This window comes from Roseobacter sp. HKCCA2468 (genome assembly GCF_037805105.1).
Lineage (GTDB): Bacteria > Pseudomonadota > Alphaproteobacteria > Rhodobacterales > Rhodobacteraceae > M30B80.
Map to the genome: position 1 here is coordinate 168804 of NZ_JBBLYN010000001.1, position 111873 is coordinate 280676.

Annotated in this window: 116 protein-coding genes, 3 tRNA genes and 1 riboswitch (2 of these 120 running past the window's edge); of the genes, 63 read left to right on the forward strand and 56 right to left on the reverse strand. The window is 57.2% G+C overall.

The window, feature by feature from the left end:
* The 6 genes from AAC620_RS00850 to AAC620_RS00875 form a co-directional block, all read left to right on the forward strand.
* Positions 1-858, forward strand: the 3' portion of a protein-coding gene (locus tag AAC620_RS00850) for a glycosyltransferase family 25 protein (RefSeq protein WP_340242337.1). Its footprint begins 3 nt before the window's first position; the window shows 858 of its 861 coding nt (coding positions 4-861); its start codon lies beyond the left edge, outside the window; its stop codon occupies positions 856-858.
* Between the two features lie 4 nt (positions 859-862).
* Complete coding sequence (locus tag AAC620_RS00855) at positions 863-1906, forward strand: glycosyltransferase (RefSeq protein WP_340242339.1); 1044 nt, start codon at positions 863-865, stop codon at positions 1904-1906.
* Positions 1903-2955 (forward strand): glycosyltransferase, encoded by a 1053-nt coding sequence (locus tag AAC620_RS00860; RefSeq protein WP_340242341.1) that lies wholly within the window; start codon positions 1903-1905, stop codon positions 2953-2955. Before AAC620_RS00855 ends, AAC620_RS00860 begins: the two co-directional genes overlap by 4 nt.
* On the forward strand, positions 2952-3734 hold the full coding sequence (locus tag AAC620_RS00865) for a glycosyltransferase family 25 protein (protein ID WP_340242343.1): 783 nt from the start codon (positions 2952-2954) through the stop codon (positions 3732-3734). Before AAC620_RS00860 ends, AAC620_RS00865 begins: the two co-directional genes overlap by 4 nt.
* On the forward strand, positions 3731-4189 hold the full coding sequence (locus tag AAC620_RS00870) for a methyltransferase family protein (protein ID WP_317655127.1): 459 nt from the start codon (positions 3731-3733) through the stop codon (positions 4187-4189). Before AAC620_RS00865 ends, AAC620_RS00870 begins: the two co-directional genes overlap by 4 nt.
* A 139-nt stretch (positions 4190-4328) precedes the next feature.
* A complete protein-coding gene (locus AAC620_RS00875; RefSeq protein ID WP_340242346.1) occupies positions 4329-5105 on the forward strand; it encodes a DUF1223 domain-containing protein in 777 nt (258 codons plus the stop codon).
* An 8-nt stretch (positions 5106-5113) separates the two neighbouring features.
* Here AAC620_RS00875 and AAC620_RS00880 read toward each other — a convergent pair whose 3' ends face one another.
* Both AAC620_RS00880 and AAC620_RS00885 read right to left on the reverse strand, forming a co-directional pair.
* The gene (locus tag AAC620_RS00880; protein ID WP_340242348.1) at positions 5114-6055 is read right to left on the reverse strand and encodes a lysophospholipid acyltransferase family protein; all 942 of its coding nucleotides are present in this window, start codon (positions 6053-6055) and stop codon (positions 5114-5116) included.
* A gap of 18 nt (positions 6056-6073) precedes the next feature.
* Positions 6074-6511, reverse strand: coding sequence for a TIGR01244 family sulfur transferase (locus tag AAC620_RS00885; protein ID WP_340242350.1), 438 nt, complete (start codon positions 6509-6511; stop codon positions 6074-6076).
* Between the two features lie 156 nt (positions 6512-6667).
* Between AAC620_RS00885 and AAC620_RS00890 the strand changes: the two genes are divergently transcribed.
* Positions 6668-7015, forward strand: a complete 348-nt coding sequence (locus AAC620_RS00890; protein WP_340242352.1) for a TraR/DksA family transcriptional regulator — start codon at positions 6668-6670, stop codon at positions 7013-7015.
* A 10-nt stretch (positions 7016-7025) separates the two neighbouring features.
* On the opposite strand, the gene AAC620_RS00895 is transcribed toward AAC620_RS00890, so the two are convergent.
* Positions 7026-7241, reverse strand: coding sequence for a hypothetical protein (locus tag AAC620_RS00895; RefSeq protein ID WP_317655122.1), 216 nt, complete (start codon positions 7239-7241; stop codon positions 7026-7028).
* 160 nt (positions 7242-7401) lie between these two features.
* On the opposite strand from AAC620_RS00895, the gene AAC620_RS00900 reads away from it, so the two are divergent.
* Positions 7402-7689: a DUF2312 domain-containing protein gene (locus AAC620_RS00900; RefSeq protein ID WP_317655121.1), complete on the forward strand. Its 288-nt coding sequence runs from the start codon at positions 7402-7404 to the stop codon at positions 7687-7689.
* Here the strand turns inward: AAC620_RS00900 and AAC620_RS00905 are convergent.
* A complete protein-coding gene (locus tag AAC620_RS00905) occupies positions 7686-8561 on the reverse strand; it encodes a hypothetical protein (protein ID WP_340242357.1) in 876 nt (291 codons plus the stop codon). The two genes, AAC620_RS00900 and AAC620_RS00905, sit on opposite strands and share 4 nt — an antisense overlap.
* Positions 8562-8726: 165 nt before the next feature.
* On the opposite strand from AAC620_RS00905, the gene AAC620_RS00910 reads away from it, so the two are divergent.
* Positions 8727-8802, forward strand: a tRNA-Thr gene (locus tag AAC620_RS00910).
* 151 nt (positions 8803-8953) lie between these two features.
* On the opposite strand, the gene iolB is transcribed toward AAC620_RS00910, so the two are convergent.
* The 13 genes from iolB to AAC620_RS00975 all read right to left on the reverse strand — a co-directional run bounded on the left by iolB (position 8954) and on the right by AAC620_RS00975 (position 20770).
* The gene (iolB, locus tag AAC620_RS00915; protein ID WP_340242359.1) at positions 8954-9754 is read right to left on the reverse strand and encodes a 5-deoxy-glucuronate isomerase; all 801 of its coding nucleotides are present in this window, start codon (positions 9752-9754) and stop codon (positions 8954-8956) included.
* A gap of 26 nt (positions 9755-9780) precedes the next feature.
* The gene (purU, locus tag AAC620_RS00920; protein ID WP_340242361.1) at positions 9781-10665 is read right to left on the reverse strand and encodes a formyltetrahydrofolate deformylase; all 885 of its coding nucleotides are present in this window, start codon (positions 10663-10665) and stop codon (positions 9781-9783) included.
* 15 nt (positions 10666-10680) lie between these two features.
* Entirely contained in the window at positions 10681-11676 is a 996-nt protein-coding gene (gene iolG / locus AAC620_RS00925; protein ID WP_340242363.1) for an inositol 2-dehydrogenase, read from the reverse strand.
* 85 nt (positions 11677-11761) lie between these two features.
* On the reverse strand, positions 11762-12580 hold the full coding sequence (locus AAC620_RS00930; protein WP_340242365.1) for a 3-methyl-2-oxobutanoate hydroxymethyltransferase: 819 nt from the start codon (positions 12578-12580) through the stop codon (positions 11762-11764).
* A 15-nt stretch (positions 12581-12595) separates the two neighbouring features.
* Complete coding sequence (locus AAC620_RS00935; protein ID WP_340242367.1) at positions 12596-13381, reverse strand: TIM barrel protein; 786 nt, start codon at positions 13379-13381, stop codon at positions 12596-12598.
* Between the two features lie 3 nt (positions 13382-13384).
* A complete protein-coding gene (locus tag AAC620_RS00940) occupies positions 13385-13696 on the reverse strand; it encodes a MocE family 2Fe-2S type ferredoxin (protein WP_340242369.1) in 312 nt (103 codons plus the stop codon).
* Positions 13697-13746: 50 nt separating this feature from the next.
* Positions 13747-14706, reverse strand: a complete 960-nt coding sequence (locus AAC620_RS00945; RefSeq protein ID WP_340242371.1) for a sugar phosphate isomerase/epimerase family protein — start codon at positions 14704-14706, stop codon at positions 13747-13749.
* Positions 14703-15707: a Gfo/Idh/MocA family oxidoreductase gene (locus AAC620_RS00950; RefSeq protein ID WP_340242373.1), complete on the reverse strand. Its 1005-nt coding sequence runs from the start codon at positions 15705-15707 to the stop codon at positions 14703-14705. Before AAC620_RS00950 ends, AAC620_RS00945 begins: the two co-directional genes overlap by 4 nt.
* Positions 15708-15725: 18 nt before the next feature.
* Entirely contained in the window at positions 15726-16514 is a 789-nt protein-coding gene (locus AAC620_RS00955) for an ATP-binding cassette domain-containing protein (RefSeq protein WP_317655111.1), read from the reverse strand.
* Positions 16515-16539: 25 nt separating this feature from the next.
* The gene (locus AAC620_RS00960) at positions 16540-17562 is read right to left on the reverse strand and encodes an ABC transporter permease (RefSeq protein WP_340242376.1); all 1023 of its coding nucleotides are present in this window, start codon (positions 17560-17562) and stop codon (positions 16540-16542) included.
* A gap of 9 nt (positions 17563-17571) precedes the next feature.
* Positions 17572-18525, reverse strand: coding sequence for an ABC transporter permease (locus tag AAC620_RS00965; RefSeq protein WP_340242378.1), 954 nt, complete (start codon positions 18523-18525; stop codon positions 17572-17574).
* A gap of 149 nt (positions 18526-18674) precedes the next feature.
* Entirely contained in the window at positions 18675-19646 is a 972-nt protein-coding gene (locus AAC620_RS00970) for a substrate-binding domain-containing protein (protein WP_317655108.1), read from the reverse strand.
* A gap of 95 nt (positions 19647-19741) precedes the next feature.
* Positions 19742-20770 carry a sterol desaturase family protein gene (locus AAC620_RS00975; protein ID WP_340242381.1) on the reverse strand — a complete coding sequence of 343 codons (1029 nt, stop codon included), beginning with the start codon at positions 20768-20770 and terminating at the stop codon, positions 19742-19744.
* A gap of 170 nt (positions 20771-20940) precedes the next feature.
* Between AAC620_RS00975 and AAC620_RS00980 the strand changes: the two genes are divergently transcribed.
* Positions 20941-21975: a LacI family DNA-binding transcriptional regulator gene (locus AAC620_RS00980; protein WP_340242383.1), complete on the forward strand. Its 1035-nt coding sequence runs from the start codon at positions 20941-20943 to the stop codon at positions 21973-21975.
* A 6-nt stretch (positions 21976-21981) separates the two neighbouring features.
* On the opposite strand, the gene AAC620_RS00985 is transcribed toward AAC620_RS00980, so the two are convergent.
* The 4 genes from AAC620_RS00985 to AAC620_RS01000 all read right to left on the reverse strand — a co-directional run bounded on the left by AAC620_RS00985 (position 21982) and on the right by AAC620_RS01000 (position 25351).
* Positions 21982-22668, reverse strand: a complete 687-nt coding sequence (locus AAC620_RS00985) for a D-lyxose/D-mannose family sugar isomerase (RefSeq protein WP_340242385.1) — start codon at positions 22666-22668, stop codon at positions 21982-21984.
* Entirely contained in the window at positions 22665-23801 is a 1137-nt protein-coding gene (gene nagA, locus AAC620_RS00990; RefSeq protein WP_340242387.1) for an N-acetylglucosamine-6-phosphate deacetylase, read from the reverse strand. The genes AAC620_RS00985 and nagA overlap by 4 nt, the downstream gene beginning before the upstream one ends.
* Entirely contained in the window at positions 23798-24676 is an 879-nt protein-coding gene (locus tag AAC620_RS00995) for a BadF/BadG/BcrA/BcrD ATPase family protein (protein WP_340242389.1), read from the reverse strand. The genes nagA and AAC620_RS00995 overlap by 4 nt, the downstream gene beginning before the upstream one ends.
* Before the next feature lie 69 nt (positions 24677-24745).
* A complete protein-coding gene (locus AAC620_RS01000; protein WP_340242391.1) occupies positions 24746-25351 on the reverse strand; it encodes a LysE/ArgO family amino acid transporter in 606 nt (201 codons plus the stop codon).
* A gap of 182 nt (positions 25352-25533) precedes the next feature.
* On the opposite strand from AAC620_RS01000, the gene AAC620_RS01005 reads away from it, so the two are divergent.
* Positions 25534-26106: a hypothetical protein gene (locus AAC620_RS01005; protein ID WP_340242393.1), complete on the forward strand. Its 573-nt coding sequence runs from the start codon at positions 25534-25536 to the stop codon at positions 26104-26106.
* Between the two features lie 40 nt (positions 26107-26146).
* Here AAC620_RS01005 and AAC620_RS01010 read toward each other — a convergent pair whose 3' ends face one another.
* The 4 genes from AAC620_RS01010 to AAC620_RS01025 form a co-directional block, all read right to left on the reverse strand.
* Positions 26147-27067, reverse strand: a complete 921-nt coding sequence (locus tag AAC620_RS01010; RefSeq protein WP_340242395.1) for an MBL fold metallo-hydrolase — start codon at positions 27065-27067, stop codon at positions 26147-26149.
* A 64-nt stretch (positions 27068-27131) separates the two neighbouring features.
* A complete protein-coding gene (locus AAC620_RS01015) occupies positions 27132-28181 on the reverse strand; it encodes a YeeE/YedE family protein (protein WP_340242397.1) in 1050 nt (349 codons plus the stop codon).
* Between the two features lie 45 nt (positions 28182-28226).
* Positions 28227-28535 carry an ArsR/SmtB family transcription factor gene (locus AAC620_RS01020; protein ID WP_317655816.1) on the reverse strand — a complete coding sequence of 103 codons (309 nt, stop codon included), beginning with the start codon at positions 28533-28535 and terminating at the stop codon, positions 28227-28229.
* Positions 28536-28636: 101 nt separating this feature from the next.
* The gene (locus AAC620_RS01025) at positions 28637-28954 is read right to left on the reverse strand and encodes a SoxS protein (RefSeq protein WP_340242399.1); all 318 of its coding nucleotides are present in this window, start codon (positions 28952-28954) and stop codon (positions 28637-28639) included.
* A gap of 100 nt (positions 28955-29054) precedes the next feature.
* On the opposite strand from AAC620_RS01025, the gene AAC620_RS01030 reads away from it, so the two are divergent.
* The 14 genes from AAC620_RS01030 to AAC620_RS01095 all read left to right on the forward strand — a co-directional run bounded on the left by AAC620_RS01030 (position 29055) and on the right by AAC620_RS01095 (position 41758).
* Entirely contained in the window at positions 29055-29795 is a 741-nt protein-coding gene (locus AAC620_RS01030; protein ID WP_340242401.1) for a cytochrome c biogenesis CcdA family protein, read from the forward strand.
* Between the two features lie 24 nt (positions 29796-29819).
* Positions 29820-30389, forward strand: coding sequence for a SoxW family protein (locus AAC620_RS01035; RefSeq protein ID WP_340242403.1), 570 nt, complete (start codon positions 29820-29822; stop codon positions 30387-30389).
* Between the two features lie 155 nt (positions 30390-30544).
* Positions 30545-31021 (forward strand): sulfur oxidation c-type cytochrome SoxX, encoded by a 477-nt coding sequence (soxX, locus tag AAC620_RS01040; RefSeq protein ID WP_340242405.1) that lies wholly within the window; start codon positions 30545-30547, stop codon positions 31019-31021.
* Between the two features lie 30 nt (positions 31022-31051).
* Positions 31052-31474, forward strand: coding sequence for a thiosulfate oxidation carrier protein SoxY (soxY, locus tag AAC620_RS01045; RefSeq protein WP_317655094.1), 423 nt, complete (start codon positions 31052-31054; stop codon positions 31472-31474).
* A gap of 19 nt (positions 31475-31493) precedes the next feature.
* Positions 31494-31823 (forward strand): thiosulfate oxidation carrier complex protein SoxZ, encoded by a 330-nt coding sequence (gene soxZ / locus AAC620_RS01050; protein WP_317655093.1) that lies wholly within the window; start codon positions 31494-31496, stop codon positions 31821-31823.
* A 28-nt stretch (positions 31824-31851) separates the two neighbouring features.
* Positions 31852-32715, forward strand: coding sequence for a sulfur oxidation c-type cytochrome SoxA (soxA, locus tag AAC620_RS01055; RefSeq protein ID WP_340242409.1), 864 nt, complete (start codon positions 31852-31854; stop codon positions 32713-32715).
* Between the two features lie 84 nt (positions 32716-32799).
* Positions 32800-34494, forward strand: coding sequence for a thiosulfohydrolase SoxB (gene soxB, locus AAC620_RS01060; RefSeq protein ID WP_340242411.1), 1695 nt, complete (start codon positions 32800-32802; stop codon positions 34492-34494).
* Positions 34495-34527: 33 nt separating this feature from the next.
* A complete protein-coding gene (gene soxC, locus AAC620_RS01065; protein ID WP_340242413.1) occupies positions 34528-35796 on the forward strand; it encodes a sulfite dehydrogenase in 1269 nt (422 codons plus the stop codon).
* A 1-nt stretch (position 35797) separates the two neighbouring features.
* Positions 35798-36850: a c-type cytochrome gene (locus AAC620_RS01070; protein WP_340242415.1), complete on the forward strand. Its 1053-nt coding sequence runs from the start codon at positions 35798-35800 to the stop codon at positions 36848-36850.
* A gap of 3 nt (positions 36851-36853) precedes the next feature.
* Positions 36854-37546, forward strand: a complete 693-nt coding sequence (locus AAC620_RS01075; RefSeq protein ID WP_340242417.1) for a c-type cytochrome — start codon at positions 36854-36856, stop codon at positions 37544-37546.
* 46 nt (positions 37547-37592) lie between these two features.
* A complete protein-coding gene (locus AAC620_RS01080; RefSeq protein WP_340242419.1) occupies positions 37593-38864 on the forward strand; it encodes an NAD(P)/FAD-dependent oxidoreductase in 1272 nt (423 codons plus the stop codon).
* A 105-nt stretch (positions 38865-38969) separates the two neighbouring features.
* Complete coding sequence (locus AAC620_RS01085) at positions 38970-39389, forward strand: DUF302 domain-containing protein (protein WP_340242421.1); 420 nt, start codon at positions 38970-38972, stop codon at positions 39387-39389.
* Positions 39386-40618, forward strand: coding sequence for a 5-aminolevulinate synthase (gene hemA, locus AAC620_RS01090; protein WP_340242423.1), 1233 nt, complete (start codon positions 39386-39388; stop codon positions 40616-40618). The genes AAC620_RS01085 and hemA overlap by 4 nt, the downstream gene beginning before the upstream one ends.
* A 75-nt stretch (positions 40619-40693) precedes the next feature.
* Positions 40694-41758 carry a YeeE/YedE thiosulfate transporter family protein gene (locus AAC620_RS01095; protein WP_340242425.1) on the forward strand — a complete coding sequence of 355 codons (1065 nt, stop codon included), beginning with the start codon at positions 40694-40696 and terminating at the stop codon, positions 41756-41758.
* A 5-nt stretch (positions 41759-41763) separates the two neighbouring features.
* On the opposite strand, the gene AAC620_RS01100 is transcribed toward AAC620_RS01095, so the two are convergent.
* The 7 genes from AAC620_RS01100 to AAC620_RS01130 form a co-directional block, all read right to left on the reverse strand.
* The gene (locus AAC620_RS01100) at positions 41764-42813 is read right to left on the reverse strand and encodes a quaternary amine ABC transporter ATP-binding protein (RefSeq protein ID WP_340242427.1); all 1050 of its coding nucleotides are present in this window, start codon (positions 42811-42813) and stop codon (positions 41764-41766) included.
* Positions 42814-42838: 25 nt separating this feature from the next.
* Positions 42839-43846 (reverse strand): ABC transporter permease, encoded by a 1008-nt coding sequence (locus tag AAC620_RS01105; protein ID WP_317655084.1) that lies wholly within the window; start codon positions 43844-43846, stop codon positions 42839-42841.
* A 69-nt stretch (positions 43847-43915) separates the two neighbouring features.
* Entirely contained in the window at positions 43916-44881 is a 966-nt protein-coding gene (locus tag AAC620_RS01110; RefSeq protein WP_340242431.1) for a glycine betaine ABC transporter substrate-binding protein, read from the reverse strand.
* 284 nt (positions 44882-45165) lie between these two features.
* Positions 45166-45828 (reverse strand): DUF3726 domain-containing protein, encoded by a 663-nt coding sequence (locus AAC620_RS01115; RefSeq protein ID WP_340242433.1) that lies wholly within the window; start codon positions 45826-45828, stop codon positions 45166-45168.
* On the reverse strand, positions 45818-47518 hold the full coding sequence (locus tag AAC620_RS01120) for a hypothetical protein (RefSeq protein ID WP_340242435.1): 1701 nt from the start codon (positions 47516-47518) through the stop codon (positions 45818-45820). Before AAC620_RS01120 ends, AAC620_RS01115 begins: the two co-directional genes overlap by 11 nt.
* Entirely contained in the window at positions 47515-48555 is a 1041-nt protein-coding gene (locus AAC620_RS01125) for a membrane dipeptidase (RefSeq protein ID WP_340242437.1), read from the reverse strand. The genes AAC620_RS01120 and AAC620_RS01125 overlap by 4 nt, the downstream gene beginning before the upstream one ends.
* Positions 48552-50000 (reverse strand): aldehyde dehydrogenase family protein, encoded by a 1449-nt coding sequence (locus tag AAC620_RS01130; protein WP_340242439.1) that lies wholly within the window; start codon positions 49998-50000, stop codon positions 48552-48554. The genes AAC620_RS01125 and AAC620_RS01130 overlap by 4 nt, the downstream gene beginning before the upstream one ends.
* A 95-nt stretch (positions 50001-50095) precedes the next feature.
* Here AAC620_RS01130 and AAC620_RS01135 point away from each other — a divergent pair, with 95 nt between their 5' ends.
* The 5 genes from AAC620_RS01135 (at position 50096) to AAC620_RS01155 (ending at position 54475) form a co-directional block, all read left to right on the forward strand.
* Positions 50096-50983 carry a LysR substrate-binding domain-containing protein gene (locus AAC620_RS01135; protein WP_340242441.1) on the forward strand — a complete coding sequence of 296 codons (888 nt, stop codon included), beginning with the start codon at positions 50096-50098 and terminating at the stop codon, positions 50981-50983.
* Positions 50984-51015: 32 nt separating this feature from the next.
* Positions 51016-51996, forward strand: coding sequence for an Ldh family oxidoreductase (locus tag AAC620_RS01140; protein ID WP_340242443.1), 981 nt, complete (start codon positions 51016-51018; stop codon positions 51994-51996).
* Positions 51997-52022: 26 nt separating this feature from the next.
* A complete protein-coding gene (locus AAC620_RS01145) occupies positions 52023-52472 on the forward strand; it encodes a YtoQ family protein (protein ID WP_340242445.1) in 450 nt (149 codons plus the stop codon).
* Between the two features lie 111 nt (positions 52473-52583).
* On the forward strand, positions 52584-53411 hold the full coding sequence (locus tag AAC620_RS01150) for a sulfite exporter TauE/SafE family protein (RefSeq protein ID WP_340242447.1): 828 nt from the start codon (positions 52584-52586) through the stop codon (positions 53409-53411).
* Between the two features lie 293 nt (positions 53412-53704).
* Positions 53705-54475, forward strand: coding sequence for a maleate cis-trans isomerase family protein (locus AAC620_RS01155; RefSeq protein ID WP_340242449.1), 771 nt, complete (start codon positions 53705-53707; stop codon positions 54473-54475).
* Here the strand turns inward: AAC620_RS01155 and AAC620_RS01160 are convergent.
* Entirely contained in the window at positions 54452-55633 is a 1182-nt protein-coding gene (locus AAC620_RS01160; protein WP_340242451.1) for a hypothetical protein, read from the reverse strand. The genes AAC620_RS01155 and AAC620_RS01160 overlap by 24 nt on opposite strands.
* Before the next feature lie 93 nt (positions 55634-55726).
* Positions 55727-57889, reverse strand: a complete 2163-nt coding sequence (gene katG / locus AAC620_RS01165; protein WP_340242453.1) for a catalase/peroxidase HPI — start codon at positions 57887-57889, stop codon at positions 55727-55729.
* 173 nt (positions 57890-58062) lie between these two features.
* Between katG and AAC620_RS01170 the strand changes: the two genes are divergently transcribed.
* Positions 58063-58998, forward strand: a complete 936-nt coding sequence (locus AAC620_RS01170; RefSeq protein ID WP_340242455.1) for a hydrogen peroxide-inducible genes activator — start codon at positions 58063-58065, stop codon at positions 58996-58998.
* A 63-nt stretch (positions 58999-59061) separates the two neighbouring features.
* Here the strand turns inward: AAC620_RS01170 and AAC620_RS01175 are convergent, their stop codons facing one another.
* Complete coding sequence (locus AAC620_RS01175; RefSeq protein WP_317655813.1) at positions 59062-59268, reverse strand: cold-shock protein; 207 nt, start codon at positions 59266-59268, stop codon at positions 59062-59064.
* A gap of 175 nt (positions 59269-59443) precedes the next feature.
* On the opposite strand from AAC620_RS01175, the gene AAC620_RS01180 reads away from it, so the two are divergent.
* The 4 genes from AAC620_RS01180 to AAC620_RS01195 all read left to right on the forward strand — a co-directional run bounded on the left by AAC620_RS01180 (position 59444) and on the right by AAC620_RS01195 (position 62647).
* Positions 59444-59899, forward strand: a complete 456-nt coding sequence (locus AAC620_RS01180) for a DUF1499 domain-containing protein (protein ID WP_340242457.1) — start codon at positions 59444-59446, stop codon at positions 59897-59899.
* 45 nt (positions 59900-59944) lie between these two features.
* Complete coding sequence (gene prfA, locus AAC620_RS01185) at positions 59945-61000, forward strand: peptide chain release factor 1 (RefSeq protein ID WP_340242459.1); 1056 nt, start codon at positions 59945-59947, stop codon at positions 60998-61000.
* A complete protein-coding gene (gene prmC, locus AAC620_RS01190; protein ID WP_340242460.1) occupies positions 60997-61848 on the forward strand; it encodes a peptide chain release factor N(5)-glutamine methyltransferase in 852 nt (283 codons plus the stop codon). The genes prfA and prmC overlap by 4 nt, the downstream gene beginning before the upstream one ends.
* Positions 61849-62086: 238 nt before the next feature.
* A complete protein-coding gene (locus AAC620_RS01195; RefSeq protein WP_340242461.1) occupies positions 62087-62647 on the forward strand; it encodes a DUF4167 domain-containing protein in 561 nt (186 codons plus the stop codon).
* A 65-nt stretch (positions 62648-62712) separates the two neighbouring features.
* Here AAC620_RS01195 and rsmA read toward each other — a convergent pair whose 3' ends face one another.
* The 5 genes from rsmA to lptF all read right to left on the reverse strand — a co-directional run bounded on the left by rsmA (position 62713) and on the right by lptF (position 68190).
* Positions 62713-63549, reverse strand: a complete 837-nt coding sequence (gene rsmA, locus AAC620_RS01200; protein WP_340242462.1) for a 16S rRNA (adenine(1518)-N(6)/adenine(1519)-N(6))-dimethyltransferase RsmA — start codon at positions 63547-63549, stop codon at positions 62713-62715.
* Positions 63546-64532 carry a 4-hydroxythreonine-4-phosphate dehydrogenase PdxA gene (gene pdxA / locus AAC620_RS01205; protein ID WP_340243565.1) on the reverse strand — a complete coding sequence of 329 codons (987 nt, stop codon included), beginning with the start codon at positions 64530-64532 and terminating at the stop codon, positions 63546-63548. Before pdxA ends, rsmA begins: the two co-directional genes overlap by 4 nt.
* Positions 64533-64536: 4 nt before the next feature.
* Complete coding sequence (locus AAC620_RS01210; RefSeq protein WP_340242463.1) at positions 64537-65796, reverse strand: peptidylprolyl isomerase; 1260 nt, start codon at positions 65794-65796, stop codon at positions 64537-64539.
* Positions 65797-65935: 139 nt separating this feature from the next.
* The gene (gene lptG, locus AAC620_RS01215) at positions 65936-67030 is read right to left on the reverse strand and encodes an LPS export ABC transporter permease LptG (RefSeq protein ID WP_340242464.1); all 1095 of its coding nucleotides are present in this window, start codon (positions 67028-67030) and stop codon (positions 65936-65938) included.
* Entirely contained in the window at positions 67027-68190 is a 1164-nt protein-coding gene (lptF, locus tag AAC620_RS01220) for an LPS export ABC transporter permease LptF (RefSeq protein ID WP_340242465.1), read from the reverse strand. The genes lptG and lptF overlap by 4 nt, the downstream gene beginning before the upstream one ends.
* Positions 68191-68401: 211 nt before the next feature.
* Between lptF and AAC620_RS01225 the strand changes: the two genes are divergently transcribed.
* The 3 genes from AAC620_RS01225 to AAC620_RS01235 all read left to right on the forward strand — a co-directional run bounded on the left by AAC620_RS01225 (position 68402) and on the right by AAC620_RS01235 (position 71958).
* Positions 68402-69871, forward strand: a complete 1470-nt coding sequence (locus AAC620_RS01225; protein WP_340242466.1) for a leucyl aminopeptidase — start codon at positions 68402-68404, stop codon at positions 69869-69871.
* On the forward strand, positions 69871-70353 hold the full coding sequence (locus AAC620_RS01230; RefSeq protein ID WP_340242467.1) for a DNA polymerase III subunit chi: 483 nt from the start codon (positions 69871-69873) through the stop codon (positions 70351-70353). Before AAC620_RS01225 ends, AAC620_RS01230 begins: the two co-directional genes overlap by 1 nt.
* A 117-nt stretch (positions 70354-70470) precedes the next feature.
* The gene (locus AAC620_RS01235; RefSeq protein ID WP_340242468.1) at positions 70471-71958 is read left to right on the forward strand and encodes a methyl-accepting chemotaxis protein; all 1488 of its coding nucleotides are present in this window, start codon (positions 70471-70473) and stop codon (positions 71956-71958) included.
* Positions 71959-71997: 39 nt separating this feature from the next.
* Here the strand turns inward: AAC620_RS01235 and AAC620_RS01240 are convergent, their stop codons facing one another.
* Genes AAC620_RS01240 through AAC620_RS01250 form a run of 3 tightly spaced genes read right to left on the reverse strand, consistent with a single transcriptional unit; the run spans position 71998 to position 75119 of the window.
* Complete coding sequence (locus tag AAC620_RS01240; protein WP_340242469.1) at positions 71998-72588, reverse strand: retropepsin-like aspartic protease family protein; 591 nt, start codon at positions 72586-72588, stop codon at positions 71998-72000.
* Between the two features lie 8 nt (positions 72589-72596).
* A complete protein-coding gene (locus AAC620_RS01245; protein ID WP_340242470.1) occupies positions 72597-73214 on the reverse strand; it encodes a MarC family protein in 618 nt (205 codons plus the stop codon).
* Between the two features lie 54 nt (positions 73215-73268).
* Positions 73269-75119: an ABC-F family ATP-binding cassette domain-containing protein gene (locus tag AAC620_RS01250; RefSeq protein ID WP_340243566.1), complete on the reverse strand. Its 1851-nt coding sequence runs from the start codon at positions 75117-75119 to the stop codon at positions 73269-73271.
* A 103-nt stretch (positions 75120-75222) separates the two neighbouring features.
* On the opposite strand from AAC620_RS01250, the gene ndk reads away from it, so the two are divergent.
* Positions 75223-75645: a nucleoside-diphosphate kinase gene (gene ndk / locus AAC620_RS01255; RefSeq protein WP_317655052.1), complete on the forward strand. Its 423-nt coding sequence runs from the start codon at positions 75223-75225 to the stop codon at positions 75643-75645.
* A gap of 55 nt (positions 75646-75700) precedes the next feature.
* Here ndk and AAC620_RS01260 read toward each other — a convergent pair whose 3' ends face one another.
* Positions 75701-76045, reverse strand: coding sequence for a TfoX/Sxy family DNA transformation protein (locus tag AAC620_RS01260; RefSeq protein ID WP_340243567.1), 345 nt, complete (start codon positions 76043-76045; stop codon positions 75701-75703).
* On the opposite strand from AAC620_RS01260, the gene AAC620_RS01265 reads away from it, so the two are divergent.
* Positions 75994-76311 carry a Hint domain-containing protein gene (locus AAC620_RS01265; protein ID WP_340242471.1) on the forward strand — a complete coding sequence of 106 codons (318 nt, stop codon included), beginning with the start codon at positions 75994-75996 and terminating at the stop codon, positions 76309-76311. The two genes, AAC620_RS01260 and AAC620_RS01265, sit on opposite strands and share 52 nt — an antisense overlap.
* A 63-nt stretch (positions 76312-76374) precedes the next feature.
* Here the strand turns inward: AAC620_RS01265 and AAC620_RS01270 are convergent.
* Together AAC620_RS01270 and AAC620_RS01275 are read right to left on the reverse strand one after the other, a co-directional pair.
* Positions 76375-76449: transfer RNA gene (locus AAC620_RS01270), tRNA-Asn, on the reverse strand.
* 71 nt (positions 76450-76520) lie between these two features.
* Entirely contained in the window at positions 76521-77318 is a 798-nt protein-coding gene (locus AAC620_RS01275) for an MBL fold metallo-hydrolase (protein ID WP_340242472.1), read from the reverse strand.
* A 109-nt stretch (positions 77319-77427) separates the two neighbouring features.
* Here AAC620_RS01275 and AAC620_RS01280 point away from each other — a divergent pair, with 109 nt between their 5' ends.
* A complete protein-coding gene (locus tag AAC620_RS01280) occupies positions 77428-78762 on the forward strand; it encodes an ATP-binding protein (RefSeq protein WP_445322444.1) in 1335 nt (444 codons plus the stop codon).
* Between the two features lie 16 nt (positions 78763-78778).
* Here AAC620_RS01280 and AAC620_RS01285 read toward each other — a convergent pair.
* A tRNA-Ile gene (locus AAC620_RS01285) sits at positions 78779-78855 on the reverse strand.
* Positions 78856-78980: 125 nt separating this feature from the next.
* Here AAC620_RS01285 and purM point away from each other — a divergent pair.
* From purM to rnd, 3 genes are read left to right on the forward strand one after another with little or no spacing between them, the layout of a single operon-like run.
* On the forward strand, positions 78981-80042 hold the full coding sequence (gene purM / locus AAC620_RS01290) for a phosphoribosylformylglycinamidine cyclo-ligase (RefSeq protein ID WP_340242473.1): 1062 nt from the start codon (positions 78981-78983) through the stop codon (positions 80040-80042).
* Positions 80039-80641, forward strand: a complete 603-nt coding sequence (gene purN, locus AAC620_RS01295; protein WP_340242474.1) for a phosphoribosylglycinamide formyltransferase — start codon at positions 80039-80041, stop codon at positions 80639-80641. Before purM ends, purN begins: the two co-directional genes overlap by 4 nt.
* A 42-nt stretch (positions 80642-80683) precedes the next feature.
* Positions 80684-81877: a ribonuclease D gene (gene rnd / locus AAC620_RS01300; RefSeq protein WP_340242475.1), complete on the forward strand. Its 1194-nt coding sequence runs from the start codon at positions 80684-80686 to the stop codon at positions 81875-81877.
* Here rnd and AAC620_RS01305 read toward each other — a convergent pair.
* Positions 81874-82317, reverse strand: a complete 444-nt coding sequence (locus AAC620_RS01305; protein ID WP_317655045.1) for a hypothetical protein — start codon at positions 82315-82317, stop codon at positions 81874-81876. The genes rnd and AAC620_RS01305 overlap by 4 nt on opposite strands.
* A gap of 128 nt (positions 82318-82445) precedes the next feature.
* Between AAC620_RS01305 and AAC620_RS01310 the strand changes: the two genes are divergently transcribed.
* Positions 82446-82871, forward strand: a complete 426-nt coding sequence (locus tag AAC620_RS01310) for a SufE family protein (RefSeq protein ID WP_340242476.1) — start codon at positions 82446-82448, stop codon at positions 82869-82871.
* On the opposite strand, the gene AAC620_RS01315 is transcribed toward AAC620_RS01310, so the two are convergent.
* From AAC620_RS01315 to AAC620_RS01330, 4 genes are all read right to left on the reverse strand, one after another.
* On the reverse strand, positions 82868-83518 hold the full coding sequence (locus AAC620_RS01315) for a DUF1638 domain-containing protein (protein WP_340242477.1): 651 nt from the start codon (positions 83516-83518) through the stop codon (positions 82868-82870). The genes AAC620_RS01310 and AAC620_RS01315 overlap by 4 nt on opposite strands.
* A 6-nt stretch (positions 83519-83524) precedes the next feature.
* Positions 83525-84229, reverse strand: a complete 705-nt coding sequence (locus AAC620_RS01320) for a corrinoid protein (protein ID WP_317655041.1) — start codon at positions 84227-84229, stop codon at positions 83525-83527.
* Positions 84230-84364: 135 nt separating this feature from the next.
* Entirely contained in the window at positions 84365-85378 is a 1014-nt protein-coding gene (gene bmt / locus AAC620_RS01325; RefSeq protein WP_340242478.1) for a betaine--homocysteine S-methyltransferase, read from the reverse strand.
* A gap of 162 nt (positions 85379-85540) precedes the next feature.
* Complete coding sequence (locus AAC620_RS01330) at positions 85541-85855, reverse strand: DUF1476 domain-containing protein (protein WP_340242479.1); 315 nt, start codon at positions 85853-85855, stop codon at positions 85541-85543.
* A 231-nt stretch (positions 85856-86086) separates the two neighbouring features.
* Here AAC620_RS01330 and purC point away from each other — a divergent pair, with 231 nt between their 5' ends.
* The 6 genes from purC (at position 86087) to AAC620_RS01360 (ending at position 92061) form a co-directional block, all read left to right on the forward strand.
* A complete protein-coding gene (gene purC, locus AAC620_RS01335; protein ID WP_340242480.1) occupies positions 86087-86845 on the forward strand; it encodes a phosphoribosylaminoimidazolesuccinocarboxamide synthase in 759 nt (252 codons plus the stop codon).
* Between the two features lie 47 nt (positions 86846-86892).
* A complete protein-coding gene (gene purS, locus AAC620_RS01340; RefSeq protein ID WP_317655037.1) occupies positions 86893-87123 on the forward strand; it encodes a phosphoribosylformylglycinamidine synthase subunit PurS in 231 nt (76 codons plus the stop codon).
* A 12-nt stretch (positions 87124-87135) separates the two neighbouring features.
* Complete coding sequence (locus AAC620_RS01345; RefSeq protein ID WP_317655036.1) at positions 87136-88173, forward strand: zinc-binding dehydrogenase; 1038 nt, start codon at positions 87136-87138, stop codon at positions 88171-88173.
* A gap of 18 nt (positions 88174-88191) precedes the next feature.
* A complete protein-coding gene (gene purQ, locus AAC620_RS01350; protein WP_340242481.1) occupies positions 88192-88860 on the forward strand; it encodes a phosphoribosylformylglycinamidine synthase subunit PurQ in 669 nt (222 codons plus the stop codon).
* A gap of 83 nt (positions 88861-88943) precedes the next feature.
* The gene (locus AAC620_RS01355; protein ID WP_340242482.1) at positions 88944-90716 is read left to right on the forward strand and encodes an ATP-binding protein; all 1773 of its coding nucleotides are present in this window, start codon (positions 88944-88946) and stop codon (positions 90714-90716) included.
* 22 nt (positions 90717-90738) lie between these two features.
* Positions 90739-92061, forward strand: coding sequence for a sigma-54-dependent transcriptional regulator (locus tag AAC620_RS01360; RefSeq protein WP_340242483.1), 1323 nt, complete (start codon positions 90739-90741; stop codon positions 92059-92061).
* An 8-nt stretch (positions 92062-92069) separates the two neighbouring features.
* Here the strand turns inward: AAC620_RS01360 and AAC620_RS01365 are convergent, their stop codons facing one another.
* Positions 92070-92612 (reverse strand): hypothetical protein, encoded by a 543-nt coding sequence (locus AAC620_RS01365; RefSeq protein WP_340242484.1) that lies wholly within the window; start codon positions 92610-92612, stop codon positions 92070-92072.
* The gene (locus tag AAC620_RS01370) at positions 92612-93235 is read right to left on the reverse strand and encodes a hypothetical protein (RefSeq protein ID WP_340242485.1); all 624 of its coding nucleotides are present in this window, start codon (positions 93233-93235) and stop codon (positions 92612-92614) included. The genes AAC620_RS01365 and AAC620_RS01370 overlap by 1 nt, the downstream gene beginning before the upstream one ends.
* 873 nt (positions 93236-94108) lie before the next feature.
* On the opposite strand from AAC620_RS01370, the gene AAC620_RS01375 reads away from it, so the two are divergent.
* Complete coding sequence (locus AAC620_RS01375) at positions 94109-96754, forward strand: Rne/Rng family ribonuclease (RefSeq protein WP_340242486.1); 2646 nt, start codon at positions 94109-94111, stop codon at positions 96752-96754.
* Between the two features lie 72 nt (positions 96755-96826).
* Here AAC620_RS01375 and AAC620_RS01380 read toward each other — a convergent pair whose 3' ends face one another.
* Together AAC620_RS01380 and AAC620_RS01385 are read right to left on the reverse strand one after the other, a co-directional pair.
* Positions 96827-97588 (reverse strand): DsbA family protein, encoded by a 762-nt coding sequence (locus tag AAC620_RS01380; RefSeq protein ID WP_340242487.1) that lies wholly within the window; start codon positions 97586-97588, stop codon positions 96827-96829.
* An 11-nt stretch (positions 97589-97599) separates the two neighbouring features.
* On the reverse strand, positions 97600-98916 hold the full coding sequence (locus tag AAC620_RS01385) for a M48 family metalloprotease (protein ID WP_340242488.1): 1317 nt from the start codon (positions 98914-98916) through the stop codon (positions 97600-97602).
* A 63-nt stretch (positions 98917-98979) separates the two neighbouring features.
* On the opposite strand from AAC620_RS01385, the gene AAC620_RS01390 reads away from it, so the two are divergent.
* From AAC620_RS01390 to AAC620_RS01440, 11 genes are all read left to right on the forward strand, one after another.
* Complete coding sequence (locus AAC620_RS01390) at positions 98980-100131, forward strand: aminotransferase class I/II-fold pyridoxal phosphate-dependent enzyme (protein WP_340242489.1); 1152 nt, start codon at positions 98980-98982, stop codon at positions 100129-100131.
* Between the two features lie 63 nt (positions 100132-100194).
* Positions 100195-101403, forward strand: a complete 1209-nt coding sequence (locus AAC620_RS01395; protein ID WP_340242490.1) for an N-acetylmuramoyl-L-alanine amidase family protein — start codon at positions 100195-100197, stop codon at positions 101401-101403.
* A 119-nt stretch (positions 101404-101522) separates the two neighbouring features.
* Positions 101523-104072: a penicillin-binding protein 1A gene (locus tag AAC620_RS01400; RefSeq protein ID WP_340243570.1), complete on the forward strand. Its 2550-nt coding sequence runs from the start codon at positions 101523-101525 to the stop codon at positions 104070-104072.
* 86 nt (positions 104073-104158) lie between these two features.
* Positions 104159-105286, forward strand: a complete 1128-nt coding sequence (gene prfB, locus AAC620_RS01405; protein WP_340242491.1) for a peptide chain release factor 2 — start codon at positions 104159-104161, stop codon at positions 105284-105286.
* A 74-nt stretch (positions 105287-105360) separates the two neighbouring features.
* Positions 105361-105495, forward strand: a riboswitch (FMN riboswitch).
* A gap of 98 nt (positions 105496-105593) precedes the next feature.
* The gene (locus AAC620_RS01410) at positions 105594-106031 is read left to right on the forward strand and encodes a 6,7-dimethyl-8-ribityllumazine synthase (RefSeq protein ID WP_317655021.1); all 438 of its coding nucleotides are present in this window, start codon (positions 105594-105596) and stop codon (positions 106029-106031) included.
* Between the two features lie 5 nt (positions 106032-106036).
* On the forward strand, positions 106037-107200 hold the full coding sequence (locus tag AAC620_RS01415) for an iron-containing alcohol dehydrogenase (protein ID WP_340242492.1): 1164 nt from the start codon (positions 106037-106039) through the stop codon (positions 107198-107200).
* Between the two features lie 267 nt (positions 107201-107467).
* Entirely contained in the window at positions 107468-108415 is a 948-nt protein-coding gene (locus tag AAC620_RS01420) for a sugar-binding transcriptional regulator (RefSeq protein WP_317655019.1), read from the forward strand.
* Positions 108416-108446: 31 nt separating this feature from the next.
* Positions 108447-109892 carry an ABC transporter substrate-binding protein gene (locus tag AAC620_RS01425; RefSeq protein WP_340242493.1) on the forward strand — a complete coding sequence of 482 codons (1446 nt, stop codon included), beginning with the start codon at positions 108447-108449 and terminating at the stop codon, positions 109890-109892.
* Between the two features lie 123 nt (positions 109893-110015).
* Positions 110016-110939 (forward strand): carbohydrate ABC transporter permease, encoded by a 924-nt coding sequence (locus AAC620_RS01430; protein WP_317655017.1) that lies wholly within the window; start codon positions 110016-110018, stop codon positions 110937-110939.
* A gap of 18 nt (positions 110940-110957) precedes the next feature.
* Positions 110958-111815 (forward strand): carbohydrate ABC transporter permease, encoded by an 858-nt coding sequence (locus AAC620_RS01435; RefSeq protein WP_317655016.1) that lies wholly within the window; start codon positions 110958-110960, stop codon positions 111813-111815.
* A 4-nt stretch (positions 111816-111819) separates the two neighbouring features.
* Positions 111820-111873 carry the 5' end (the start) of an ABC transporter ATP-binding protein gene (locus tag AAC620_RS01440; protein ID WP_340242494.1) on the forward strand. The gene runs 1059 nt beyond the window's last position, so 54 of the gene's 1113 nt are visible here — the first part of the coding sequence; its start codon is at positions 111820-111822; its stop codon lies beyond the right edge, outside the window.

Sequence of the window (111873 nt, forward strand, 5' to 3'; positions counted from 1 at the left end):
AAAGCGGCTGTTGGGGCAAGCAATGATGCGCGGCGCTTGTGTTCAAACCCGTGGCTGGGCTATGCCATTCCCACGGATAAAGGAGCGGTGCGCGTGCAAGACTGGCCTGTTTACGTCATCAATATGGACAGCAATGAAACGCGGCTCGCCCGTGTTGGCGCAGAGTTGGACGGAGCGGGTGTCGCATGGACGCGCCTGCCTGCGGTGAATGGTCGGGCGCTGTCCGAAGGCGAGTTCGCCCGCGTCTATGATGTGCGCGCCAATCGCCGCTACGCGCGGCATGATTTGGTGGCGCCTGAAATTGGCTGTTATCTCAGCCACATCAAGGCCGCTGAATGGCTGTTGGAAAGCGGGGCTGAGGCCGCGGTGGTTCTCGAGGATGACCTGCGCATCACGGGTGACTTTGCCGCGACCCTATCCGCCTTGCAGGATGATTTGCAAAAGCGCCCCGCGGCATGGGATATGGTAAAGCTCTTTTCGTTCAAGCCCGTCCGCCTTGATCAGGCGCAGGCGATTGGGCAGGGTTTTACGCTGGGTCGCCCTGATCGCGTTCCCTCTACCACTTTGGGCTATGTTCTGACGCGGGCGGGGGCCGAAAAAATATTGGCCAAAGTGCCGCCTATTTTCCGCCCTGTCGATGAAGATCATAAGCATTTTTGGGAGTTTGATTTGCGCGTGGCGATGATTGCGCCGCAAACGATTGCCATCGGCGCGCAAGAGACCAGCGATGGCACAGTCGGCGATAGCCGCAAAAAAATGGCGCAGAATGACCCGATTTGGGTCAGGCTGTGGCGCTTTGGGCGATATCGCGTGAATTACCGTCTACAATTGGCGCGCGCACGGGCCAAGGGATTATAGGCGCGTGGTCAAACGGATCTTCCATATCATGATGGGGCGCGATGGTGGCACAGAACGCTTCTTCCTTCGCCTGACCCAAGGGTTTCATGAGGCGGGGATCGAACAAGAATTTGCCGTGCGGCCCGCGCAAATCTGGCTGCCCGAATTGGCCCCGCGCGGGCGCGTGCATCAGGCGACCTATTTGCGCCGCGATCCGATCTCGCTCCTGCGTCTTTGGGGCTTGCACCGCCAGATTGCGCGGTTTGCCCCTGATGTGGTGATGGCATGGCGCGCCCCCGTTGCGCGACTGATCCCCGATGGCCCATGGGTCAAGGTGCTGCGCCTTGGCGATTTTCCGTTCAATATCAAATATTTTCCGCGTCTTGACGCAGTAATTGCCAATACGCCCGACATTATCACCCATATTCGCGGCCAAGGCTGGCAGGGCGCTGCGCATGTGATTTCAAACTTTCCGCCCGCGCCCAAAACTACATCGGGGGCGGATGTGCCCCAAGCCCCCCGCGCCAAAGGCGGGCGGGTCGTGGCGATTGGCCGCTTTGTTGGGATCAAGGGGTTTGACACGCTGATCCGTGCAATGAGCCACGCACCTGACGCGGAATTGTGGCTGATCGGTGATGGCCCGCTAGAGGCGGATTTGCGCGCCTTGGTGGCCGATCTTGCTCTTGTGTCCCGCGTCCATTTCTTAGGGTGGCAAGGGGATATTCTGCCATTCCTGCAGGCCTGCGATATCTTGGCCATGCCGAGCCGTGACGAGGCTTTGGGCAATGTCATCCTCGAGGCATGGGCGGCAGGGCTGCCCGTGATCGCCACGCGCAGTCAGGGGCCGCTCTGGTATGGGGTGGATGGCGAGAATATGGATTTGGTTGATATTGATGATGCGCCTGCGATGGGGGCCGCGATTGCACGGCTGGGGGCAGATCCTGCGCGGCGCGCGCGATTGGCACAAGCGGGCGCTGCAACCCTTGCAGCACGCTTTTCCAAGGAGGCAGTGATCGCGCAATATGTAACCCTTTTTCAAAATCTGGCCGAAGAAAAGGCGCAGCGATGACCAGGCGCCGCGTGATCCATATGCATTTTGGCACCGATGGCGGGGCGGAGCGGTTCTTTGTCAATCTGTGTCAGGCTTTGGCTGAAGCGGGGGTTGAACAGCGTTTTGTGATCCGCCCCAATCGGGCTTGGGCTGAGGATCTTCGGCCGCTTGGCGCGATTTATGAAACCAATTTTCGGCTTCTCAGCCCCCAATCCCTTTGGCTGCGGTGGCGCTTGCGGCAGATGCGCGCGGCGTGGCGGCCAGATGCGACATTTGCATGGATGTCGCGCGCCTCGAAACTCTTGCCCCAATCGGGTGGGGGGGTGCGGATCACGCGCTTGGGGGATTATCCGCGCCATTTGAAAAACTTCGCACGCAATGATGTGATCGTTGCCAATACGCCCGGTATTGCGCAGGCCTGCCGCGATTTGGGTTGGCAACGTCCCCTTGGGGTGATTTCCAATTTCGTGCGCGAGGTGACACCGCGTGCGATCGCGCGCACCACCTATGACACGCCTGACGATGCCTTTTTGATTGTCGGGTCGGGGCGGTTTATCCACCGCAAGGGGTTTGACACCCTGATCCGTGCCTTCGCACAGGTGGAGGGTGCGTATTTATGGCTCGCGGGTGAGGGCGAAAAACGCCCCGCGCTTGAGGCGCTTGCCCGTGATCTTGGGGTGATAGATCGCGTTCGCTTTTTGGGTTGGGTCGAGGAGCCGATGCATCTTGTGGCCAGCGCAGATGCCTATGTCATGCCTTCGCGCCATGAACCGCTTGGGAATGTCATTCTCGAGGCATGGCGCAGTGCCACCCCTGTTGTGGCCACGCGCAGCGAGGGGCCATCATGGTTTTGTGAGGATGGTACGGATGCGCTGCTTGTTGATATTGACGATGTTGATGCAATGGCACAGGCGCTCTTGCGATTGCGGGCCGAGCCAGACTTGGCCGCGCAATTGGTGACAGCGGGCCAAGCGCAATTATCCGAGAAATTCACCAAATCCCGCGTTGTGGCGCAATATTTGGCGCTAATTGACGGGGATTTGTCTGCAATGGATTTTGGCCGATGAAGGTGTTGATCATCAATATGGCCACAGCCAAGGATCGTATGGCCTTTATGGCCGCGCAGATGGATCATTTCGGTCTGGACTGGGCGCGGATTGAGGCGATTACCCCCGACACGTTAACCCCGCCTGCCGATGATCCTGTATGGCATCGGTGGCAGCGCCCCTTGCGGGTGACAGAAATGGCGCTTTGCGCTTCGCATATGGCCGCGTGGCGCGCTGTGATCGCGGCGGATGTCCCGCATTTGATTTTAGAGGATGACGCGACCTTGGCCGCGGATTTGCCCGCCTTCCTCGCGGATGTTGCGGGGTTGACCGAGGTCGATCACATCTCGCTTGAGACGCGCGGTCGCAAAAAGGTTTTGGGCCGTGTCTTACATTCAGCGGCCCCGATGCTGCGCCTGTGGCAGGATCGAACGGGTTCTGCGGCTTATATCGCCTATCCTAAGGGGGCAAAGCTGATGCTTGATCACGCGCTGCGTGTGGGTGGGCCATCGGATGCAATTATCTCCTCCACATATGGGATGCGCAGCTATCAGGCTGTGCCTGCTTTGGCGGTGCAATTGGATATTTGCGCGCAATATGGGGTGCCGCAGGCGCTTGAAACCCGATCTTTGATTGATGCCGTTGAAAAGCCGCGCTTGCCCGTGTCGGGCATGGCGGCGCTTGGGTTTCGGACACGGCGGATTTGGGGGCAGATCGTCATGGGGTGGCGTCAGTTGCGGCATCGGGGCACAAGGCTGCATGTGGCGCCTGCGCGCGATTGGCCGAAGATCACGCTATGAGGGCGTTACGGGCCTATATTGATATTCCACCGATATGGCTGTTCCTTGCCGCAGCGGTGGCGTGGATCTTGGCGCGGGAATTGCCCCTGATCATGGCCTTTGGCCCCGTGTTTCGTGTGGGCGGGGGTCTTACCATCGCTGTGGGGGTCGCCGTGATCTTATGGGCGGCTTGGTTTTTCTATCGCGCCAAAACACCGATTGAACCGCGCCATACCCCAAAGGCTTTGATCACATCTGGCCCGTTCAAATATAGCCGCAACCCGATCTATTTAGGCATGGTGTTGATTTTAATCGGGTGGGTATTGGTTTTGGGCGCGCTATCGCCTGTCTTGATCCCCTATCTCTATTTTTGGATGGTGGATCAACGATTTGCTGCCCCTGAGGAGGAGGGGCTACGCCACGCGTTCGGCGTTGAGGGCCTGCGCTATATTCAAACCACGCCGCGTTGGATTTAACGCTTCTTTGGTTTCCTTCGATAACAATCGCGGCCATAGTTGTGGCATGGGTGGAATATTACCGTGGCTCGCAAAGGCTTGATTGGCGCAGTCGCGAAAAGCGGCCTATGTGAAAGGGGACAGTGCAAGAGGGATGATGATGACAGGCTCGCTGCTGCAAATGGTTCTAGGTCGGATGGTCATTGGCCTGCGCCCCATGGTGCGGGCGCTCTGTTTTGCGGTTTTAGCCATCATGGCCCTTTCCCCCAAAATGGCCGAGGCGCAATTATCCGCAACAGGCCCTGTTGTTGTGGAATTGTTCACCTCGCAAGGCTGTTCCTCTTGCCCGCCTGCGGATGCATTGCTCAATGAATTGGCTGCGCGGGGCGATGTTTTGCCCTTGGGTCTGCATGTCGATTATTGGGATTATATCGGTTGGCCCGACACATTTGCCAAACCTCAATTCTCGCGCCGCCAAGAGGCCTATGTGCGCGCCGCAGGGGGGCGGCGGGTTTATACGCCGCATATGGTCGTGGGGGGGCATGATCATCTGGTGGGGGCGCAGCCGATGGAATTGGCCGATTTGATCCGCGCCCATGCCGCGCAGGGCTATCCTGTTGCGGTCGAGCTTATTCGCAGTGCAGACGGCTATCGCCTGACGGCGCAAACCACGCAGACTGCGCCAATGGTGGTGCAGGTGATCCGCTATACCCCGCGCGCTGAGGTGGATATCACCCGTGGCGAGAATGCGGGGCGTGATGCCCATTACAGCAATGTGGTGCGGGATTTGGAAATCTTGGGCGATTGGGATGGCCGCACCCCATTTGTGCGCACGATCACCGCAGAGCCAGAGATGGATTTGGCCGTGGTGGTGCAGGCCCGTCTTGGCCCTGCTGCCCTTGGCCCTGTGATGGGGGCTGCACGGGCGCCTCAATAAACGGGGCGCTATAAATCGCGGCGCAGCGCCTCTTCCTCTTCGGGATCTAGATCAAAATAACGCAATTGGCGTTCGGGCTTCCAGCGGCGATGCACCCACAGCCATTGTTCGGGTGTTTCGCGGATGCGCCGCGATATTGCATCTGAAATGGCCTGCGTCATGGCCTCGGCTGTGTCATGCGGGATGGGCGCATCGACCAGAATATCGAAATCCAAGCCATTTTCACAGCGGCGGGCAAAAATTGGCACAACCAGCGCGTCATGGCGCAACGCCATTTCCGCCCCCGTCAGGGCCGTTGGTGCAGGTTTGCCTAAGAAATCAACGCGCACCCCATCTGCGAAATATTGATCCAACAAGATGGCGCATTGCCCACCCCCCTTGATATGGCGCAGGAATTGCGCCACGCCCCGCCGCCCGCGGGGAAAGGCGGGGCCGCCGAATGCGCGCATCGTATCTTCGTAATGGGCATTCACATAGCCATTGTTCATTGGGCGATAGAGCCCGCCCATGTGATAGCCGCGTTGGTTCATGGCGCTGCGAAAGGCTTGGTAATTGCCGAAATGGCCTGAGACAAACAGGATCGGGCGCCCCGCCTGTCGTGCGGCTTCGGCCGCCTGCCATCCCGCGCCATGAGGCTGCCAGTGCCTTGCACGAGCAATCAGGTCGGGTGCGGAATATTGCTCGATCACCGAACGGCCCAGATTATCTAAACTGGCATCGGCAATATCTGCGCGCCGTTTCTCGGGCAGATCAGGCCAGATATAGGCCAGATGCCCCATCGCGCGGCGACGAAACCCCGCAAGCGGCGCCAACACGCGCCGCGTCAGGCATCCGATCAAGGCCACACGCTGCGCATAGGGCAGGGCGCGTGCCGCCGCCAGAACCGCTTGGAACAGGGCGTTTACGACCCAATCAACAGGGGTGCGGCGATCTCGGTCATAGGCGGCCATGGCGGCTCTATCTTTCCCTCAGCCATCCGCGCGGGCGGATGCCACATGGTCAATCTGCGGGCCGAGATGGGGCATCGGATAGCCCGCAGTGGCAATCGCGTCCAAAATGTCATCCCGCGCCATGGTGCCTGCAAGGGCAAAGGCCGACAAAACCGCCGAACGCGTGCCAGAGGCACAATAGGCCAAAATCTTGCCGCTGCTGCCCTCAATCGCATCGGCCTGTTCGTCAATCATGTCCATGCTTAACCCCGCAGCCCCCATGGGGTTATAGACAAATTCCAAGCCCGCCGTTTCGGCCGCGGTCTCAAATGCCGCTGCTTGGAGGGGTTCGGGGTTCTCGGCATCGGGGCGGTTGCAGATCAAGGCTGTGAACCCTTCTGCTTTGAGGGTGGCCAAATCCTCGGGCGCGACTTGCGGCGAGACAAAGATTTTATCGGTGATTTGGCGCAGTTCCATTTCGGGGCATCCTTTGGTTGGGCGGCTGTCTCGCCCAATCTAGGCAGGGTTGGGGCCAAGGGCAATTGCAGAAGTTGACACAAATCAAAGCGGCGCTGCCTGCCTCGCGGCACTGTTGGGGGGGTGAACAGGCAAGTTTTAGGAAAGGATAGGGTTATGAGTGGCCATCTGAGTAAAGCCGCGATTGCCGCAAAGCGTGATCAATTACAGACACGTTTGGCGCAATTGGATCAGCGCATCCGCACTGTGGAGGATGCGCTTGACGCCCCCCATTCGCGCGATTGGCCCGAAGCCGCCAAAGAGCGCGAAGATGATGAGGCCCTAGAGGCGCTTGGCCTTGAAGCACAGCATGAGATTGCGATGATAAACGCCGCAATCGCGCGCATAGATGCAGGGCAATATGGGATATGCACCTCTTGCGATTTGCCAATAGCCGAAGACAGGCTAGAGGTTCTGCCCTTTACGCCGTTTTGCCGTGATTGTGCCGCACAGGCGGCCCATTGAGCCGCGCATTTCAGGCGAGGAAAATTCCAACCACCACGGACATCAGCCCGAGCGCCGAGAGCAAAAGCGCGCCCATATTGATCACCACGATCCGTTGCAATTTTGCGCGCAACTCAGCCTCGGGCAGGCCCGCGCGTTTGGCGGCCATGGCCGCGAAAATGCAATAGGCCAAAAAGCCAAGACCGATCAGTGTCAGCCCCGTCCCGATCCAAACAAGCCATTCCATCGCGCATATTCCCTTGGCCTTAGAATTCACCGCCTGCGGGCTAACGCGATTGCGGCCTTCGCGCAATCCCTTTGCGCCAAACGCGCTTGCGAAAGCCAAGGACAGGCGCTAGGTCATGGGCCGCAGAATTGCGCTGACTCGCCCTAAGGAGAGATGTGTCATGGATGACCAAATTGCCCCAAGCCCCGCTGCCCCCTCCTCCTCGGATGCGACCTATCGGGTCACCGCAGATGAGCTGCGCGCCTTTATCGAGCGGTTCGAGCGTCTCGAAGCCGAGAAAAAAGACATCGCCGATCAACAAAAAGAGGTGATGGCCGAGGCCAAAGGGCGCGGTTACGACACCAAAGTCATCCGCAAGCTGATCACATTGCGCAAGCGTGAACCTGACGATATCGCCGAAGAGGAAGCCGTGCTTGAAATGTATAAAGAGGCGCTTGGGATGCGCTAAGGCGCGATCATCCTCACCCCTTCGATCTGTGCCACGCTTAGCAAATCCGCCTCATAGGCCGCACTCATGCGGTCGAGCAGGGTTTGATCCCAATCTGGGATTGTGCAGGCCTCAACCATGAGATCTTCTTTCGCGTATCTCTCTAGGAATGCCAGATGGATACGGCGCAAATGCGCGGTCGACTGGGGCGGGTTTGTCATCAAGTAAAGCTCCATCTGCGCGGCCACAGATTTATCAAGCAAAGACGCGACCAAATCGCTTTCGCCCTTGAGGCGGGTGTCGGGCGGTAGGCCCGCCAAGGCACGCATCACATCGCCCCAAATCAAGGGCGTATCTTCGTTGGCCCAAACTGTCAGCTGTGCATCAGGTTGAGCCGCGCGCAGCCGTTGCAGCATCTCTGACCACCGCAGGGCTTCGGGCTGTATATCCGCCGCAAATTCGTTGAAGTCATCATAACGCGATGCCCGAAATAATGCGGGCAAAAGCGTGCTTGGATCCCGCAGCGCAATAAAGAATTCGATCTCTGCCTCGGGGAAAAGGGCGCGCATATTGTCAGTCTGCCGCTCAATCGCGGGCCAAAATTGTGCACCTTGCGCAACAAGACGATTGATCGAGACAAGCCGCGGGTCAGATAACACCAAACGCTTGGGCGTTCCCGCACCCAGTATCGCATCTAAAAGCGCCTCGGTGATCTCGCGCGATGCGGCCTTGCCTTTGAGTGCGCGCATGGTGTCGCGCAGCACGGTGCGAAATTGCCCCGCCTCAGGGATTGCAATGCCTAAGGCCGCCAATTCGGCGGTGTTTTTGTTTAGCGCAGCCAATAACATATCGTCATCCGTGCATGGCGCACCGAGATGAAAAGCAACCTGCATAAAAGGGCCAGTCCTTATTATCGCTCGTAACCCTAAGGTGCAAATTACAGAAGGGTCAGGATTTGCGCAAATCCTAATGCCGCAAAGAGGGCGAATGTTTCTTTCGGAAATTTTTCAAGCAGCCTCTTGCGTCCGCCCGCATAAAGCCCTATTTCCCCGCGCAGTGCCCCTATAGCTCAGCTGGTAGAGCATCTGATTTGTAATCAGAGGGTCCGCGGTTCGAGTCCGTGTGGGGGCACCATTTCATATTAAAACACTAGATTAAGTGCGGCGTTCTGATAGGCCGTTTGCGCGATGCTATGCGCTGCTATGCGGCGCAGTGATCCCTGTGCAAAGGAAGTGGGCTGTCCGTTTTAGGATGGTGGCGGTGCGGCAGGCGGCTTTCGTCTGCGTTATTTTGGCATCAAAAAATCAACAGCGGGATCGGCCTGAAAGCGCCATTTGCGCAATGGGCCTGCCATGACGTTGAGGTAATAAAGTTCAAACCCGTGCGGTGCGCCGCAGGGGTGGTGGCCGCGTGGCACCAGAACCACATCGTGATCTTGTACGGCCATCACCTCGTCCAAGCTGCCATCTTCGGTATAGACGCGCTGCAGCGCGAAACCTTGGGCAGGGTTGATGCGGTGGTAATAGGTTTCCTCAAGATAGGTGATATTGGGATAATCATCCTCGTCATGGCGATGACTGGGATAGGATGACCAATTCCCTGCGGGGGTAAATACCTCGGTCACCAGCAGGCTGTCGCAGTAATCTTCTGCTTCCATCGCGATATTGTTGATGAAGCGGGTGTTGCTTCCTTCGCCCCGCTGCGTCAGCGTGATCCCGTCAGGGCCAATCTTGCGCGACCCGTGGCCCGATTTTCCAGGCGCGGCACAAACCGCGACCGTGCAATCGGTCTGCGCCACCAAAGACCAATCGCTGTCATTTGGCACATAAAGGCAATGGGGCGGGGTTTTTTCGAACACATCCATCCGATCCCCCAACACGCCCCAATCTTGCCCTGCGGCGGTGATCTGCGCCTTGCCCTCAACCATCACCAAAATCACCTCATTCGTCCCCGTGGGTTCAGCGGCCTTTTCGCCCGCGCGCAGGCGATAGAGCGAAAACCCCACATAACGCCACCCTGCGCTTGCGGGGGTAATCTTATGGGTTTTGCCATGGCTGCCAAAGGGTTTGAGCTGCAATTGGGGCATGGTTTTGGGCCTTTCTTCTGCGGGGTTTATCCCATCCGCTCCGAGGCGTAGGAGCCAGGTGAGGGCGGGAAAACCACGGTCTTGTCGCCGTTGAGGAACACCCGCCCTTTGACATGGGCATGGATCGCGCGGGCGAATACTTGCGCCTCAACATCACGGCCAAGCGAGACATAATCCTCAGCCGATTGGGCATGGGTGACGCGGATGATATCTTGCTCGATAATCGGGCCTTCATCAAGGTCAGCGGTCACATAATGCGAGGTCGCGCCGATCAGTTTTACCCCTCGTTCAAACGCTTGCTTATAGGGGTTCGCGCCTTTGAAAGAGGGCAAGAAGGAATGGTGGATATTGATAATCCGCCCAGACATTTTGCGGCACAGATCATCTGACAAAATCTGCATATAGCGCGCGAGGACCACCAATTCTGCCCCCGTTTCTTCGACCACGGCCATAATGCGCGCCTCGGCATCGGGTTTGTTTTCCTTGGTCACTTTGATGCAGTGAAACGGGATGTCGTGGTTCACCACCAGTTTTTGATAATCCATGTGGTTCGAGATCACCGCAACAATCTCAACGGGCAGGGCACCGATGCGCCACCGATAGAGCAGATCGTTCAAACAATGACCAAAGCGGGAAACCATGATGACCATCTTGCGCTTGATGGCCTCGTCAAAAAATTCGGCTTCCATGCCAAAGGCCGCGGCGATTGGGGCAAAAGCATCCTGCAACCCGTCCAGCCCCTGACCCTGTTCCGAGCGGAAACTGACGCGCATAAAGAAATTACCCGTTTCGGTGTCGTCAAATTGGGCGCTGTCGGTGATGTTGCAGCCTTGATCGGCGAGGAATGTGGAAATCGCGGCCACAATACCCCGCCTGCTGCTGCATTGCACCCGAAGGGCGTAACTGCTCATGGAATGCGCCCCGCCTTAGATATCGGAAAGAAGAACGGGCTGCCCCGTTTTCGCGGATTTTGTTGCTGCCTCGGCCATTGCAAGGGCCAAAACCCCATCTGCCAAGGTGACGGGCAGGGCGGCCCCTTCGGTGATTGCCGCAACAAAGGCCGACCATTCAGCCTTATAGGCCTGCATATAGCGTTCAAGGAAGAAATAGGTGGGCTTGGCCCCCGTAACGCCCCCGGTGCCCGATTTTACGACCGTATTTTCGAGCATATTTTGCGCCTGCAAAAGGCCCTCTGACCCAAGCAGTTCCACGCGTTGATCATAACCATAAACCGCGCGGCGCGAGTTTTTGATGACAGCCAATTCGCCGCCTGCATAGCGCAAGGTCACAATCGCCGTGTCAAAATCACCTGCCGCGCCGATGTCTGGATCCACGATTGAGGAGGCCGTGGCACTGATGGAAACAGGGGCAGAGCCCATTATGAAATTCGCCATGTCAAAATCATGGATCATCATATCGCGGAAAATCCCGCCAGAGACTTTGATATAAGCAACAGGTGGGGGGGCGGGATCAAAAGAGGTGATCGAGAGCAATTCTGCCTTGCCAATCTCGCCGCCCGCAAGCGCGGCTTTGAGCGCGCCAAAATTGGTGTCAAAGCGGCGGTTGAACCCGATCATCACAGGGCGGCCTGTGGCATCGACCACGTTTTGGCAGGCGCGCGCGCGCTCGAGGCTGAGGTCAACGGGCTTTTCACACAGCACGGCCTTGCCCGCGCGGGTGGCAGCCTCCATCAAATCGGAATGGGTGTCGGTTGAGGTTGCAATCAGCACAGCGTCAATCGCGGGGTCTGCGATGATCTCATCCGTGCTGCGCGCCACGGCGCCATATTGCGCCGCCAATTTTTCAGCCGCCTCAGGATAGAAATCTGATACCGCGACCAACTCGCTTTGGGGGTGTGAGGTAATGGCTGTGGCATGCACGCCCGCGATGCGGCCCGCGCCGAGAAGTCCAACTTTCAACATGATCTGTGCCTTTTCTTCGGGTCAAAACCCGTGGGAGTGTGAGTCTCAAGTGTTAGCGCCAAATGTGAGGATGCCCGCGCCCGCGTCAAGCGCCGAGTTTGGCGAGAAAAGCATCATATTCAGAATCCGCAATCGCCACGCTATGCCCTGCCTCGGGGTATCCGCCTTGGTCGACATCTGCCTTGAATTCACGAAAGGCTGCGATGCGCTCTTGCTGAAGGCGTTCAAATTCAGGGGCGAAATTGCGATACATTTTGCCGTGCCGCGGTTTGTGGTTTTTGCCATAGCCGCAGACATCTTCGGTAAAGAGATATTGCGCATCCGCATATTTGCCTGCCCCCATGCCCAGCATCACGAGAGATGAATTCTCGGTCAGATATTGCGCGACACGATCAGGCACGACTTCAAGCTCGGCGGCAAAAACGCCGATTTCTTCAAGCTTTTTGGTATGCCGCCAAAGCGCGGCGGCCTCGTCTGCGGTTTTTCCTACAGCACGCCATCCTGTCCAGGTTATGTAACTTGGGATCAGGCCGATATGCCCCACAACGGGCAAGTGATTGTCGCACAACACCTTTTGAATGTCATAGGAGGCGGCGCAGTAATAGGCATCGCCGCCCAGACCTGCGTAATGAAAAGCCGCGCGCAGGTAATCTTCGGCGGTCGCAATGGGCCGCCCTTCGAAACGCCCCCAACCGCCATAGGGCAGGCCGACCTGAACGAAACAATCGCCGGCCGCTTCGCGCATTTCTGCATCAAAAAAGCGCCCTTCAATTGAGAGCATGTGAATACCCGCTGCATGGGCTGCGGCGGCCTCCTCAGGCGTGGTGACGAATAACATAGAAATTTTTTCACCGCGCTTTTTCATGGCGCGAATATCTTCGACATGGGGGCGATTGTGATACATGGGATGTCTCGCTGATTAAAGCTGTGGCGATAGGGTAAAGGCTGTGCGGAACGCGTCTAACGCCTCCTCAGGGGTGCGGGCGGCAAAGGCCTCCATGCCCACGGGGCCGTTGTAGCCCATTTTCTGAAGGGCGCGGGCAATGTTTGGCCAATGCATTTCACCTGTTCCAGGCTCGCAGCGGCCAGGGTTGTCGGCCACTTGCACCTCGCCAATCCAAGGCAGGCAGGCCTCAGCCCATCGGATCACATCGCCTTCGCCAATTTGCGTGTGGTAAAGATCAAGATTGATCCGCAGTTCTGGGCGATTAATGCTCGACACCAGTTCTAAGACGTCATTCGTGCTTGAAAACGGGCATCCTGGATGGTCGCGCAGATTGAGGTTTTCGAGCGTAAACACCACGCCCTCGCGCGCGGCAAGATCACAGATGCGATGCAACGTGTCGCGTGCGCGTTGCCACATACCAGGCGCCACATGGGCAAGCTGCGGGATTGGCAGGCCCTGATCGCCCAGACCCGTGCCATGCAAATTATACCGCGCCACACCAAGCCTTTTGCCTTGTTCAACCGCCTCGGCCGCAGAGGCCAAAAGCATATCTGCGCCCTCTGCATCGGCCAATCGACCCCGCAGGTAGCCGTTCATTATCGTGAAATTCGCACCAGTGCGGGCGAGGGCATCAATATCCCAAGCGGGCCAATTCCACAGGCCCACGCCAAACCCCATCTCATGCAGGCGCGCCGCCCGCCATGAGATCGGTTTATCCTGCCACAACATTTCGGCACATGCGGCGAGTTCAAAGGCCATCTTTTAGATCTCCACAAACACGCGGCCAGCTTCGACCTTGGTTTTATAGGTGTGCAAATTTTCGCAGGCGGGGGGTGTTTCAACTTCGCCTGTGCTGACGTCAAAAATCGAGGAATGTTTTGGACATTCAATCGTGGCTTCTACGACCAAGCCCTCGCACAGATGCACATCTTCATGGGTGCAGAGCCCGTCTGTGCAATAGTAATTATCCTCGTGATCGCGCACGATGATAAAAGTACGATTCCCGTGATCAAAGCGGATCACATCTTCTTCGGCGATGTCAGCGGCGGCGCAGGCGTCAATCCATTCGGCCATGGTCAGTCCTTTCTTCTGTGTCAGTCGACCTCTGCCCTGACGGGCATGCGTTAAATATCTTGTAGTTTAAAATCTGCGGGTTTGTCGGGCATCACAGCGTGCAGCAACGCCACTGATTTTTCCAAACCCTCGAGCGAATTGAGCAGCACGTCCTCATGTTCAATAGACAGCCACCCATCATAGCCGCCCATTTTAAGCCGATAACAAAATTGCCGCCACCAATGCGCGCCATGACCGTAGCCCAAGGTGATGTATGACCAACTGCGCGCCGGGATATCCATCAACGAGCCATTTTCAAGCAAGCTGGTTGTGGCTTGCACAGGGGGGTTTAGGAAGGTGTCTTTCGCATGCACATGATACACTGCAGCACCCAAAGCCTCAGCCGCGATGAGCGGGTCTGCCCCCATCCAAAACAAGTGCGAGGGATCAAGATTGGCCCCAATAATCGGCCCAATTTCCGCGCGCAGTTTCAGCAAAGACGGCACATTATAGACGCATTGATTGCCATGCAATTCGAGCGCAATCTGGCGCACCCCTTCGGCTTCGGCGGTTTTGGCGATGTCAGTCCAAAACGGGATCAGTTTTTCGTGCCACTGATAGGTCAAGATCGTCTGCGTTTCAGGGGGCCAGCTTGAGACAACCCAATTGGGCATCGTATCACCTGGCGCACCTGCGGGCAGGCCCGACATTGTGCAAACTTTGGCCACCCCCATCTGGCCGGCCAGTCGTAAGGTGCGGCGCAGATCGGCCCCTTGTTTGGGGTCGGTCGGGTGCAATGGATTGCCATTGGCATTAAACGCAATGATCTCAAGGCCTCGATCGGCAAAAGCCTTAAGGAAGGTTTTCTGCGCGGCGCTGTTATCAAGCAGGTCGTCAAGACTGCAATGGGGTGCAGTTGACCAACCGCAAGTATTGATCTCAACCCCGCTGACACCAAGGCGTGCTGCATGATCAAGCATATCCTCAAAAGACAACCCGCTGAGACTGTCGGATACAAAGCCAAGCTTCATTTATAAAACTCCGGTTTTGGGGCCATGGTGACGGGGTGCTTGCACCCTTCGGCCAAGGCACGCGTTCCTGCCATCGCGACCACGGTGGCGGCATAGCCATCCCAACAATCTGCCGCGCGGGCAGGGAATTGACCGCTGTCTACAAAGGTTAAGAAATCGCGGTTTTGGCGCAGATAGGCCTCGTGGTAGCGGCCACGCCAATCGCTTTCATATCGGGTAGCGGCCTGCAGCCCTGCATCGAGCCTGGTATAGGCGATGGGGGCCATGGTGATGCTGCCTGTTTCCCCAACCAATTCGGCCCGCACATCATATCCATAGGCCGCATTGTTGTTGATCTCGATGGTGACCAGTTGATCATCATCCGTCTCAAGCACCATAACCACAGGGGCCACGACATCATCTGAACGGCGCGGTTGATACGCGCTGATGGATGTATATTCACAGCCCAAAACATGACGCACCACATCAAATTCATGGGGCGCAGAATTGGTGATCGCCATAGCCCCTGTAAATTCTGCATTGGGCGTTTCCACATTGCGGTGGAAATTATGCATCATCAAGGCGCGGCCAAGTGCCCCTTGGGCTAAGGCATCGCGCATCTCGATATAGGATTGGTCATAGCGGCGCATGAAGCCCAACATCACATGGCGGTGGCCAGCTGTGATTTCAGCCTCCATCACGGCGAGACATTCGGCGACATCCTGACTGAGGGGCTTTTCGCATAAAACAGGCTTACCCGCTTGGATGGCCCTTAAAGAGAGGGGCGCGTGCGTAAAATCGGGCGAGGCGATCACAAGCGCATCGACATCTGCGCGCACAATCACCGCAGCGGGGTCTGTGGATATATCCCGCGCGCCGCAGCGATCCGCAACACAGCGCGCGCGGGTTTCGTCCATATCGCAGATCACCTCAAGCGTGGCATTGGGCAATTCTTCGGCGAGGATCTGTGCGTGATCCGCCCCCATTAGCCCCGCACCGATAACAGCAAGTCTGATACTCAATTTTTTCTCCGATCACAGTTAGATCTGCGCTTCGATGGTGGCTTCAAGGTCTGCCATAGATTCCCCGCCCGCCATCAAATCAGCGATTTCTTCACGGGTTTTCTCGCCTTTGCGGAAATCAGCGGCGACCGCGCCGCGAATGAGAACGGCAAAGTGATCGCCAACGGCCATGGCATGCATGACCTGATGGGTGATGAAAATCACCGCAAGCCCGCGCTTTTTGGCTTCGTTGACGATACGCAGCACATGGGCCGCTTGTTTGACCCCAAGGGCCGCTGTCGGTTCATCAAGGATCAAAACCCGTGCCCCGAAATAGACCGCGCGCGCAATCGCAAGCGATTGCCGCTCGCCCCCTGAGAGGCCGCCGACCAATCGGTCACCATCATCAATGCGGGTGATGCCGAATTTCTGCACCTGTTCCACCGCAATGCGGTTGGCGGTTTTTCGATCAAAAATCTTAAACGGGCCAAAGCCGATTGTTGGTTCTGCCCCTGCAAAAAAATTCCGTCCAATCGACATTAGAGGATAGGTTCCGCCGAATTGATGCACCGTTGCAATGCCCATGTCCTGCGCATCTTTGGGGCCTGTGAAGTTGACGGGTTTTCCATCCATGAACATCTCGCCGCGGGTCGGTTGATGCACCCCTGATAAAGTTTTGATCAGGGTCGATTTGCCCGCGCCATTATCGCCCAAGAGACATAAAACTTCGCCTTCATGCACCTTGAGGCTGATCTCATGCAGGACATCAATCGGGCCAAAGCTTTTGTCGACCTTGCGCATCTCTAGAACTGGGTGGTGTTGTGTCACAGGTTTGATCTCCCGATGGGTTCGGTTAAGGCGCTGGGGTCGCTGGTTTTGGGCGGCGTTTGGATTTTGCCCCAACAAGGCCAAAGGCCATTTGCCGAAAGCTGGTGTTCATCGCGACCGCGATCAAAAGCATCACGCCAATGATGAAGTTTGACCAATTACGGTCAATATCTGTGAAATCGATGCCCTTGTTGACGATGGCAAAGGTGAGGGTGCCTACGAAAATTCCTGTGATCGAGCCAAACCCACCGCTCAGCAATACACCACCCACAACAACGCTGACGATGATGTTGAAAATATCATTCATGCCGCCAGATACTTGGGCGGAATTGAACAAAATGGCCTGATACATTCCCACAAAGGCGGCAGAGGTGGCGCTCATCATGAAAAGCGCGATGGTCATGTGATCTACGGGGATGCCCGCATTGCGCGCGCTTTCACGATCCCCACCCATGGCGAAGATCCAATTGCCAAAGCGGCTGTGATGCAAAAACACCCAAGCTAAAACCGCACATCCGATCCACCATAAAATAAGCACCTGATGTGCGCCGCCAAAAATGAAATCCCCAAACAGGGTTTTGGCCCAATCAGGGGCATTCAGCGGCACAGAGGCGCTGCCCGTCAAAATTTTAGAACCTGCCAAGACCACCCCTTGCATTCCGACCAGCGTGGCCAAGGTAATGATGAGGGTCGGCACATTGGTGCGTACGGCTAAGATACCATTGATAAAGCCCACGATCATCCCAATCCCAAGGGCGCCTGCGATACCATAGGCCATGGGAAGGCCGTAATGGCCTGAAATAATCGCAACGCTCATCGCACCTGCAGGGATCATGGCGCCGATGGAGATGTCGATCTCGCCAGAGATCATCAACAATCCCACGGGTAAGGCCACAATCCCAATCCGTGCTGCGTAATTGGCCCAACTGGCCGCGCCGAATAATGTCTCAAGATTGACGCCGCCAATCAGCACATAAAACAGCAAAACGGCAAAGAGGCTGAGAACCGATGCGCTTGCGGGGCGTGTCAAAAGTGAAAGACCGATCATGCCCCCCTCCTATTTCGCTGTACGGCTTGCTTGGGCGGCAAGCCTACGGAACGTGTCGTTGGACAGAACAGCCACCAACAACAGCGCGCCTACAATGATCGAGCCAATATTGGGGTCGAGCGCTGCAAAAAACACGCCTTGATTGACCACTGCGAAGGTGATGGTGCCAAGGAATATCCCAAGAATTGAGCCCGCACCGCCTGTTAGCAGAACGCCACCGATCACCACGCACATGATCGAGTTAAAGATAAACGCCTGACCGCCTGCCACTTGTGCTTGTTGATATGTCATGACCTGAGCAACGCCCACAAAGGCCGCGCAAAACCCAGAGGCCATGAACATCCCTATCGTCAACTTGCGTGTTGGAATGCCGGCATTGCGGGCGCTTTCGCGGTCGCCGCCAAGGGCGAATATCCAATTTCCAAGCGGTGACATATGCAAAACGAAATAGGCAAGGGCGACAAATCCAAGCCACCAGAAAATTGCCACGTTGAACATGCCGTTTATGAATTGCCCGAGCATCGCTTTGGCAAGTGGGGCAGGGACATAAGAGACGCTGGTGGAACCCTTGATCATGACGGCGATGCCTAGGGTTAGCCCCATGACCGCAAACATAACGCCGATGGTCACAATTAAGGAGGGGATCGCGCTGCGCGTGACGATGACACCATTGACAAAGCCGACCCCCAACCCCACGGCCAAGCCGCCAAAAATCGCCACGAGGGCGGGAAAGTCGTAATGCCCTGCAAGCATGGCCGTTGTCATGGAGGCTGCAGGGACAACCGACCCGACTGACAGATCAAATTCCCCCGCGATCATCAATAAACCGACAGGCAGGGCAATAATGCCAACTTCGGCGGCGATATTCAGCCAACTTGACCAACCCGGCGCACCAATGAAAACGGGGCCGCCCATGATTGCAAAAAAGACATAGACCGCAAGAAAACCCAATGCTGTCCCCATTTCAGGCCGTTTGAAAAAGGCACTGAGGCGCAGATCTGGGCGAGGGGCAGGTTGCATTACTAAGGCTTTCTTGTGCTGCAAAGAGAGGCGCGCGCCACCCCTTGGGAGTTAGGCAGCGCACGCGAAGTTTCCTTGAAAGACGCTTGGCTTTAGCGCGCGCCCGCCTGAACGCCCGCGATCACCAGATCCACGTTATTTGCATCGACAATGCCAGGCCCTGTGAGGATTTCACGGGTCGGGATAGTGGTGCCATATTGCACGTGGTTGGTCAGGATCGACACGGCGAAAAAGCCTTGCTGATAGCCTTGCTGATCAATCGCGCATGCCTGAGTGCCCGATTGAATATTCGCAAGGATCGAGTCGTTGAAGTTCATGCCGCACACATGAACCGACCCTGTCTTTCCAGCCTGCTGAATGCCGCTGATCGTGGCGTTTGTGTCTTGGTCGCCAATGGCGAACATTGCTGTGATATCGGGGTTTTGCAAAAGATGCGCCCGCACAGCCTGCGCCACGGCGGTCGAGTCACCAAAGGCGGTCGCTGGCAATTGCAACACGGAACCCGTGCCGCCGCCTGCAACGATGCCATCGTTAAAGCCGTTGCAGAAAGCTTCGATATTCGCGGCACCGGGCAGGGTGTTCACGCATGCGCCGTTGGTATGTCCCGCCGCCGCAAGGTATTCACCCCCCGCATAGCCAGAATTGTAATCAACCGCACCAACATAGTTCATTGCGCCAAGGCGATCTGCCGCCTCAATGCCGCCTGCGTTATAGATCACAAGAGGAATTCCCGCTGCGACAACGGCCTCGAATGCGGGATCCATCGCTTCGGGCACCCAGTTTGGGCCGACAACCGCATCGGCACCCTGGTCGATGGCTTGACGGATCAATTCAGCGGCATCAGGGCCGAGATTGTCATAGTTTTGTGGGCCAAGCCATGTCACCGAGCCGCCATGCGCTTCGGCGACCAAACCCGCATGTTCCGCGCCCAGTTTCACGCGCGACCAGAATGGATCGTCTGGCTTTCCGCCAATCACGAAAATATTGGGGCCACCATCGGCCATCGCGAATGTCGCAGACATTGCAAGACCTGCGGCTGCGAGTATGTATTTTGATAGTTTCATTTCTAGTTTCCTCCCTATTTTTGCCGCGATACGGCAATCTTAAAAACCGCAGCCCCCTGTCATCCGAGGCCTCCTCTGCCTCGGGTGGTGTGGGATTATTCTGCGGGTGTTTGTGGTGCCTGTTTTGCCTTGAGCCGCTCTTTTTTGCGGCGGAAGCGGGCCTTCATTTGCTCGTCCGCTTCTTTTGATCCGTCATGCCAAAGCCCGAACCACTTATCGAGGGGCACAAGACCATCCGCGCCGTAATTTACCTCGAAATATTTGTGATGCAGGTGATGGGCATAGGCATGGCTGTCGATTTGGACATCATCGGTAATTTCGAGTTTGTCGAAGCCAATATGCCCGTTCAGCGCGCCATAGCCGACCGCGTGGCTGTTGAACATCATCACAATCGGATTGGACGGGATAATCAGATGCCAGAAAATCTCGCCAAAATAGAACAGGTGCTCGACAGGGTGCATCGACAAGGATGACCACGGGCTGGGGTTGATCGAGTTATGATGCACCGAATGCACGTGTTTGTAGAGAAACGGCGTGTGGATCAGGCGGTGGATGCAGAAAAAATGAATCTCATGGATCGCAGGAACCAGGAGGGTCAGCGCGATCAACCACAGCCAATTGTCTTGGAAATCCACCCAACCAAATAGATGGATTCCATTGGCAAAGCACAGCAGCATCACCACTTCACTCGCTGTCCAAATCGGGATGCCGACCAGAAAACTGCGCAGGAAATTGTCAAGGTTTTGGCTTTTGAACCAAAACACATCTGACGGGTTCTCGGATGGGAATTTTGCGTTGTATTTGAACCGCGTCTCTTGCTTGCGTTTGATATAGAAAAACAGCTCAATGCTGCCATAAAGGACAAAAATCCCGCCTGCATTGACCGCAAAGAGATACAGCGCCCAATCCCAGGAAAAGCTTTTCATCACCTCGACATCAGGCAATACAAACGCCCAATAGAGCAGGGCGGTTGCCATGTGAAACGCGTTCCAAGGCCAGAAATAATCGCGGATGAAATGTGCCATCTTTCCCCATTTCCCAGTCCAGAAAGGGGCGATTTCTAATGTTGCATTCGGTGTCCAGTTGCCGCGTTTGTCGCGGGTTCCATAATCCAAATCGTTCATAACTTGCCCTTCGCAAATGGGGTCGTTTCACAGCGCAAACTGCGCCAGTCCTTTGCTGCGCAATTTGTGAGAAATTGATCTGGACCAAATCAATCATATCTTTACATCTCAGAAATTTTCATGCCAAATAATATCAAATTGGCGTTAATTTGAGATGAAATGAGATTTTTATGACGGCGCGGCGCCCCACCATTCCTGATCTTGCAGCGGCTGCAGGCGTTTCTGTGTCGACTGTGAACCGCGTTTTGAATCAGCCAGAATCGGTGCGAAAGCCAACACGCGATAGGGTTTTAGCCGCGGCACATGACATCGGATTTTATGGGCTTGGCACGCTGCGCCATTCTGTGGCCGGCCTGCGCAAGACCCATCGTTTGGGCGTTTTGCTGCATCAAAAAGGGCGTAGGTTTTACGATAATTTGGCCCGTGCCATTCGTGAGGCTGCCGAAGGGCGCATCGAAGATCAGGTGGAATTGACGCTTGAGCATCTCGATGATCTGTCGCCTGAGAAGATCGCGGAACGTCTGTTGCGGATGTCGCAAAGCTGCGAGGCGATTGCGGTTGTGGCCGCTCAGCACCCTTTGGTGTCAAACGCGCTTGATGAAGTGATCGAGAAAGGTGTGGCCGTGGCGGCGCTGATTGCACCGCTTTCGGCGCGCAATAATGTCAGCTATGTCGGCTTGGACAATTGGAAGGTCGGGCGCACAGCCGCTTGGGCCTTTGATAAAATCAGCCGCGAACCAGGCAAGATTGGTATCCTTTTGGGCAACCACCGCTATCGTAACCAAGAAATGAATGAAAGCGGGTTTCGATCCTATTTCCGCGAGCATAACACCGCCTTCACAGTGCTTGAGCCGCTTGCGACCTATGAATCCGCGACCGCCGCCCGTGATTTGGTTGATCAGCTATTCCACCAGCATCCTGATCTATGCGGGCTTTACGTGTCAGGCGGCGGGATCACGGGGGCGATGACGGCCCTACGTGCACAAGAAAAGCGTGAGGGGTTTGTGACAGTTGGCTACGAATTGTTTGACGAGACCCGGGCCGCCCTCAGTGATGGCACGCTGACGATGGTCATTTCCCACCCAATGGCGCGCCTCGCACAAGAAACGCTCAACACATTGATCATGGCGAAGTCAGCGGGCCCCCGCGGCGGCGCGCAACGTGTGGCCTTGGAATTTGATATTTATACATCAGAAAATCTGTAACAGGGGTCAGCCCAACCATCGCGCATAGTCGCTGACCAAAAGATGGGTGGGGGGTTGGTCTTCTTCGATCTCGGCAAAACGCCCGATCGGGTCGCGGAAGATGTTATCGGTTTCATCATCATTGACGGTTGAAACCTCGCCGATCAAAACATCGCCCCCTTCGCCCCAAAAGGCATGCCAATCACCGGGTCGCAAGGTGACGCTTTGACCAGGGGCAAGGATCAGCTTTTGCCCCGCGGCATAGTCTACCTGCAGACCATCACAAAAGACTGTGCCACCCCGATCCTCGGCAAAATTGCCGTGATCATCTGATCCGTAAAGTTCGACCACCAATTTTGCGCCGCCGCGGTTGATGATGTCTTCGGCCTTTAGGATATGGCTGTGCATCGGGCTGAGTTGATCTTGCTTTGAAATCAAAAGCTTTTCTGCGTAGCACATTCCGCCCCCCTGTCGCAGATCATCGAGCAGACCATTGCGCAAGGTGAACAAGAACAGACCCATGCGATCATAATCGCCCGCACCGTAATCGGTGATGTCCCATCCACAGCGCGAGGTGATTAGGTGGGCGGCTTGATCTTTGCGGGCCGCGAATTCTTCAGGTGTCCAATAGGCAAAGGGCGGCAGCACAAAGCCGAATTGGCGGATCATCTCATCGGCATCCGCCATGATGGCATTGATGGCAGAGCGTTTCATGTCAGATTCTTTTCCAAGGGGGTGAGCGTCCATGTGTCAGTCGAAAGGCGCATCATGCGGGGCAGGGCCCCCTGTCCATAGCGGAGGCCGATGAGTGCTGCGGGTATAGAGGTTGCGGCGCGCAAGGCCTCAACAAGGGGGATGCCGACATTTTCAACCATCACCTGCACTGCACGGGTCGGGTCTAAATCCGCGCCTGCAAGCGTGCCATCGGCCAAGGTCAAAACCCCGTTCTTTCGGGTGATGCGCCGACCGCCGAGGTCAAATTCCGTGATGTCGCTGCCCGCCACTGCCATCGCATCGGTGACAAGGAATAGCCCACATGGCCCCTTTTTTGCGTCCCATGCCGCGCGCAAGGATTGTGGATGCACATGCACCCCATCCGCGATCACGCCTGCGCTGACGTTGCCCGTGCCCAAGGTCGCCCCGACCAAGCCAGGCGCACGGCTGTTGAGCTGGCTCATGGCATTGAACAAATGCGTTGTGGCCCGCACCCCCGCCCTAAAATAGCGCAGGCAGGTATCGTAATCTGCATCCGTGTGGCCCAAGGATAAAATGACGCCTGCGCGCGCCAATTGGGCCACTTGGTCTTCTGTGACGTTTTCAGGGGCGATCGTCAGTTTCAAACAGGGCAGGGATGCCGCCGCGTCAAGATAGAGTGCCAGATCCTGCTCGGTCATTGGGCGTATCAGGCCGCCCGCATGCGCCCCTTTGCGCGCCAGTGACAGATGCGGCCCCTCAAGGTGCAAACCCGCAATCCCATCCACCTGTGCCGCGACAGCATCTTGGGTGGCGGCGATGGCCGCACGGGTGACTTCGGGGGTATCGGTGATGAGGGTCGGCAAGAAGGCAGTGGTGCCCAAGCGGCGATGCGCCTTGGCCATGCGCCGCAATCCGTCACAATGCGGGGCAGAATTGAACAAGATCCCATCCCCGCCATTGACCTGCAAATCCACATAGCCCGCAAATAAAATATCGCCGCCCAGATCAATCTCTGCGGCCCCTTGCATGTGGTAATCCGTGCCGAACGCCCCTGCAAAATCATTGCCGTCAAACTGCACTGTGGCGGGGCCTGTCAGGGTGGCGCCATCAAAATAGCGGGCGTTGCGGATCAGGTGGTGTTGCGCGCTCATGTAACCCCCTCGCGCGCGAAATCCGATGCAAGGGCGAGGGCACCTATAATGGGTGCGGCCGCAGGCGCGGTGATGCGGGCCTGTAAGGCAGGGGGTAAATAGGGGCGATACTGGCCCCCAAGCCCCCCTGTAAGGCAAAGATCTAGCCCCTCATGCCATCCCAAGGCCGTTAGGCTTTGCGTGATTTCTTGCGCCCCTGTCTGCATCAGCGCGAGGGCGAGAGGGTCATCTTGGGCTGCGGCGCTGCACACCGAGGGCGCAAGTGCCGCGATCTCCTCAGGGCGGGCATGGGTTGCAAAGCGCACAATCCCTGCGGCCCCATCATATTGGGCGAGCAGGGATTGCGAAAAATCAGTGGCGCACCGCCGCCCGTCCACGGTTTCTAGCGTGGCGCTGAGGGCCGCGCGCCCCAACCAATGGCCCGAGGCCTCATCCCCCAAAACATAGCCCCAACCGCCTGCGAATTTTTGCGCCCCGCCCAGTTGAACCCCCCAAAATGATCCTGTGCCACAATGGGCAATCGCGCCATCTTTTGCCCCAAGAGCGCCGCGCAGGGCAGGGGGGCGGTCATCGGTCACTTGGACATGAGAAAAGGGCAGCGCCTTGCGCAGGCGCGCGGCCATCTGTGGCCCAGTCACCCCTGCAACCCCGATATAGCAGGGGCAAGCGATAAGATCCGCAACGGGCATTTGCAATTTGGCACAAAGCGCCTCAACCCCGCCAAGGATCGTGTTCACTGCGCCCTCAAAATCACTCGACACATTGGCCGCGCCCATATCTACCAAGCTGTGATTTTCACAGCTGCCATAGGCGATACGGCAATGCGTGCCGCCACCATCGATGGCCAGAACATTCGCGTCAGGGGCATTTTTCATAGCCTCTGCGATAGCATAGGATTTGCCGTTCAAGAAAGCTTATTCCTGTTTCTAGGTCAGTTTGATGCGCTAGGCTGAAAGAAGTAGCCCCGCAGCAATGGCCCACATGATGCCGCCAATGACGGCCTCAAGAATGCGCCATGCTTTGGCGGATTGAAACAAGGGCCGCGCAAGCCGTGCGCCGAAGCCAAGGCTGAAGAAAAAGAAAAAAGAGGCTAGAACGGCCCCCGCTGCAAAAATGGGTTTCTGCCCGATAAATTGGGCAGAAACCGCGCCCAAAAGAACCATGGTGTCGAGATAGACATGCGGGTTGAGCCATGTGATGGCCAAACAGGCGGTCAAACTTGCCCAAAGGCGTGTTGGCGGGGCGGCCTTGCTCAGGTCGATTGCATCCGTGCCTGCAAATGCAGCGCGAAATCGCAACGCGCCATAGGTGAACAGAAAGAGCGCCCCGCCATAGGTGAGGGCAGGCGCAATCCAAGGCACTGCCGCGGTCGCCCGTTCAAAGCCTGCAACCCCAAGGCTAATCAAAATCGCGTCTGACAGTGCACAGGTGAGACAAACCCAAAACACATGACGCCCCAAAAGCCCCGTGCGCAGCACAAAGGCATTTTGCGCCCCAATGGCCAAAATCAAGGTCAGGCTGGTGAAAAATCCTGTGATGAATGCGGTCATAATCTGCGCATGGGTGAATTAGTATTGGATTGAAATGTTTTCATAATACGGGACTTTTTTCTATTGAGCCTTTGGTGTTTCAACGTCCTGAATTTCCACTTAGCGCTTGGAAACACTTATTTTTCTTGAATATGTCCCTTATATTAATGGGGTGAGTGCAATGAGTATGAAAGGGGTTTGTGATGGCACGCAAGGGTATAGTGACGATTTCCGTGTTGGCTTCAATCGGGTTCTCTCTCGGGGCTGTTCAAGCCCAGGAGGTCGCGCCAGAGATTGAGGCATTGGTCAGTGATCTCGCCACGGAAGGGTATACTGAGTTTACGCTCGAAGACTCGATCTTCACCCCGCCGACTTTGGTCGCAGAGCAAGACGGCATTCTTCTTGAGCTAGAGTTGGATCCTGAAACCTTTGAGGTGACCGAGACGGTTGTCGCCTTGGATGAAGATGGGGATGGCACGGTTTCGCGCGCCGAGCGTAGGAACGGTATCGTTGCAGAAGACTTACCCGCCCAAGCATCTGATCGCGCGCGTGAGGCAGTCGCACAGGCCCGTGCGCGTCAGCAGGAACGCGTGGAAAACCGCGCCGCAAATGGCGGCAATATGGGCAACGCTGCGGCATCTGCCACCCGCGCTGATGGCCCATCCAACAGCAATGCGGACGGCAATAGCGGTGGCAATGGAAATGGCAATGCGGGCGGCAATGGCGGCGGCAACGGAAATGGGAACGGCGGCGGCAATGGCCGCGGCCGCAACTAGGCTTTCGCTACGGATGTGCTGATTAAGAGGGAGGGCGTTGTTACGCCCCCTCGAACCGATACCCCTGATTGGCGCGGGTGACACGGCCGATCCCGCCATTGGGCAGGTGATAGCCGATGATGGTGATTTCGTCAGCGGCGCATTGATCCATCAGCGCGGCGCGGGTTTCTGCCCCCAAGGCCTCATCCTGATCTGATCCCGATGTCCACTCGGGCCGTGCAAAGCCAACATGGTCATTGGTCACGACATCACCAATGATCATCAATTGTTGTGAACCTGACGCTATTTCAAAGGCCATATGGCCCGGGCTATGGCCGGGCGTTAATTTCGCGCGGAGGCCAGAAACGATTTCGGCGCCATCACTGATCCGCGTGATCTGGTCGCCCAAACTGTCAAGCCGGCGCGAGGCCCCTGCGGCAAAGGCCGCGCGGGCCTCGCCAATTGAATTGATAGTGTTTGGGTCCATCCAATAGTCATATTCAATCTCGCCCATGATATGCTCGGCATTGAAGAATGTCGCCTCGTCAAAATCATCTATCACACCCCAAAGATGGTCAGGGTGGCCATGGGTAAAGAGAACATGGGTGATGTCATCTGCCGCAATGCCCGCCGCGTTGAGTGCATCAAGCAATTGCCCCGCGCTGTCTTGAAAAGCAAAACCTGCGCCTGTGTCGATCAGGATTGCTGCATCGCCCTTTCGCAGAAGGGTGACATTGCAGGGCGGCGTCAGAGGGGCGTTTCGATCTACGCCCGCCTCGGCCAAAATGGGGGCAAGGGCCGCGTCATCCATTGGGCCAAAGATGAAATCTGCGGGCAAGGTGAGGCTGCCATCTGAGAGGGTCATCACCTCAAAATCACCCATATTTAGCGTGGTCTGCGCCCATAATTTGCGCGGCAGGGCAAGGCCTGACAGGGTGGCTGCAGCACTTGATATGATCAAATTGCGTCTGGTGATTTGCATGGTCATTCCTCCCAAATTTCGGGGGAAAGATAGCCAAGCAAAACATATTCGAAAAGTCTTATATTTACGACTCAGCCTCGAATCCCAGGATCAACTGGCGCAGGCCCACCCATGCGCCAAGCCAGATCGCCGCCGCGACAAGGGGGGCGGTGATGGAAAGGCTGGACATCGCAGATAGACCCTGGCCAATGCTGCACCCTGCGGCCAAGACAGCTCCAAAGCCCATCAAAACCGCCCCAAACAATTGGCGTTTCAATTCACGCGGGTCTTCGCAGGCTTCCCATCGAAAGCCCCCTTTGATCAAGCTGCCTAAAAAACCGCCCGAGATCACGCCGATGACGGAGCCAATTCCAAATTTCGCGGCGAGCCCTGAGGAGAACATCGCGTAATGGATGGTCTCACCGATAGAGGCAGCAAAGGTTTGTGAGACAACAGGCCAAGCCTGCCATCCGTTTTGCCCCACCCAATAGGTGCCGAAAAAGCCCCATGTCACCGCGCCCCCAACCGCCATGCCCCAGAATGTGTTGCGCAAGAGCCGCGCCTTTGGGGTTTTGACCAAGGCGATTAAAAACACAGTCAATCCAAGGGCCATTCCTAAAACCGAAGGGACCACCAAATCACCTGCAAGAAAGGCAAGGCTTGTTGGGGTGCCATGCGCAGGGGTGGCATCAAAGAACAAGACCCGCAGCGGGGCCAGAATGCCAGATAGGGCGATCAGGGCTGCAACGCCCATAACCAAAGCAATGACCATCGCGCGCAAATCGCCGCCACCAAAGCGGGCCAAGGCCGTAAAGCCGCAATTGCCCGCCTGCGCCATGCCATAGCCGAAAATCAGCCCGCCGATCATGGCGCCCGCGATTGTATAGCTGTTTTGCAGGTAAACCACGCGGCCCAAATTAAGATAGCCCAAGTGATGCAACGCGTGGTTGAGGAAAATGGCGATGCCAAGTGCCGCAAGCCACAGGTAAACGCGGCCTGTGTTTTCGCCATAATGGACATCTTCGATCATGCCTAAGGTGCAAAATCCCGCCAAACGCGCGGCAAGGCCCAAGACCAAACCACCTGTCAGGCCGATCAGCACAATGGCCAATGGCTCACCCAATACTTCGAGCACGTCCCCTCCCTTCCGCCGTAACAGGGGTGACCGTTTTGCCCGATCTTACCCTTTGGCGCAGAACAACTCGTAAACCAGTTCGATGATCCGCGCTGCGCGGTCATCTGTCAAACGATAATATATTTGCTTGCCATCGCGCCGTGCGGTCACCAACCCCTCAAGGCGCAGGCGCGCAAGCTGCTGAGACACGGCCGCCTGACGTTGCGACAGGAGTGTTTCAATCTCGGTCACGGATTTTTCGCCGCGCGTGAGGGCGCACAAGATCATCAAGCGGCCCTCATGGCTAATGGCCTTGAGGACATCGCTGGCGGCTTGTGCGTCACAGCGCAATTTTTCCCAACTGGCCTCGTCCATCGGCGCGGTGAGGTCAGGCAATATTGTTGGCCTGTCTTCGTTAAGCATGGTTCATCCTGCCAAGATCGGGTGGCACGTCCCAAATTGTGACTGGCTTTAGCTTAACCTGCTGCATCAATCAACTGGCTGAGCAAAAACCAAAAGAATTCCTCGCCCGGATAGCCTTCTATACGGCCTGTTTCTGCACCGTCTTTGAGCAGAACAAAGGTTGGCGTATAGACTGCCCGCCGTGCAAGGGTTACGCCATCGGGCAAGGGATCATCAATATCGGTCTGGCGCAAAGGGGCTGTTTGCCCTTCTGGGGTGATCGGAAATTCAGGGCCAATCTCGGCATGCCACTGCGCGCAATACACACATCCCTCATCTTCAACCATCAGCAATTCCAAATTTTGCGCCGAGGCCGCAGTGGCCGCGCACAACCCAAGCGCAAAAAAAAGCGTTGCAACACGCGCAAAGATTGACTTGCCCAAATTTGTGAATGCAATATGAATATTTGAATATGAAACGGTAGGAGGCGTCATGTTCGATGTAACCTTGGGCGGTGCCTTTGTTGCGGGACTGTTGTCGTTTCTATCGCCATGCATTTTGCCGATGGTGCCTTTCTACCTCAGTTACCTAGCCGGCGTAAGCCTAAATCAGGTTGCCGAGGGCGGTGGCATTACCCGTGAAATCCGTGTGCGTGCGGTTCTTGCGGCGATGTTCTTTGCCGCGGGCATCATGACGGTCTTTGTTGGGCTGGGGGCTTCGGCCTCGGTATTTGGGCAATTGCTGCGCGATTGGTTCGACATCCTGCGTTGGATTGCAGCCGCGCTGATTATTGCGATGGGCCTCCATTTCCTCGGCGTGATCCGGATTGGCATCTTGTATCGCCAGTTCCGTGCAGAGGCGGGATCGGTCAGCAATATGTCATATGGCGGGGCTTATGTGATCGGTCTTGCCTTTGCCTTTGGGTGGACACCCTGCGTGGGCCCTGTTCTGGCAGCGATTTTGTTCACCGCCGCAGGCACTGACACGGCTAGTCAAGGGGCCACATTGCTGTTGGCCTATGGTCTGGGCATGACCTTGCCCTTTGTTTTGGCCGCAGGATTTGTGGGGCCATTCATGCGCATGATGGGGCGGTTCCGCCGTCATTTGGGGCTGGTCGAAAAAATCATGGGCGCGCTTTTGATCATCTTTGGTGTGCTGATTGCGACCAATGCCCTCAATTACATCGGCCAATGGCTGATCGAGAATTTCGAGATTTTCCGCCAATTGGGTTAAGGCGGCAAAAGGGGAGGATGCGATATGAACCTAAGAACCATGATCGTTGCCGCAGGTCTTGCGCTGCTGCCAATGTCGGCTGTGGCGGTGGAATTGGATGGCGATGGGCTGCACCGCGCCGATTGGATTATGGATACGTTCCGTGATCTTCGCGAGGATTTGGACGAGGCCAATGCGATGGGCAAGCGTCTGGTCGTGATGATCGAACAGCGCGGCTGCATCTACTGCACGCAGATGCACGAAGAGGTCTATGTGATCCCCGAAATTGAACAGATGCTCACCGATGATTTCTTTGTGGTGCGCGTCAATATGTATGGCAGCACCGAGATGGTTGATTTTGACGGCACCACGTTGTTGGAGGGCGATATGGTGCGGCGGTGGCGGGTGATGTTTACGCCCACAATCTTCTTCTTCCCCGAGGATGTGCCAGAAGATGCCACCGCGCCTGATGCCGCGGTTGCCATGATCCCCGGCGCTTTTGGGCGGTGGACGACCTTCAATATGCTCAATTGGGTATTGGAAAAGGGCTATGAGGGCGAGGAGGGCTTTCAGGCTTATCATGCGCGCATGCTACGCGATCAGCTGCCGCAATAGGATATCTTTGGTTTCGCAACAGTATTAAGTGCAAGCAATTTCAATGGCTTGGCTTGCAACTAATTCAAAAAACTAAATATGTTGTTGCAATCTAAGGGTGAGCTTGTTTACCGTTGCATACAGAGGTGACTGAATCGCCTTAGGGAGGAAATAAAGTGACGCGCCATCTTATTTTGGCGGCTCTCTTCGGAGTGTCCGCAGGTGTCGCACAGGCCGAAGTGGTTGCACCTTCGGATGTTGTGGCGAATGAATACGGAGAAATCAGTGTCTCTCTCACCGGTGTTGCGGGTGATCCCGTGCGCGGTGAAGAGGTGATGACATCACGCGGCTTGGGCAATTGCATTGCGTGCCACCAAGTTACGGCATTGGAGGATTACCCGTTCCATGGTGAGGTTGGCCCATCCTTGGATGGTGTCGGCGCCCGTTGGGACGCTGCAGGTTTGCGGGGGATTGTGGCCAACGCAAAGGCCGTTTTCCCTGAATCCGTAATGCCAAGTTTTTACAAAATTGACGGCTACACACGCCCCGGTGACGCCTTTACCGGCAAGGCCGCAGAAGGCGTTCTTGATCCGCTGTTGTCGGCTCAGGATATCGAGGATGTGGTGGCCTATCTTTTGACCCTCACCGAATAATCGGTCGAGCGTAGGTAAGGAGAAAAACTTATGTCGCTAACGCGCAGAGAATTTGTTGGAACCAGCCTGACGGGCGCTGCTGCTTTTGCAGTTTTGCCTTCGATGGGTTTGGCCGAAGGTGCAGATGAGGCTATCGCCGCCTATACGGGCGGGGCGGCCACATCGGACGCGGGCATCACCCTGATCGCACCAGAAATTGCCGAGAACGGCAACACCGTGCAGATCGAAGTCAGCGCACCAGGTGCCGAGGAGATCATCATTTTCGCGGCAGGCAATCCGAACCCGAATGTTGCGACATTCAAATTCGGCCCAATGGCAGGGTCGCAGGCTGCCACAACCCGCATCCGTCTCGCAGGCGAGCAGGATGTGGTCGCCATTGCGAAAATGCCCGATGGCAGCTTTGCCAAGGCGGTTTCCAACGTAAAAGTCACCATCGGCGGCTGCGGCGGCTAATAGGCAGAGGGTTAGAAAAATGGCAGAGAATGTAACACCACGCGTCCGCGCCCCTCGTGAAGCTTCGGCTGGCGAAGTGGTTTCCGTGCGCACCTTGATCAGCCACCCCATGGAAAGCGGTATGCGCCGCGATGGCGATGGCAACACAATCCCACGTTCGATCATCAATCGCTTTGTTTGCACCTTTAACGGCGAGACTGTGGTCGATGTCACGATGGAACCCTCCATCGCAACAAACCCTTATTTTCAGTTTGAAGCCAAAGTGATGGAGTCGGGCACGTTCAACTTCACTTGGTATGATGATGATGGCTCGGTTTACGAGGATAGCTCGGACATCACCGTAAGCTGATCTGATCCATCGCAAGGGAGGGCGAAGGATGACACATAAAACAAAACTCGCAACGGCAGCTTTGGCAGCACTGTCTTTGTCTGTATCTTCATTGGCCCTTTGGGCGGATGAGGACGCAGATTTGGTGGTCAATGGCGAGATCGAAATGGTCGTGCGCACCGATGCGCCTGCGCATTTGGATGGGGCGCTGAGCACCATCTATTCGGGTTGGGTCTTCCGCTCGGACGAGACGCAAGCCATGCAAATGGATGACTTCGATAACCCCGCAATGCTTTTTGCAGAACAGGGTCAGGAGTTGTTCAACACGGCCATGGGTGCGAATGGCGAAAGCTGTGCTTCTTGCCACTCGAACCCAGACGACCTGAACCGCGTGCGCGCCACCTATCCGCAATGGGATGAGGAACATGGCACTGTGCAAACAGTCGAGATGCAGGTTCAAGAATGCCAAACCGAAAGCATGGGGATGGCCGAAGCTTGGGGGATCAATTCCCAAGAGATGCTGAACATGACGGCCTATATCGCCTCAATCGGGCGGGGTCAGGTGATTGACGTGGCGATTGACGGGCCTGCGCAAGACACATGGGAAGCAGGGCGCGAGATTTATTACACGCGTTTTGGTCAGCTTGAGCTGAGCTGTGCAAATTGCCACGAACAAAACTATGGCAACTACATTCGTGCAGATCACCTTAGCCAAGGGCAGATCAATGGGTTCCCAACCTATCGTCTGAAGAACGCGCGCCTCAATGGCACACATAACCGTTTCCGCGGCTGTATCCGTGACACGCGCGCTGAAACCTTTGCCATCGGTAGCGATGAATTTGTTGCGCTGGAACTTTACGTTGCCTCGCGCGGCAATGGTCTGACGGTCGAAGGGCCTTCGGTTCGAAACTGATTTGCTGCTTGCCCGCCTTGGGGATCCTGAGGCGGGCATTTTGCATCTAAACATATGCAATTTATAGAATGTGAGTGACAAAATATGATCGCACGCCGCCATTTCCTTCAGGCTGCTTTGGCCACGACCGCGCTTTATGGCGCATCGGGCTTTGGCAATTGGGCCAAACTTGCCGCGCAACAAACCCTGACGCAGGAAGATCTGATTGGCACAGGCGGGGCAGGGAATGTCACCTTGGTGCATATCACTGACATTCATGCGCAAACCCAACCGATTTATTTCCGCGAGCCCGAGTTCAACTTGGGCGTGGGCTCTGCCTTGGGGCAGGTTCCGCATTTGACGGGCGCAGATTTCCGCGCGGCCTATGGCATCTCGCAGGGCAGTCATCTGGATTATGCGCTGACCTATAGTGACTTCGCGGCGCTTGCCCAAGGTTATGGCCGCATGGGCGGGCTTGACCGCATCGCGACTGTGGTCAATGCCATTCGCGCCGAACGGCCTGATGCGATTGTCTTGGACGGGGGCGATACATGGCAGGGCTCTTTGCCCGCTTTGCGCACCAACGGCCAAGATATGGTGGATCTTTTCAACGCACTTGGCGTGGATGCCATGACCTCGCATTGGGAATTCACGCTTGGCTCTGACCGCGTGCATGAGATTGTCGAAAATTCGCTGCAACCTGCCTTCTTGGGCGCGAATATTTTTGACGCTGAATGGGATGAACCCGTTTTTGACGATTACAAATTGTTCGAGCGCGGCGGCACCATGGTTGCGGTGATTGGGCAAGCCTTCCCTTATATGCCAATCGCCAATCCAGGTTGGATGTTCCCTGAATATAGTTTTGGGCTGCGCCGTGAACGCATCGCCGAAGTGGTCGAGGAGGTGCGCGGCCTTGGTGCTGAGGTGGTCGTTCTACTGTCGCACAATGGCTTTGACACAGACCGCCAATTCGCCCGCGATATACCTGGAATTGATGTGATCCTGACAGGTCACACCCATGATGCGCTGCCTGAGGCGGTTCAGGTGGGCAATACATTCCTCATCGCCTCGGGCAGTCATGGCAAATTCGTCAGCCGTGTTGATTTGGACGTGCGCGATGGCGCGCTGCAAGGCCTGACCCATCGGTTGATCCCGATTTTCTCAGATGTGATTGCGCCTGATCCTGACATGGCCGCCTTGATTGCGCAGACCCGCGCGCCCTTTGAGGCCGAGATGGGCGAGGTGATCGGCACCGCGGGGTCGCTATTGTATCGCCGCGGTAACTTTAACGGCACATGGGATGATGTGATCTGTAACGCCCTGATCAGCCAACGGGACGCACAGATTGCGCTATCCCCTGGTTTCCGTTGGGGGCCAAGCGTGTTGCCGGGTCAAGAGATCAAGCGCGAAGATATCTATAACGCGACTGCCATGAGCTATCCGCAGGCCTATCGCACTGAGATGACCGGCGAATTCCTAAAAGTCGTGATGGAAGATGTGGCTGATAACATCTTTAACCCTGACCCCTATTATCAACAGGGCGGCGATATGGTTCGCGTGGGCGGTATGGGATATAGGATTGATGTCAACGCGCCAGCGGGCAGCCGCATTTCCGAGATGACCCTGCTCGAAACAGGCGAACGCATCGACCCTGCTGCCTCCTATGTCGTGGCGGGTTGGGCCAGCGTGAATGAAGGAACCGAAGGGCCTGCGATTTGGGATGTGGTCGAAGACCATATCCGTGCGCAAGGCACCGTCACAGTTAACCCCAACACCAGTGTGGATGTTGTTGCGGGCTAAGCCTCGCCCGCATTGATTATTGAAGGAGCTGACATGGCTAAAGACGATGGTTTCACCCCTTCGCGGCGGCAATTTCTGAAAGGGGCCGCAGTTACAGGTGGCGCTCTTGCCGCAGGCAAGGTTTACGCGCAGGCGGCCCCCGATCCATTGATCACGGAAATGCAGCCTTGGACGCAGTATCTCGGGCCAGGCGTGGATGCCGCGCCCTATGGTATGCCATCCCCGCATGAGGCCCATGTGGTGCGCCGCAATGTGCCATGGCTGACCGCCGATAGCGTGTCATCGGTCAATTTCACGCCGCTGCACGAGCTTGATGGGATCATCACCCCTAATGGACTGTGCTTTGAACGCCATCACGGCGGGGTGGCCGAAATCGCCCCCGAAGATCATCGCCTGATGATCAACGGCTTGGTCGATAATCCGCTTGTCTTTACCATGCAGGACATCATGCGCTTCCCGCGTGAGAACCGCGTTTATTTCCTCGAATGTGCGGCCAATTCAGGGATGGAATGGCGTGGCGCGCAGTTGAACGGGTGCCAATTCACCCATGGGATGATCCATAACGTGGTCTATACAGGCGTGCCCTTGCGCCTGCTGCTTGAAGAGGCCGGGGTGAAAACAAATGGCACATGGATCTTGCCAGAAGGGGCCGATGCCTCGGGCATGACCCGTTCCATCCCTATGGAAAAGGCGCTTGATGATTGTCTTGTCGCCTTCAAGATGAATGGCGAGGCGCTGCGCCCTGAACAGGGCTATCCGCTGCGCCTTGTTGTGCCGGGTTGGGAAGGAAATATGTGGGTGAAATGGTTGCGCCGCATCGAAGTGGGCGATCAACCGTGGCATCACCGCGAGGAAACATCAAAATATACTGACCTTCTCGAAAATGGTCAGGCGCGGCGCTTTACATGGGAGATGGATGCAAAATCCGTCATCACCAATCCAAGCCCGCAAGCCCCCATCACCCATGGGCCTGGCCCAACTGTTTTGACAGGGGTGGCATGGTCGGGCCGCGGCACAATTCCGCGTGTTGATGTGACATTGGATGGTGGCATCAATTGGCACCAAGCGCGCATGTCTGGGCCATCGTTAGACAAGTCGATGCATCGCTTCTATTTCGAATTTGATTGGGATGGGCGGCCCTTGCTGTTGCAAAGCCGCGCCCATGACAGCACGGGCTATGTGCAGCCCACCAAGGAAATGCTGCGCCATGTGCGCGGCGAGAATTCCATCTACCACAATAACGGGATCCAGACTTGGGCGGTGGATGAAAACGGCAATGCGGAAAATGTGGAGGTTGGATAAGATGAATAAGGTAATCAGTCTTTCCGCAGCCCTGTTGATGGGGGGCGCAACCTTTGCGCTTGCTGAGAATGCGGCCCCGTCTCGGGATGGCGGCTATGGTTTGGGTCGCACCGCTTTGCCCGAAGAAATCGCGGCATGGGATATTGATGTGCGCCCCGATGGTCTGGGCCTGCCCGTTGGATCGGGTGATGTGTTCACGGGCGAAGAATTATGGATTGATAATTGCTCGGCGTGCCACGGTGATTTCGGCGAGGCCCGTGGCCGTTGGCCCGTGATTGCAGGTGGTTTTGGCACTTTGCAAAGCGAAGACCCCAACAAGACAGTCGGGTCATATTGGCCCTATCTGTCGACTGTGTGGGACTATGTCCACCGCGCGATGCCCTATGGCAATGCTCAGAGCCTCAGCAATGATGAGGTCTACGCGATTGTGGCCTATATCATGTATTCCAACGATCTCGTGGATGATGATTTCGAATTGTCGAATGAGAATTTCCTCGAGGTGCGTTTGCCCAATGAAGAGAATTTCTTCATGGATGACCGCGCCGAGGTGGAATTGCCCATGTTCAGCGAAGCGGTCTGTATGGAAAACTGCGCCGAGAGTGTCGAGATCACGGCACGCGCGGCGGTTTTGGATGTAACCCCAGAAACCGAGGGCGATGCGGCCGCCGCTGAGGTGGTTGAGGTTGCCGCCGCCGCCGAAGAGGCCGCGCCCGCAGATACAGGCCCAAGCCCAGAATTGATTGCCGCAGGTGAGGAAGCCTTCCGCGCCTGTCGCTCTTGCCACCAAGTGGGCGAGGGCGCGCGCAATGGTGCGGGGCCGCAGCTGAACGGCATCTATATGGCAACCGCGGCCCATGCCGAAGGGTTCCGCTATTCCCCTGCCTTTGAACAGGCCCGCGCCGATGGTCTGGTGTGGGATGATGAGGCGCTGACTGCCTATCTGATGGATCCGCGCGGTTATCTTCCAAATAACCGCATGGCCTTCCGTGGATTGCGGGATGCGGCTGATGCCGAGGCCATTATTGCCTATCTGCGCGCCGAAGGTGGGGAGTAGGCGATGGGGAAACAAGGGCTCTTTGCCTTTGCTTTGATCTCTTGGGCAATGCAATCCTCCCCCGCATTGTCCGAGGGTGACCCGAGCGCGGGGCAGGCGGCGTTTCGCCCCTGCGCCGCGTGCCACATGATCGGGGATGGCGCGATCAATCGCGTGGGCCCGCATCTGGATGGTTTGATGGGCCGCCCCGTTGGGGGGCTTGCGGATTACCGCTATTCTGACACGCTGACCGAGGCGGGCAATGAGGGCGAGCTTTGGACAGAAGACCGCCTCAACCGCTTTCTCGAAGATCCGCAAGGCTATTATCGCGGCACACGGATGGTGTTTCGTGGGATCAGCGATCCTGACACCCGTGCCGATTTGGTGGCCTATATCGTGGCGGAGGCGGGCAATTATGACAGTGATACCACCGCAACCAGCACAGGGGATGTGCCCCCAGAAATCGCTGCGATTTTGGCGATTGAAGGCGACTACGCCTATGGCGAGTATCTGTCATCTGAATGCACCGCCTGTCATGCGGCGCAATCGGGCGGCGATATTCCCGCGATTGCAGGGCTTGCCCCCTCAACATTCATCCATGGCTTGATGAGCTACAAAACAGGTGCACGCAGCCATCAGGTGATGAGCATGATTGCCGAGAGATTGGGAGATGAAGAGATTGCCGCATTAGCGGCATATTTTGCCACTGTTGAGTGACGATCAAGGGACAACAGGGCAGGCAACCAAAAGGGAGGAATTTGGAATGCCACTCGATAGACGACAGTTCTTAACCAGCGCCGCGGCGCTTGGTGCAACCCTTGCAGCACCCATGGTGGCGCGGGCGCAAACCGCGCCCCATGTGGTCGTAATTGGGGGCGGTGCAGGCGGGGCCACGGCCGCGCGCTATATCGCCACTGGCAGCAATGGCGCCATCAATGTGACCTTGGTGGAACCAACCCGCGCCTATTATACCTGTTTCTTCTCGAACCTTTATCTTGGCGGGTTCCGCGAGATGAACAGCCTTGGCCACAGCTATGGCACTTTGGCCTCGAATTTCGGGATCAATGTGGTGCATGATTGGGCCGTTGGCGTTGATCGCGATGCAAAATCGGTCAGCTTGGCAGGCGGGGGCAGCCTGTCTTACGACCGCCTTGTCCTCAGCCCAGGGATTGATTTCATCGAAGACAGCGTTCCGGGCTGGTCGCAAGCGGCGCAAAATGCCATGCCCCATGCCTATAAGGCAGGCAGCCAAACCGAATTGCTGAAGGCGCAAGTGATGAATATGCGCGAAGGCGGTGTCTTTGCCATGATCGCCCCCCCGAACCCCTATCGCTGCCCCCCAGGGCCATATGAGCGGGTGTCGATGGTCGCGCATTTGCTGAAGCAAAATAATCCAACCGCGAAAATCCTGATCGTTGATCCAAAAGAGTCGTTCTCAAAGCAAGGCTTGTTCGAGGATGGATGGCAGCGCCACTATACGGGCATGATTGAACGAATTGGGCCTGATTTTGGTGCCACCAATGTGTCTGTTGATCCTGACGCGATGACTGTGTCAATCGATGGCAATGTCGAGCAGGTTGACGTCTGCAACGTGATCCCTGCGCAGCGTGCAGGGCGCATTGCCCATCTGGCAGGGATCACCGATGGCAATTGGGCGCCTGTATCGGCCTATGATCTGTCGTCTAGGATGGACGAAAATATCCATGTCTTGGGCGATGCGGCGGCGCAGGGCGCGATGCCGAAATCGGGGTTCTCGGCCAACAGTCAGGCCAAGGTCTGCGCCAATGCCATCGTGGCGGCCCTTGCGGGCGGTCGGGCCTTCCCGCCGCGTTTCGCCAATACCTGCTGGTCACTCATTGATACCAATGACGGGATCAAAGTCGGTGCGACCTACGAGGCCTCGGACGAGGGGATTGTCTCGACCTCTAGCTTCGTGAGCGATGTGGGCGAGGATGCCGCAACCCGCGAAACCACCTATCGCGAAAGCCTTGGTTGGTATGACGCGATTACCGAAGATATGTTTGGCACGGCCTGACATAACACCACCACAAGGGCAGGGGCGCAGATCGCCCCTGCCGTCATTTGATAAAGGACTAGGCCCATGTCGTGCTGCACCGCCCCCCGTTTGTTTCTTGGCCTCATGGCTGGCCTTCTCGCGGCATTTGCTGCGCAGGAAGCCCCCGCACAAGAGGCGGTGTTTTTCGAATATGACGGCAGTTTCGAAGATGCCACTTTTGCGGTGGAAAACACTATTATTGGGCGGGGCTTGGTCATCGATTATCGCTCGCATACGGGTGATATGCTGAACCGCACCGCCGCGGATATCGGCAGCGATGTGGTGATTTTTGATCAAGCGGATATTTTCTTATTTTGCTCGGCCGCCGTGTCGCGCCGCGTGATGGAGGCGGATCCCGCGAATATCGCGCATTGCCCCTATAATATCTTTGTCACCTCAAAGGATGGTGTCGTGCAAATAGGTCACCGCACCTATCCTGATGGGTCAATGCAAGAGGTCGAGGCATTGTTGGACGCAATCATCCTAGAGGCGCGTGACCAATGAGCGCCTATGATTACGAGGGTTTTTTCGCCGCCAAAATTGACACGCTGCGCAGCGAAGGCAATTACCGCTATTTCGCGGATATTGAACGCAAGCGGGGCGCATTTCCCCATGCCCGAAATCACCATAAGGGCGGCACGCGGGACATTACTGTGTGGTGTTCCAATGATTACCTAGGGATGGGGCAACACCCCGATGTGATTGCGGCGATGCAACACGCGATTGAGCGCACAGGCGCAGGCGCGGGCGGCACGCGCAATATCTCGGGCACAACCCACGCCCATGTCGCGCTTGAGGCGGAATTGGCCGATCTGCACGGCAAAGAAGCCGCGCTGTTATTTACCTCGGGCTATGTGTCAAATTGGGCGGCCCTTGGAACATTGGCCGCGCAGATCCCTGATTGTGTTGTTCTGTCAGATGCAGGCAATCATGCCTCGATGATTGAAGGCATCCGTCATTCGCGCGCGCAAAAGATCATTTGGGCGCATAATGATTTGGCGGATCTCGAGGCGAAACTGGCGGCCCTGCCGCCGGAGCAGCCCAAATTGATTGCCTTTGAATCGGTTTATTCGATGGATGGCGATATTGCCCCCATCGCCGCGATTTGTGATTTGGCAGATCGTTATGGCGCGATGACCTATCTCGATGAGGTGCATGCCGTGGGTCTTTACGGGCCACGCGGCGGCGGGATTGCCGAAGCGCTGGGGTTAATGGATCGTCTGACTGTGATTGAAGGCACGCTTGGCAAGGCTTACGGCGTGATGGGGGGGTATATTGCGGCCAGTGCCGCATTGGTTGATTTCATCCGCAGTTTTGCCAGTGGCTTTATCTTTACCACCGCCTTGCCGCCTGCGGTTGCGGCAGGGGCCTGTGCCGCTGTGCGCCACCTGAAAACAAGCCAGACAGAACGCGCCGCCCATCAGGAACGGGTCGCAGAATTGCGCGCGCGCCTTGATGGGGCGGGCATTCCCCATTTGGCCAATGACAGTCACATCATTCCCGTCATGGTCGGTGATCCTGTGAAATGTCGCTATATCTCAGACAGGCTCTTGGATGAGCATGGCATCTATATCCAGCCGATCAACTATCCAACAGTTCCCAAAGGCACGGAGCGTCTGCGCATCACCCCAAGCCCTGTTCATGATGCAGAAGCGATGGATCATCTGGTCAAGGCGCTGTCAGATCTTTGGGCAGAATGCAAATTGGCGCAAACCGCACGCGCCGCGCAATAGTTGACCTAGATCATCGCAGGCGGCGCAGGCCCTGTGGTCTGCTGCGCCTGTGGATAAAACCAATGAGGCGCTTTTATGATTGAGAACCTGCTCATCGCATGGGGCGAAGGCCCCGTTCTGGCGCTTGCAGGGGTGGGGGTGGGCCTTGTTTTTGGCGCGGCGGCCGAGCGGTCGCAATTCTGTCTGCGTGCCTCAACTGTTGAAGTGGCCGAAGGCCATGCAGGCCCACGGTTTTCGATTTGGCTCATTGCCTTTTTTGCCGCGCTGACCCTCACCCAAGGGCTGATTGCAGCGGGGGCTTTGGATGTGACAGCGGCACGACAATTGGCCGCCACAGGCAGTATGAGCGGGGCGATTATCGGTGGTTTGATGTTTGGGGTGGGAATGGTTCTTGCCCGTGGCTGCGCCTCGCGGCTGTTGGTCTTATCTGCCACAGGAAATCTGCGCGCGCTGATCACAGGGCTGGTTGTGACCTTGGTTGCGCAAGCGGCCTATAGCGGGGCGCTTGCCCCTCTGCGCGAGGCGGTTGTTGGCCTTTGGACAATTCAAGGCAATGGCGCGCGAAATTTGGCAAGTGCGATTGGCCTTGGCGCCCCTGCAGCGACCTTTTTGGGGAGTGTCGCCTTGAGTGCGGCCATCGCTTTTGCGCGCCGCCATGCAATGTCTTATGCCCGTATCATCGGGGCTGCGATGGTGGGGGCGGCGGTGAGCTTGGGGTGGTTTGCGACCTATATGATCGCGCAAAATTCCTTTGAAATCGTCCCGATTTCCTCGGTTACTTTCACAGGGCCTGCCACCGATACATTGATGGCTTTGGTGGCCGAGCGAAATATCGCGCTCAGCTTTGGCATTGGCCTTGTGCCAGGTGTGTTTCTTGGCGCAGGCGCAACATCCCTTTGGGCGGGTGCGTGGAAATTGCAACGCTTTGGCCCCGATAGCCCGATGGAGCGGCATTTGATTGGCGCTGTCCTGATGGGGTTTGGCGCTATGGCCGCAGGGGGCTGCGCGGTTGGGGCAGGGGTGTCAGGTGGCGCAATCCTATCTCTGACCGCATGGGTTGCGGTTGCTGCCATGTGGGCGGGGGCCATGGCCACAGTTTGGATCATGAAGGCAGGGCAAAGCCGCCCCGCCGTGACTTGATCCCCTTAATCATGCTGCATCTGCGGGCGCACCAATGCCCGATAGATATCCTCCATCTTCACCTTGCCGATGATCTTGGTGGCATCGTTCGGGTCAGAGACGGCAAAGGTGCCGTCAATGCGGCCCTTATGGGCGTTGATCACCGCCTCTAGCGTATCATCGCCCTGCACGACATCACTGCAGCCGCGCTTTGTTTTGGCGGGGCTCATGATGGATTTCACCTTCAAAACGCGGGCGCGGTTGATGTCTTGGATGAATTCCTCAATGTAGCGTGCGGCGGGGCGCAGCAATATCTCCTGCGGATCGCCTTGCTGCACGATATAGCCATCTTTCAAAACCACCAAGTGATCGGCCAGTTTCAACGCCTCGTCCAAATCATGGGTGATGAAGATGATGGTCTTGTGCAGATCGCGTTGCAATTCCAACAGCAAATCTTGCATAGAGGTGCGGATCAGCGGGTCAAGCGCGGAAAATGCCTCGTCCATCAGCATCACATCGGCGTTTGAGGTCAAGGCGCGGGCCAGACCCACGCGCTGCTGCATCCCGCCTGAAAGCTGGCTTGGATAGCTGTCTTCCATCCCTTCAAGACCCACACGCGCCAACCATTTGCGCGCCTCATCCTCGGCTTGCTTGATATTCTCGCCGCGCGCCTCGGGCGCAAGGATTGTGTTGGCCAAGACGGTGCGATGGGGCAAAAGCGCGAATTTTTGAAACACCATCGACATAGACCGCCGCCGCAAGTTGCGCAGCGCCTCATCGTCCATGGCCAGAACATCTGTGCCATCGAGAAAGATCTGCCCTGAGGTCGGTTCGATCAATCGATTGAGGTGGCGGATCAGCGTGGATTTGCCAGAGCCAGACAGGCCCATCACCACGGTAATTTGCCCCTCGCGCATATCCACGTTGATATTATTCAACGCCAGAACATGCCCCGTTTCCTGCATGAAGGCGGATTTGTCGATGCCATCATAAACCTTGTCCTGCACGGCGCGCGGATTGTGGCCGTAGATTTTGAACAGGTTTTGCACCGAGATTTTTACGTCACCCAAAGCCATGGTTTCTTAGTCCCTTCTGCGGTGCTTATGATTTGTTCGACTTGTCGATGCGCGCCAAGGCGGCCTTGGAGACGCGATCAAGCATAATCGCGATCAACACGATGCCAAAACCTGCCAAGAAGCCAACACCGAGGCGCAGGTTGTTGATGCCATCGAGAACCAATGTTCCCAGACCTGGGGCCGACACGAGCGAGGCAATCACCACCATCGCAAGGCTCATCATGATCGTTTGGTTCACACCCGCCATAATATTGGGCAGGGCTAGCGGAATTTGCACGCGATAAAGTTTCTGGCGATCCGTTAAGCCAAAGGCCGTGACCGCCTCCATCACATCGCGATCCACAAGGCGAATGCCCAGATTGGTCAGGCGCACCACGGGCACAATCGCATAGAGGATAATCGCAAGCCCATAGAGCTTGGGTTCGGTGATATTGAACAAGAAAATGAGGGGGATCAGATATACAAAGGTCGGCAAGGTTTGCAGCATATCCAAAATCGGGATCATTGCGTTTTGAAACCTGTCAGAGCGCGACATGGCAATCCCAAGCGGCACCCCGAAGGCCACACACAGCACCGTGCACACAAAAATGATCGACAGCGTTTGAATGGCGAATTCGTAGTAATCGACAAAGAGCAAAAACAAGAAAGACGCCGCCACAATGCCCGCGACCTTGTAGGAATTCGACAAAAGCTTGGCCACCAAGATCAAAAGCGGCACCAAAATCCACCACGGCATTTCCACAAACAGGGTCAAGGCACCATCAAGCGCCCATGACAGGGGCTGTGTCAGCGGATCAAGCACAGCGCGCAGGGCGGGGCGAATGTAAAGGAACCCATCCTCCAACGCGGCGGTGAAATCGCGGGTTTTGGGAAAGGCTGCACAGGCTTCGTTCAGCGTATCAAGCGAGGGAAAGGGCAAATCCCATGGGCTTGGGGCTTCGTTGCGCAAAGATGACAGTGATAAAAGCGGCCCGCTATCGGTTTTGCAGGCGTCTGTCATGCCAAGCGCGCTGAATATCCAATCATATGCCATAGGTTTCCCTCCTCGCAAAATGAGAGAGGCCAGCGCCCTGCGGCGCTGACCTTTGTCATTGGTTGTGGATTATTGCAGAAGCGCTGAAACGCGCGAAGCTGCATCCTCGGACATCCAGCCAAGGATCATGTCGCTGTGGTTGGTCAAAACCCAAGCCGCAGCTTCATCCGCGGAGGCGCCATTGTCCTCGGCCCATGCAAGCATAGCGCTGACAACATCATTTGGCATTTCCATATTGCGAACGAAATCAGCAACCTCGGGTGCACGCTCTGCCAAATCGGCGGTCACAGCGTTCACAACAGTTGCAGCCGGGAAATCCGATGGGCCCCAAGTGGCAGGGTCAGCATCAGCATTTTGGTTGATCGCATGCTGTGGCCCGTCAACAGGGCCAAGGTCGATCTTGGTCAGGTCATATTTGCCCAAGATTGCAGTCGGGCCCCAGTAATAGCCGAACCATGGCTCGCCCGCCTCGTCAGCGGCGGCGATGGAGGCGGCAAGGTTCGCGCCCGAGCCGTGATCAAATACTTCGATCCCGTTGCCCTCAAGGTCAAATACAACTTTCAGCGCATCATTCACGATACGGCAGCCCCACCCAACAGGGCAGTTGTTAAAGCGTCCGCCAACCAGTTCTGGATTGGCCAAGACACCTTGGATTGTTGCCAATTCAGGATGGGCTTCAACCGCACTTGTGGAGATCCACCAACCTTCTTCGCCGCCATTGGAGAACGTGTTTGAGGCAGTGATAACTTTGCCTTGTGCTTCAAGATCGGCATAGACAGTGGCCGAGTTCACCCAGACCTCGGGCACGATGTCTGGTTCGCCATTTTCGGCCAAAGATGTCACCGCAGGCACGGTGTCTGTTGGCACGATGGTGACTTCGCAGCCATAGCCTTGCTCAAGGACAAAGCCCGTCAGCGCCGCCAAGGCCTCGCCCGAGGCCCAACCCATTGCGCCAACGCTGACCTGACCACAGGCAAATGCGCCGCTTGTGGACAGCATGAGGGCCGCCACGGATGTATAAGCAAATTTCTTCATCTTTCATTACCTCCCAGATGGTGTTCCAAGTTCACAACGAACTTGTAGGTTTTCAGGTTCTTCAACCGACATTTTGCGCGCAATTGCGACATTCTCGGTTTTAGTGTCCGACCTCGGCGCAACAGCAGCGCCGAACCCGATTTCTGGCATGGGCTTAGCATGCCGGTCTCGGCACGAGGGTCAACCAGGTCAGGCTGAAATTTTCGTGCAAACTGAATATTTTTTGGCAAGAGCGTCTTGGTCTTTTTGCCACCTCCGCGGTGGGCTCTTTGGTATCCTTCTGATCAATCATTGTCGCTCAAGCCCGCACCTGCGCCTGTCTCGCGCGATTGCGCCGTGGCGGGCACGGTTGTCGCAAGCGCAAAGCGATCAAGGCTTGCGTAGGCCTCTGGCGTGATTTTGGGGGTATGGGGCGCGCGCAGCACAGATGCGCCATAGGAGCTTGGTTTGGCGCAGAGGGTCAGGGTGTGATCGCGCGCGTGATCTGCAAATTCGGTGATGTCGCGCGCAGCCAAAGGGACAAGCCCGCCAAAAACAAGCGCGGCTTTGGGTGTTGTAATTTGCACCGCGCGGCCCGCGCGCGCAGCCAGCCCATCCACTAGCGGCAGCAGCATCAGCGGCTCAGCCACAGCGGCAAGCGTCACGGGGCTTGGCCCAAAAAGACCCTGCGGGCCTGTGCCTAGATCACAAATCAGCGCGCCCGTAGTGACAGGGCAAAGCGGTGCGCCAGCTTGCCCCCAAACGCCCCCGTCAATCTCGGTCATTTGCGGCAGACCCAAAACCGCCTGCGCGGCACATAACGCAAGGGCAGGGCCTGCGCCGTTGATGCCCCATTGCGCTAAAGTCGCCAAACTTGCGCCGAATTCCTCGGCCAAGCCCCAAGAATAGCCCGCGCCGCGCGCGGCCTTCACGCCTAAGCTGGCCCATTCTCCCGCGCTAAGCTGCATCTGCCCCCCCATGCGCGGGTGCGCAGATATGTTCAGGGAAAACTTGCCCCGCAAAGAGGCTGATGCGCAGCCATTTATCCGAGCGCGGATCAAAGTGATTGGCCCCAAAAAAGGCCAGCTTATAGCGCATCATATCAATTGGCAGGATGTCAGCGCCGATGAGGTTTTCGCGAATCTCGCCATAATCGCGCCCCGCCAACCATTGCAGGCGGCGCAGAATTTGGCGGTGTTCGGGATGGGCCAAAAGAAACGCATAGGCGGGCGTGGCATCAGGGTAGGCGGCCATCGCGTCATAGGCCTGACGGATCAAATAGGCGATGCCAAGCGGGGCTTCACGGGTTGCGCCCTCTTCCTCGAAGCGCGCGCCGAGGCGGGGTTCAAGCTTTTCTTCCGAGACATACCAGAACCGCGCTCGTGCTTCTTGGGTTGAGAAATCATAGGACAAGGCCCAGTCGTAACGGCCCTCAATCGCGCGGCGCAGATCGCCAAGCCGCGCTTGCCCCTCAATCGGGGGGGCGGGTGGCTCGTCTGCGCGCAGCGACATTTCCAAATCGTCAATCAGCGCGCCGCAGGGTTCAAGCAGGATCGACAAGAGCATTTCTTGCCCCTCAAGGCTTAGATGCGCTTCCCCCCAGTGCCATATCGCATTCCATGGCAGATCTTTCGCGCAATGTCCGCGGCCTGTGGTGAGATGATGATGGAGCTTTTCCAAATCCCCCCGCAGATCTGCCAATTTGGCCAGTTGCACAGGGTGGCTTGAGCGCCATGTCGCGCCCGTGTCGCGCGCGGCCTCGCAGCCCGCGATCAGCGCGCGCAAATCGGCCTCTGACATCCGTCTTTGGCCGCGCACCCGTGCAAGCGCCGTCTCGCGCACCCGCACCCAAGCGTCCAAAAGGGCAGGGTGACGCACCAAGAACGGGGCCATGCCAAGACCTGTAGAATTTCCCACCCCAAGACTGCGGGCCAATGCGGGCGCAAGCGTTGTGGCCTCTGCCCCGCCTTTGGCGCGGGCCAGATGATTGACAAGGTCGATGGTAAAGCTGCGGGTCAGCCAAACCGACATCATCTCGGCTTGGAACGGCGCGCATAATTCTGGCCGCGTGGCAATATCGGCATTTTCCGCCGCCCCGAATTTGGACGAGCCATAAACGGCGGTTGTGCGCATTAAATAGCCCACCTCATCAAGCGCATCGCGTTCTGGCTGTTGGCCCGTGGCCAAGCGGGCCACAACATGATCAAACAACCTGACCGACCGATTGGCGCGGCTGAGGGATAATTCCCGCGGGCTGATGCGCCCTGCCTCTTGCAGGGGCACATTCGCGCTCAGCCGCGTGATATCATCTGCGGTGGGGATACCATCAAAGAGGGTAAAGGTGGCATCCCACGCAGTCGCAATGACCCGATCCGAGCGTTGATCTGCCGGCAGATCATGGGCAAAGGCCACAAGGCTATAACTGCGCTTAGGCCCGTGTAGGCAATAGACGGCATACCCAACACCGTTTTCGTCAAGATCAAAAATACGCCGCTCAAACCGCCACCCTTCGGTTTCAATGCGGCGCAGCAAGATACGCAGAAATGACAGCCGCGTGGGGTGGGCTGATCCCATCCGCGCGAGGCGCATGACCGTATCAGGCGCCCGCAGCGCAATCGGCGCAAGGCCCATGATATGGGGCGCCGCCCGATCCATCATTGCGCGGCCTTTGTATTGGGGACAGCCTGCACAGCGGGGGTGAAACTTTCGCTGAAAAAGCGCTGCCAATTTCCACCCATGATTGCCGCGACATTGCCCGCGTCAAACCCCGCCGCGCGCAAGCCCGCGGCCAAACGGCCAAAATCGCGATTGTCGGCGAAAAAATCAGGCATGGGGGGAAACCCCGCCTGCGCGGCACTGCCTTCGCCATAGTCGATATTTTTCGTCCAACGCCCGACCCGCATCCATTCGACCACGCTGTCGGATTGATCTTGGCATAGATCCGTTCCAATGCCGATCTGCGAGACGCCCATTAAATCGGCGGCCCGCGCAACCATGTCGCAGAAACTTTGCAAGCTACAGGCAGACCCGCCCTTCAGGTGATGAGGATAGATCGAAAAACCAAGCATCCCCCCCGATTGGCCAAGGGCGCGTAAGAGATCATCGGATTTATTGCGCAAGGCAGGGTGCCAACTGGCCAGATTTGCATGGGTGATTGCAATCGGGCGGGTGGAGTGTTCCATCGCCTCAAAGGTCGAGCGCTCGCCCGAATGGCTCATGTCGATGACCAGACCCACGCGGTTCATCTCGGCCACCACCTCGCGCCCCATGCGGGTGAGGCCTGTATCCTCGGCCTCATAGCAGCCCGTGGCAAGCAGGGATTGGTTGTTATAGGTCAATTGCATGAACCGCAGACCTAAGCGATGCAGCACCTCGACCAACCCAATGTCATCTTCGATGCAGGAGGGGTTTTGCGAGCCAAAGAAAATTGCCGTGCGCCCCGAGGCGCGCGCGCGGGCAATATCGCTTGCGTCAAAGCCTTGAAAAATAAGGTCTGGATAGGTTTCGAACCAGCGGTTCCATTTTTCGATATTGAGAACCGTTTCACGGAAATTCTCGTGATAGGTGATGGTGACATGCACCGCATCCACCCCGCCTTCGCGCATCTGGCGAAAGACTTTTTCCGACCAATTGGCATATTGCAGCCCGTCAATCAGCGGGTTTTGCATGGGATGCATCGCACCTGTTCCACTCATTCCAAATCCCCCGTGACCCCAAGGTAAGAGGTTTTGACTGTCGTGTAAAACTCTGCGGCATAGCGGCCTTGTTCGCGTGGCCCGTAGGAGGTTGCCCCCCGCCCCCCGAATGGCACATGGTAATCTGTGCCTGCGGTGGGAAGGTTGACCATTACGCAGCCCGCCCGCATATGCGCGCGGAAATGGGCGGCGCGGGCAAGGCTTTTGGTCATGATCCCTGCGGTGAGGCCAAATTCGCTGTCATTGGCAACGTCTAGCCCTTCGGCATAGCTGCCCACCTTAATCACCGATGTGATGGGGGCAAACATTTCTTCGCGGTTGATCCGCATATCATTGCGGGTTTTGGCAAAGACCGCAGGGCGCATGAAATAGCCTGTGGTTTCCGCCTCAGCGCGGGTTCCGCCACAAAGAAGCTCGGCCCCTTCGGATTGACCGAGGGCGATATAATCAAGATTGCTATTAAGCTGGGCTTCGCTCACCACAGGGCCAATTTGCGTGGCGCTGTCTAGGGCGGGGCCAACCACGAGCTTATTTGTGGCCGCGACCAATTTTTCGACAAAAGCATCGTGGATTTTCTCATGCACAATCAAACGCGAGGCGGCAGTGCATTTTTGACCCGTGCCCCCGAAAGCCGCATTCACACTATGGGCCACAGCCAGATCAAGGTCGCAATCCTCCATCACGAGCATAGGGTTCTTTGATCCCATTTCCATTTGCAGCTTGGTCATATTGGGAATGGCTGATGCGGCGATGGCGCGGCCCACGGGAACCGAGCCTGTAAAGCTGATGGCATCCACCGCGGCACTTTCCACCAAAGCCTGTCCAATCGCGCCCCCTGCGCCCACAACCAAGTTGAACAGGCCTTTGGGAATGTTTTGGCGGGCGATGATCTCGGTCAGCATCACGGCGCTTGCGGGGGTTAGGTTGGCAGGCTTCCAGATCACGGCATTGCCAAAGGCCAATGCAGGCGCGATTTTCCACGCGGGCGTTGCAATTGGAAAATTCCACGGGCTGATGATCGCCACAACGCCCACAGGTTCGCGGCGCACATCCACCTCAATGCCGCCGCGCACGCTTTCGGCATGGTCGCCTTGATTGCGCAGCGCCTCTGCTGCGAAATAGGTAAAGAATTGGCCCGCGCGATAGGCCTCACCGCGACCTTCGGCGCGCGATTTTCCCTCCTCGCGGGAAATCATCTCGCCCAGTTCATCGGCCCGTGCCATCGTCTCTGTGCCAATGGCCATCAGCACATTGTGCCGCGCCTCAATGCCCATGGCCCACCATTCGGCCTGCGCGCGCCGCGCCGCGGCCAAGCTTTCTGTCAAATCTTCATGGCTGGCTTGGGCGAAATGGCCAATCACATCGCTGGTGTCAGATGGGTTGATATTCGCAATCTGCGCCACGCCATCGCGCCACATGCCATTGATGAAATTCTGACCTTGCATAAACCTGTCCCTTGTTACCGCGCATTCAGCCTAGACAGGGGGTTATACTTCAGGCAATCTCAAATTATTGAAATAAATTTCAAGAATACTGAAATATGATCAAGTTAGAGATGTTGCGCGTGTTTTTGGCCGTGGCCGAAGAGGGAGCCTTGGCGCTTGCGGCGCAGAAATTGGGGCGCACGCCATCGGCCCTGTCGATGGCCCTCTCACAGCTTGAGGCCCAAGTGGGCGCGCCCCTCTTTGAAACGGATCGCAAAAATCGTCTCACCACTTTGGGACGTTTGGTGTTGGAGGAGGCGCGGCGCGCCACCAATTCCTATACCCGCAGTCTCGATGCCATAGCGCGGCATGCGCGATCTTTGGCGGGAACTGTGCGGGTTATGGCGGTGCCTTCTGCAACCATCACGCTTTTGCCGCGCACGGTTTTGGCCTTTTCGCAGGCCCGCCCTGATGTGCGCCTTGATATTCGCGACAGCGACACCGCCAGTGTGATTGCACAAGTGGCAATGGGCGAGGTGGATATTGGGATAATCTCGCAATCCCCGCGTGCTAATGCCGCGCCATCCGTTGAGGCAGAGGTCATTTTGAGCGACCCTTTGGGGATTGTCGCGCGCCACGATGGGCGATTTGCGCAGATGACTAAGGGGCGCGGCGTGGGATGGCAAGATTTGATCCACGAGCCGTTGATTGCCAACCCGCTTTGCGATTTGGTGGATCACCCTAGCGTGACCGAAGGATTGCAAGATTGCCGCATTGAGGCGCGCAATACCACCGCACTTTTGGCCTTTGTGCGGGCGGGTATCGGGATCACGATTTTGCCCCAAACCGCGATGGCCGAGGCCGACCCCGCCTTGCGCTTCTTTGCCCCTCATGATCCGCATAGCCGCCGTGAGCTGTGTAAAATAAGGAACCGCGCCGCCCATCTTAGCCCTGTGGCGCAGTCATTTTGGGACTTGCTTGCACCCCTTGCGTCAAGCCCTTAGCCTTTGACAAAACGACCATAGGGAGGGCGGCCATGGCGCAAGTGGCGATCAGCGAGATTGAAACCGTGACCAAAGCCGCGCTTATGGCCCATGGGGCGGGCGCATGGCAGGCGGGGGAGGTGGCCCGCGCCACCGCCCATTCCGAGGCGCATGGCAATGTGATTTGCGGCCTGCAATATGTCGAAAGCTATTGTGTGCAATTGGCCTCTGGGCGTGTTGATGGGCAGGTCATGCCCGTTGTCAGCCGTCCCAAGGCGGCTGCGATCTTGTCGGATGCGCAGCTTGGTTTTGCCCAACCCGCCTTTGCCGCGGCCAAAGATCAATTCTGCGATCTGGTGGATGAAACAGGCGTGGCCATGCTGGCCGTGGCGCAAAGCCATACTTGCACCTCGCTTGGTTATTTTACCGAACAAATCGCGCAAGCGGGCAAGCTGTGCATCGGCTTTACCAACGCCTCGCCCGTGGTGGCAGCGCCAAATGGCAAGCGGCGCGTCATCGGCACCAACCCCATCGCCATGTCCGTGCCTGATGGGCAGGGGGGGCTGTCGGTGCATTTTGATTTCTCAACCTCGGCCGTGGCTTTGGGGAAAATCACCATGGCGAAATATGCAGGGGAGGAGATCCCATTGGGTTGGGCCGTGGATGCCGAAGGCCGCCCCACAACCGACCCCGAAGCGGCCTTGCAAGGTGCCTTGTTAAGTGCGGGTGGCTATAAGGGGTGGGGGTTTGGCATTATGGCCGAGGTCTTGGCGGCCGCGATGACGGGCTCGGTCAATTCGCTCGATGTAGGGGGGCTGAAATTGCCAGATGGCCCGCCGCATCGTTTGGGGCAATTCTATCTGGCAATGGATACGGGCACATTTAGCGATCAGTTCGGCGCGCGGATCACGCGACTGTTGGAGGCCGTGGCCGAAGATGAGGGCGCGCGTGTTCCGGGCCAAGGGCGGGTGCGGGAGACATCGGTGGATGTGCCTCAGGCCCTTTGGGATAAGATCACAGGATTGGCGGCGTAACGCGCCGCGAGACAGGAAGAGAACCCATGGATTTAACAGTTTACCTTTCAGGCGAGATTCACACGACTTGGCGCGAGGAGATCATCGCCGCCTGTGCCGAGGCGGGCCTGTCGGTTCGCTTTACCGCGCCTGTGACCGATCATGCCGCCAGTGATGATTGCGGCGTGGCTATTTTGGGGGCTGAGGATCAGAAATTCTGGCATGATCACAAGGGTGCAAAGATCAATGCCATTCGCACCCGTAAGGCGATTGCAGATGCAGATATCGTGGTTGTGCGCTTTGGCGAGAAATACAAGCAATGGAATGCGGCCTTTGACGCAGGATATGCGGCGGCCTTGGGAAAGTCGCTGATTGTGATGCATGGGGCAGATCATCAACATGCGCTCAAAGAGGTTGATGCGGCGGCCCTTGCCGTAACCGAGACGCCCGCGCAGGTTGCAAAAATTCTAGCCTATGTGATTGACGGCACCATTTAGGGGGTTATCTGCGCTTGGCAGTGCTGCGGGCCTTTCGTATGAAAGGGCCAAAGCGGCGCGCGTGCCGCGCATATCCCGTGACGGGGAGTGCGCATTTTCTGGAGGGACAAGATGGATTTCATGACGGCGGAATTCGCCATGGTCGCAGTGATGCTGCTTGCGGCGGGTGCAGTGACGGGCGTTCTCGCGGGGCTGTTTGGCGTAGGCGGCGGCGCATTGATTGTGCCTGTGCTTTACGAGATCTTCGGCTTCTTGGGTCTCTCAGATGAGGTGCGGATGCCGTTGGCGGTTGGCACCTCACTGGCCATCATTATTCCCACCTCAATCCGCTCTTATATGGGCCACCGCGCCCGCGGGGCCGTGGATGAGGCGCTGTTGAAATCATGGGCGCTGCCCATTCTGGCAGGCGTGCTGATCGGCGCGGGTTTGGCCCGTTTTGCACCGCCATTCGTCTTTCAGATCGTTTTTGTAGTGGTTGCGGGGGCCAATGCGATCAAGATGATCTCTGGTGCGAAGAAATGGGATTTGGGCGCTGATTTGCCCACGGGGGCAGGGCTTTACTCCTATGGTGGTTTGATTGGCCTTTTGTCAGCCCTGATGGGGATTGGTGGGGGTCAGATTTCAAATATGATCATGACATTGCACGGCCGCCCCATTCATCAGGCGGTGGCCACATCGGCAGGGATTGGGGTTTTGATCTCGGTCCCCGGCGCGATTGGCTATATGATCGCGGGCCTCGGCCAAGACGGGTTACCGATGGACGCCATCGGATATGTCTCGTTTTTGGGGATGATCCTGTTTGTGCCAACCACAATTCTGACTGCGAATTTGGGGGTGAAATTGGCGCATAGCCTGTCGCGGCGGCATTTGGAATTGGCCTTTGGCCTCTTTCTTGCGTTGGTCTGTTTGCGCTTTGTCTACGCAATTGTAACGGGTTAATTGGGTGCCACCAAGGGCAGCAGCAATGCAGCATAAAGACGCGTCTATCGGATAGGTCGCAGATCTCATGCCCCTTGGTGGCATTGAAAATGCTATCATATTCAATGAGTTGTGTATGAATGATTTCACCTGATAGGAAAATCCTATCTTGGTCTTTCGCATTTCATACATGGCTTGGCCAAAGGGGCGAAAGCGGCGCAAATAGGCTATGAGAGGTCGCAGGGCGCGCATGATTTATCACAAAACCCCCGCAGCATAGAGGGCAATCGCGATCACGCATGGGGCCCTTGGCCATGGAAGATGTGTTTGACTACACTGTTGCACCTATTTTGGGGCGCCGTGCCGTGTTGGGCATGGTCGTATTGCAATCCGATGAAACGCTAGAGCACGACCTGCGCCGTATCTTGCCGCAAGAGGATGTGGCCCTTTATATCAACCGCGTTCCCAGTGCGGAAACGGTCAGCTCAGACAGTCTTGCTGCGATGGAGGGGCATCTGAGCGATGCCGCAGCCCTGATGCCGCCGCCTTTAGACTTTGATGTGTTGGGATATGGTTGCACCTCGGCGACATCGGTGATCGGGGCGGGGCGGGTGGCTGAATTGCTGCGCAAAGGATGCCCCGCGACCCATGTGACCGACCCGCTTTCGGCGCTCGTGGCGGCCTGCCGTCATATGGGGATCACGCGCTTGGCGTTTTTGTCGCCCTATGTGCCCGAGGTCTCAAGCCGCCTGCGCGCCGCAGTCGCGGCACAAGGGGTAGAAAGCCCGGTGTTCGGAACCTTTAACGAGGCGCGCGAACATGCAGTTGCGCTCATCGATGGCCCGTCTGTCACCCGCGCGGCAACGGCGTTGCTGCAACGGGGCGGGGCCGAGGCGGTGTTTTTATCCTGCACAAATTTGCGCACCTTGGATGTGATTGATGCCATCGAGGCCGAAACGGGCGCCGTTGCCCTGTCGTCCAACCAAGTGATGGCATGGCATATGTGCCATCTCGCGGGGATTGCGCCCGCCTTGCGCGTGGGGCGCTTGATGGCCGAGCCCCTATTCGACCGAAGTGCCGAATAGGGTGATCGCCCCACCCAAGAGGGCCATCGCAATAAAGAACAGGCGCTTTGGCCAATTGCCCGCGCCTGCCGCCGCAATCGCGGCTTGCAGCGCGTAATAAAAGGCAAAGGCGCGGGAGGCATAGCCGATGATGGAAAACACATCGCCCACCCATGTAAGGATCAGCGCGACTGCGCCCAAAATGACATAGCCTTGGCGCGCATCGATGCGGTCGCGGGTCAATTCTGCGAGCAGCCCGCCTGATCCGCCCGTATCGGCCAAGGCGGCGCTGAACTGGGCACTCAGCGCCGCAATCATCAAAAGCGGCGCAAGGATTGGGGCCAAACGGCCCATCATGTCGATAATGGCTGTTTCGCTGACGGCTTGCGGGTCGGGCGTAAAGATTAGGCTGAGGGGCACAAGATAGGCCATATAGATCAGCGTGGCGATAAGCAGCGCCATATGCATGGCGCGGATCCGTAACGCGGGGTCATACTCCGCCCCCATATACCGTACCGTTTCGAAACCTTGCACGGTCACAATCAGCCCAAACACCAAAAACAGGGCTGCGGGGCCCGTTTCTGTCGCGGGGGATAGGATCACACCCTGCCCATCGAGCATATCTGTGCCAAGCGCCATCCATAGCGCACCAAGAAGCCCCGCAATCACCGCCAATTTGATCCCAACCGAGATTTGTTCGACCCGTTCAAGGGCATGAAAGCCGCGAGCAAGCCCCAAGATCACGATGAACCCGAGCGCGCCTGTGGTGATCCATCGCGCGGCATGCGGGTCGCTCACGGGGGTCAGGCGGGCTGCAAAAGCGCCAAACAGATTGAGGTAATAGGCCACCGACACCATATAGGCAAACGCCAAGGCCCATGATGCGGCGCGATCCAGCCAGATCTCTATGGGCCTGCGTGATCCTTTAGCCAATCGCATGATATTATGAGCAATGGCCCGACTGAACCCCCAAGCCAGCGCACATAAAACGGCCATTGCAAGCGCGGCATAGACGCCAAATGCGTGGTGCAAAACGGGCCCAAGAACCAAAAACCCGCTGCCGATAATTGAGGCCAATGGGGTGATTGCGGCGCGCCAGAGGGTCGATTTCGCCAAGGGTGGCCAGATCAACAGACCCGCAACTGCCAAAGCAATGATCAATATAAGTGCCGTTTGCATGCGCCTAGGGCTAGCAGGCAGGTCTGGTCTGTAAAAGATAAAAAAACGCGCGCCCGTTTGGGGCGCGCGCCTGTCTTTTCTTACCTGCGTGTTTTATGCGGCCGCGTCAAAACGGTCTGCATTCATCACCTTTGTCCACGCAGCGGCGAAATCATGCACGAATTTCGCGGCATTATCGTCTTGTGCGTAAAGTTCGGCATAAGCGCGCAGGATTGAGTTTGAGCCAAAAACCAAATCCACACGGGTGGCTGTCCATTTTGTTTCGCCTGTTTTGCGAGACACGATGTTGTAGAGGTTCGGCCCTGCAGGTTCCCACTTATTGGCCATGTCGGTCAGCGCCGTGAAGAAATCGGTCGACAATGTGCCAACACGATCCGTGAACACCCCATGCGCGCTGCCGCCATGGTTGGTGCCAAGCACACGCATACCGCCAATCAATGCCGTCATTTGGGGCGCTGTCAGACCCAAAAGCTGCGCACGATCCAACATCAGCTCCTCTGGTTGCACGGTGTAATCCGCTTTCAACCAGTTGCGGAACGCGTCATGGACGGGCTCTAGCACTTCGAAACTGTCGATATCGGTTTGCTCTTGGGTGGCGTCACCACGGCCTGGCGTGAAGGGCAGGGTGATCTCGACCCCTGCGGCCTTCGCCGCTTGCTCGACACCGAGATTGCCCGCCAGAACGATCACATCCGCAAGGCTTGCGCCTGTTTCCGCGGCGATGGGTTCCAATGCGGCCAGCACTTTTTGCAGGCGGGCCGGCTCGTTGCCTTCCCAATCCTTTTGTGGGGCCAGACGAATGCGCGCGCCATTGGCACCGCCGCGCATATCAGACCCACGGAAGGTGCGCGCGCTGTCCCATGCGGTGGCGACCATCTCGGAGATGGACAGGCCCGTTGCCGCGATTTTCGCCTTGACCGCATCCACATCATAAGTCGTGGAGCCCGCAGGGATCGGGTCTTGCCAGATCAGATCTTCGGCAGGCACATCTGGCCCGAAATAACGCGCCTTTGGCCCCATATCGCGGTGGGTCAGCTTGAACCATGCGCGGGCGAAGGTTTCCGAGAAATATTCAGGATCGGCATAGAACTTTTCCGAAATCTTGCGATATTCGGGATCCATCTTCATCGCCATATCCGCATCCGTCATGATCGGGTTGTAGCGGATAGATGGGTCTTCGACATCAACGGGCTTGTCCTCTTCCTTGATGTTTACAGGTTCCCATTGCCATGCCCCCGCGGGGGATTTCTTCAATTCCCAGTCATAGTTCAGCAGCAGATGGAAATAGCCGTTATCCCATTTGGTGGGGTGGGTTGTCCAAGCGCCCTCGATGCCCGAGGTGACAGTGTCGCGGCCCACGCCACGGGTGGTGTGGTTGTTCCAGCCAAGGCCCTGCTCATGCACATCGGCACCTTCAGGGTCAGCACCCAAATTGGCCGCATCGCCATTGCCATGCGCCTTGCCCACTGTATGGCCGCCTGCGGTCAGGGCCACTGTTTCTTCGTCATTCATCGCCATACGGGCAAAGGTGACCCGTACATCATGCGCGGTGCGCAGCGGATCGGGCTGACCATTCACGCCTTCTGGGTTCACATAGATCAGACCCATCTGAACCGCCGCAAGCGGGTTTTCCAATGTCTCAGAGCCACGATCCTCGGCATAACGCTCAGACCCCAGCCAATCCTTTTCTGCGCCCCAGTAAATATCTTTTTCTGGATGCCAAATATCGGCGCGGCCAAAGGAATAGCCAAAGGTTTTGAGGCCCATGGATTCATAGGCAATGTTGCCCGCCAAAATGAACAAATCTGCCCAAGATACGGAATTCCCGTATTTTTTCTTGATCGGCCACAACAGGCGGCGGGCTTTGTCGAGGTTGGTGTTGTCGGGCCAAGAATTCAGCGGTGCAAAACGCTGGTTGCCAGTGCCGCCGCCGCCGCGACCGTCAGCGGTGCGATAGCTGCCCGCCGCGTGCCAGGCCATGCGGATCATCAAGCCACCGTAATGGCCCCAATCTGCGGGCCACCAATCTTGGCTGTCGGTCATCAGCGCGTGCATGTCTTTCTTCAGCGCATCGATATCGAGCTTTTCCAATTCTTTGCGGTAATCAAAAGCCTCGCCCATCGGATCGGTCTTGCGACCATGTTGGTGCAAAATGTCGAGGTTCAACGCATTTGGCCACCAATCGGTAACAGTTGTGCCAAGCGCGGTTTGCGCGCCATGCATCACGGGGCATTTGCCAATGTTATTTCCATCCATGAGGGCAGTCTCCTTTTGGGTTGTCTCATTCAGGCCCCATCATCGGGGTGCGGTTCTAGGTGATCAGAGGGCCGTTGCACGGATTCGCATGCAAACGGCACTTAGGCTTGTTTTAGCATCAGTGAGCGATTAGTTTAATTTTGATTTTCTGATGTAACCGATCAGGTTTTATTATGGCTAATATCACCTTGAAGCAGTTGCGATATGCGGTGGCCGTGGCCGAGCATGGTCATTTTGGACATGCGGCTGCCGCATCCGCGATCTCGCAGCCCGCTTTGTCCATGCAAATTCAGGCCTTGGAGGATGGTTTAGGTCTGGCCCTGTTCGAGCGCGCGGCCCGCCATGTGCGACCCACGCCCTTTGGGGTGGGGTTTTTGGCGCGCGCGCAGCGAATTTTGGCCGAGGTTGACGATTTGGGCGATAGTGCGCGTGCGGCGCGCGGTGATGATTTGGGGCGCCTGCGTCTTGGTGTGATCCCCACCATTGCGCCATATCTATTGCCGCGCGTGGTGGGGTTGATGGGGCAGTATTACCCGCAGGCCAATTTGGCGTTGCGCGAAACGATCACCCCGCGCTTGATCTCGGAATTGTCTGAAGGGCGGTTGGACGCGGCGATTGTGGCCCTGCCCATATCGGAGCCCAGCTTTGAGGAGGTGGAGGTGTTTCAAGAAGATTTCATTCTTGTGCGCCCGCCCGAAGATGCAGGCAAGCCTGTGCCCGATGCCAATTCCCTGCGTGAAATGAAACTGCTTTTGTTGGAGGAGGGGCATTGCTTCCGCGACCAAGCCCTGTCTTTTTGCGCGCTTGGCGCAAATACCCCGCGCGAGGTGATGGATGGCTCATCCCTTTCAACGCTTGTGCAGATGGTGGGGGCGGGGATTGGCGTGACGCTTATCCCTGAAATGGCTGTGCCTGTTGAGACGCGCTCTGCGAGCGTGGCCTTGGCGCGGTTTCGCACCCCTGCGCCTGCGCGCAAAATCGGGGTTATTTGGCGGCGCACTAGCCCGCTTTCCAATCAGTTGCGCAAATTGGCCAATGTGGTGCGCGAGGCGGCAGAAACGGGCGCGGCCGAGGCCATGACAGGCTGGCTTATGCCCAAAATCGCGTAAGCAAAAAGAAAAAGGCGGGCCAAAGCCCACCTTTTCCAATCCAAACTGGATCAGGCTTATGCCTTAGACCAGCGTGATATTTACGGCGCTTTCGCGGCCATCACGGCCTTTTTCCAGCTCGTAAGTCACTTTCTGGTTGTCGTTGAGGCCTTTGAGGCCAGAACGCTCAACACCAGAGATGTGAACGAATACGTCTTTGCCGCCTTCATCAGGTGCGATGAAGCCGAAACCTTTGGTTGCATTGAACCATTTCACGGTGCCATTGGCCATTTCCGTGTCTCCTGTCATTTTGCTGCCCACACCATGTGGCAGCTTGGCAATCGTCATGCGAGATAGGCTGCACTGTTGCCTTTAAAGAGGGACAGAAGAGCGATATCAGATAACTAGCGCGGCCCATGTCGCATGAAATGGGCTTCGCGTAAAGATAAATCGTTGGGGGTAAAAGATGCTGTTCAAATTGTTCATGGCCGTTGCAACGCTTTTTGGCATCGTAATTTTTGCGGCGGTGGCCTTTCGTGTGATGCCAATGGATGCCGCGCGCTATCATATGCGCCCTGCTTTGGCCGTGCCGCCATCAACCCCCAATTTCGCCCTTATGGTGGGGGATGAGGCCTTGGTGTTGCCGCGCAATCTGGCAGATGTGGCGGCAGATGTCGCGCTGAAGGCCGCCAGCGATGGCGCCGTTCTGTTGGCAGGCCAACCAGAGGATGGTTTTGTCACCTATGTCTATCGCAGCCGTTTGATGGGCTTCCCTGACGCGCTCAGCCTAACGCTTGATCCCACCGATGAGGGGGGGACGCGGGTTCAGATCTTCTCGCGGTCGCGCTTTGGTTATAGCGATTTGGGGGTGAATGCAGCGCGCGTGGCCGATTGGGTCGCTGCGTTGCAGGAAGCGCGTTGATCAATCAGGCTTGACGCGCCCGCGCCGCTTCGCCAAACCCTGCCTATGTTGCCAGCAGAACCCCTTCGCCAAATTGTCGAGCGCTTCGAGTATCTCGAGGCGCAATTAAACGCAGGCCCCGCCGCTGATGCGATTGCCGCAATCAGTCGCGAATATGCGCAGCTGAAACCTGTGGTCACGCAGATTGACGAATATCAGCAGATCAAATCTGATCTTCAGGGGGCCGAGGCGATGTTGGCCGATCCTGAGATGCGCGCCTTGGCCGAAGAAGAATTGGCACGGTTGAAAATCGCGCTGCCTGAGGTTGAATATGCCTTGCGCATTGCGCTTTTGCCCAAAGATGCGGCCGATGCGCGCCCTGCCATTCTTGAAATTCGTCCAGGAACGGGCGGCGATGAGGCGGCCCTTTTTGCGGGCGATTTGCTGCGGATGTATCAACGCTACGCCGAGGCGCGGGGATGGCAATTTGAATTGATCGAGCAGCAGCTCTCCGAGCTTGGCGGGGTGCGCGAAGTGACCGCGCGGATTGCGGGCGAGGGGGTATTCGCACGGATGAAATACGAGTCTGGCGTTCATCGCGTGCAGCGGGTGCCAGAAACGGAATCAGGCGGACGTATCCATACATCCGCCGCGACTGTGGCTGTTCTGCCCGAGGCTGAAGATGTCGATATTGATATCCCAGCCACCGATATCCGTATTGATACAATGCGCGCCTCAGGCGCGGGTGGTCAGCATGTGAACACCACAGACAGCGCCGTGCGCATCACCCATTTGCCCACGGGGATCATCGTCACCTCATCGGAGAAGTCACAACACCGCAACCGCGAGATCGCAATGCAGGTCTTGCGCGCGCGGCTTTATGATCTGGAACGGCAAAAGGCCGATGATGCCCGCGCCGCTTCGCGCAAAAGTCAGGTGGGGACGGGCGATCGTTCCGAGCGTATCCGCACCTATAATTTTCCCCAAGGGCGCATGACAGATCATCGGATCAATCTGACCTTGTATAAGTTGGATCAGGTCTTGTCGGGTGATTTGGACGAGATCATTGACGCGCTGACCGCCCATGATCAAGCCGCCCTATTGGCTGAGATGGACGGGTGAGCGCGCGCTATCGGGATCTTTACGCCGCCGCGCGCGCGCGTTTGTCTTTGCGCTTGCCCCAAGATGAGGCTGAGCGCGATGCGCGCCTTTTATTGGCGCATGCCGCAGGCCTGTCAGCGGCGGGGTTGTCAGCCCGTCTCAATGATCTGGCCGCTCAAAATCATATCGTGGATTTTGAGACAGTGGTGGAGGCCCGCCTTGCTGGGCAATCTGTGGCCCATATCATTGGGAAATCTGCATTCATGGGATTGGATTTCGTTGTTGGGGCGGGGGATTTGGCCCCGCGGCCTGATACGGAAACCTTGGTAGAGGCTGCACTCGCGCGTGGCTTTAGGCGCTTTCTTGATCTGGGCACAGGCACAGGGGTGATTGCAATCAGCCTGCTTGCCGCGCGGCCAGAGGCGCAAGGGGTTGCAACCGATTTGGACGAGGGGGCATTGGCCCGCGCGCGACAAAATGCAAAGACCCATGGCGTGGCGGGGCGTTTGCAGTTCTTCACAGGCCCATGGTTCGCGGCGCTGCCAGAACCCGCGATGTTTGATCTGATCCTATCCAACCCGCCCTATATTGATCAGGCAACTTATGCAGGCCTACCCGAAGAGCTGCGCTTGCATGAGCGCGCTGCGGCGCTGACCGATGGTCAGGATGGGCTGAGCGCATATCGCGTGATCGCGGCGGAGGCAGGCGCCTATCTTGCGCGCGATGGGGCGGTCATGGTCGAAATCGGCTATGATCAAGGCGAAACGGTGCCGCAAATCTTTGCTCAAGCAGGGTTTCGGTCTGTGCGCGTCATCCATGACTTGGCAGGCAAGCCGCGTGTTGTGGTGGCGCAAGCGATGCGTTCCTAGGCGAAAAAGCTGATAATTTCGCCGTTTTTGTAACTTTCCGCTTGTAAGCGCCCCTCAGCCATGGCAAGCGGAGATCACGGGAGAGGAATTATTAAGACATTCCCCCGAAATAACAGCCACGATATTCTGGACAAAGGCACAGATTGCACAGGCTGATCGTGGATATTGGCACGGACTTGGCACTAGGCCGCCTGACACCCTGCCGTGGATGGCTTCAACACTGGACTATATAAGAACAATGAGATCATCAAAGAACCGCTCGCGGTCAAAGGGCAATCGCAACCGCTCTGTTGGCAATATCATCAATCGGGTGTTTGACAGCTCTGGCCCAGAGGGCAAGGTGCGCGGCACGCCGCAGCAGATCATCGACAAATATCAGCAATTGGCCCGTGATGCCCAGTTGAGCAATGACCGTGTTGCCGCTGAGAATTTCTTGCAGCACTCCGAGCATTATTCCCGCCTCCTAAGCGAGGCGCAGCGCGAGATGGACGCGCGCCGCGAAGAGCAGCAAAACCATAATGGCGGCCAGAATGGCAATGATCGCCGTGGGTATTCAAACGAGGACGAGGCCGAGACTTCGCAGGATGCAGGCCAAGAGGTCATGCCCAGTGAAACGGATGGTTTGGCGATTGCCGCCGATGGCGATGCGGAGGAGGCCAGCACCTTGGTCGACACGCCCGAAAGCAAACCTCGCGCGAAACGCGCGCCGCGTGGCCCCCGCCGCCCGCGCAAATCTGACGAGGCAGGCAGCGATGCCGCCCCAATGGTTGCGGCCCCAAGCGAGGCGCAAGGCGATTAATCGCGCCTGACCTTGTTGCATGACATTGCCCCCGTGCCATCCTTGGTGCGGGGGTTTTTCTTGCCTTAATCGGCCGCGACAGCGCGGGCGAGGGCGCAAAACCCCTCAAGGCTGACTGTTTCTGCGCGGTCAGTCGGGCGCAGCCCTGCGGCCAAGATGCGATCCTCAATATCAGGGCAAAGCCCCTTCAGCGCGGCGCGCAGCATCTTGCGGCGTTGATTAAAGGCTTTTGCCACCACGCGCTCCAGCACCTTTTGATCGGCGGGGAATTTCGGTGCCTCAAGTGCTGTTAAATGCACCACCGCAGAGCTGACCTTTGGGGGTGGGGTGAAGGCCTCAGGTGGCAGGTTCAGCGCAATCCGCGCCTCACAGCGCCATTGCGCCAAGACGGCCAAGCGGCCATAGGCCTTGCTGCCTTCCCGCGCCACAATACGTTCGGCCACTTCGCGTTGGAACATCAAGGTCAGGCTTGACCATTGTGGTGGCCAGACAGGCGGGATCAGCCAACGGATGAGCAATTCGGTGCCCACATTATAGGGCAGATTGGCGATGATACGGATCGGCGGGTTCAGATGCGCCGCCCAATCCACGGCCAAAGCATCGTCATTGAGAACGCTCAGGCGGTCGGGATAGGCGGCGGCGATTTCTGCCAACGCAGGAAGGCAACGCGCGTCTTTTTCAATCGCCACAACGCGCCGCGCCCCTTCGGCCAAAAGGCCACGGGTCAAACCACCAGGGCCGGGGCCGATTTCTAGAACATCACATTCGCTTAAATCCCCTGCAATGCGGGCGATTTTTGCGGTCAGGTTCAGATCAAGCAGGAAATTCTGCCCCAAGGATTTCTTGGCGCGCAGATCATGGGTTGCGATCACCTCGCGCAGGGGGGGGAGGGTATCAATCATGCCGCGCGTGCCTGTGCCATTTGATCCGCCATGCGCAACGCGGCGACCAAGCTTGTGGCATCTGCGCGGCCCGTGCCCGCGATGTCAAAGGCCGTGCCATGATCGGGCGAGGTGCGGATAAAGGGCAGGCCAAGCGTCACATTCACCCCGCCTGAGAAATCAAGCGTCTTGATTGGGATCAGCGCCTGATCATGGTAGGCGCAGATGGCCACATCATACCGCGCGCGCGCCGCAGGATGGAACATCGTATCTGCGGAGAGCGGCCCCGCGATATGGTAACCTTCGCCGCGCAGCCCCTCCAGACAGGGGATCATCCACGCGATTTCCTCGCGCCCCATGGCGCCATTTTCGCCCGCATGGGGGTTGAGGCCTGCCACGGCAAAACGAGGGGACTGCAGGCCGAAATCACCCTGCATTGCGTCCGAGGTCACGCGGATCACATCGCGCAATAGATCGGGGGTATAGGCCGCAGGAACCGCGCTGAGGGGGATGTGGATGGTGGCAGGCACAACGCGTAATTCTGCGCAGGCCAACATCATCACCACCTTTACCCCACCCGCCAAGGCCGCGAGATATTCGGTATGGCCTGGATAGGCAAAACCTGCGCCTTGTTGCAGGGCGTGTTTATGGATGGGCAGGGTGCAAATTGCGCGCGCTGCACCCGCTTGGGCAAGCTCTACCGCCTCCGCGATTGCGTCAATGACGCCTTGCGCATGGGCGGCTTGGGGGTGGCCTGCCACACGGGCGGGGCCAAAACCGCGATGCAGAACTGGCAACCCATCGCCACAGGCAGCAAAGGCGGCACTTGCCTGAGATATTTTGACAATAGGTGCGCCATGCCCGTTGAAATGATCCGCATCCCCAATCACGAAAAAAGGAACCGCGCCCTGCAATTCATGCCACGCTTTTGCGGCAATCTCGGGGCCAATCCCCGCAGGTTCCCCGCAGCTGAGCGCAATGGGGCCAGTCGTGCCCGCACCCATGGGATCAGTCCAAATCACGGATGATGGCGTCCGCACGCAATTCCTCAAGATAGCCAGAGGCATAAGTCTCAAGGCGCTGCGAGAACAAGGCCTGGCGAATTTCCTCGCGCGCGCCCTCTTCAAGCTCGACTGTGCGATTGCACAGCCAAACCATCAGAAGATCGGCGCCATTGTTGCGGCGCAGGGCGGTCGAGCTTTCATTCGGGTCAAGCTTAGCAAGCTCTGCCGCAATATCTGCGGGCACTTCGGCGCGTGGGGCGCTGATCCGTTCAAACTGACCTCCTAGGGTGCCATAAAGATCATCGCAGCGGTCATTTTGCGCGGCGATCTCAGCGGCGCGCGCGGCGGCATCTGGCCCTGAAAGCAGAATGGTCGCGTAATCATAACTGCTCGGCGTTGGGAATTGATATCCCGCCTCTTCAAAGCCCAGCATTTGAAAAATCCCAATCCCAGGCCCCAAAGGGACGGGTTCGGTGACGTCACCAACATCCAAGGTGATCAACATGGCACTCAGGCCTTGGGGCAGGGATGACAAGGGGCGCCAATCCAACGCACCACCATCCACCGCGGTAGGGGCGGCGGAACGGGCGCGGGCGGCATCGGCAAAAGCCGTCAGATTTCCATCCACATCTTCGGCAATCGCCAGCAACTCAGCGCGCAGCGTGTCAATATCGTTGCCTTCAATCGGCAGGATCAATTCCGCCAAACGAATTTGCGCCCCGCCCCCGCTGGAGCCAAGCGCAAGTGCGCGGTCAATCTCGGCCTCAGAGACTTGGGCGCGTGCCCCAAACCGACTGCGCAATATCTCGCGCCACAAAAGGCCTGCATTGATAAAATCGCGCAGGGTCTCATAGGCGACCCCCTCGTTCTCAAGCGCATCAATCAACCCTTGGCCGTCCAAATTCGCGCGGGCGGCAAATTCGTCAATTCCGATCATCAACTGATCTTGGGTGATTGTGATCCCCGCTGCTTCGGCGGCGGCCATTTGCAGGCGTTCCTCTACCAAAACCTCGCGCGCGCGGGCCTGTAGGTCACCTGGTGCATTCAAGATGCCCAAAAATGTGGCGCGTTGATCCACCTCATATTGCGTGATCACGGTATCATTAACCGCAATCACAGGCGTGAAATCGAGCGATTGCGCGCGCATTTGTGCAGGGCTAAACGCCAAGGCGCATCCCATGATCACACCAAAACACAGGTTGCGCGCGGCGCGCGCGCCCAAGAATTTACCCAAGATTGGGGAAGATACGTGATGTGAACTCATCTTGTCCTTCTTCGGTCACTCTTGCGAGGGGCGGCGTCAGAGCGCCCGTTTATATTTGTGCCAAGCCTACAAGAGGCGGGCAAGCGAAGCGAGGGGAAATTCATGCCCCCCTCATGTCTTGGGCCGATCTATCACTGTCTTAGCCATCTTCCATATGCAAAATCACCCCAAGCGCCAAAAGCGACCCCGCAAGGGGCGGTGTCCATGCAACGATAAAGGCGGAAAGCTGACCATTCTCACCCAAAACTTGGGCAAAGCTGCGCAGAAAATAGAGGCCAAAGCCCAACAAAATCGCGGCGAGCACCAAAGGCCCCGTGCGGCCAAAACGGGTGTGACGCATCGTAAGGCTTGCACCGATCAAGACCATGCTCATCAGCATCAAGGGGTTTGCCAACTGCATCTGGAACCAGACCCGATGCGACAGGCCCGCAAATCCAGCCTCCTGCAACTGCGTAATGAAATCGGGAAGGGCGTAAATCGAGATATTGCTCGGATCCCCAAAGGAATCGAGAATTTGTTCCCGCGTCAGCGTTGAAGGAACGGCATAGCTTTCAAAACTTTCTGCACTGGCCTCGGGGTTGGTTTGGGTTAAGTCCCAGATCTTGGCGCGGGTAAGATCCCATGATTGCAGTCCAAGGCGCGCTTCATCGGCGTCAATGCGCTGTTCAATACGGCCAAATGTATCGAAATTATAGAAGGTGACGTCAAATAATTGCGTGCCATCGCTATTGGCGCGCAGCGCGTTGATGACGGTTTGCTGATCGCGCGTGCCTTGGCGCAGCCAAAGCCCTTCTTGTGTGATGGCCAAGGTGCGTTCCTGTGCGCCACGCACCTGTGCCAACTTACGCTCATGCGCGATCTGTGTGTCGGCCACGATTGGGTTGATCACCAAAAGACCAATGATCCCGATGAGGGCGGCCACGCCAATTGGGGCCATTGTGGCCCGCAAAGCCGAGCGCCCCGATGCCCGCACCACCACCAATTCCGAACTGCGTGCCAGTGACAGGAAAAAGACCAAGGTCGCCAGCATGACAACCAGTGGAAAGAGGGAATAAAGCGCTGACGGCATATTGAGCAGCGCAAGCGTGAGCGCATCGCCCAAATCCCCGCCGTTGAGCGCGATTTTTCGCATCTGTTCGGTCAAATCCACGACCATGTGGATCACCGCAAAGATCGCCAACACGGTGAGGAAGTTTTTGAAATAACGCTGCGCGAGGTAAAGTTGCAGGATCATGCGCCGCCCTCAACCAGATCAGGCTGCCGCATCGGGCGCCAATGCGCGGTTTTATATACGGCCAACAGCACCGCCCCGAACACCACGGCGCAGAGCAGTGGCTGCACATAGGCCAATGGTGCCAAATGCGGCGCGTTGGTCACCTGAGCGCTCAAAAGGTTCTTGCTCATCTGCAACGGGATCACCAACCCCACGGCTAGCATGATCTGCGCCCATAACCCAAGCCGCGAAAAATTGCGCAGCATCAGGCAACTGGCCGCAATCAAAGGCACAAAAAACGCGAACATCGCCTGCGCGAAACGATAATGCAGTTCCCATTTGATACGATCAAGGGGAATGCCCGCGCGGTTGGCAAGATCTTGATCCGCCGCAATCAGCGCGGGCGTGGACATCGCGCGCTCGTTCTCGGGTAGAACTTCGCCCTCTTCGTCACTGCCTGATGCAGTCGGGCTTTGTGCCTGTGTGATATCATAGTTCAATCGCTCAAAGCTGAGATTGCTCAGGCGGTTTGTGACCAGATCCAAGGTGATACTGCGCCCTGATACCAAGATCATCCGCGCGTTTTCCGCATCGCGCAGAAGATACCCGCGATCCGCGCGATAGGTCACTTCGCGGGTCTCGCTGCGCCGATCATGGATAAACAGCCCCCGCAACTCACCTTCGGGTGAAATATCGCTGATGTAAATCGTGATGCCCGAGATCGGGGATTGGAACACGCCCGCACGCAGCAACTGCGCGACCAGATCATTGCCCAAGATGTTTGATCTTTCACGAAATTGTGCTTCGGCCTGCGGGGCCAAACCATTGCTAAGGCCCGCAACCAAAAACGCCATAATCGCCCCGAAATAGAAAACCGGCCGTAACAGGCGCAGCGGCGAGATGCCGGCGGTCTGCAAAATCACCAATTCACTATCGGTGATCAGGCGATTGAACACATAAAGGGTCGCCACAAACCCCGCCACAGGCAGCACCATCATGATAATCGGCGGCAGCGCCAATGTGGTCAGTTCGAGGAAGGCCAAAATGGTCTGGCCGTCCGAGATCAATTGATCGAACAAATCAACCCCTTGGTTGATCCAATAGACGGACACCAAAACAAGCGCGAAGAAGCCAAAGAAACTGAGGCACATGAGCAAGATATAACGATCATATCGTGTCAAATTCGCAGCCTTTGTAAATTTGGCCCCATATCTTTGGGGTGCAAGCGGGCTTGATTGCCCAGAAGTTCTTTTGGTTTTGGGGGTTTTTGGGGCTTAATGCAAGGCTTCCGCGCGAAGGGCGCGGGTTCGTGCAATCGCCCATCTGGTCAAGCCGCAGTTTGCGCCCTAGTGTTGCCGTGAAATGACGCTTTCAACCAATGTGAGGATCTTCATGACCCGTCCATCCGCGACACAGTTTTGCGAAATTGATCTTGATGCGCTTAAGGGGCTTTCGGGAAAGATTGCCTGTTTGGCCACGCCAGAGGGTGGTTTGGATGCAGCGGGGCGGCGGTTGAACCGCCTGAGCAAAGGCGCGGTGGATCGGGCGCTTGGCAGCCCTGCATGGGAGGGATTAAACGCGGGCGATGTCATGGTCTTGGCCTATCCTGCGGGCATGTCAGCAGAGGCCGTGTTGCTCCTCAAAACAGAGCGCCGCGTCACCGCGCAAGCGGCACGCCGCGCGGGCGCTAAATTGCGGGTCGCGGCGGGCAAATCAGAGTTGCATATCTGTGCGGGCAATTTCGCACGCAGCGCGGATTTGGCGCTTGGGGTGGTCTTGCGGGGCTATGAATTTGGCGATCACAAGTCCAAAACCCCCGAAAGCTATGGCAGTGTCACGCTCTATTGCAGCAAACCTGATGAGATTGCCACAAAGGCCGCGCCGCTTTTGGCGCTGGCGGAAGGGGTGTTTTTCACCCGCGATCTGGTCAACGCCCCAGCCAATGTTCTGACGACCACCAGTTTTGCCGAACAGCTCAGCGATTTGGCCGCGCTTGGCGTCAAGGTCGAGGTTCTGGATGAACCCGCGCTCGAAAAATTGGGAATGCGCGCCCTTTTGGGGGTTGGGCAAGGCTCGGAAAGCCCGTCCAAGGTTGTGGTGATGGAATGGATGGGCGCAGGTGATGCGCAGCCCTTTGCCCTCGTGGGCAAGGGGGTTGTGTTTGACACAGGCGGCATCAGCCTAAAACCCGCCGCAGGCATGGAAGATATGACCATGGATATGGGCGGCGCAGGTGTGGTTGCGGGGGTGATGAAAGGTCTGGCCTTACGCAAGGCGCGCGCCAACGTGGTTGGTCTGGTTGGCTTGGTTGAAAACATGCCCGATGGTCGCGCGCAGCGTCCTGGGGATGTTGTTGTCTCAATGAAAGGGGACACAATCGAGGTCATCAATACCGATGCCGAAGGGCGCCTCGTTCTGGCGGATGTGCTGTGGTATGCGCAAGAACGCTTTGCCCCACGCGCGATGATAAATTTGGCCACGCTGACAGGCGCAATTATCATTGGACTGGGCCATGACAATGCAGGCGTTTTTGCAAATGATGATGCGCTTTGCGCAGCCTTCCTAAAGGCCGCGAAAGCCGAAGATGAAGGCGCATGGCCGATGCCATTGGATGACAGCTATGATGACCTGATCAAAAGCCGCATAGCCGATATTAAAAACACAGGCGGGCGGCCTGCGGGCTCGATCACAGCGGCCAAATTCCTGCAGCGTTTTGTCAAGAAAGACATGCCTTGGATTCACCTTGATATTGCAGGCGTTGCTTCGATTGCAAAGGACAGTAAATACGCCCCCGCAGGGGCAACAGGTTGGGGCGTTTTGGCACTGGATCGGTTGATCCAAGATATGTTTGACGAAGGCTGATGTCCGAACTGTGGTTCTACCATCTGACCCGCTCGCGGCTTGAGCAAGTTTTGCCCATGCTGATTGAGCGCGCTTTGGCGCAAGGGTGGCGCGTGGCCTTGCGCGCGCCCGATGCGCAAAGCGTGGCGCGGATGGATGACCTTTTATGGGCCGCGCATCCGCCCGAGCGTTTTCTGCCCCACGGGGTCGAGGGCGGGGCGGATGCCGAGCTTCAACCCATTCTCATTGGCACAGGCGATCTGCGCGCCAACCGCCCTGATTATCTGGTGGCGATTGGCGGGGCCACGATCACACCTGAGGACTGCGCAGGCCTGACCCGCGCTGTTTTGGTTTTTGACGGCCAAGATGAGGCATCCGTCACCCATGCGCGCACCCATTGGCGCAGTTTTGCTGAGGCGGGCCTGCGTCTTCAATATTGGTCGCAGGCCTCAGGCGCGTGGAAAATGGAACGCGAACATCCACAACCTTCGACAAAAGATTGATGTTTCGATGAAAAACCAAATTGCTTTGACGAATTATTAGGACTCCATCCTCTAGAACCCTCGTCACCTTGGGCCATGATTGCGCGCCCATCAGTCGTTGAGGAGAGGGTCTGGCCCATGGTTGCCTATGAATTTGATCAACATCTGCCCGAATTCAATTTGGTCGGGGACGACCTAAACCTATTGGCCAATGTGGGCACGCTTATTGTGCCCGAGATTGATGCCGTTCTCTCGGAATTCTACGCCCATGCCTTGAACGATGCCGATTTGGCCAAATATTTCAAAACAGAGGCTTCGGTTGATCATGCGCGCATGGCGCAAAAGGCGCATTGGATCAACCTGTTTTCTGGGCGTTTTGATGCGGATTATTTCGCCTCGGTGCAGCGCGTGGGGGCGATCCATGCCAAGATTGATCTGCCCCTTTTTGCCTATGTTTCCGCCTATTCCAAGGCAACGGGACGGTTGCTTGAGGCGCTGACGCGCAAGGCGCAAGTGCCGCCAAAACGGTTTCGGGGGGTGCGTGAAACGGATGACCGCTTGGGGCCGATGCTATCGGTTCTCAGCCGCGCCTTTGCCTTTGATATGCAATGCGTGGTGGAGGTGACGATTGGCATCTGGCGTGACGAACAGCAGCGCCTTTTTGACCATATGGAGGTCGCAGTTGGCGCCTTGGCCGAAGGAAATTTGGGTCATGTGATCCCTGACCCAGATTATAGCGATTTTCCAAGACGCTATGACCCGATGCGGAGGGATTTCAACGCAACTGTCGCCCGTTTGGCTGCGATTGTGCGCGACATCGGGGCCTCAATGGAAAAGTTGATGCATGAAACCGAATCCGTGACCCGCGCCGCACAGGATTTGTCGGGGCGCACCGCCTCGCAGGCGGCCTCGCTGGAGCAGACCGCAGCCGCGATGGAGGAGTTGACTGTCTCCGTCCAAGGGTCGGCCCAAAACACCCGCGCCGCAGCCGATGTTGCGCGCGAAGCCCGCCAAGAGGTGACCCGCGGGGCAGGGGTTGTGTCCGATGCCGCAAAGGCGATGGAAATGATCAAGCAATCTTCGGATCGCATTTCCCAGATCACTGGTGTGATTAATGATATTTCTTTCCAAACCAATCTTTTGGCCCTGAACGCTGGGGTCGAGGCGGCCCGCGCGGGGGATGCAGGGCGCGGTTTTGCGGTGGTGGCCCAAGAGGTGCGCGCCTTGGCCGCCAAATCCAGCCAAGCGGCGCGTGAGATTGATCAATTGATCAGCGAAAGCGCCGCGCATGTCTCCTCAGGTGTCGGCCTGATGGATGAGGCAGGCAACACCCTAGAAGGGATCGTTGTCAGTTTCGAAAGGGTATCGGTTTTGGCGGGCGAAATTGCATCGGCGGCGCAAGAACAGTCCCAAGGTTTGGGCGAGGTCAACCTCTCGGTTGGTCAAATGGATGAGATTACACAGAAGAACGCGCAAATGGTGGAGCAGACCAATGACGCGTTGCATAAGCTTAACCTGCAGGCCAAAGATGTTCAGCGTCTTCTGGTCAGTTTGCAAATCGAACCCAATTCACCCGCCTCAACGGGGGCAGGGCGTGGCCCTTCGGCCCGTGGGATTGCGGCATAAATGATGAAAGCGCGCGGGGTGGGGGGATTGGCCTGCGCGTTAGCGTTCTAAAATCATTTCGCCATTTTCAATCACGATCCTGCGAAAGCCGTTTAAAAATTCCATCCCGAGTAGGCTGTGGTCCATCTCGCCGCCATTGATGACGGCAGCGATGTTCTGCGCAGTGGTCGTGCCCAGAGCAAGCCGCGCTATGCGCACAGGCGCGGTGGAAATGCGCCCGTTGGCCGTATTGGCGCGCCCTGAGAAAACGATGCCCTCAAGATTGAAGCCTGCGCGTGTCGCATCTTGGCGTGATAACACAATTTGGCTTGCGCCCGTATCAATCATGAACAGCACGGGCACATCATTGACCTGCAAGGTCAGATAATAATGCCCATCCATCGCGCGGGACAAAATGATATCCCTGCCAGTGTCGCGCATTTGCGCCAAACCGCTTGAGGCGCTGCGAAAATCATTCCAAAGGCCAATGCCTGCGACTGTGCCAATGATAATAAAGAACCACAGCGCGCTATGGCGCAGAAGTCGGCCCAAATTCCGCCGATGTGCTGCAATCGCATAGCCCAGAACCGCGACAAAAATAGCGCCAAGGTAGACAAGCTGCGGGATATCTTGCAGATCAAAAGCCCCCATCTTGCCCCTCATAACACCTGTAAATCGCGCATCCCATCAATCACGAATTGCACGGAAAGCGCGGCCAAAAGCATGCCCAACAATCGTGTGACCACGTTGATCCCCGTTGGCCCCAAGGCGCGCTCCAATGGGGTGGAGAGCAAAAAGAGCGAAAATACACAGATCAAAACCGCCGCCATCACGCCATGTACCGCCAAAACCCATGCGATGTCGCCGTCCATCTGGCCCGTCATAAGGATCATGGTCGCCAAGGCACCAGGGCCTGCGATCAGGGGGGTGGCGAGTGGAAAGACGCTTGGGTCGTCCTTATGGGGTTGATCCGCCTGTTCCTGTCGGCGGGCGCTGCGCCGCTCAAACAGCATATCAAGCGCGGTCAAAAACAATAAAATCCCGCCCGCGATGCGAAAGGCTGGCATGGAAATACCAAGGAAGTTCAAAACGGCCTCCCCCGCCACGCCAAAAAGCGTCAACAAGGCAAAGGCGATCAGGGTCGCCCGCAGCGCAATCTTCCGCCTTTCCGCCACGCCCATGCCGCGGGTCAGCGCGACAAAGAGCGGCGCCAAACCGATAGGATCAATAATGACAAAAAGCGCCACAAAAACGGGGATGAGGGTCGCGAATTCCATACCCTATCCCTGACCTTTGAGGGGGCAAAGGTCAAATGAAATCGGGGGAGGGGGCTATTCTTGCAACGCCGCGTCAAGCCGCGCCTGTGCTGCGACCCAAAGTGCCTCGGCGCGCGCTAATCCTGCTTCGACTTCAGTGAACTTCGCCTGCCATTGCGCCAATTCAGATGCTTTGGCAGCCTCATAGAGCGCAGGATCAGCCAGTTTCACCGAAAGTTTCTCATGCATCTCCATGATCTTTTCGACCCGCGCTTCGGCACGGCGCAATTCGGCGCGCATCTCTTTGATCTCGTCATGGCTTGGGCGGGGCGCGGTTGGGGCGGGCTTGTCTTTGCTGGGTTTTTCTGGCCGCGCCCCCAAGAGGGTGGCGCGATAACTGTCCAAATCGCCCTCATAGGGGGCAACCCGCCCATTTGCGACCAGCCACAACCGATCGGCCACGAGCCCCAAAAGGTGCATATCATGGCTGACCAAGATCACCGCACCCGAATAGGCCGAAAGTGCCTCGACCAAGGCCTCGCGGCTTTCGATATCCAGATGGTTGGTCGGCTCATCCAAGATGAGCATATGCGGCGCGTCCAAAGTTGCGAGCAACAAGGACAATCGCGCCTTTTGCCCGCCCGATAATTGGCCAACTTTGGTTTCGGCCTGCGCCGCCGCCAGACCAAACCCCGCAAGTCGTGCGCGGTGGCGTGTCGGCGCCTCCTCGGGGCGCGCGCGGCGCAGGTGATCAAGCGGGGTTTCGTCCAAATGCAATTCGTCAACCTGATGCTGCGCGAAATACCCGACCCGCAACTTGGAGGAGGCGGTGACACTGCCTGCCATTGCCGCCAATTTGCCTGCAATCAATTTGGACAGGGTCGATTTGCCCTCGCCATTGCGCCCAAGCAGAGCGATGCGGTCATCCTGGTCAATACGCAAATCCAGCTTTGACAGCACCGCGCGCCCCTCATAGCCAACACTTGCCCCGTCCAGCCGCAAAATAGGCGGCGAGAGCGTCTCGGGTTCGGTGAAGGTGAAGACAGTGCGGGCCGCGTCTTCGGGGGCGCGGATGGGTTCCATTCGTTCCAGCATCTTAAGCCTTGCCTGTGCCTGCTTTGCTTTCGAGGCTTTGGCGCGGAAGCGATCCACGAAACTTTGCAAATGCGCGCGCCGCGCCTCTTGTTTTTTGGCTTCTGCCGATTGCAGCGCCCGCTGCGCCGTGCGGGTTTTGATGAAATCATCATAGCCGCCCGCGTAAAGGGTCAATTTTTGATCGCTTAAATGCAAGATATGCCCCACCGCGCGATTGAGCAGTCCGCGATCATGGCTGATGACAAGGACAGTGTGCGGATATTTGGCCAGATAGGCCTCAAGCCAGAGCGCCCCCTCAAGGTCGAGATAGTTGGTGGGTTCGTCCAAGAGCAGGAAATCAGGTTGCGAGAAAAGAACAGCGGCCAAGGCCACGCGCATCCGCCACCCGCCCGAAAAATCGGAACAGGGGCGGGCGGTTTCCGCATCGGTAAAGCCCAAACCCCGCAGGATCGTGGCGGCGCGCGCCTCGGCCGACCAAGCATCAATATCGGCAAGCCGTGTTTGCACCTCGGCCATGCGTTCGCCCGTAGCGGTTTCCGCCTCGGCCATGAGGGCGGCGCGCTCTGTATCGGCGGCCAAGACAGTATCGAGCAGCGACACCGCGCTGCCAGGCAATTCTTGGCTGACGCCGCCGATGCGCGCGCGCGCGGGAATCTCAATCCCCCCCCCATCAAGCGATAATTCCCCCTTGATCAGACGAAACAGCGTGGTCTTGCCCGCGCCATTGCGCCCGACAATGCCCACCTTATGCCCCGTGGGGATGGTCGCGCTGGCCCCATCAAACAGGGGACGACCCGCCATAGAAAAAGAGAGATCAGATATGCGCAACATGCGCGGCTCATGCACGGCTTGGCGCGTGCTGTCAATCGCGGCTTCCCTATTCTGATCCCTCATGTTATGGCCGCGCCAAATTCACCTTCCCATGGAGAGACCAATGGCCGTGCAACGCACATTTTCCATCATTAAACCCGATGCAACCAAGCGTAACTTGACGGGTGCAATCAACGCAAAGATCGAAGCAGCGGGCCTGCGCATCATCGCGCAAAAGCGCATTCACCTGACCCCCGCACAGGCAGGCGTGTTCTATGCCGTGCATAAAGAGCGCCCTTTCTACGGCGAGCTGTGCGAATTCATGGCGTCTGAGCCCGTTGTTGTTCAGGTTCTGGAAGGCGAAAACGCGATTGCGAAATATCGCGAAGTCATGGGCGCCACCGATCCTGCCGAAGCGGCAGAGGGCACAATCCGCAAAGATTTCGCGCTGTCTAAGGGCGAAAACTCGGTTCACGGGTCAGACGCCCCTGAAACCGCTGCGGAAGAGATCGCTTATTTCTTTGCAGGCCTAGAATTGGTCGGCTAAGCCGATCACCATAGTCCTTGAATGAGGGCCGCATAGCCAATCGGCTGTGCGGCTTTTATTTTGCGCGCAAGCCAATAATATCCATTTGGCGTTCAAATTCGCTGCGGTCTGGATCGTGGTGGTCATTGCAAATCTGATCAAAACTTGCGCGCAATTTGACTTTCTCAGCCCCTTTGCAATAGTTCCAAGCGCGACCTTGAAGTGCCATATGCAGAACGTAATACATGATAAAATGGGGTGATACCCCTGAGTGTAACAGCGCGATATAGACCTGATCTGCCCCCAGTTCGCGCAAGTCTGAGGCGGTTTTGATCCCAGCCTTGCGCAGTTTTATTGGCCGCCAAGCATTTGACCGCCCATGCGGGCATTGATCAAATTCGCCCCGAGGCAGGCATCGAATATTGGCATTTCATGTTCGACAACCACGAATTGGTCGCATCAAACGGGCTGCTGACCGAGTCGCTCTTTACAGGCCCCGAGGCGGTCAAAGCCATCCCCGCAGAGGCGCGGGACGAGCTGTTCACCCTCTTCCCCGATTTGCGCCATATCGAAGACTGCCCCACAGAGCACAAAGCCCCCGTGCGCCCCGTGCCACGCGGCGCAGCCGGCCGCCGCTTGGTCGAACGCCACATCCGCAATCAAAAAGAATTGGTCATGCGCGCATAAACTGGGCCACGCCTTTAGAACTCCGCCCTGCAACGGGTCTGCCAATTTAAATTTCAGGAAAATTGGCTCCGGCGGTAGGGATCGAACCTACGACCAATTGATTAACAGTCAACTGCTCTACCGCTGAGCTACGCCGGAACACGTTGGGCCGTATAGCAAGACGATTTTTGCGCGTCCAGTGCTTTGGGGCGAAAAAATCGTTCTTTGGATCAAATTCTCGAAAAACCTGCCTCGGCGCTGAGGGGGCTATCTGGTTTTGCCTGATTTTCTTCAATCAATCCAATGAGATGCGCCAAAATGTTGCGCTCAGCCATCGGGTGTAGCAGGGGCTGAAGATCGGGGTAGATTTCGGCGCGCAGGCTGCTGAGGCTGCGCGGGGTTGCTGTGAGGGCTGAAAGAATCTGGCCATGTCGCATCGCGCGATGGGCGCGCAACTCGGCACAGCGCGCGCGGGGGTTCGCAATCGCGGCCCCATGGGCGGGCAAAAGCCGCTTTGGCCCGCGCGCCTCGATCGCGGCGAGCGAGGTCAAATAGGCCCCCAAATGACCATCAGGCGGAGAAATCAAGGTGCTTGACCAATCCATGACGATATCGCCGCAAAATTCGACATCTTGCCATGCGACATTCATATGGTTGCCCATATGGCCGGGGCTGTGATGGGCAGTGATGCGCCAGTCTTCCGTCTCGACCACGGCCCCATTGGGCAGGGCGATATCGGGGATGAAGCCGTGATCCACCCCCTCGCCACCGCCCAGATCAGGCAGCGTGCTGCGCCCCATATCCCATGGGCCTGCCGCCAAAATGGGCGCCTGTGTTGCCGCGGCCAAAGGGCGGGCGAGGGCGCTGTGATCCAAATGCGCATGGGTGACAAAAATATGGGTGATCCGCCCGCCCTGCGGCACGGCTGCGAGGATAGCAGCCAGATGCTGATCTGATGCGGGCCCGGGGTCAATCACGGCGATAGAGCTTTCCCCCAGCATATGGGTCAATGTGCCTTCTGCCGTCATGGGCGAAGGGTTTGGGGCGCAGATGCTGCGTAAAAGTGAGCCATGCTCGGTCATCATCGGGCGTGTTTTTCCTTTGGCGCTTTGCGCGGGCCGCGGCTATAGATGGCCTATGTTGACGCGATTGATCAAGAAAATGCTGCCACGCGGCCTTTATGGGCGGGCTGCGCTGATCATGCTTGTGCCGATTTTGACGATCCAACTTGTTGTCTCTGCGGCGTTTTTGCAGCGCCATTTTGACGGGGTGACGCGTCAGATGATGGAGGGGTTGGCGGTTGAGCTGCGCTTTATCATCCAAGAGATTGAGCGCGGCGGGATTTGGGCAGGTCGCAGTGTGGCCGCCCCGCTTGAGATCAGCCTTTTTGAGGGTGGGGCCAAGCCATTTGAGAGCGGTGGACTGGAGGCGCGCGCCTTTTATGACCTCTCGGGGCGCAGTGTGATTGAGGTTTTGCGCCGTGCGGTGCCTGAGGTGACATGGATTGATCTGATCACCGATGATCGCAAAGTGATGATCGGGCTGCGTCTTGCCGATGGCACGCGCGTGGATGCCGAGATTGCACGGCGGCGTGTATCGGCTTCGAACCCGCATCAATTGTTGGTCTTGATGGTGTTTACGGGCATTTTGATGACCACTGTGGCGTTTCTCTTTCTACGCAACCAACTGCGCCCCATTCGCCGCTTGGCGCGGGCGGCAGAGGATTTCGGCAAAGGCCGCATCGTGGATTATAGCCCCGCAGGGGCATTGGAGGTGCGCAGTGCGGGCCGCGCCTTCCTCGATATGCGCAATCGTATTGAAAACCAGATCGAGCAGCGCACCATGATGCTCTCAGGTGTCAGTCACGATTTGCGCACCCCGCTGACGCGGATGAAATTGGGCCTGAGTGTCATGGATGAAAGCGAAGATGTGACAGCCCTGCGCCGTGATGTCGAGGAGATGGAAACCTTGCTCGAGGCGTTTCTTGATTTCGCCCGTGGCGATGCATTGGATGATTTGGCGGAATTGGATATTGAAAAATTCCTGCGCGAGATTGTCTCGGATGCCACGCGGTCAGGGGCGCAGATCAGCTTTGCCCATTCTTCGAACAGTGGGATGCTTCAGGATTATACGGCCACATTCCGACCTGCGGCGCTGCGCCGTGCGCTTGGCAATTTGATTTCAAACGCGCAGCGATATGGCAGCGAGGCGCGTGTGACCTTGTCGCTTACGCCGCGTCAATGGCGCATTTCTGTGGAAGATGACGGGCCAGGCATCCCCGCAGATCAGCGCGAGGAGGCTATGCGCCCCTTTGTGCGGTTGGATGTGGCGCGAAACCAAAATCGCGGCTCGGGCGTTGGATTGGGTTTGGCGATTGCGCAAGATATCGCACGGCGGCATGGCGGGCGGTTGACTTTGGGGCAAAGCGCGGATCTGGGCGGATTGAAAGCAGATATCATTCTGCCGCGATAGCCGTGATGGGGGGAAATGGTAGGCCCGGCAGGACTTGAACCCGCAACCAAAGCGTTATGAGCGCTCTGCTCTAACCAATTGAGCTACAGGCCCCCGTAGGGCTTGGGTTACTGCGCCAATGCGAGGGGGTCAAGTATTGGATCACTCGCTTATGGACGAAGGCGGCGAAGATCGGTATCAGGGCGGAAAATCACGCCCCCTGATGAAAGGCCCGACCGATGCCCGCAGATGCGCAAGCGCCCAAAAACAGCCTCACCTATGCCCAAGCGGGTGTTGATATTGATGCGGGCAATGCGCTTGTTGATCGGATCAAACCAGCCGCTGCCGCGACTGCGCGGGCGGGGACGATGTCGGGACTGGGCGGTTTTGGGGCTTTGTTTGATCTCAAAGCCGCAGGATATCATGACCCGATTTTGGTCGCCGCCACCGATGGGGTTGGCACCAAGCTGCGCATCGCGATTGATACGGGCGCGGTGGACACCATCGGCATTGATCTGGTGGCGATGTGCGTGAATGATCTGGTCTGCCAAGGGGCGGAGCCTTTGTTCTTCCTTGACTATTTTGCTACGGGCAAATTGGCGGTGGATCAGGCTGCGCGGATCATCGAAGGGATTGCCGAGGGCTGTGCGCAATCGGGCTGTGCCTTGGTTGGAGGGGAAACCGCCGAAATGCCCGGTATGTATGACGCAGGCGATTTTGACCTTGCGGGCTTTGCCGTTGGCGCGATGGAGCGTGGCGCAAGCCTGCCTGCCAATGTCACGGCGGGCGATGTGATCCTTGGCTTGGCCTCGGACGGGGTGCATTCAAACGGCTATTCTTTGGTGCGGCGCATTGTTGATGTGTCGGGTCTGGCATGGGCTGACCCCGCGCCCTTCGCCCCTGAGACAAGCCTTGGCGCCGCGCTTTTGGCCCCAACACGGCTTTATGTGAAGCCTATTCTTGAGGCGATCCGCGCAGGCGGGGTGCATGGGTTGGCCCATATCACGGGCGGTGGTTTGACCGAGAACCTGCCCCGTGTCCTGCCGCAGGGGCTTGGCGCGCGGATTGATTTGGGCGCTTGGGGCCTGCCACCCGTGTTCCAGTGGTTGGCCGAAACAGGCGGGATTGAAACGCGCGAGATGCTCAAGACCTTTAACGCAGGGATTGGGATGTGCGTGGTGGTCGATGCGGCTGAGGCCGATGCCATTGCGCGGCTCTTGGTGGCTGCGGGTGAAACCGTGACACGGCTTGGCGTGGTTGAGGCGGGCTCTGGCGTGAGCTATGAGGGCGCGCTTTCGTGAAACGGGTCGCCATCCTGATTTCAGGGGGTGGTTCCAACATGGTGGAACTGCTCAATTCAATGACGGGGGATCACCCCGCGCGGGCCTGTGTGGTTTTGTCGAATATCCCTGATGCGGGCGGTCTGGCCAAGGCAGAGGCCGCAGGCGTGCCAACGGCCGTGGTCGATCACAAACCCTTTGGGGCTGATCGCGCGGCCTTTGAGACGGAAATGGCCAAGGCGCTTGGCCAATATCAGCCTGATATCATCGCGCTTGCGGGTTTTATGCGGGTTTTGACCGCTGAATTTGTGGCCCGCTATCAGGGGCGGATGCTGAATATTCATCCTTCGCTCTTGCCCAAATATCGTGGCCTGCATACCCATGCCCGCGCGATTGAGGCAGGGGATGACATTGCAGGCTGCACAGTGCATGAGGTGACCGCCGATTTGGATGATGGCCCGATCTTGGGGCAGGCACGCGTCCCTGTGGTGGCGGGGGATACGCCCGAAACATTGGCTGCACGGGTTTTGGTGCAGGAGCATCGCCTTTACCCTGCCGTTTTACGCCGCTTTGCTGCGGGGGATCGCAGCCCGCTGATATTTGAGGATGCTGCGCCCTGATCTAGGGGGGGCTTTCCTTTTCCTGCGCCTGTTCGTAAACCCGTGTATCGCGGAAAAATTGAAGAAGTAACGCCCTTGCCGAAGACGCTGACAACCACATCCGAATTGGCCGAATTTTGCGAGGCCGCCGCACAGCACCCTTATGTGACCGTTGACACCGAATTCCTGCGCGAGCGCACCTATTACGCGCAGCTGTGTCTTGTTCAATTGGCGATGCCGGGCACGGATGACAGTGGCGCGGTTTTGGTTGACCCGCTGGCCGAAGGCATGTCGCTTGAGCCGCTTTATGAGCTGTTCCGCAATCCTGATGTGGTCAAGGTGTTCCATGCTGCGCGGCAGGATCTCGAGATCTTTCATGTCGAGGGCGGGCTCGTGCCTGCGCCCCTCTTTGATACGCAAGTGGCCGCAATGGTCTGCGGATTTGGCGATCAAGTGGGATATGAAACTTTAGTGCGCAAAATTGCCAAGTCCGCGCTGGATAAATCCTCACGCTTTACCGATTGGTCGCGGCGTCCTCTATCTGATGCGCAAAAAACCTATGCCTTGGCCGATGTCACGCATCTGCGCCAGATTTATGAATATTTGTCCGCGCAACTGGCCCGATCTGGGCGTAGTGCATGGATGGAGGAAGAATTGGCGCAGCTGACCAATGCGAACAGCTATATCGTAAATCCAGATCACGCGTGGATGCGGATCAAAATGCGCTCAAGCTCGGGCAGGCTTTTGGCGGTTGTGCGCGAATTGGCCACATTCCGCGAGGCCTATGCGCAGGACCGTAACATCCCACGCTCGCGCGTCTTCAAAGATGATGCTTTGATGGAATTGGCCTCGACCAAGCCGCGCTCTTTGGCAGATTTGTCGAAATCGCGCCTATTGCTGCGCGAGGCGCGGCGGGGCGATATTGCGGAAGGCATTATTGCGGCGGTCAATCGCGGCATGGACACGCCACCCGAAAAATTCCCCAAATTGCCAAATGGGCCAGATCGCAGCGACCTCAACCCTGCCTTGGCGGATTTGCTGCGTGTCTTGCTCAAGGCCAAGGCCGATGAGGCGGGCGTTGCACAAAAGCTGATCGCGTCCAGCGCGGATTTGGACAATATCGCTTCTGGCCATTTGGATGGCCTGTGGCGCAAAGGTTGGCGCGGCAAGGTCTTTGGCGAGGACGCATTGCGCCTTGTTCAAGGCGATGTGGGCCTTGGTGTCAAAGGCAGCAAAGTAGTTTTGTTCGAACTTTAACGCGACACCGTGCGGCGGTTATTGGCCCCTTGCACGCTGATCCGTGTGACACCGCGCAGTTCATTCGCGCTGCGGAAAGTGCCGACCAGAATTTCGCGTGTGCGCGGCGCACCTTCTGCCGTGTCATCCCGCGGGGGAACCACGCGGAATTCGAACAGCATGAGCCCATCCTCATTGGAAATCTCGACCAGTTCGGCCTCCCAATAGCCTTGACGCTCTGCGCGTCCTACGGCGCGGATGATGGCGCCGCCGTCAACCTGATCCGCCTCAAGCGAGATGACATCTGCGACAAGCGGGCGTGGATCGACAAATTCCTCGACCTGCACAACCTCGATCCGCTGCTCTTGGCGGTCATTTCCGAACCAGTTGAAGGGGTTCAGCCGCGTGGAACAGCCCGCAAGCCCCAAGATCATCGCAGCAAAAATGGCAGTGCGCAGCATATTGGCCCCTCTTGGCAAAGCATCACCCTTTGAGTGCTACCCTATCAGGGCGGTTTTGAAAAGCGCCTCTGGACGAATGGGGGGCTGCGCTTTAGGTCAGGGGGAGGTGACAAAAGGATGAGGGCAGAATGGCCAGCGAACGCTTTGAGGAAATCGCAGACACATTCGAATTTCTGGACGATTGGGAAGACCGCTATCGCCATGTGATCGAATTGGGCAAAGCGATGGAGCCCTTGCCCGAGGCGATGCGCGTTCCCGCCACCAAGGTGGATGGTTGCGCCTCGCAGGTCTGGATCATGCCGCGGATCGAAGGGCAGGGGCCAGAGGCTCGGTTCGACTTTCAAGGTGAAAGTGACGCGATGATTGTGCGCGGCTTGATTGCGGTCTTGCACGCGCTTTATGCGGGCCTGAGCATTGCCGAGGTTCTGGCGGTTGATCCACGGGCCGAATTGGCGCGGTTGGGGTTGAATGACCACCTCTCTGCGCAGCGCTCAAACGGGTTGCGGGCCATGGTCGAACGCATCCACCTATTGGCGGCAGAAGCGCGGGGTTAATCCCCCCATTTTTTCAGGGCCGTTTCAAGATCACCATAGCCCGTAAAGCGGCGTTCAAAAGCAAGGCCGAGAAAATCGGCACAGGCCTTGGCTTTCTCGGTTAAGATGGCGTCATCTGTCTGCGCCTGATAAACTAGCTTTTCGTAATTGCCAAAATAGATATCCCGCAATTCGGGGTGTTTATCGAGGCCAAGAGGGCGGGTGACAAAAGCGTCAAACTGACGGGTAAGGAAATCCGTCAGGTAAAAGGCTGTGACCTCGCCCAATTCTTCAAAGCGGGCATTGCCCTCGAAAAAGCTGTAGCAATGTGGGCCTTCGAGCATTTCAACGCCAAGCGCGGCGCAGCGCGCGGCCAAAGCCCCGCCTGTGCCGCAATCGGCATAAAGCACATAGATACTGTCGTAATTCCCTCGCGCCCGCGTGACCGCCGCTTCAACCGCGTCAGGGATCAATTCGGGGCGATTGTGCAAAATGGCGGGCAGGCATTGCAGGTCAAGATGGTCAAACCCATTGGCCGCTTTGATCGCCAAAACCTCATGCGCCAAGGCCCCGCAGGCCAAAAGCAAAACCCGCCCCCTGCCAGATGCTGAAACGCCGCTATCGCGTAACGTGTCGTCATCTGGCAGATGCAGGGCGGGCTTTGTCATAATCGCTTAATGCGCGGCCATTTGGTTGTGTTTGCGCAGAACGAACTCCTTGGCGGTTTCCACGGCCACGGCCGCGTCACGGCAATAGGCGTCTGCGCCAATCGCGCGGCCAAATTCTTCGTTCAAAGGCGCGCCGCCGACCAACACGATGTAATCATCGCGGATGCCTTGCTCTTTCATCGTGTCGATCACGACCTTCATATAGGGCATGGTCGTTGTCAAAAGTGCGGACATCCCCAGAATGTCGGGAGTCTCTTTTTCCAAGGCTTCAAGATAGGCTTCGACCGCGTTGTTGATGCCAAGGTCAACCACTTCAAAACCTGCGCCTTCCATCATCATGGTGACAAGGTTCTTGCCGATATCATGGATATCGCCCTTTACCGTGCCAATCACCATTTTGCCTATACGGGGGGCGCCTGTTTCTGCCAAAAGCGGCTTAAGGATGGCCATGCCACCCTTCATCGCATTGGCCGCCATCAGAACCTCGGGCACGAACAAGATGCCATCACGGAAATCGTGACCCACAATGGTCATACCACCCACTAAGGCCTTGGTCAGGATGTCGTAGGGGGCCCATCCGCGCTCAAGCAGAATGTTAACCGCCTCTTCGATTTCTTCTTTTAGACCATCGTAGAGGTCATCAAACATTTGTTGGACAAGTTCGTCATCGTCCAGTTCTGAGAGGATGATTTCATCATTTTCGTCAGACATCTCAAGCGTCTCCTGAAGCGGCACTCAGCCGATAGCGTTTGAACGATTACCTAAGCTCTTCGCGCCACCAGACGCGCAAATTTACGACATCACGACCGCCGCAGGCGACCTTTGCCCATGCGATTGCATACCAAATTAGCTGCGGCGGCGGCCTGTGCGCTCGCGGCGCTGCGGGCCATTGCCATCCGTGCCATCCGACCCTGAGGAAAAGCCGCCCAATTCTTCGGCGATCTGTTCAAGGCTTGGAACCGCGCCGCGCGGGGTCTCTTCTAGCGCCTTGCGCATCGCCGCAAGATGGACAGGTTGGGTGCCGCAACAGCCCCCGATGATCTTGGCCCCTGCATCGCGAGCCAGAACAGCGTAACGGGCCATCAACTCGGGGGTGCCATCGTAATGGATATGGCCATCAACGTATTTGGGGATGCCTGCATTGCCCTTGGCAATCACGGGGCGCTCGTTGCCCGAGGCGCGAAAGCCTAGAACCGTGCGCATCAAATCCGAGGCCCCAACACCGCAATTTGCGCCATAGGCCAAGGGTTTGTGATCCAGTTTCTCAACCAAATCCGACATCGCGGCGGAGGTGACGCCCATCATCGTGCGCCCTGCCGTGTCAAAGCTCATGGTGCCGCACCATGGCATACCCGCAAGTTTGCAGGCTTCGGCTGCGGCGGCGTATTCTTCGGGGGCTGAGATTGTCTCAACCCAACATACATCCGCACCGCCTGCCTTAAGCCCTTCGGCCTGTTCATGGAACATCTCCACGGTGGCCTCGTGGGTCAAAGGCCCCATTGGCACCATGATCTCACCCGTTGGCCCCATGGACCCTGCAACGACCACCTCGCGGCCAGAGGCATCAGCGACTTCGCGCCCAATTTCTGCGGCAATTCGGTTTAGGTCAAAGGCACGATCTTGGGCATCATGCAATTTCAGCCGTGCACGCGTGCCACCAAAGGAATTGGTCAAGAAGATATCGGAACCCGCATTGACAGCCCCGCGATAGAGTTCGGCAATACGGTCAGGGTGATCTTCGTTCCACAATTCTGGCGCATCGCCCGATTGCAGCCCCATGTTAAAGAGGGTCGTGCCCGTTGCGCCATCGGCCATCAGCCAATCGCGGGTTTCCAAAAGGGTCTGCAAACGGTTCGACATAATAAAATTCCTTGTGTCACATCAGCTGCGACATGGCCCCTCTGGAGCAATGATGCAAGCCCGAAAATCCACATGATCTTTATGAAAAATCTGCGAGGTCAAAAAAGAAACACCCCGCGCAACAGATGCACGGGGTGCGCAGAATTGGGGCAGGGGTGGTGATTAATTTTCGTTCACCAATTGGGTCTTGGCCTCGATCAAGAGCGCGTCAAATTTTGCGCGCAGCTCATCTTCCGAAACTTTATCGCCCAAATCCGCCTTCAGCTTGCCGATGACATCCTCGTGGCCTGCTTCCTCGAAATCAGCGCGGATCACCTCTTTGGCATAGGCCTCGGCCGCATCGCCCGTTTTGCCCAAGATTTCGGCGGCCCATAGGCCCACCAGTTTATTGCGGCGCGCTTCAAGCTTGAACTTCATTTCTTCATCATGCGCGAATTTTGCTTCGAACGCGTGTTCACGGTCGTCAAATGTGCTCATTAATCTGTCTCCTTGGGCGGTGAGCTTGCGGTTTATCCCTGTGATAGCCTTAGCAGGGTTTTGGCCGCAAGCGGTGATTGGCAATCCAACTTGCGACACAGCGCGCTTTGGTCTATTGCGCGGACAAGAGAGAGCGGGGCGCAGCATTGGTTTGGGCCAGATGCGGCGTTGCAGCACGCCCCCGATCTCAGACCACCACCTGCCTCCCGCAGATCAGGGATTGGAGACATCATGGCACGGCGCAAAAAAATCTACGAAGGCAAGGCGAAAATCCTATATGAAGGCCCCGAGCCAGGCACATTGGTGCAATATTTCAAGGATGACGCGACCGCCTTTAACGCGGAAAAGCGCGCCACGATTGACGGCAAAGGCGTGTTGAACAATCGCCTGTCCGAATTTTTCATGTCGGGTCTGAATGCAATTGGCGTTCCAACCCATTTCATTCGCCGCCTGAATATGCGCGAGCAGTTAATTCGCAGCGTTGAGATCATCCCGCTTGAGGTGGTGATCCGCAATGTCGCCGCGGGTTCTATTTCCAAGCGATTGGGGATTGAGGAGGGCACAGCCCTGCCGCGCCCGATTGTTGAATTTTACTACAAGGATGACGCGCTGGGTGATCCTTTGGTGGCTGAAGAACATGTCATTGCCTTTGGCTGGGCCAGTCAGCAAGATTTGGACGATATGGTCGCGCTAGGCTTGCGGGTGAATGATTTCCTGTCTGGCCTGATGATGGGTGTCGGCATTAAATTGGTGGATTTCAAAATCGAAATCGGCCGCATTTGGGAGGGCGATTATATGCGCCTGATCGTGGCCGATGAAATCAGCCCCGATAGCTGCCGCTTGTGGGATATGAAAACGGGCCAGAAGTTGGACAAAGACGTCTTCCGCCGTGATTTGGGCGATTTGGCAGATGCCTATACCGAGGTGGCCAAGCGCCTTGGCGTTTTGCCTGATCAGGGCACGATGTCAGGCCCGACATTGGTGAATTAAGCGAAGCCCTGCTTCGCAGATTGAACGTAGACAGAAAGGCAAAAGTAATGCGCGCAACCGTGACCGTGATGTTGAAGCAGGGGGTTCTTGATCCACAAGGCGAGGCGGTGCGCCATGCGCTGGGCGCTTTGGGCTTTGAGGGTGTTTCGGGTGTGCGTCAGGGTAAAGTGATTGAGCTTGATCTGGCTGATGGCACCACCGAAGACCAAATTCGCGAGATGTGCGAAAAGCTTTTGGCCAATACTGTGATCGAAAGCTACCAAATCGCGATCAGCTAAAGGGGTCTGTCGATGCGTGCTGCCATCCTGCGTGAATATAACAAAGACCTGTCTATTGAGACTGTGTCAGACCCTGAATGCCCCGAAGACGGGGTGATCCTCAAAGTTCTGGCTTGTGGCGTTTGTCGCTCTGACTGGCATGGTTGGGTGGGGGAACACCCACGCATCAAACCCGGTCAAATCGGCGGGCATGAATATTGCGGCGAAGTGATCGAAGCAGGACCGCGCGCCACCTATAAAAAGGGGGATCGTTTGGTTGCTCCCTTTATTCTCTCCTGCGGCTCTTGTCCGACCTGTCAATCTGGCGCGGGTCATACCTGCCCCAATCAACGCTTGCCGGGCTTTACTGAGCCGGGCGCCTTTGCCGAATATGTCGCCGTTCCCTTTGATCATAACCTTGCGCGCTTGCCCGAAACTCTGTCACCGACTGTTGCGGCGGGGCTCGGGTGTCGTGTGACCACATCATGGCACGCGCTGACGGGGCGCGCGGCTGTGCAGGCGGGGGAATGGGTCGCGGTGCATGGCACGGGCGGCATTGGCCTTTCTGCCGCGATTTTGGCCAAGGCGCTTGGGGCTTTTGTGGTTGTCGTTGATGTCGTGCAGGAAAAGATCGACCATGCCCTGTCTTTGGGCATTGATGCAGGCGTGAACGCCCGTGATGGCGATGTCGCGGCCAAGATCATCGAAATCACCAAGGGCGGCGCGCATGTCAGCATCGAGGCCCTCGGGATCGAGGCCACGGTTGCAGGCTCTATTGGATGTCTGCGCCCCTTGGGGCGTCATGTGCAGGTGGGCATGCCCGTTGGGCATACAGCCCAGATGCAGATTGATATGAACACGGTCTATATGCGCAATCTGGCCCTTTACGGAACGCGCGGCATGCCCTCTTGGCGGTATCCAAGCCTGTTGGGTTTGATCGAGGCGGGGCGCGTGGATATGTCCCCCCTGATTGCGCGGGAAATCCCGCTTTCGCAAACAGGGGCCGAGCTGGCCGCATTCAATGGCCCAACGCCGCCCGGTGTGGCGGTCATCACTGATTTTACGTCCTGACGAAAGGAACCCCCCAAGATGAAAGCCGCCGTTCTTGTGTTTCCCGGATCGAATTGTGACCGCGATCTGAAGCGCGCCTTTGAACAGGCGGGCTTTTCCGTGGATATGGTCTGGCACAAGGACACCAAACTGCCTGAAGGGGTGGATTTGGTCGGTGTTCCGGGCGGGTTTTCTTATGGCGATTATTTGCGTTGCGGCGCGATTGCTGCGCAATCGCCCATTTCAGGCGCGTTAAAATCCCATGCGGATCGGGGCGGGTATGTGTTTGGGGTTTGCAACGGGTTCCAAATCTTGACGGAGACCAAATTGCTGCCCGGTGCGCTGCTGCAAAATATGTCGACCCGCTATATTTGCAAAACGGTTGGGTTGCGCGTGGAAAACACGCAAAGCGCCTTTACCACCGCCTATGAACAGGGCGCTGTGATCGAGGTGCCAATCGCGCATCATGAGGGAAATTATCAAGCCGATGCAGAGACGCTTGCGCGCTTGAACGGCGAGGGGCGGGTGGCATTTCGCTATGTCGAAAACCCCAATGGCGCGGTCGAGGATATTGCAGGCATCCTATCAGAAAACCGCCGCGTTTTGGGGATGATGCCGCATCCCGAGCGCGCCTGCGAGCCATTGCATGGCGGCACGGATGGTGCGGGCGTTTTTGCTGGTTTGGCACAGGCCTTGGTTGCGGCCTAGCGCGGCTCTGCCATCGGCAAGACATCGCGCAAGCGTGATCTAATCTTCTTGTCTGGCCTGCAGGGCGCGCGTAGGTTTGCGCCATGAGCCTAAACACACGCCCCACTCTTGAACCCCGCCGCTTGCGTGCCTTACCACGCCTAAGTGGCGTTTGGGTTTTACGCCTGTTCTTGGCGCTGTTCTTGGTGGGCTTTATCGTGACGATCTGGGCGGCCAACCTGTTTTTGACCGAGCGCCTGACCGAAAGCACCCGCAACCGCGCAGAAATTCGATTGGCGCTCTATTCTGGCACGATCATGTCAGAGCTACAGCGCAGCTCTGTTGTGCCGCTGTTGTTATCGCGCGACCCTGTCCTCATCACTGCGCTGCGCGAGGGGGAATTTACGGCCACCTCACAACGCCTGATTTCTTATTTGGATGAAATCGGGGCGGCCTCTTTTGTTTTGCTGAACCGCTCGGGCCGTGTTGTTGCTGCGACCGACCGCGCGCGGCTTGGGGAATTGCGCGCAAGCGAGCCTTTTTTTGTGCAAGCGGTGCGCAGCGCAGATACGGTCTTTACCTCAAACGAACCTGCCACTGGGCGGTATGACTTTACCTTTTCGCGCCATATCACTGATAACAATCAGCTTTTAGGCGTGATCATGGTTGAGGTGAACTTGGCCCGTGTGGTCGAACAATGGCGCGGGGCATCCGAGGCTGTGTTCATCACCCAAGGGTCAGGCGAGATCATTTTGGCAACTGAACCCCGTTGGCGTGGCTTGATTGAGGCGGATGCCTTGGCCCGCCAAGATGCCCCATCGGCCATTCGCCGTGCCATTGAGAATGCGGGAGATTGGGCCTTTGGCGAGGAGGGGTATGTGTTTGGCGATGACACGCTGCGCCTTGCCCAAGATATGCCCTTTCGCGGGTGGGAAATCGTGTCCTACACCGCCTATGCCTCGGTGCGTGAGCGGGTGAACGGGGTATTGGCCCTTTTGACAATGGGCTTTGCCCTTGTGCTTGCGGGCGCGTTTTACCTGTTGTCGCGCCGCGCGCGGTTGCAAACGGCCGTGTTTCAACGCGAAAGTGCGGAATTGCGCCGCCTCAATGATCGCCTCAGCCGCGAGATTGCCGAGCGCGAAAAAGCGCAGCGCGATTTGGAGCAGGCCGAATTGTCGCTTGCACAGAGCCAGAAATTGGCCGCCTTGGGGGAAATGTCCGCTGCTGTCAGCCATGAGTTGAACCAACCGCTTGCGGCCATGAAAACCTATCTGGCAGGGGCGAAATTGCTGTTGCAGCGCCGCCGCCCTGATGAGGCGATGTCCTCCTTTCAGCGCATTGACGATCTGATTGAGCGTATGGGGGCGATCACGCGGCAGCTCAAATCCTATGCCCGCAAAGGCGGCGACAGTTTTACCCCTGTTGATCTGCGCGATGCGATCACAGGCGCGATGACCATGATGGAGCCGCAAATGCGGCAGATGAAGGTGGAAATCGCACAAATCATCCCCAACCAGCCTGTGATGATCTTGGGCGATATCGTGCGGCTGGAACAGGTGATCATCAATCTGTTGCGCAACGCCCTTGATGCGATGAAAGGCCAAGAGACGCGGCGCATTGAAATCCTGTTGGCCGAAGGGGATGAGGCGGTTCTCTCGGTGCGTGACAACGGGGCAGGGATCGAAGATTTAGATCAACTCTTCGAGCCGTTTTACACCACCAAGAAGCCCGGTGAAGGGGTGGGGCTTGGCCTTGCGATTTCTTCGGGCATTGTCACTGATTTTGGGGGCCGTTTGCGCGCACGCAACAGCGACACAGGCGGCGCGGTATTTGAAATCAGGCTGCCGCGTCATCAGATAAAGGGTGCCGCAGAATAGGCGGCGAAAGGATCGGGTTGGAATGAAAGTTGTGATTGTCGATGACGAGCAGGATATGCGCCAATCCATCAGCCAATGGTTGGCCCTTTCTGGGTTTGAAACCGAAACCTATGGCAGCGCGGAAGAGGCGCTCAAAGAGATCACATCCGATTTCGCGGGCATTGTGATCAGTGACATTCGTATGCCCGGCATGGATGGGATGGCCTTTCTCAAACGGCTGAATTCTATCGATCACAGCCTGCCTGTGATCATGATAACGGGCCATGGCGATGTGCCAATGGCGGTCGAGGCGATGCGCATCGGCGCTTTTGATTTTCTCGAAAAACCCTTCGATCCCGAAAAGATGAGCAGCCTTGCCAAACGCGCGATCCAAGCGCGGCGTTTGACCCTTGATAATCGCTCGCTCAGGCGGGAACTCAGCGATGGCACAGGGATCATGCGCCGCTTGGTGGGCACAAGCCCCGCGATGGAGCGTCTGCGCGAGGATATTCTCGACCTTGGCCAAGCCGATGGTCATGTCCTGATCACGGGCGAGACGGGCACGGGCAAAACCCTTGTTGCCCATGCCCTGCACGCGGTCGGCCCCCGTGCGGGCAAACCCTTTGTCACCGTCACCTGTGGCGCGCAGGACGAGGCGCAGTTGCGCAGCCTGATCTTTGGCGCAGAAGAAAACGATCTGGCCCGCCCCGCCCTAGAGGCCGCGCGCGGCGGCACATTGGTGCTTGAGGATGTCGAAACCCTCAGCGATGCGCTGCAGGCGCGGCTGCTCTCGGCCTTGGACGAGGCGCAAAGCGCGGGCCGCGATCTGCGCATCATTGCTATTTGTAACGGGGCTGAAGGGGCCGCGGGGTGCGAGGCGGCGCTCAGGCCCGATCTGTTTTTCCGCTTGGCTGCGATGCGCATCGCGCTGCCCCCCTTGCGGCAGCGGGGCGAGGATGTGCTGACGCTGTTCGCGCAATTCGCGGAAAACTATGCCGAAGAATACGGCACCGACCCGATCCACCCCAATGCCCAAGAGGCCGCGCAGATGTTGCAGGCCCCATGGCCTGGAAACCTGCGTCAATTGCTGAACTTGGCCGAGCGCGCCACGCTGCAAGCCCGCCGTGGCGCGGCCTCGATCACGGCGCTATTGATGAATGACACGACCGAGGTGGTGCCGCAGGATATGGGCGAGGGCAAACCCCTCAAAGAATATGTCGAGGCGTTCGAGCGGATGCTGATCGACAACACCATGCGCCGCCACCGCGGCTCCATCGCCGCCGTGATGGAAGAACTTAGCCTACCAAGACGCACCCTGAACGAGAAAATGGCGAAATATGGGCTGAGTAGGTCGGATTATTTGTGAGGGGGGTGTCAGGATTGATCCGACCGCTGTTTAGCCTGCTTGGCCGCCTTTTTGGCATCACTCACAACCTTTGGCCTTGAATCTTCAAGGGCGGCTTCATAACGCTCCATTTGAATCTTCATCAATGACCCAGGGAGCGAAAACGAGGCGAGAAAAACAAAAGTGGCGAGCCCCAAGAACACTATTTGAAGCCACTTGAGAACATTCAGCATTTCTGGTGGTGTAAGGAACATTGCTAAAGCCACGCCAAGCGTCAGAAGGTAGAAAAAGAACAACAGCTGCTGACGAATCAACTTGCGCCGAACAGTCTCTTTCATCCGCTGTAAATCGTCCCATGTTCGAGCCTGCTGTAACGTTGGTTCGGCAATGAACGTGATGACCGCAATCAGGAAACCCGCAAGAATGGAAAATATGGTGACAACGGTGTTAACCGCATCTGAGTTATCCGCGACCATCGGCTGGAAGCGATAGCCAATGAAGCACGACAGTCCTATGGCAGCAGCAAGTTGCGCCACCCTCCACCAGTCTGTCTGCTTCAGCCAATTCGGCATTACGCCTCCAACTGCCCGTTTGTCAGCAATTCTGCCATATATGTTTCCATCTCATCCCACGTCTGAAAAACACTCACGGTATTTGCAGCCGCTTCGATGCTAACCTCTTTTCGGACTGAAACCTCGTGCGGTCTAATGGTACTCCTGTCTCGAAGATGGATCACAAAGGAATCCGCCTCCTCATCCTCAACCACCTCCTCGGAAAACTCGTTAAGGCCATTTTTCGCAACGTCCAGATCGCCTGTGGGCACCTTGATGGATACGGTGACGGTAACACGTTCCGCGCTACGCAATTGTTCCACAGATTCATCGCGCGCGGTTACAGCCTTGAAAGCATCACCAAAACTGCGTTTGAATGTCCTCCACATACTGTCACTTCTCGCGCCGTCAATCACCTCGCTTGCGGTGACCTCTGAAATGTCAAATTGAAGATCGATACCCATTACCCCGATAGCATGAATGATCGCGAGCTTGTCCGGGCTTCCAATTCGCACAAGCTCAAATTGCCGTGCCGCGTCTGAAAAACCGGCTTTTCGGAACAACTGCTGTAAATAGATGCGCAGTGAGCCAGCATTGCGTCCGCAATTCATACTGATCACGTGATTGCCACGGATCAACGCCATTAGGTCTGAATTCAGGAAGTTCTCTCCAGGCTCAGGCGCTCTCTCGCCCACTACAACTTCGGGTGCAGGTGTAGTCGGAATTGTTCCAACTCCCTGTCCATCGGTGTATTTGCCACAGTGGATTGCAAAACCGTTACCATTGCACTCGCACGAGCGAAGCCCACAGCTAGATCGGTTGTCGCTGAAAGTAATTGTCCTTTCGGCCTGAGTTTGGAATTGACCCCACGCTTGCCGAACGAGGTGCTCCAAGTTTTGTCCAGCATCGAGAAAGCGGGCGCGGCGATATTCTAGAACTTTTTTTGATCTTGCCAATTTCATAACCCTCTGATTGGGGCACTCGAGGTGCAGTTGCTTCGACAGAATAAATTTATATATATAAATTTACAATATATAGGCTGCGACTGTGGTTTGCGTGTGTCAGCGTTCAGTTGTCTTGACTGCGGTAGGGTTACCCCCCCCAAAAAAAACCCATTGCCCTCTTCCCCGCTCTGCCTCTATGGTGATTGGGATGATCTGGCGGTTTGAGCCAGCTGGACATCTGCAAAGTTTATCTGCCCCCTTCTTGAAGCGCGTCCGAAAACCCGCGCGGGAGAGAGGGCAGGATGCCAAAGCCTGACCGCCGCCCTTGTGCTGCCCTCAGGCCCATCTAACCCCCCGCGCAAGCGGGACATAATGGGAGAGGCGCGGGCGAGTGCACGCGCAGCTTCGGAGATAAATCGCGATGAAACGCGTGCAGATCAGCCAAGTGAGTGACGGGGCGGCCCATGCCGCGCCCGCCCATCCTGCTGCCTGCGTCATCGCCCTTTCAGGACAATATCCCCCTCTCACGCGACCCTCTGGGGTGCGCGCAGCGCGGGGATGTGCAAGGAACCCATGGCAAAGAAAATGCTTATCGATGCCACCCACGCGGAGGAAACCCGCGTTGTTGTGGCAGATGGAAACAAGGTCGAGGAATTCGATTTCGAGTCGCTGAATAAGCGGCAACTGGCAGGAAATATCTATTTGGCAAAGGTGACGCGGGTCGAACCCTCGTTGCAGGCGGCCTTTGTCGATTATGGCGGCAATCGTCATGGTTTCTTGGCCTTTTCCGAAATTCACCCCGATTATTACCAAATCCCCAAAGCGGATCGTGAGGCGCTTTTGGCCGAGGAGCGGGAATTGGCCGCCGAGGCCGAAGCCGATGAGGAGGAGAAATCCGCCCCCAAACGCCGCCGCTCGCGCCGCCGCAAATCCTCGGACACCCGTGCAGAGGCCGCCGCAGGGGATGCGATTGCCACAGGCGAGGTCAGCACGCCCTCGGGCATGGATGTGATTGATCTGGACGCGGATGCTGAATCTGACTCTGAGGTCGAGGCAGATGAGGCGGTTGATGCGCCCCTGACGGACACGGCCGCCCCTGAGAGCGATGCCGATATTGAGGTTGAGGCCGATATCGAAGATGGCGCATCTGAGGAAGAAGCCACCGCCCCCGCCGAGGCTGAAACCATCGCCGATGATGATGATCACGAAGATATTCGTCCTGTGCGCAAACCGCGCGCGCGCAAATATAAAATCCAAGAAGTGATCAAAGTGCGCCAGATTATTCTGGTGCAGGTCGTCAAAGAGGAGCGCGGCAATAAAGGTGCTGCCCTGACCACCTATCTCAGCCTTGCAGGACGCTATTGTGTTTTGATGCCCAATACCGCGCGCGGTGGCGGGATCAGCCGCAAGATTACCAATATTTCGGATCGCAAAAAGCTAAAGGAAATCGCGCAATCGATGGAGGTGCCGCAGGGCGCGGGTCTGATCATCCGCACCGCGGGCAGCCAACGCACCAAGGCCGAGATCAAGCGCGATTACGAATATTTGCAGCGCCAATGGGAACAGGTGCGCGAATTGACCCTGCGTTCGATTGCGCCTGCACCAATTTACGAGGAAGGCAACCTGATCCACCGCTCGATCCGCGATCTCTATAATCGCGATATTGACGAGGTGCTGGTTGAAGGCGAGGCGGGCTATCGCCAAGCCAAGGACTTCATGAAAATGATCATGCCGTCCCATGCCAAAAACGTGAAACATTATGCGGACAGTCTGCCGCTTTTCGCGCGCTATCAGGTCGAGGGTTACTTGGCCGATATGTTCAACCCTGTCGTGCAGCTCAAATCGGGCGGCTATATCGTCATCGGCATCACCGAGGCCTTGGTTGCGGTTGATGTGAACTCGGGGCGCGCGACCAAGGAAGGCTCGATTGAGGAAACCGCGCTTAAGACCAATCTTGAGGCTGCCGAAGAGGTGGCGCGTCAAGTGCGCCTGCGCGATTTGGCGGGTCTGATTGTGATCGACTTCATCGACATGGATGATCGGCGCAACAATCTGGCCGTGGAAAAGCGGCTGAAAGATCGCCTCAAAACCGACCGCGCGCGCATTCAGGTTGGGCGTATCTCGGGCTTTGGCCTGTTGGAAATGTCGCGCCAACGTCTGCGCCCTGGGATGTTGGAGGCCACGACACAGCCCTGTCACCACTGCCACGGCACGGGGCTTGTGCGTTCTGATGACAGTCAGGGCCTATCGATCCTGCGCCAGTTGGAGGAGGAAAGCACGCGCCGCCGCTCGCGCGAGTTGTTGTTGACTGCGCCCGTGGGTATCGTGAATTTCATCATGAACCAAAAGCGCGAATATCTCGCGGATCTCGAGGCGCGCTATGGGGTTTCGATCCGTGTCGAGGCCGATCCTGCGATGATCACGCCCGATTATCGGATTGAAAAATTCAAAACAGCCACCCGCCGTATTGCCCCTGCAAGCCCCGTTGTTTCGATGGATGCAGGGCTGATGGAGGAAATCGAAGCCGCTGAAGCCGAGGCTGCGGATGAGATTGATATCACCGAGGCGCCTGAGGCAGACCGCCCCGAGGCACAAGGCGAAGAGGGCGAGGGCAAGAAACGCCGCCGCCGCCGCCGTGGTGGCCGTGGCCGCCGCCGCAATCGGGGCGAGGGGGACGAGGCCCGCACAACCGAAGCGGGCCCTGAAGCCCCAGAGGCTGCAGCACAGGGTGCAGGCGCGTCTGAGGCTGATGCCTCGCCCGCAGCGGAGGCAGACGCCACGCCCGAGGTTGAGGAAAAGCCAAAGCGCCGCCGCAGTCGCAAGTCAACCAAATCTGACGCATCGGCCGAGACGGTAGCCGCGCCAGAACCATCTGATCCTGCCACAGAAGCACCTGCAGAGGCAGCGGCGGAGGCGGCGGCGGAGGAGGCCCCAAAACCAAAGCGCCGTGGTCGCAAAACCAAGGCCGAGAAAGCCGCTGAAGAGGCCGCTGCGGTAACGGTGCCGGTGGCTGAGGCCGAACAGGCCCCAGAGCCTATGGAAGAGGCGCCAAAGCCCAAGCGGGCCACGCGCAGCCGTAAAACCCCTGCGAAAAAGGCCGAACCTGTGGCAGAGGAGCCATCTGCGCCAGATGTGGATGTCGAGGCGGTGTCTGCGCCTCAGGCCGCAGAACCTGCGCCTGAGGGGCCAAAGAAGCGCGGGTGGTGGTCACGCGGCTAACCGACCAGATCAAGATAAAAAAACGGGCAGGGGAAACCCTGCCCGTTATTCATTTTCACGCTAAGCGTTTGTTCAGTTTGCGCTGCGCTCAGTTGCGATAGCCGCCTCAATCTGGTCGCGCGGCAAGGCCCCGCGCAAGAGCCCTGTTTCCAGCACAAAGGTGGGCGTGCCTGAAATATTCAGCGCACGGGCCAATTCGTAATTGAGGCTGATTGTTGCATCGATTTGCGGGTTGTTGATTTCGGCCACGATGGCCGCGTGATCAAGACCTAGCCCTTCGGCGGTGGCCTGCAATGACCCTTCGCTGACCTCGGCCCGCATCACCATCATCGCATCATGAAGCGCGCGATAGGCCTCATCCCCCAACGCGATTTTGGCCGCAATCGCATAGCGTGAGGCCAAGAGTGAGGCATCGCCCAAAATCGGAAACTCTTTGACGATAAAGCGGATGTTCCCATCTGCCTCAAGCATGGCTTCGAGATCGGGGAAGGCACGTTTGCAATAGCCACAGCGGTAATCAAGAAACTCGACTAGGGTCACATCACCCTCGGGGTTGCCGCCAACATAATCATAGGGGGAGGCGAAAATCGCGTCAGAATTGGCCGCGATAATTTGGGATTCAGCCTGCGCCTCTGCCGCGGCTTGACGCTCGTCTAGAATGTCGAAGGCCTCCATCAGAATTTCGGGATTATCCAGCAGATAGGCGCGGATTTCCGCGCGAAACGCTGCGCGTTCTGTCTCGCTCATGGCATCGATGTCAAATGCTGCAGCGGGATTGAGGGCGCCAAGTGTTAGGCCAAGCGCCAAGATCAGGCTTTTCGGGGAAGGGGTCATCGCGCATCCTGTCAGTCGTTTTTCGTTTCAGCCAGACGTAACACATCTTGCGCCCGAAGCCACCCGCTTGATCCTTGGGGCAAGAGGCCTGTGGCGCGGCGGGCATGAAGGGCGGCGGTTTCAAAATCCCCCTCCAAGGCCGCGCGTTCTGCGGTGGCCCATGCGGCCATACCATCTTGGCCATCGCGCGCATAGGCCATAGCCAAATCCCGCATAAGCCGCGCGTTGCGCCGTTCGCGGGCAAAGGCGGCCTCTAGCACCGCCAAGGCCTCGGCATTGCGCGCGGGGCTGTCGGGGGCAAGAAGGGCACGACCATATCCCGCTAAAATCAGACCTGCATCAGGGGACATCTGGATGGCCCGTTCATAGGCCACAATCGCCGCGTCATACCGGCGGTTCTCAAATAGAACCTGTGCATATAGCTCTTGGTAATAGGGATCTGTGGGGTGGTTTAGGATCAACCGCTCTAACTCACGCAAGGCAGCATCGCCTTCGGAATTGCGGTGATAGGCCACAGCGCGGCGCATTGTTGCGATCTCTGAGGGGTCATTTCCCACCTGCGCAAATGTCCAAGAGGGTGGGTTCAGAAAGGCTGCTAATTTCCCCTTGCTGCGATCAAACCAATATTGCGCCTCGCTGTCAGGGGGTGGGGCTGTGCCGCCGTCAAAATTTGCGACCAATCGCAGACGATCACGGGTCAGCGGGTGGGTGCGCACATAGGGGTCTTGGCGGTCGGTTGAGAGTAACTCTTGCCCTGCAAAGCGATCTAGGACGCGCGCCATTGCGGCGGGGTCAATGCCTGCGCGCTCGAGATATCTAAGGGCGGCGGCATCCGCGCTCGCCTCTTCGGCGCGGGTATGTGAGAAAAAGACGCGTTGCGCGCTTGAGGCCATACCTGCCGCAACGCCCGCGCCTGCACCCGCATCGCCCGTGACGCCTGCGGCCAGCAGACCTGCCACCAAACCCAACCGCGATGCACCGCTCATCGTGTCGGCATTCTCGGGGCGGCGGGCCAAATGCCCGTTGGCAATATGCGCGGCCTCATGGGCCAAAACGGCCTGCAATTCGGCAGGCTCGTCCAAGGCCATCATCAGCCCCGAAGTGATAAAAATCGTGCGTGCATCGCGCACAAAGGCGTTCATCTGCGGATCATTGAGCAAAATCACGCGGATAGATTGCCCCAATCCTGCCGCCTCGAGAATGGGCATCAGCAGGTTGCGTAAACCTGCCTCAATCTCGGCATCGCGGATCATGGATTGCGCCAAGGCCCCTTTGGGCGCAAGGCCAAGGCACAAGCCCAAGATCACGGCAAAAAGAAAGGATCGCATCTGTGATTGACCTTTTCGGGCAGGGCTGTTTCAAACCGATGCATCCAGTCTAGTGAGGAAGCAATGCGTTATTCAAGCCGTGGTCAGGTTGATCCCTTTATTGTGATGGACGTCATGGAGGCCGCCCGCCGTCTTGAGGAGGAGGGGCGCCACATCATCCATATGGAGGTCGGCCAACCCGGCACAGGCGCGCCACGCGCCGCGCGCGAGAGGCTCGCGCGCGCAATGGAAGAAGACACGCTAGGCTATACTGTGGCGCTCGGGCGTCCTGATCTGCGCGCGGGGATCGCAGCCCTTTATGGCGAATGGTATGATATCGACCTTGATCCTGCGCGCGTGGTGATCACCGCAGGGGCATCGGGCGGGTTTTTATTGGCATTTTCCGCGCTTTTTGATGCGGGCCAAAAGGTTGGTATGGGGCTTCCCTGTTATCCGTCTTATCGGCAAATCCTTAAGGCAATTAGTTTGGACGTTGCGGGATTGCGCACCGATGCCAGCAGTGGGTTTCAGCCGCGCCCTGACCAGATCACCGAAGATCTCGCAGGTCTGATCTTGGCAAGCCCTGCAAACCCGACAGGCACGATGATCCAAAAGCCCGCACTTGCGGAACTGGCAGCTGCCTGCGCCGCGCGGGATGTGGCCTTGATCAGTGATGAAATCTATCACGGGCTGCATTACGAGGCGCGCGCCGTCAGCGCGCTTGAGGCGACCGATCAGGCCTATATCATCAACTCCTTTTCCAAATATTTCTCGATGACAGGATGGCGATTGGGCTGGATGGTCGTGCCCGAAGACCACCTGCGCGTGGTCGAGCGTTTGGCGCAAAATATGTTTATTTGCGCGCCACATGCGGCACAAATCGCAGCCTTAGGGGCCTTGTCGCCTGAAGGGCGTGCGGAACTGGATGAGAACCGCGCGATCTATGCCAAAAACCGCATGATCTTGTTGCAAGGGCTACGCGCGGCGGGATTTGAGCGCCTCGCGCCTGCAGATGGTGCATTCTATGTCTATGCCGATATCAGCGCCTTTGATTGGCCTGCGCAGGATATGGCGCGCGCAATGTTGGAGGAGGCAGGGGTTGCCGTCACCCCAGGCCTTGATTTTGATCCCGAAGAGGGCACGCGCGCTTTGCGGTTCTCCTATGCCCGCAGCACGGCCGATATCGAAGAAGGGGTTGCACGTATCACGGCCTTTATGGCTGCGCATGCAAAATAGATTGTAAATCTCAATCTAAATTTTGTATCTTTCTGACGCGGATAAGAGCAGAAAGATAACCCCATGCCGCAGGTCGTGTTTCGCAGTATTTTTGCGATGCTGTTTTTGTGGATTGGCCCCATGGTTTGGGCCGAAACACCTGTGCGCCTTGATCTAGGCGAAAGCTATGTCACGGATCGAGGCCAAGGGATTGAGGTGCAGCTTCGCCTTAATCGTGCCACAGCCTATGGGCTGCGTCTGCGCGACAATCCGATGCGGCTGATTGTCGATTTGGCGGGGGTAGAGGCGCAAAATCTGCCCAATGGGTTTGATAGAGCGGATCGCGCACAGGCGGTCACGCTTGGCCCCGCACCGCGTGCAGGTTGGGGGCGGTTGAGCCTGAATTTGACCGCGCCCATGGTGATTGAGCGCGCGGTGATGGATACAGGGCATCCTGACGCGGTGCGTCTCACCTTGCGGCTGCGCCCCGCAACGGCGCAAGAATTTGCAACCCATCTCACCCCAGCAAACCCAGATGAGCCACCTCAAGCGGTGATTGCTGAACCCGCGCCGCCACTGCGTACACGGCCCTTGATTGCCCTTGATCCGGGCCATGGCGGGATTGATCCGGGCGCAGAGCGCGATGGCTATAGCGAAGCGGATTTGGTTTTGCTCTTCGCGTTAGAGTTGCGCGAGATGCTGTTGCGTGGTGGACTGGTGGATGTGTTCATGACGCGCGAGCGGGACGAATTTATTCCCCTGCCTTATCGGATGTCGCGCGCGCGCATGGCGGGGGCTGATCTTTTCATTTCAATTCATGCCGATGCCTTGGCCGCAGGCGATGGCATGGCGTCTGGGGCGACAGTTTATACCTTATCCGAGACAGGCTCTGATGCGGCCTCAGCGGCGCTTGCTGCGCAGCATGACCGCGCCGATCTATTGGCGGGCGTGGATTTGGGCCAATCCGATGATGTTGTCGCAGATTTGCTCATGGATTTGGCGCGTCTTGAAACTGATCCGCGCAGTGATGCCTTGGCCGATGCCTTGGTTACGGGCCTTGAGGGGGCAGGGGTTGAATTGCACAGCCGCCCGCGTCTTGAGGCAAATTTTACAGTGCTGCGCGCGCCTGATTACCCCTCTGTTCTTTTGGAAATCGGATTTATGTCCGAAGGTGGGGATTTGGAAAATATCCTTGACCCTGTTTGGCGGGCGCGGGCGCAAGGCGGGATTGCGCGGGCCATCGAGGCATGGTTGGCCGAAGACAATCTGCGCCGCAGCCTGATGCGGCGATAATCTTGTGTGATCTCACCATGAAGTGAAGGTTTAAGCTTTTGACGCGCGCGCGGCTGCGCCCTATAAGCGGACACGCGCTTGGGGTAAGGCTTTTTGGGGAAGTGACACGCATGGGCCAGATCATCCGTTTTGTGATGGGTATTTTCGGCGGGCTCTTTGCCTCGGCGATCATGGCGGTTGTGTTTGGTGCCATTATTGTTGGCGGCGTGATTTGGGTTTTTGCGCGCGATTTGCCCAATTACGAAACGCTGTCGCAATATACCCCTGCCACAATCAGCCGTATCTATTCGCGCGAAGGCCGTATCATCGATGAATTTGCGCAAGAGCGCCGTGTTTTCGTGCCAGCCGAAGAAATCCCTGATCTGGTGGCTCATGCCTTTATCAGTGCCGAGGATCGCAATTTTTATCAGCATGCAGGCTACGACCCGCGCGCGATTGCATCGGCCCTCGTGGATGCGGTGCGTTCGCGCGGGCAGGATGTGCGCGGCGCCTCCACCATCACGCAGCAGGTGATGAAGAATTTCCTTCTCGATGGCAGCCGCACGATTGAGCGCAAGGTGCAGGAAATCATTTTGGCCGCACGCATTGAGCGATCCATGAGCAAGGAACGTATCCTTGAGCTGTATCTCAACGAAATTTTCCTTGGTCAAAATTCCTATGGTGTTGCCGCCGCTGCGCAGACCTATTTCAACATGGCGCTGTCCGATTTGACCCCTGCGCAAGCTGCCTATTTGGCCGCTCTGCCGCAACGGCCTGCGCGTCTGCATCCTGTGCGTGATTACGATGATGCGGTTGAGCGGCGCAATTACGTGCTGCGCGAGATGTTCGAGAACGGCTATATCACCCGCGAGGTGATGGAAGAGAGCCAAGCCTCAGAGCTGGAGACGGTGCAGCGGGGGGATATTGCGCCTTTCCGCTCTAGCCTGCCGCCAAGGGGCTATTTTACGGATGAAATTCGCCGCCAATTGTCGACCCAGTTTGGCGAAGAAGAATTTTTCACAGGCGGGTATGCCGTGCGCGCAACGATGGATGAAAATCTTCAAATCGTGGCGCAGCGCGCGTTGCGCAGCGCGCTTGAAACCTATGATCGCGGGCGCGGAGTTTGGCGGGGGGCCTTGGCGCAACTGGATGTGGCAGCCCTTGATGATGCGGCCAGTTTGGCCGAGGCGCTCTCCGCTGCGGAAATCCCGCGCGATGTGGATCAGTGGCGTGTGGCTGCTGTGACGGGGTTCGAGGGCGGTGATGCGCTGATTGCCTTTGAGGATGGCGAAACGGGCCGCATCTTGGCCGATGATGTCACTTGGGCGCGTCCTTTGCGTGAAGATGGCACAACAGGCAGCGCGGCCAATTCTGCCGATGACCTGCTTGCGCGCGGGGATGTGATCCATGTTCTGCCTGTTGAGGATGACACAGGGGCAGGGCATTATTCCTTGCGCCAAATCCCCGAGGTGCAAGGGGCCTTCATGGCGATGGATGTGAACACGGGCCGCGTTTTGGCGATGCAAGGCGGCTTTTCCTATCAGTATTCGGTGTTTAACCGCGCCACCCAAGCCACGCGGCAGCCCGGCTCAAGCTTTAAGCCATTTGTGTATGCGGCGGCGTTGGACAGTGGCTATAGCCCCAACACCATTGTGATCGATGCGCCCATTCAGGTGGAAACGCCCGAGGGTCTTTGGCGTCCAACCAATGCCTCGGATCGGTTTTATGGCCCTGCGCCCATTCGCACAGGGATTGAACAGTCGCGTAACTTGATGACCATCCGCTTGGCCCAAGATGTGGGGATGGAGACCGTTGCGCGCTATGCTGAACGCTTTGGCGTTTATGATGAGATGCAACCATTTTTGGCCAATTCCCTGGGGGCGCAAGAAAGCACGCTTTACAAAATGGTCGCGGCCTATGCGATGTTTGCCAATGGCGGTGAGCGGGTGGAGCCTACCCTTGTTGACCGTGTCCAAGATCGGTTTGGCCAAACTGTGTATCGCCATGATCAGCGTATTTGCGAAGATTGTTTGCGCGACACATTGCCCGCAGGCTTGGGGCCGCGGATCGTATCCAACCGCGCCCGTGTTATGGATCCAATTACCGCCTTTCAACTCACCTCGATGCTTGAGGGGGTTGTTGCGCGCGGAACGGCGGCGCGCGCGGTGAACCTGCCTGTGCCTGCCGCGGGGAAGACGGGCACAACCAATGACGCCCGCGATGTTTGGTTTATTGGCTTTACCTCCAATATCGTGGCGGGGTGCTATATCGGCTATGACCAACCGCGGTCGCTTGGCCGCGCCTCGGGCGGTGGCACTTGTGCGCCCGTGTTCCAAGAATTTATGCAAGAGGCCGTGGCTGAATATGGCGGCGGCCCGTTCCGCGTGCCTGAGGGTGGTGTGTTTGTGCCAATTGATCGCTTCTCTGGCGAACGTCTGGCCGATGGGGAAAGCGGTGAAAACGTGGTTTATGAATATTTCCGCGCCGCAGAAGTGCCCCCTGTTGGTGCGCGTTCGGCCATTGTGGATGGTGGGTTTGCGATGGCCTCGGATTTGCCCGTCTTTGGGCCGGGTGAGGTTGATGGCGCATTGCAGGAAGAGGGCGCAGATGTGCGCACCTCGTCAGGCGAAACAGTGCGGGTTCCCACCGATACAGGCTTTGGCACGATCAGCTCAGGCGGGCTCTATTAAACCCCATCGGGGATTGCAGCCACGCCGCCGCTGGTCTAGATCACCGCGACCAGATGATTTCTTGATGCAATTGGAGCAGGTATCCGATGCGGGCCGAAACCCAATCCAATATCGACAAAATTCGCCGTTCGCTTGAGTTGCTCGGGCAGCGAATGGATTTGACCACCGCCAAGCACCGCTTGGAGGAGTTCAACGCCCGTGTTGAGGATCCAGACCTGTGGAACGATCCCGAAAAAGCGCAAAAGCTGATGCGCGATCGTCAGGTGCTGCTTGATAAAATCGGCACTTATGATGCGATCAAATCGGGACTGGATGATAATATTGGCCTCATCGAATTGGGCGAGGAAGAAGGTGACAGCGCCATTGTGACAGAGGCGGAAGCCGCCCTGTCTGCCTTGGTAGAGACCGCCGCCGCAAAAGAGCTTGAGGCCCTATTGAACGGCGAGGCGGACGCCAATGACAGCTTCCTTGAGATCAATGCGGGCGCAGGCGGCACGGAAAGCTGTGATTGGGCCTCCATGTTGGCACGCATGTATGTGCGTTGGGCTGAAAAACAGGGATATGAGGTTGACCTTCAATCTGTCTCTTACGGGGAAGAAGCGGGGATCAAATCCGCCGTTTACAAAATCTGTGGCCATAATGCCTATGGCTGGTTGAAATCGGAATCGGGCGTGCATCGTTTGGTGCGCATCTCGCCTTATGACAGTTCGGCGCGGCGGCATACGTCCTTTTCTTCGGTTTGGGTCTATCCTGTGGTTGATGATAATATCGAAATCGAAGTGGCCCCAAATGAGATACGCATCGACACCTATCGCTCTTCAGGGGCGGGGGGGCAGCACGTCAACACCACCGACTCAGCCGTGCGTATCACCCATATTCCCACGGGGATCGTGGTCACGAGTTCGGAAAAATCGCAGCACCAAAACCGCGATATCGCCATGAAGGCGCTGAAATCGCGCCTCTATCAGATGGAACTTGATCGCCGCAATGCCGAGATCAACGCAGCTCATGAAGCCAAAGGTGAGGCGGGTTGGGGCAATCAAATCCGCTCTTATGTTTTGCAGCCCTATCAAATGGTTAAAGACCTGCGCACAGGGTTTGAGACCTCTGACACCCAAGGTGTTTTGGATGGCGAAATTGATGGGCTGATGGCCTCGGTTTTGGCGCTGGATGTCTCTGGCAAAAGCCGTGCCGATGCACAGGCCGAAGATTGACGCCTGAGACGCAAGCACGCAGCGATGCGGCGCATTCGCGTCTTGCACTGCAGCCTTTGGTTGATTACTTCTACTGACATTCTCGGGGCGGGGTGAAATTCCCCACCGGCGGTGACAGCCCGCGAGCGCCTTGGTCGCACGACCAAGGGTCAGCAGATTTGGTGAAATTCCAAAGCCGACGGTTATAGTCCGGATGAAAGAGAATGAGCCGTGTTTCGCGGTTGCGCGGGGGCGTGTCCCTTGTGCAGGTGCGGACGCGCGTTCACGATCGCCTTGGGCACCTTGGTCTTTAGAAAGGATGACCCAAATGACGAAAACACTGAATATCGCTTTTATCAAAGCAAATTGGCACAGCGACATTGTCAACCAAGCCTTGGTTGGCTTTGAAGCGGATATGAAAGCATCAGGTCAGGCGTATAACCTGATGACCTATGATGTGCCCGGCGCGTTTGAAATGCCGCTCTTGGCAAAGAAACTGGGTGCGTCTGGTAAGGTTGATGCGATTGTCTGCGCCGCATTGGTTGTGGATGGTGGCATTTACCGCCATGATTTTGTGGCCGCTGCTGTGGTTGATGGTCTGATGCAAGCACAGTTGGACACAGGCATTCCCACCTATTCCGTATCGCTGACCCCGCATCATTTCCACGAGCATGCGGTGCATCACGATTTCTATCATGATCATTTCGTGAAGAAAGGCGCAGAAGCAGCGCAAGCCTTGCGCATGGTCGCAAGTATCGAGGTTTGATCCTGATGGCGCAGGCCCTGAGCTTTGAGTTTCTCACCGCAGGTCAAATTCAATTTGGTCGCGGAAAGGTCGGGGCGGGGCTTGCGCCACAGATTGTGACTTTGGGGGCGCCCGTGATGGTGATCACGGGCGGCTCTGGTCTGCGTCACGCAGGAACGCGTGCTTTGGTTGATGCTCTTGCGCCCGTGCTGCAGGTGGCGATTGCGGCTGAACCCGATTTGAAAACCATCGAGGGCGCGGTGATGCGCGCGCGCGGGGCAGGGGTTGCCTGCGTTGTGGCGATCGGTGGCGGGGCCGTCATTGATGCAGGCAAGGCCATTGCCGCCTTGATCCCTGCACCGCATCCCGCGCTTCGTTATCTTGAGGTTGTCGGTGAGGGGCGCGCACTGGATGCCGCGCCTTTGCCTTTTGTGGCCATTCCCACCACAGCGGGCACAGGGGCCGAGGTCACCAAAAACGCGGTTATTTCTGTGCCCGAACATCAACGCAAAGTATCTTTGCGTGATGCGCGAATGTTGCCAGATTGGGCCATTATTGACCCAAGTTTGTGTGACGGGATGGGGCGCGCGCAAACCATGATGAGCGGGCTTGACGCCCTGACCCAAGTGATCGAGCCTTATCTATGCACCCGCGCCAACCCGTTCACCGATGCGCTGTGCAGGGATGCCATTCCGCGGGTCGTGTCGGGGCTGCGCCGCCTATCTGATGCCTTTGATCGGGGCGGCGATGATCCGATGGCGCGCGATGATATGGCATTGGCATCGGTGATTGGCGGTCTTGCCTTGGCCAATGCGGGTTTGGGGGCGGTGCATGGCTTGGCGGGGCCTGCAGGCGGCTATCTGGCGCAACATGGCCTGATTTGCGCCCGTTTATTGGTGCCTGTTCTTTTGGCCAATGAGGCCCGCGCCGAAAGCCCTGCATTGCGTGGACGCTTTTCTGATCTGCGCGCTTGGATCGGCGATGCCTTTGGCGTCAGCGCCGAGATGGCCTTTGTGGCCTTGGCGCGATTTATCGAGGGGCAAAACCTGCCGCGATTGGGGCAAGCGGGTCTGCCTGCCGACAAGATCGACCAGATTGCGCAAGCGGCGGCAAGCTCGTCTTCGATGAAGGCGAATCCAGTCGATTTGACCGCGTCTGATTTGACCGAAATTCTGCGCGAAGCCTTATAACCCAAGCCCCAAATTACCCGTTGCAATTGCAACAATTGCCTCGATTTCCGCCAAAGCTCCAAAGATTTTTTCAAGAAATTATCTCATGAAATCAACGTAAAGTTGAGGCCGCTCGCATGTTTTCTGCAATGCGGCGTGTAATCCCTGTTGACGTAATTTTGCCCGAATGCAAGAAATTACAGCAAGTGTAATATTTTTCATTGCGGCGATGTATTGCCGCGCGAGGGGGATCACGGGTTATGCCGAAGCCAAGGATGATCTTTGGGGATGCTCATGGATTATGAGGCCAGTCTCGCCATTCGGGCTGCGTGGTTGCATTACGCAGGTGGTTTGACGCAGGCGGCTGTGGCCAAGCAGCTTGGCGTGCCATCGGTAAAGGCGCACCGCCTGATCTCGCGCGCGGTGCAAGAGGGTGCTGTCAAAGTGTCGATTGATGGCGATATCTCGGAATGTGTGCGCTTGGAGAGCGAGCTAAAAGCGCGCTTCAATTTGGATTTTTGCGAAATTGCCCCCGATATCGGCGAAGAAGGCTTTCCCATTCGGGCCTTGTCGATCGCGGGGGCAAGTTTTCTGCGCCGCGAAATCGAACATGGCGGCCACAGTTGCATCGGGGTTGGGCATGGGCGCACCTTGGCCGCTTCGGTGGCAGAGATGCCGCGTCTCGATGCCAAAGGGGTGCAGTTCGTGTCCCTTCTGGGGGGGCTTACGCGCAATTATTCGGCCACGCCCCATGACGTTATGACCCGCTTGGCCGAAAAAACAGGCGCAACCGCCTATGTGATGCCCGTGCCGTTTTTCGCCAACACTGTTGAGGATCGCGAAGTGCTGCTCAGTCAGCGCGGTGTTTCTAACGTGTTTGAGCTGGCCGCAGGGGCAGAATTGAAACTTGTCGGGGTCGGCACAACCGAACCTGACGCCTCCCTGGTTTCATCGGGCATGATCCAGCTCGATGAAATCCAGGAAGTCATTTCTCAAGGGGGGGTGGCCGAAATCTTGGGTCACTTTTTTGACGAGAAGGGGCAGCCGTTGGAAACAACGCTGACCGCAAGAACGCTGTCGGTCGGGCTGGAGGAGCCTCGCCGCACGCGGATTGTCGCCATCGCTGGTGGCAAGGAAAAGATCGGCGCAATCCGATCTGTTTTGATGAGCGGCTGTCTCAGCGGCCTCATCACTGATGAGCGCACAGCAATGGCGCTTGTGGTCCAAAAATCCTGATTGGTATCGGGATATAACGGGAGGATACCCTATGTACGATAAGGAAAAGCAGCTTGCCGAGGATTTTGTTGCTAAAAAAATCGGCCGCCGCGATCTGATCAAGGGAATGTCGGCTTTGGGCGTGAGCACTGCTCTTGCATCCACTTTGGTGAATGCCGCAGCGACACGCGCATTGGCGCAAAACGGGTTCAACTGGCGTGCGCATGAAGGCACGACCATCAAATTGCTGCTCAATCAGCACCCCTATACCGATGCGATGATCGCCAATATTGAAAACTTCAAATCCCTCACTGGGATGAATGTTGAATATGATGTGTTCCCCGAAGACGTCTATTTCGACAAAGTGACCGCGGCGCTGTCCTCGGGCTCCAGCGAATATGATGCCTTCATGAGCGGCGCATATATGACTTGGACATATGGCCCTGCAGGCTGGATTGACGATCTGAACGAATACATCATGGATCCCTCCAAAACCAACCCAGATTACAACTGGGAAGATGTTCTGGAAGGCGTGCGCAAATCTTGTGCGTGGAATGGTCGCCCAGGTGGTGCATTGGGCTCTGACGATGCGATGCAGTGGTGTATCCCATTGGCCTATGAGCAAAACAACCTGACCTATAACAAGCGCGTTTTTGACGCGAACGGCCTCAGCGTTCCAACCGATCTCGACAGCCTTGTTGACACCGCCGCTGCCGCAAAGGCCGCGATGGGTGATGGCTATGGCATCGGTGTGCGTGGCTCGCGGTCTTGGGCAACGATCCACCCAGGCTTCTTGTCGGGCTATGCAAACTTTGGCCAGTCTGACCTGACTGTTGGTGGCGATGGCACCTTGTCTGCGGCAATGAACACAGATGTGTCGCGCAACTTCCACAGCAAGTGGGTGGAAATGATCCAGAATTCAGGCGCGCCTGACTGGTCAACCCATACATGGTATCAGGTCGGCACAGATGTCGGCGCAGGTAAGTCTGCGATGATGTTTGACGCGGATATCTTGGGCTACTTCATGAATGGTGGCGATAATGCCGAAGCGGGCAACCTTGCCTTCTCCGCATTCAAAGCCAACCCTGCGGCCGCTGCCCCCACACCAAATATCTGGATCTGGGCAATGGCGATGTCGTCCTTCTCGACCAAGAAAGACGCGACATGGTATTTCCTCCAGTGGGTCACTGGCCCTGAGCATCAGCTTTTCGGTGCGCAGGATATGGACCTCGTGAACCCAGCCCGCAGCAGCGTTTGGGCGGATGAAATGTTCCGCAACAAGTTGTCTGCATCCTATTCTGGCTATGTGGAAATGCATGATGTCTCGGCGCCTGGTGCATCGATCAAATTCACCGCACAGCCCTTGTTCTTCGATCTGACCACAGAATGGGCGGCGATGTTGCAGCGCATGGTGGCAGGCGAGGTGCCTGTGGATGAAGGTCTCGATATGTTGGCTGAATCGGTAAACAGCCAGCTTTCTGAGGCTGGTCTGCGCTAAGCGATCACGCAGGGGTCGGGGGTGCGCTTGCATCCCCGACCTCATCCATTTTCACAATTTATTTTCTAATTCAGTGACGCCCCATAAGGTTTGCACCTTGGGGACGCCATAAGAGGGACTGAAATGTCTGACACCAGCTTTAACGCGCCACCGCGGCGCAGGTTCAAAGTGAGCCGCAAGTTTTTGCCTTATCTGCTGAGCTTGCCCGCGCTTTTAACCTGTATCGGCATTTTGATCCCATTCTTCACGGCCGTTTGGTATTCGCTCCAGCGGTATCGTCTGTCTCAACCTTGGAACCGCGGGTTCAATTGGGGTGAGAATTACCTGAATTTCATGACCGATGATGCGTTTTGGAATACTTTGCAGGTGTCCTTGACCTATGCGTTTTTCGCAGTCACGGCGCAGCTGCTCTTGGGGCTTGGGATTGCGCTGCTTTTGCAAAAGCGCAGCATGTTCAACAATTTTGTCTCGATCATGTTGCTGATGCCGCTGATGACGGCCCCTGCCTTGGCAGCCCTGATGTGGAAGCTGATGACCAATCCGGGCTTCGGGATCTTAAGCTATCTGGCAAGTTTGATTGGGCTTGAAGATTTCAGATGGGCCTCTGACCCGCAGACCGCCATGCTGACCGTGGTGATTGTCGATATCTGGGTCTACACGCCCTTTATTATGATCTTGCTTTTGGCTGGTTTGCGCTCGCTGCCGCAGCAGCCCTTCGAGGCCGCAGCCCTTGATGGTGTGCCGCGCCTCTTTGTGTTCTGGCGCATCACCCTACCGATGCTGACGCCATTCCTTTTGACCGCGACCCTGTTTCGCGTGATCGAAAGCATTCAGCAATTCGACATTATCTACGCCATGACCCAAGGCGGGCCTGGTAATACGCTGACCGTGTTTCAGGTCGAGGCCTATTTGAATTTCTTCCAATCCACCAATGTGGGGCGGTCTGCGGCGCTTTTGATGATCCTTTGGGCGATCACCTATGTGCTGTCGAACATCTTTATCAAAAACTGGTTGCGCCTGCGTGAAAAGCAGCGCGGCGAAGCCTAAAGCGCGGAGGGGGCATCCATGGAAAGCACAAGTTTGATTGAACGCATCCTGCGCGGCATCGCCATTACCGCAGTGATCCTTTTCTTTATGTTTCCGATTTTCTGGATTTTCTTGATGAGTCTCCAGACAAACGAAACGATTTTGCGCGTCCCACCTTCGATGGTGTTTGAGCCGACTTTTCAGAATTACCGCGCGCTCATCACGGGGCAGCTTGAGACACAGACAGGCACATTGGAAATTCGGTTCATGGGGAACCTGTTTAACTCCTTCTTCCTGTCGACCACATCTGTTGCGATTGGTTTGTTGTTGGGCGTGCCTGCGGCCTATGCCTTTGCGCGGCTGAAATTCCGCGGCTCTGAGGACATCGCCTTTACGCTGCTCTCCTTCCGCTTCGCGCCGCCTTTGTTGGTGTTGCTGCCCTTGACCATCTATTTCCAACAATTGGGTCTGGCCAATACCTATGGCGGGTTGATCTGGGTGTATCAGTTGATTGTGCTGCCGCTGATCCTTTGGATCGTGCGGGGCTATTTCGAGGATATCCCCGCCGATGTCGAATATGCCTATCGCATCGCGGGGCATGATTTTTGGGCGACCTTCCGCAAAATCGCGCTGCCTTTGGCGGGCCCAGGTATCGCGGCGGCAGGTCTGTTGGCCTTTATCTTTGCGTGGAACAATTTCATTTTCGCCTTGGTTTTGGCCTCAGCTGATAAGCAGCCCGTCACGGTGGGGGCCTTGGCCTTTATCACAGCATCGGGCATTCAATATGGCCAAATCGCGGCCGGGATTGTGCTGTCAATCGCACCTACATTTGCCCTCGCGCTTTATGCGCAGCGCTATCTCGTTGAGGGTCTCAGCCTTGGCGCGGTGAAAGGATAAGAACATGAGTTTGGTTCTCAATAATATCGTCAAACGCTTCAAGACTGAGACCGTTCTC

What these genes read in the sequence shown, in the direction of transcription:
- AAC620_RS00860 (WP_340242341.1), top strand. Translation starts at nt 1,903, where the DNA reads ATGACCAGGCGCCGCGTGATCCATATGCATTTTGGCACCGATGGCGGG.
- AAC620_RS00865 (WP_340242343.1), top strand. Translation starts at nt 2,952, where the DNA reads ATGAAGGTGTTGATCATCAATATGGCCACAGCCAAGGATCGTATGGCC.
- AAC620_RS00870 (WP_317655127.1), top strand. Translation starts at nt 3,731, where the DNA reads ATGAGGGCGTTACGGGCCTATATTGATATTCCACCGATATGGCTGTTC.
- AAC620_RS00875 (WP_340242346.1), top strand. Translation starts at nt 4,329, where the DNA reads ATGACAGGCTCGCTGCTGCAAATGGTTCTAGGTCGGATGGTCATTGGC.
- AAC620_RS00880 (WP_340242348.1), bottom strand. Translation starts at nt 6,055, where the DNA reads ATGGCCGCCTATGACCGAGATCGCCGCACCCCTGTTGATTGGGTCGTA.
- AAC620_RS00885 (WP_340242350.1), bottom strand. Translation starts at nt 6,511, where the DNA reads ATGGAACTGCGCCAAATCACCGATAAAATCTTTGTCTCGCCGCAAGTC.
- AAC620_RS00890 (WP_340242352.1), top strand. Translation starts at nt 6,668, where the DNA reads ATGAGTGGCCATCTGAGTAAAGCCGCGATTGCCGCAAAGCGTGATCAA.
- AAC620_RS00895 (WP_317655122.1), bottom strand. Translation starts at nt 7,241, where the DNA reads ATGGAATGGCTTGTTTGGATCGGGACGGGGCTGACACTGATCGGTCTT.
- AAC620_RS00900 (WP_317655121.1), top strand. Translation starts at nt 7,402, where the DNA reads ATGGATGACCAAATTGCCCCAAGCCCCGCTGCCCCCTCCTCCTCGGAT.
- AAC620_RS00905 (WP_340242357.1), bottom strand. Translation starts at nt 8,561, where the DNA reads ATGCAGGTTGCTTTTCATCTCGGTGCGCCATGCACGGATGACGATATG.
- iolB (WP_340242359.1), bottom strand. Translation starts at nt 9,754, where the DNA reads ATGCCCCAATTGCAGCTCAAACCCTTTGGCAGCCATGGCAAAACCCAT.
- purU (WP_340242361.1), bottom strand. Translation starts at nt 10,665, where the DNA reads ATGAGCAGTTACGCCCTTCGGGTGCAATGCAGCAGCAGGCGGGGTATT.
- iolG (WP_340242363.1), bottom strand. Translation starts at nt 11,676, where the DNA reads ATGTTGAAAGTTGGACTTCTCGGCGCGGGCCGCATCGCGGGCGTGCAT.
- AAC620_RS00930 (WP_340242365.1), bottom strand. Translation starts at nt 12,580, where the DNA reads ATGTATCACAATCGCCCCCATGTCGAAGATATTCGCGCCATGAAAAAG.
- AAC620_RS00935 (WP_340242367.1), bottom strand. Translation starts at nt 13,381, where the DNA reads ATGGCCTTTGAACTCGCCGCATGTGCCGAAATGTTGTGGCAGGATAAA.
- AAC620_RS00940 (WP_340242369.1), bottom strand. Translation starts at nt 13,696, where the DNA reads ATGGCCGAATGGATTGACGCCTGCGCCGCCGCTGACATCGCCGAAGAA.
- AAC620_RS00945 (WP_340242371.1), bottom strand. Translation starts at nt 14,706, where the DNA reads ATGAAGCTTGGCTTTGTATCCGACAGTCTCAGCGGGTTGTCTTTTGAG.
- AAC620_RS00960 (WP_340242376.1), bottom strand. Translation starts at nt 17,562, where the DNA reads ATGATCGGTCTTTCACTTTTGACACGCCCCGCAAGCGCATCGGTTCTC.
- AAC620_RS00965 (WP_340242378.1), bottom strand. Translation starts at nt 18,525, where the DNA reads ATGGGGACAGCATTGGGTTTTCTTGCGGTCTATGTCTTTTTTGCAATC.
- AAC620_RS00970 (WP_317655108.1), bottom strand. Translation starts at nt 19,646, where the DNA reads ATGAAACTATCAAAATACATACTCGCAGCCGCAGGTCTTGCAATGTCT.
- AAC620_RS00975 (WP_340242381.1), bottom strand. Translation starts at nt 20,770, where the DNA reads ATGAACGATTTGGATTATGGAACCCGCGACAAACGCGGCAACTGGACA.
- AAC620_RS00980 (WP_340242383.1), top strand. Translation starts at nt 20,941, where the DNA reads ATGACGGCGCGGCGCCCCACCATTCCTGATCTTGCAGCGGCTGCAGGC.
- AAC620_RS00985 (WP_340242385.1), bottom strand. Translation starts at nt 22,668, where the DNA reads ATGAAACGCTCTGCCATCAATGCCATCATGGCGGATGCCGATGAGATG.
- nagA (WP_340242387.1), bottom strand. Translation starts at nt 23,801, where the DNA reads ATGAGCGCGCAACACCACCTGATCCGCAACGCCCGCTATTTTGATGGC.
- AAC620_RS00995 (WP_340242389.1), bottom strand. Translation starts at nt 24,676, where the DNA reads ATGAAAAATGCCCCTGACGCGAATGTTCTGGCCATCGATGGTGGCGGC.
- AAC620_RS01000 (WP_340242391.1), bottom strand. Translation starts at nt 25,351, where the DNA reads ATGACCGCATTCATCACAGGATTTTTCACCAGCCTGACCTTGATTTTG.
- AAC620_RS01005 (WP_340242393.1), top strand. Translation starts at nt 25,534, where the DNA reads ATGGCACGCAAGGGTATAGTGACGATTTCCGTGTTGGCTTCAATCGGG.
- AAC620_RS01010 (WP_340242395.1), bottom strand. Translation starts at nt 27,067, where the DNA reads ATGCAAATCACCAGACGCAATTTGATCATATCAAGTGCTGCAGCCACC.
- AAC620_RS01020 (WP_317655816.1), bottom strand. Translation starts at nt 28,535, where the DNA reads ATGGACGAGGCCAGTTGGGAAAAATTGCGCTGTGACGCACAAGCCGCC.
- AAC620_RS01030 (WP_340242401.1), top strand. Translation starts at nt 29,055, where the DNA reads ATGTTCGATGTAACCTTGGGCGGTGCCTTTGTTGCGGGACTGTTGTCG.
- AAC620_RS01035 (WP_340242403.1), top strand. Translation starts at nt 29,820, where the DNA reads ATGAACCTAAGAACCATGATCGTTGCCGCAGGTCTTGCGCTGCTGCCA.
- soxY (WP_317655094.1), top strand. Translation starts at nt 31,052, where the DNA reads ATGTCGCTAACGCGCAGAGAATTTGTTGGAACCAGCCTGACGGGCGCT.
- soxZ (WP_317655093.1), top strand. Translation starts at nt 31,494, where the DNA reads ATGGCAGAGAATGTAACACCACGCGTCCGCGCCCCTCGTGAAGCTTCG.
- soxA (WP_340242409.1), top strand. Translation starts at nt 31,852, where the DNA reads ATGACACATAAAACAAAACTCGCAACGGCAGCTTTGGCAGCACTGTCT.
- soxB (WP_340242411.1), top strand. Translation starts at nt 32,800, where the DNA reads ATGATCGCACGCCGCCATTTCCTTCAGGCTGCTTTGGCCACGACCGCG.
- soxC (WP_340242413.1), top strand. Translation starts at nt 34,528, where the DNA reads ATGGCTAAAGACGATGGTTTCACCCCTTCGCGGCGGCAATTTCTGAAA.
- AAC620_RS01070 (WP_340242415.1), top strand. Translation starts at nt 35,798, where the DNA reads ATGAATAAGGTAATCAGTCTTTCCGCAGCCCTGTTGATGGGGGGCGCA.
- AAC620_RS01075 (WP_340242417.1), top strand. Translation starts at nt 36,854, where the DNA reads ATGGGGAAACAAGGGCTCTTTGCCTTTGCTTTGATCTCTTGGGCAATG.
- AAC620_RS01080 (WP_340242419.1), top strand. Translation starts at nt 37,593, where the DNA reads ATGCCACTCGATAGACGACAGTTCTTAACCAGCGCCGCGGCGCTTGGT.
- AAC620_RS01085 (WP_340242421.1), top strand. Translation starts at nt 38,970, where the DNA reads ATGGCTGGCCTTCTCGCGGCATTTGCTGCGCAGGAAGCCCCCGCACAA.
- hemA (WP_340242423.1), top strand. Translation starts at nt 39,386, where the DNA reads ATGAGCGCCTATGATTACGAGGGTTTTTTCGCCGCCAAAATTGACACG.
- AAC620_RS01095 (WP_340242425.1), top strand. Translation starts at nt 40,694, where the DNA reads ATGATTGAGAACCTGCTCATCGCATGGGGCGAAGGCCCCGTTCTGGCG.
- AAC620_RS01100 (WP_340242427.1), bottom strand. Translation starts at nt 42,813, where the DNA reads ATGGCTTTGGGTGACGTAAAAATCTCGGTGCAAAACCTGTTCAAAATC.
- AAC620_RS01105 (WP_317655084.1), bottom strand. Translation starts at nt 43,846, where the DNA reads ATGGCATATGATTGGATATTCAGCGCGCTTGGCATGACAGACGCCTGC.
- AAC620_RS01110 (WP_340242431.1), bottom strand. Translation starts at nt 44,881, where the DNA reads ATGAAGAAATTTGCTTATACATCCGTGGCGGCCCTCATGCTGTCCACA.
- AAC620_RS01115 (WP_340242433.1), bottom strand. Translation starts at nt 45,828, where the DNA reads ATGCAGCTTAGCGCGGGAGAATGGGCCAGCTTAGGCGTGAAGGCCGCG.
- AAC620_RS01120 (WP_340242435.1), bottom strand. Translation starts at nt 47,518, where the DNA reads ATGATGGATCGGGCGGCGCCCCATATCATGGGCCTTGCGCCGATTGCG.
- AAC620_RS01125 (WP_340242437.1), bottom strand. Translation starts at nt 48,555, where the DNA reads ATGAGTGGAACAGGTGCGATGCATCCCATGCAAAACCCGCTGATTGAC.
- AAC620_RS01130 (WP_340242439.1), bottom strand. Translation starts at nt 50,000, where the DNA reads ATGCAAGGTCAGAATTTCATCAATGGCATGTGGCGCGATGGCGTGGCG.
- AAC620_RS01135 (WP_340242441.1), top strand. Translation starts at nt 50,096, where the DNA reads ATGATCAAGTTAGAGATGTTGCGCGTGTTTTTGGCCGTGGCCGAAGAG.
- AAC620_RS01140 (WP_340242443.1), top strand. Translation starts at nt 51,016, where the DNA reads ATGGCGCAAGTGGCGATCAGCGAGATTGAAACCGTGACCAAAGCCGCG.
- AAC620_RS01145 (WP_340242445.1), top strand. Translation starts at nt 52,023, where the DNA reads ATGGATTTAACAGTTTACCTTTCAGGCGAGATTCACACGACTTGGCGC.
- AAC620_RS01150 (WP_340242447.1), top strand. Translation starts at nt 52,584, where the DNA reads ATGGATTTCATGACGGCGGAATTCGCCATGGTCGCAGTGATGCTGCTT.
- AAC620_RS01155 (WP_340242449.1), top strand. Translation starts at nt 53,705, where the DNA reads ATGGAAGATGTGTTTGACTACACTGTTGCACCTATTTTGGGGCGCCGT.
- AAC620_RS01160 (WP_340242451.1), bottom strand. Translation starts at nt 55,633, where the DNA reads ATGCAAACGGCACTTATATTGATCATTGCTTTGGCAGTTGCGGGTCTG.
- katG (WP_340242453.1), bottom strand. Translation starts at nt 57,889, where the DNA reads ATGGATGGAAATAACATTGGCAAATGCCCCGTGATGCATGGCGCGCAA.
- AAC620_RS01170 (WP_340242455.1), top strand. Translation starts at nt 58,063, where the DNA reads ATGGCTAATATCACCTTGAAGCAGTTGCGATATGCGGTGGCCGTGGCC.
- AAC620_RS01175 (WP_317655813.1), bottom strand. Translation starts at nt 59,268, where the DNA reads ATGGCCAATGGCACCGTGAAATGGTTCAATGCAACCAAAGGTTTCGGC.
- AAC620_RS01180 (WP_340242457.1), top strand. Translation starts at nt 59,444, where the DNA reads ATGCTGTTCAAATTGTTCATGGCCGTTGCAACGCTTTTTGGCATCGTA.
- prfA (WP_340242459.1), top strand. Translation starts at nt 59,945, where the DNA reads ATGTTGCCAGCAGAACCCCTTCGCCAAATTGTCGAGCGCTTCGAGTAT.
- AAC620_RS01195 (WP_340242461.1), top strand. Translation starts at nt 62,087, where the DNA reads ATGAGATCATCAAAGAACCGCTCGCGGTCAAAGGGCAATCGCAACCGC.
- rsmA (WP_340242462.1), bottom strand. Translation starts at nt 63,549, where the DNA reads ATGATTGATACCCTCCCCCCCCTGCGCGAGGTGATCGCAACCCATGAT.
- pdxA (WP_340243565.1), bottom strand. Translation starts at nt 64,532, where the DNA reads ATGGGTGCGGGCACGACTGGCCCCATTGCGCTCAGCTGCGGGGAACCT.
- AAC620_RS01210 (WP_340242463.1), bottom strand. Translation starts at nt 65,796, where the DNA reads ATGAGTTCACATCACGTATCTTCCCCAATCTTGGGTAAATTCTTGGGC.
- lptG (WP_340242464.1), bottom strand. Translation starts at nt 67,030, where the DNA reads ATGATCCTGCAACTTTACCTCGCGCAGCGTTATTTCAAAAACTTCCTC.
- AAC620_RS01225 (WP_340242466.1), top strand. Translation starts at nt 68,402, where the DNA reads ATGACCCGTCCATCCGCGACACAGTTTTGCGAAATTGATCTTGATGCG.
- AAC620_RS01230 (WP_340242467.1), top strand. Translation starts at nt 69,871, where the DNA reads ATGTCCGAACTGTGGTTCTACCATCTGACCCGCTCGCGGCTTGAGCAA.
- AAC620_RS01235 (WP_340242468.1), top strand. Translation starts at nt 70,471, where the DNA reads ATGGTTGCCTATGAATTTGATCAACATCTGCCCGAATTCAATTTGGTC.
- AAC620_RS01240 (WP_340242469.1), bottom strand. Translation starts at nt 72,588, where the DNA reads ATGGGGGCTTTTGATCTGCAAGATATCCCGCAGCTTGTCTACCTTGGC.
- AAC620_RS01245 (WP_340242470.1), bottom strand. Translation starts at nt 73,214, where the DNA reads ATGGAATTCGCGACCCTCATCCCCGTTTTTGTGGCGCTTTTTGTCATT.
- AAC620_RS01250 (WP_340243566.1), bottom strand. Translation starts at nt 75,119, where the DNA reads ATGTTGCGCATATCTGATCTCTCTTTTTCTATGGCGGGTCGTCCCCTG.
- ndk (WP_317655052.1), top strand. Translation starts at nt 75,223, where the DNA reads ATGGCCGTGCAACGCACATTTTCCATCATTAAACCCGATGCAACCAAG.
- AAC620_RS01275 (WP_340242472.1), bottom strand. Translation starts at nt 77,318, where the DNA reads ATGACGGCAGAAGGCACATTGACCCATATGCTGGGGGAAAGCTCTATC.
- AAC620_RS01280 (WP_445322444.1), top strand. Translation starts at nt 77,428, where the DNA reads ATGTTGACGCGATTGATCAAGAAAATGCTGCCACGCGGCCTTTATGGG.
- purM (WP_340242473.1), top strand. Translation starts at nt 78,981, where the DNA reads ATGCCCGCAGATGCGCAAGCGCCCAAAAACAGCCTCACCTATGCCCAA.
- AAC620_RS01305 (WP_317655045.1), bottom strand. Translation starts at nt 82,317, where the DNA reads ATGCTGCGCACTGCCATTTTTGCTGCGATGATCTTGGGGCTTGCGGGC.
- AAC620_RS01310 (WP_340242476.1), top strand. Translation starts at nt 82,446, where the DNA reads ATGGCCAGCGAACGCTTTGAGGAAATCGCAGACACATTCGAATTTCTG.
- AAC620_RS01315 (WP_340242477.1), bottom strand. Translation starts at nt 83,518, where the DNA reads ATGACAAAGCCCGCCCTGCATCTGCCAGATGACGACACGTTACGCGAT.
- AAC620_RS01320 (WP_317655041.1), bottom strand. Translation starts at nt 84,229, where the DNA reads ATGTCTGACGAAAATGATGAAATCATCCTCTCAGAACTGGACGATGAC.
- bmt (WP_340242478.1), bottom strand. Translation starts at nt 85,378, where the DNA reads ATGTCGAACCGTTTGCAGACCCTTTTGGAAACCCGCGATTGGCTGATG.
- AAC620_RS01330 (WP_340242479.1), bottom strand. Translation starts at nt 85,855, where the DNA reads ATGAGCACATTTGACGACCGTGAACACGCGTTCGAAGCAAAATTCGCG.
- purC (WP_340242480.1), top strand. Translation starts at nt 86,087, where the DNA reads ATGGCACGGCGCAAAAAAATCTACGAAGGCAAGGCGAAAATCCTATAT.
- purS (WP_317655037.1), top strand. Translation starts at nt 86,893, where the DNA reads ATGCGCGCAACCGTGACCGTGATGTTGAAGCAGGGGGTTCTTGATCCA.
- AAC620_RS01345 (WP_317655036.1), top strand. Translation starts at nt 87,136, where the DNA reads ATGCGTGCTGCCATCCTGCGTGAATATAACAAAGACCTGTCTATTGAG.
- purQ (WP_340242481.1), top strand. Translation starts at nt 88,192, where the DNA reads ATGAAAGCCGCCGTTCTTGTGTTTCCCGGATCGAATTGTGACCGCGAT.
- AAC620_RS01355 (WP_340242482.1), top strand. Translation starts at nt 88,944, where the DNA reads ATGAGCCTAAACACACGCCCCACTCTTGAACCCCGCCGCTTGCGTGCC.
- AAC620_RS01360 (WP_340242483.1), top strand. Translation starts at nt 90,739, where the DNA reads ATGAAAGTTGTGATTGTCGATGACGAGCAGGATATGCGCCAATCCATC.
- AAC620_RS01365 (WP_340242484.1), bottom strand. Translation starts at nt 92,612, where the DNA reads ATGCCGAATTGGCTGAAGCAGACAGACTGGTGGAGGGTGGCGCAACTT.
- AAC620_RS01370 (WP_340242485.1), bottom strand. Translation starts at nt 93,235, where the DNA reads ATGGCGTTGATCCGTGGCAATCACGTGATCAGTATGAATTGCGGACGC.
- AAC620_RS01375 (WP_340242486.1), top strand. Translation starts at nt 94,109, where the DNA reads ATGGCAAAGAAAATGCTTATCGATGCCACCCACGCGGAGGAAACCCGC.
- AAC620_RS01380 (WP_340242487.1), bottom strand. Translation starts at nt 97,588, where the DNA reads ATGACCCCTTCCCCGAAAAGCCTGATCTTGGCGCTTGGCCTAACACTT.
- AAC620_RS01385 (WP_340242488.1), bottom strand. Translation starts at nt 98,916, where the DNA reads ATGCGATCCTTTCTTTTTGCCGTGATCTTGGGCTTGTGCCTTGGCCTT.
- AAC620_RS01390 (WP_340242489.1), top strand. Translation starts at nt 98,980, where the DNA reads ATGCGTTATTCAAGCCGTGGTCAGGTTGATCCCTTTATTGTGATGGAC.
- AAC620_RS01395 (WP_340242490.1), top strand. Translation starts at nt 100,195, where the DNA reads ATGCCGCAGGTCGTGTTTCGCAGTATTTTTGCGATGCTGTTTTTGTGG.
- prfB (WP_340242491.1), top strand. Translation starts at nt 104,159, where the DNA reads ATGCGGGCCGAAACCCAATCCAATATCGACAAAATTCGCCGTTCGCTT.
- AAC620_RS01410 (WP_317655021.1), top strand. Translation starts at nt 105,594, where the DNA reads ATGACGAAAACACTGAATATCGCTTTTATCAAAGCAAATTGGCACAGC.
- AAC620_RS01415 (WP_340242492.1), top strand. Translation starts at nt 106,037, where the DNA reads ATGGCGCAGGCCCTGAGCTTTGAGTTTCTCACCGCAGGTCAAATTCAA.
- AAC620_RS01420 (WP_317655019.1), top strand. Translation starts at nt 107,468, where the DNA reads ATGCTCATGGATTATGAGGCCAGTCTCGCCATTCGGGCTGCGTGGTTG.
- AAC620_RS01425 (WP_340242493.1), top strand. Translation starts at nt 108,447, where the DNA reads ATGTACGATAAGGAAAAGCAGCTTGCCGAGGATTTTGTTGCTAAAAAA.
- AAC620_RS01430 (WP_317655017.1), top strand. Translation starts at nt 110,016, where the DNA reads ATGTCTGACACCAGCTTTAACGCGCCACCGCGGCGCAGGTTCAAAGTG.
- AAC620_RS01435 (WP_317655016.1), top strand. Translation starts at nt 110,958, where the DNA reads ATGGAAAGCACAAGTTTGATTGAACGCATCCTGCGCGGCATCGCCATT.